Genomic DNA, 113,244 nt, shown 5'->3' with positions numbered 1-113,244 from the left:
CGCGACGTGTGCCTGATCCCCTCCAGCGCCCACGGCACCAACGCCGCGTCGGCGGTGATGGCCGGGATGCGCGTGGTCGTGGTCAAGTGCGACCAGCGCGGCAACATCGACCTGGACCACCTGCGCGTGGTGCTGGCCGAGCACCGCGACGACCTCGCCGCGATCATGCTGACCTACCCGTCCACGCACGGCGTGTACGAGGACACCGTGCGCGAGGTCTGCGGCCTGGTGCACGACGCGGGCGGCCAGGTCTACGTCGACGGCGCGAACCTCAACGCGCTGATCGGCCTGGCGCAGTACGGCAAGTTCGGCTCGGACGTGTCGCACCTGAACCTGCACAAGACCTTCTGCATCCCGCACGGCGGCGGCGGTCCCGGCGTCGGCCCGATCGGCGTGCGCGCCCACCTGGCGCCGTTCCTGCCCAACCACCCGCTCCAGCCCGCGGCGGGCCCGGCCACCGGTGTCGGCCCGATCAGCGCCGCGCCGTGGGGCTCGGCGTCGATCCTGCCGATCTCCTGGGCGTACGTGCGGATGATGGGCGCGGACGGGCTGCGCCGGGCCACCCTGACCGCCGTCGCCGCGGCCAACTACGTGGCGCGCAGGCTGGACGAGCACTACCCGGTGCTCTACACCGGCGAGGACGGCTTCGTGGCCCACGAGTGCATCCTGGACCTGCGCCCGATCACCAAGGCGACCGGCGTGACCGCCGACGACGTGGCCAAGCGCCTGGCCGACTACGGCCTGCACGCGCCCACCATGTCCTTCCCGGTGGCGGGCACGCTGATGGTGGAGCCCACGGAGAGCGAGGACCTGGCCGAGATCGACCGGTTCATCGAGGCGATGATCTCGATCAAGCGGGAGATCGACCGGGTCGGGTCGGGCGAGTGGCCCGCCGACGACAACCCGCTGCGCAACGCCCCGCACACCGCGGCGTGCGTGGCGGCGGAGTGGAACCACCCGTACAGCCGCGAGGTGGCGGTGTTCCCGGCGGGCGCGGCGGCGCCGAAGATCTGGCCGCCGGTGCGCCGCATCGACGGCGCCAAGGGCGACCGCAACCTGGTCTGCTCCTGCCCGCCGGTCTCGGCGTACGGCGGCTGAGCCCCTGGGGCCCACGCGCCGCGCGCGGCGCGTGGGCCCGCTCCGGTCAGAACTCGTAGTCGAACTCGTAGTGCCCCGGCTCGCCCATCACCCACCTGATGCGGCCGTGGCCGCGCAGCCCCGCCAGCCCGCCCGACGACGCGACCACGGTGAAGGACCGCTCGGCCACGCCGTCGCGGTAGCCGCCGGTGTGCCGGAGCACGAAGGCGCCCGACCGGTCGCCCAGCGCGCCGGTCACCCTGCCCGGCATACCTGACAGGGCGTGTCAGGTGCTCGTGGAGACTTGGGGCCATGCGCGCGGCACCTGCTCAGCCTGGTCGCCGCCCGCGCGCTGGCCGACGTCGTGCCCGAGCCGGGCGGCTGGACCACCGTGCGGGTGCCGGTCGAGTCGGTCGAGCACGCCGTGGCGGACCTGCTGCGGCTGGGCCCGGAGGCCGAGGTGGTCGAACCGCCCGAGCTGCGCGAACGGGTGGTGCAGGCGCTGCGCGGGATGGCGGCGGTCTACCCGGAGGCGCTCGACCCGGTCCAGCGGCCCGCCACCTGAGGACCCGAACGCTCGGTTCGCGGTGTCCGGACGCTCGGTTCGCGCGTCAGTCGGACAAGAGCTGGCCCAGGGCGGCGTCCACGGCTTGGCCGTCCTCGGCCACCGAGACGGTGCCGCCGGTCAGCTCGGCGATCTCGGCCAGCGGCTCCCGCTGCGCGTCCGGGCCCAGCGCGATGAAGCTGATGGCGACGTCCTTGCCGGGTTCGCGCAGCTCCGCCAGCCGCGACTTGAGCTGCGCGAGGGTCAGGCCGCCCTCGTTGGGGCCGTCGACGACCACGACGACCCGGTTGCGCTTGCCGTCCTGGTGACCCGCCAGCGCCTTCTCGTACACCGCGGCCAGGCTGCCGTAGAGCTGGGTGGCCTCGCCCGGCCGCAGTCCGCCGATGCCGTCGAGCAGCTGCTGGCGCTTGGTGCCCACCGGCCCGGTGGGCACCAGCTCGCGGGAGAAGTCCCACAGCCCCAGCGACCCGGACAGCGACCTGGTCACCTGCCCGGTCAGCGCCTGCTTGACCCACTCCACCCGGCTGCGCCCGCCGCCGCCCGGCCGCCCCATCGACTCCGACGAGTCGACCAGCACGGTCACCACCTGCCCGCCGCTCGCGGCGGCCCACGCGGCGCTGATCTGCTGGGTGGTGTTGGCGTCGGCGGGGACGAGCTGCTCGGTCATGCTCGCCCAGCGGATGCCCGGCGACGGCTTGGGCCGCTCGGTGGTCGCCTCCACCCGCAACCCCGCCCTGGCCAGCACCTGCTGCTCCGAGGGCTTCTGGAGGAACTCGCGGAACGCCTGCGCGGCGCGCAGCTGGGCCTCGTCGACCCAGTCGCCCGCCAGCGCGGTGAACGGGAAGTCCGCCACCGGGGTCGGCCCGCCCGCGGCCACCCCGTACAGCGGGTTCAGCGGCGTGGCGCCGTTGTCCTTGCCGGTGTTGTGCCGGTACAGGTCCACCTCGAACACCGGCACGGCGCTGAAACCCGCCGCGTTGACCTGCGGCTTGTCCGCCATCAGCGCCATGGCCTCCCAGGTGCTGGCGGGCGTGTGCTCGGGCTTGGCCGCCACCAGCGCGCTCATGATGCTCTTCACCGGGTCCAGCGCCAGCATGTCGGTGGTCACCGGGCCCCGGCGGTCCGGGCTCGCGCCCGCCAGCGCCGACTGCACCGCCATCGCGGTGGCCGCGTTCGCGGCCGGGTCGGGCATGGCGACCTTCAGCTCGCCCCACTCCGGCTTGCCGAAGCGGGCCCAGCCCTCGCCCGCCATCGCGGGCAGGTCGGTCCACCGGAAGCCGGAACCGGCCTGCAGCGCCTGCGCGCCCTCCTCGGGCAGCGCCAGCAGCACCGGGCTGGCCGCGATGGACACCGGCACCGCGCCGATGAGCGCGTGGTTCTGCGCGCTGAGCCGGTTGGCCCACAGCATCGAGTCGGTGATCCAGGCGTGCGGCTTGGCGCCGAACTTCTCCTCGTCCCACTGCTGGGTCAGGCCCTGCAGCACCATCTCCGAGTCGATGGACTGCACCTCCACCCGGATGCAGTGGTCGTAGACGACCGGGCGCTGGGCGCTCCACCGCTCGGCGACCTCGCGCACCGCCTCGGCCACGCTGGGCGCGGCGTCGATGCGCAGCAGCGCCTCGCCCTGGTCGCAGTCGCCCGCCTGGGCCGCCGCGCGGCGCTCCACGACGCCGCCGACCCAGCTCCAGCCCAACCAGCCGAGCACGAGCAGGACCACCAGGGAGACCACCGCGACGGGCCACTTGGCGATGCCGCGCCGCACCTTCGTCCGCAGCGCGCGGTGTCGAGACATCGTCTTCCCTCTCAGGCGTCGACTACGGCTGGCGAATCCCGACCGACGTCACGCTAACAGGCGAGGTCTGCGGACCGGGTGAAGTGACGCTGAGTTATACCCCGGCGACCGGCGCATCCAAAAGGGTTCGCGTCAACCCGATCAGCGCAGCTCGCAGCGGCGCGGCCTGCTCGGCGAACGCGCTCTGCCGCCGCACGTACTCGGCCCGCCCCTCGGCGGTCTCGATCGGCACCGGCGGGTAGCCCAGCTCCGCCAGGTCGTAGGGGCTGGCCCGCATGTCCAGCTCGCGCACCCGCAGCGCCAGCTCGAAGCAGTCCGCCACCAGCTCCGACGGCGTCGCCGGGTCGAGCTTGTAACTCCACTTGAAAAGGTCCATGGAGGCGTGCAGGCAGCCCGGCTGCTCCAGGTCCACCTGCGTCTCGCGGGTGGGCTGCAGCGCGTTGAGCGGCCGGGCCTGCGGGGTGAAGAAGCGGAAGGCGTCGAAGTGCCCGCACTGCACCCGCTGGGACTCCACCACCGCGTCGGTGCCCGCGCTGCCCAGCCGCAGCGGCCACGCCCGGTGCCGCACCTGGTCGGGCCGCTGCCGGTAGACCATCGCCCACTCGTGCAGCCCGAAGCAGCCGAACCGGGGCGCGCGGGAGGCGGTGGCGGTCAGCAGCCGGTGCGCGAAGGCCACCGTCTTGGCCCGCTCCCGCGCGAACGCCGCGACGTCCAGCTCCACGCCGTCGGCGGTCTCCCGGTAGACCGGCCACCGCAGGTAGTCGCGGGCCTTCCCGCCCTCCAGCAGCACACCGGGACCGGGGTGCCAGCGCTCCAGCCGGGACGGACGGTGCGAGTAGTAGCTGAACAGGAAGTCCAGGACCGGGTGCTTGATCCCGGCCGCCTTGCGCTCGTGGTGCGGCCCGGTCCACGCCCGCACGCGGGCGGCGTGCGCGTCGCGGCGCGCGGTCCACTCGGCTTCGGACAGGACGACGACCCCCATGCCCACTACGGTACTTCGCCCCCTGTGAGGGCCGGTCCGAGGCACCTGGCAGGGTCGGGGCATGACGTGGGGGCGGTTACAGGCGGTAGTGGTGTCCGGGTCGGTGGGGGAGGGGCTGCTGCTGACCGCGCTGCCCCTGATCGCGGTGTCGATCACCAAGGACCCTCGGCAGGTGGCTCTGGTGAAGGTGGTGGGGCAGCTGCCCTGGCTGCTGTTCTCGCTGTTCGCGGGGGTGCTGATCGACCGGGTGCGGCGCACGGCCGTGCTCGGCGCGGCCTACGCGGTGCTGGCGTGCGCGGCACTGGCGCTGGCGGTGACCGACGCGGTGGGCGCGCTGACCCTGCCGCTGCTGCTGGGCGTCGCGTTCGTGGTGACCTCGGCCCAGGTGCTCGGCGACGGGACCACCGGCGCGCTGCTGCCCGAGGTGGTCGGCCCGGACCGGCTGGCCGCGGCCAACACCCGGCTGATCCTGATCGACCAGGGCGCGGTCCGGTTCGTGGTGCCGCCGGTGGCGGGGTTCCTGGTCGCCTGGAGCGCGGGCGCGTCGGCGTGGGCGGCCTGCGCGGCGGCGGTGCTGGCGCTGCTGCTGACCCGCGGCCTCTCGTCGGCGGCGGTGACGCCGTCGCGCGGCCACCCGCTGCGCGACATCCCGGAGGGGCTGAAGTACCTGGTCGGCACGCGCCTGCTGCTGGCCATCACGGTCGCGGTGGGGCTGGGGTCGTTCGCCTCGTCGGCGTGGCTGGCGATGTTCGCGCTCTACAGCGAGCAGGAGCTGGGCTTGGGGCCGGTCGGCTACGGCGTGCTCATGACCTGCGTCGCGGTGGGCTGGGTGGCGGGGTCCTTCGCCGTGGACCGGGTGGTGGTGCGGCTGGGCTACGCCTGGTCGATGCGGGTGTCGCAGATCGGCACGGTGCTGCTGACGGCGCTCGTCGCGGTGCTGCCGCCGTGGCCCGCCGCCGTCGGCGCGGTGCTGCTGCTCCAGTCGGCCGTGATCATGCTGTGGAACGTGTGCTCGCAGTCCAGCAGGCAGCGGTTCACCCCAGGCAGGCTGCTGGGGCGGGTGCTGACCAGCCACCGCGCCCTGGCCTGGGGGCTGACCCCGCTGGGCGCGCTGGTGGGCGGTCTGGTGGGCGCCGGGTTCGGCCTGCGGGCGGTGTGGGTGCTGGGTGCGGCGGTGCAGCTGGTCGCCGCGGTCGTGACCTGGCGCTACCTGTCGCCCGCGGGATTCCGCGCGGCGGAGGAGGACAGGCGCTCCGCCGCCGAACCCGCCTGAGCCCGGCCGCCGCGCCGGGCTACAGCGGGGGCACCAGGCCGGGGAACTTGCGGGCGCCGTTGCAGTGCGGGCACTCCCGGCCGTTGTCCACCGAGCGGGGGACACCGCCGACGACCGCCATGGTCGGGTGCGCGATGAAGCCCGCCCCGCCGCACAGCTGGCAGATGGTGCGGGGTTCGGAGGTCACGCCGAACAGGTCGTCCTCGTCCTCGTCGTCCTCGTCGTCGAACTCGTCGTCGTCCGGTTCGAAGTCGTCGGGCTCGAAGTCGTCCTCGTCGTCCTCGGCGTCGCGTGGGTCCACGGGCACACCGTAATGTCCGACCCGCCCACCGCGCCGGGCGGGCGGGTCGGCCGGGCTCACAGCTCCCGGCGCACGTGGGTGCCGTCGCGGACGGTGCCCACGTACTCCTCCAGCAGGTCCTCCAGCGCCACCACGCCCCGCAGGCCGCCCTCGGGCGACACCGCCCGCGCCAGGTGGCTCTGGGTGCGCCGCAGCGCCGCCAGCGCCTCGTCGAGGCGGGCGTCCACCGGCACCTCCGGCAGCCCCCTGATCCGGCCGGCGGGCACCCTGGTCGAGGCGTCCGCGCCCGCCAGGTCCAGCACGTCCTTGATGTGCAGGTAGCCGGTCAGCCGGTCGCCGTCGGCGACCGGGAACCGGGAGAACCCGGTCGCGGCCACCGCCGACTCCACCTCGCCCATGGTGGGCCGGGAGGACACCGACGTGACCCGCTCCAGCGGCACCAGCACGTCGGCCACGGTGCGCTCGGCCGAGGACAGGGTCTGCGCCAGCCTGCGGTGCTCGGAGTCCTCCAGCAGCCCCTCCTGCCGCGACTGGGCGATCAGCAGCGACAGCTCGTCGGGGGTGTAGGCGGACTCCAGCTCGTCCTTGGGCTGCACCTTGGCCAGCTTGAGCACGCCGTTGGCGGCCAGGTTGAACAGCCCGATGAACGGGCGCACCAGGCGCACGAACGCCACGTGCACCGGCACCAGCCAGATCGCCAGCCGCTCCGGGTTGGCGATGGCCAGGTTCTTCGGCACCATCTCGCCCAGCAGCATGTGCGCCGCCACGACCAGCATCATCGCGATGGTGAACGCCACCGCGTGCAGCACCACCGGCGGCACCGGCAGCGGGTGCAGCGCCGCCTCCAGCAGGTGCGCCACGGCGGGCTCGGCGAGCCTGCCCAGCAGCAGCGAGCAGATGGTGATGCCCAGCTGCGCGCCCGCCAGCATCAGCGACACCTCGCGGCCTGCGGCGATCACCGTCGCGGCGCGGGACACGCCGCGCTCCAGCATCGTCTCCAGCCGGTCACGACGCGCGCTGATCAGCGCGAACTCCGCGCCGACGAAGAAGGCGTTGCCCGCCAGCAGCAGCACCGCCGTCACCAGCGCCCAGCCCTCGCTCATCGGGCCACCCCCGACTCCACGCCCGCCTCCGCGCCGGACTCCACCCTGGCCACCCGCAGCTCGGCCACCCGGTGCCGGTCCATCCGCAGCACCGTGATGCGCCAGCCGTCGACCCGGATCTCGTCGCCGACGTCGGGGATGCGGCCCAGCTGCGCCAGCACCAGCCCAGCCACCGTCTCGTAGTCGCCCTCCGGCATCCGGAACCCGGTCGCCTCGGCCACCTCGTCGTCGCGCAGCAGCCCGGAGACGAGCCAGCTGTCCCGGCCCAGCGGGCGCACCGGCGCGGCCTCGCGGCGGTCGTGCTCGTCGCGCACGTCGCCGACGATCTCCTCGACCAGGTCCTCCAGCGTCACCATGCCCGCGGTGCCGCCGTACTCGTCGACGACCAGCGCGGTCTGCAGGCCCGACGCGCGCAGCCGGTCCAGCAGCGCGTCGCCCTCCAGGGTCTCCGGCACCGTCTGCACCGGCCGGGTCAGCGCCGACAGCGGCGTGGTCGCCCGCTGCCCGCGCGGCACCGCGAAGACCTGCTTGACGTGCACGATCCCGCGCACCTCGTCCAGGTCGCCGTTGTGCACCGGGAAGCGGGAGAACCCGGTCTCCCGCGCCTTGGCCACCAGGTCCAGCACGGTGGCGTCCGCGCGCAGCGACTCCACCCGCACCCGCGGCGTCATCAGCTCGCCCGCGGTGCGGTCGCCGAAGCGCAGCGAGCGGTCCAGCAGGGTCGCGGTGCCCTCGTCGATGGTGCCGTGCTCGGCGCTGGAGCGGACCAGCGCGCCCAGCTCCTGCGGCGAGCGGGCCGAGGCCAGCTCCTCCGCGGGCTCCACGCCCAGCCGCCGCACCAGCCAGTTGGCCGCGCCGTTGAGGCTGTCGATCAGCCAGCGGAACACCTTGGAGAAGGCCGCCTGCGCGCCCGCGACGGCGCGCGCGGTCTCCAGCGGCCGGGCGATGGCCAGGTTCTTGGGCACCAGCTCGCCGAACACCATGGACAGCGCGGTGGCCAGCGCCAGCGCGGCGACCAGCGCGATCGGGGTGGCCGCGGCGGTGGGCACGCCCAGGCCGGTCAGCGCGGGCGACAGCAGCCGGGCGATGGCCGGTTCGGCGATGAAACCGGTGATCAGCGTGGTGAACGTGATCGCCAGCTGGGAGCCGGAGAGCTGGAAGGACAGCGAGCGGTGGGCCCGGTCCACCGCCTGCGCCTTGGCGTCGCCGACCTGCGCGACGTGGGACTCGACGGTGCTGCGCTCCAGGGCGGTCAGCGAGAACTCGGCGGCGACCGCGATGAAGGTGCCCGCGGTGAGCGCCACCACGGCGACCAGGCCGAGCAGGGAGAGCAGGACTTCGGTCACCGGTCACCGCCGGGGGCGACCGGGAGGGTATGGCAGCCGGGTGCGGAACCCGGCTCAGTACTGCATCCGGGTGACTGCGCGTCGCGCACGGAAGGGATCACTCCTCAGACGGGGGTATGGCGTAGGCCGCCATCTTAGGAGCCAACGCACGTCACCGCAGACCGGTTCCCCCAGGTGACGAGGTGCTCGCGCGCAGCACGACCTCGCCCGCGACCCGGATCGTGCGGGGCGTCACGTGCTCCTCGTCGAGGACCAGGCGGGCGGCCCGCTCGCCCATCTCCTCCAGCGGCAGCCGCACCGTGCTCAGCGCGGGCACCAGGTCGCGCAGCGTCGGGATGTCGTCGAACCCGGCCACCGACACGTCGTCGGGCACCACGACGCCGCGCTCCCGCAGCGCCGCCACCGCCCCCGTGGCCATCACGTCGTTGACGACGAACACGCAGGTCGCCCGGGTGCGGGCGGCCAGCAGGTCGGCCACCGCCGCGTACCCGCCGTCCCTGGTGAACCCGCCGTGCACCACGTTGCGGTCGGGCAGCGCCAGCCCGGCGTCGGCCAGGCCCGCGCGGAACCCGGCCACCCGGTCGCGGGCCACCAGCAGGTCCGGCGGCCCGCCCAGCACGGCGAAGCGGCGGTGGCCCAGCGCGGCCAGCTCCCGCGCCAGCGCCCGCGCGCCCGCCCGGTTGCCCGCCACCACGGTGTCGGTGCCCAGCCTGGCCTGCGAGACGCACGCCACCCGACCGCCCTGGGCGGTGAAGGCCCGCAGCTCCTCGGCCAGCCGCGCGGTGGCGGCCCGGTCGGCGGTGCGGCTGCCCGCGATCACCAGCGCCCGCGCCCGGTGCGCGCGCAGCGTGTGCACCAGCTCGACCTCGCGGTCGGGGTCGCGGCCGGTGGTGCCCAGCACGACCACCAGGCCCGCCGCCTCGGCGACCCTGCTCACCCCCGCGGCGATGCTGGAGAAGTAGGGGTCGGAGATGTCGTGCACGACCAGGCCGAGCAGCGCGCTGCTGTTGCGGGCCAGCGCCTGGGCGGGGGCGTTGGGCAGGTAGCCCAGCTCGTCCGCGCTGCCCAGGACCCTGGTCCGCAGCTCGTCGCTGACCTGCCGGGTGCTGCCGTTGAGCACCCGCGAGGCGGTCGCCAGCGACACCCCCGCGTGCTGGGCCACCTCGGCCAGCGTGACCTGCCGCAACGCCACCGCAGCCTCCTGATCGATCCGGTTGCGGCGAGGGTAACCCGCCACTCGGCCCAGGTCCTCGCGCTTCACCACAGTGAGTCGCGCCCGGACACGGGCCGCCACCGCGCTCGGCGGCCCGTGCCGCGTGCGCCGGAAGGCGGTTGAGCCCTCGGGGGTGGTGCGGGGAAGGTGGTGCGATGACCGACGCGCGCACCTCGGTTCGGAGTCAGCTGGACCCCCTCGGCCAATACGCGGAGAGCCTGGAGGTCAGCGGTGCCGACCGAATGCTGTTCATCAGCGGCCAGGTGCCCACCGACGACGACGGCACCGCACCCCCGGACTTCGGGGCGCAGTGCCGCAACGCATGGCGGCGGGTGCTGGCCGTGCTGGAGCACCACGACATGCGGCCCGAGAACCTGGTGAAGGTCACCACGTTCCTGCGGGACCGCGCGGACAGGCTGGAGAACAGCCGGATCCGGCAGGAGGTGCTGGGTGGCCACCGCCCCGCGCTGACCGTGGTCGTCGCCGACCTCTACGAGGCCGAGTGGCGGGTCGAGATCGAGGCGATCGCCACGGCCTGACCACCCGCGGCCAGAATCACCCCTGCGGGTGGCGAGCGGGACAGCGGGTGATCCGACCGGCGGTAGCCTGCGCGCATGGCACAAGGCGTGTTCCTCATCACCGGCGCGTCGCGCGGCATCGGCGCGGCCACCGCGGAGCTGGCCGCCGAGGCGGGCTACCGGCTCGTGCTCGTCGCGCGGCGGGTGGACGCCCTGGTCGAGCGGGCGGCCCGGCTGGGCGGGCCGGAGCGGGTGTGGGTCGCGCAGTGCGACGTGCGGGAGTGGGCGCAGGTCTCCTGCCTGGTCGACCGGGTGGAGCGGGAGTGGGGCGGGCTCGACGTGGTGTTCGCCAACGCGGGCGTCAGCGTCGAGACCTCGTTCACCACCGAGGAGGGCGACCCGCCGCCGCGGTGGGCCGACATGGTGCTGACCAACGTGTGCGGGCCCGCCTACACCGCCCGCGCCGCGCTGCCCGCGCTGATCCGCTCCGGCGGGCACCTGGTGCTGACCGGCTCGGCGGCCGGGCGCGGGGTCCGGCCGGGCAACCTGTACTCGGCCACCAAGTGGGCGGTCACCGGGCTGGCGCAGGCCATCCGCGCGGAGTGCGTGGGCACCGGGGTGCGGGTGACGCTGGTGCAGCCGGGCCTGACCGACACCGGCGGCATCCCGGCGTCGCGGGCGCGCGACCCGAAGCTGGAGCCCTCCGACGTGGCGCGCGCGGTGCTGTACGCGATCGGGCAGCCGCCCACGGTGGACGTCAACGAGATCCTGGTGCGGCCGGTGGGGCAGCACGCCTACCGCTGAACGCGGAACGGCTCGGCGCCCCCCGGAGGAAGGGCCGCCGAGCCGTGGTCGCGGCCTCAGCTACACGTCGAGCCGTTGACCGAGAACGACGACGGGTCGGTCTGCGTGCCGCTGGACGAGGTGTTGAACCCCGCCGACACCGACGCCCCCGGCGCCACCTTGCCGTTCCACGGCAGGCTCGTCCCGGTCACCTCCGCGCCGCTCTGCGCCCACGTCGCCGACCAGCCCTGGGTGATCTTCTGGTCGCCGGGGAAGGAGAACTTCAGCGACCAGCCGTCCCAGGCCGTGGTGCTGGTGTTGGTGATGGTCACGTACGCGGTCGAGCCGGTGGACCACTTGCTCGACTGGTACTGCACCTTGCACCCGGCCGGGGGCGGGGTGCCGCCCGCCTTCTCCGCCGCCCAGCTGGCCACCCACGCCAATCCCGAGTTCCAGTTGATCGTGACCTCGTTGAGCGAGTACGCCTCGATGTGGTCGACGAAGCACTTCTGCGGCTTGCAGCCCTGGAGCAGGCGGGTCGCGATCGGGTCCTGGAGGGCGCTGTTCGGGCCGCCGGAGAGCACGCCGGGCGGCGCGATCGGCAGCGTCGGGTCCAGCTGGCGGGCCCAGTGCCGGTGGTGGACGTTCTCCACCGGCCGGTCGCCGTACCCGGTCACGTAGGAGTAGCTGGTGGGGTTGCGGCCCAGCAGGTAGTGCAGCACCTCGTACACGCCCTCGCGGTACTTGGCCTGGCCGGTGAAGTCGTGCGCCAGCGCCAGCACCGAGGCGTTGTTGGCGACCTGGCCGTTGGAGCCCCACGCGTAGCCGCCGTCCTCGGACCAGTACGCCGCCGGGTAGCCCTGCTCGGCGATCCGCTGCAGGTGCGCGTCGGCGACCTGGGTGAACCGGGCCCTGGTGGCCGCCACGTCCGCGGCGGGCAGGCCGTTGGGCACCAGCGCCAGCGTGATGTCGCCCAGCGGCCCGGTGGAGGCCCAGTAGAAGCCGCCTTCGTTCAGGCTCCGCCCCTTGTAGTGGGGCGAGCCGGTCACGTCGGCGCGGTAGGCGGCCTCACCGGTGGTGGTGAACAGCTCGGCCGCGGCCCAGTAGAACTCGTCGGTGAACGTGGTGTCGCTGTAGGCGCCGCCGCCGGTGCCGTCGTTGGGGTCGGCGATCTTGTCGGGGTTGGCCTTCGCCGCCGCGTAGGCCTTCACCGCGGCGGCCTGCGCCTTGGCGGAGAACTCGGGGTCGATGCCCTTCCAGATGCGGGCCGCCTGGGCGGCCACGGCGGCCATGTTCAGCGTCGCCGCCGTGCTGGTCGCGGACAGCCTGCGCGGCTGCGGGTCCTCGTGCGGCAGGGTGGGCAGCGCGGTCCAGTTCGCGTCGTGGATCTTGTGGTGCACCATGCCGTCCGGCGCCTGCATCTTGAGCAGGAACTCGACCTCCCAGCGCGCCTCGTCCAGCACGTCGGGCACGCCGTTGGCCTTCTCCGGGATCGCCAGTTTGCCGTCGCCCAGCGCGTCGGCCGTGCCCGCCAGCTTGGCGCGCTCGTAGGTGTTGAGCACCTGCCAGGCGGAGATGCCGCCGTTGACCACGTACTTGCCGTGGTCGCCCGCGTCGTACCAGCCGCCGCGCACGTCCAGGGTGTAGCCGCACGGCACACCGGTCAGGCAGGGCACGTCCTTGTCGCCCTGGTTGGGCGCGACGTTGATGTGCCCGGCCGGGCGCGCGTAGGTCTCGCCGACGTACTGCGCCTCGATCGGCGTGCCGCTGCGCTGGTGGTAGAAGAACTGCAGCGAGTCGTAGCGCAGCTTGTCGAGGTGGTCGTCGCCGATGTCGAACGGGTAGCTGCTCTCCTCGCCCACGACGAGCGTGTAACCGGTGCCCGCGGTGTCGTAGGAGGAGAAGTCGATCAGGTGCACGGGGTCGCCGGAGGCGGCGTCGACGCCCTTGGGCGTGGTCCGACCGGTGGCCACGGTGGTGCCCGCGGCGTTCTTCAGCGACCACGCCTGCGGGGTGGTGGCGCTGGAGACCAGGGTGGCGCGCTTGGGCGTGCCCGGCACGTACCCGGTCTGGTCGACCTGGACCTTCTTGGGCGGCTCGCCGACGTCGCCACCCGGCGGCTTGACCCCGCCGATCAGCGAGACGTTGTCCACGCACACGGTGTTGCTCGCGGCCTGCCCGCCCAGGTGGAAGGTGACCTGGGCGTTGCCCGCGTCGGGGAAGTCCAGCTCGGAGGTGAAGGTGAAGGTGAAGCGCTGCTTGGTCGTCGTCAGGGAGACGTCGTGCTTGGCGATCTGGCGGTACGGGCTCACACCCTCGCCCGCGACGGCGGCGATGGGCTGCGGCCTGGTGGCGTAGGCGTCGAAGGCCATGGTGTAGGACTGCCCGGCCTCGAACGGCACGCCGTTCTGGCCGATCAGGGCGTCCCACGGGTTGGTCGTGCCACCGGGCACCGCGGCGCACAGCTCACCGCCGACCAGCCGGTTCGTCACGCCCGTGCCCGCCCACCAGGGGTCGAGGCTGCCGGTGCTGAACGAGCCGTTGACGATCCGCTCGTAGTCCGCCGCGCTGGCCGTGCCGGTGGCCAGCGCGCCGCTGACCGCCACGAGCGCGAGGGTGGCGGTGGCTCGACGGCGCCACGGGGAAGGGGGAAGCGATCTCATCGGATTGGGTCTCCTCCGTCTGCTCTGACGGTTGACGACGCTTCTGGGAACGCTCCCTGGGAGCGCTCCCAGGCGACCATAGGGTGACCGCGCGCACATTCACAAGGGTGAAGTTGACCTCCACCCAACTGGAGGTTCGAGGCTGGACCCCGATCGGAGCGACGTGGAGGTGTGCGGTGCGAGCGGTGTGGTTGACAGCTTTCGGCGGGCCGGAAGTGCTGGTGGCAAAGGAAACCCCGGAGCCGAGCCCTGGGCGCGGGGAAGTGGTGGTAAGCGTTTTCTTCGCGGGCCTGACCTTCGTCGAGACGCAGTTCCGGGCCAGCGGGATTGGGCCGTTCGGCCTCCAGCCGCCCGCCGTGCTCGGCAACGGCGTGGGCGGCGTGGTGGCGGAAGTGGGGGAGGGCGTCGACCCGGCGCTGCTGGGCACGCGGGTGGTCACCGCCACCGGCGGTAGTGGCGGCTACGCCGAACGGGTGGCCGTCGACGCGGGCGCGGTGGTGCCGGTGCCCGAGGGGGTGCCGCTGGACACCGCGGTCGCCCTGCTGGCCGACGGCCGCACGGCGCTGCTGAACCTGCGCGCCGTCGGCCCGGTCGCCGGGCAGCGGGTGCTGGTCCTGGCGGCGGCGGGCGGCGTCGGCACGCTGCTGGTGCAGCTCGCCCGCGCGGCGGGCGCGACGGTGGTCGGCGCGGCGGGCGGGGCGCGCAAGGGGGAGCTGGTGCGCGGCCTCGGCGCGGCCGAGGTCGTCGACTACGCCGAGCCGGGGTGGACCACCGACCCGGTGGACGTGGTGTTCGACGGCGTCGGCGGCGAGCTGGCGCGCACGGCCTTCGGCCTGCTCCGACCCGGCGGCCGGATGCTCAGCTACGGGCTGGCGGGCGGGCGGTGGAGCGACGTCACCGCCGAGGAGGCCGCCGCGCGCGGGGTGACCCTGGTGACCGGGGCGCGGCCGGGTCCGGGGCAGGTCCGCGAGCTGGTCGTGGCCGCGCTGGCCGAAGCGGCGGCCGGGCGGCTGGCACCCGTGATCGGGCAGCGGTTCCCCCTGGCGGAGGCGGCCGCCGCGCACGCCGCGATCGAGTCCAGGGCCACGGTCGGCAAGACGCTGCTGGAGGTGCGGTGATGGACGTCGGCATCACGATGCCCGGCGTGGGCGTCGACCCCGCCGCCTTCGCGCGGCACGCGGAGGAGCTGGGGCTGGAATCGCTGTGGCACGGGGACCACCTGATCCCGGTGACGCCGTTCCTGGACAGCACCATGGTGATGGCCGCGGCCGCGGCGGTGACCACGCGGATCGGGCTCGGCTTCGGCGTGATGGTCCTGGCGCTGCGGCCGGTCGCCTGGGCTGCCAAGCAGGTCGCCACGCTGCAGCGGCTGTCCGGCAACCGGGTGCTGCTCGGCGTCGGGGCGGGCGGCGACCCGCACGGCGACGCCGCCTGGCACGCGGTCGGCGTGCCGTTCGCCGAGCGCGGCAGCCGCACCGACGCCGCGCTGCGCGTCCTGCCCGGCCTGGTCCGCGGCGAGCCGACGCCGCTCAACGGCCGGGACGTGGTGCTCGCCCCCGGCGCGCCCGTGCCGCCGCTGCTGGTCGGCGGCGACAGCCGGGCCGCCCTGCGCCGCGCCGCGCGGTTCGGCGACCACTGGTACCCCTCCTTCGCCACCACCGCTCGGATCGCCGCGGGCGTGCGGGAGCTGGCCGACCTCGCCGCCGCGCACGGGCGGCCCACGCCGGGCGTCACGGCGGGAGTACCCGTGGCGCTGGGGGACGTGCCGGCGTCGGCGCTGGAGCGGCGGGTGCGGGCGATGCGCGACTACGGGCTGGGGGAGGAGCAGGCGCGCGAGGTCCTGGTGACCGGCACGCCCGAGCGGGCGGCGGAGCGGTTCGCCGAGCTGGCCGAGGCGGGCGTGGACCGGGTGGTGGCCATGCCGTTCACCGACGACCGGTTCCGGCAGGCCGAACTGGTGGCGCGGGCCGCCGCGGCACGACCCTGACGCGCCGCCGGAGCACGGGAAGTGCGGGTTGCTCAGGGTGGTTCCGGGACGTCGGGCGGTGATTCACCCGGTCGGACCGCTCACCCGAGGTCCGCGCGGGCCGACTAGACCCCTGTGACCCATCGCCGCGACGCCGTGCCCAGGGCGCTGGTCTGCGCGGGCGCGCTGGCCGCGTTCGCCGGGCTGTGGGTGGTGCTCAGCCCGCCGCCGCAGTCGGCGCTCGCCCAGGGCGCGGCGGCCCGCGCGCTGGCCGCCGCGCGGGAGGCGCCCAGCCTCGACGCCGTCGCCGACCGGGTCGCCGGGCAGTTGCCCGAGGACGCCCGCGCGGTCGTCGTGCTGCCCGTGGCGCCGCACCGCCCGCCGGGCCGTGCCGGGTCGGCACGGGTCTGCGTGCTGGTCGGCCAGTTGGACCCGTCGTCGGTGCGGGTGCTGTCGTCGGTGGGCGGGGTGATCGGCTCGACCGAGGCCCCGGACGGCTGGCAGGCCGCGGTGTCCGTGCCGGTGCCGGTGGAACCCCCGCTGGGGGCCGCGCTGTCGCTGCTGCTGGGCGCGGCCGTGCTGGGCGCGGCGGCCACCGAGCTGCCCCGGCGGCGCACGGCCGCGGCGCGGCGGGAGGAGCACCTGGTGCGCGGGCTGTGCGAGCTGCTGCCGGGGCTGCCCGACCGCGCGGCGTGGCGGCTGCGCACCGTGCTGGTCGCGGCCGGGGTGCGGGTGCTCGTGCCGGACGGCGACCCGGTGGACCCGACCGCGCACCGCGTCGTGGGCACCGAACCGACCGGTGACGCGGCGCTGGCGGGCACCGTGGCGCGGACCGTGCGACCGGGCTTCGCCGACGGCGACCGGGTGCTGGTGCCGCCCGCCGTGGTGGTGTTCACGGCTTCCCGCGCTGGTCGTTGAACGTCCTTTATGGAGTATTAAACAACTGTTATGCCCCAACGAGATCACCGCTCATGAGGAGTCTTAACGAACGGGCGTGAGAGCGCTACCATCAAGTGGTCTGGACCTCGCCTCGTCGCCTTGGCGATGTGGCGAACGGGGGCGTGCGGCGGCATCCAACGGCAGCCTTGACTGGTGTAGACCAATCCGGTTGGGTTGCCCCTGTCACGTCCAGGGCGCTAGAACCGGAAGAGGTGATCACGTGTCCAAAATCCGTGCCGCCGCGGCGATCGCGGCGGCGATCCTGACCGCGGCCGTGTCCGTGGTGGTGTCCACGTCAACGGCGTCAGCCGCGACCTGCGCAGCCGCGTGGAGCTCGTCCGCCGTCTACACCGGCGGTGCGACGGCGTCCTACGGGGGCCGCAACTGGCTGGCCCAGTGGTGGACCCAGAACGAAACCCCCGGCACCTCCAGCGTGTGGGCCGACCAGGGCGCGTGCGGCAGCGGCGGCGGCACCGCGCCCGCCTGCGACTACCCCGCGTGGGTGGCGGGCCAGTGGTACCCGGCGGGCAGCATCGTCAGGTACACCGACGGCAAGTACTACATCGCCGAGCACGACAACCCCGGCTACGACCCGATCATCAGCACTTGGTACTGGGAGCCCTACAACTGCGGTGGCGGCGGCACCGACCCGCAGCAGCCGGGCGGTTTCGTGGTCAGCGAAGCGCAGTTCAACCAGATGTTCCCCAACCGGAACCCGTTCTACACCTACAGCGGCCTGACCGCCGCGCTCAGCGCCTACCCCGGCTTCGCCAACACCGGCAGCGACACGGTGAAGCGGCAGGAGGCGGCGGCGTTCCTGGCCAACGTCAACCACGAGACCGGTGGTCTGGTCCACGTGGTGGAGCAGAACCAGGCCAACTACCCGCACTACTGCGACGCCAGCCAGCCCTACGGCTGCCCGGCGGGGCAGGCGGCGTACTACGGCCGCGGCCCGATCCAGCTGAGCTGGAACTTCAACTACAAGGCCGCCGGTGACGCGCTGGGCCTGCCGCTGCTGACCAACCCGTGGCTGGTGCAGAACGACTCCGCGGTCGCGTGGAAGACCGCGCTGTGGTACTGGAACACGCAGCGCGGGCCGGGCAGCATGACGCCGCACGACGCCATGGTCGGCGGGCACGGCTTCGGCCAGACCATCCGCAGCATCAACGGCGCTCTGGAGTGCGACGGTCGCAACCCGGCGCAGGTGCAGAGCCGGGTGGACGCCTACCAGCGGTTCGCGGGCATCCTCGGCACCACGCCGGGTGCCAACCTGTACTGCTGAGCGGTCCGGCGCACCTGGGCGACCCTCACCGGCCGCCCAGGTGCGCCAGCACCGCCCAGCCGAAGGCGCCGGGGGAGTCCAGCCAGGGCAGCGGTCCCGCTGTCGGCAGGACCACCCGCGTCACGTCGGGCAGCGCGTCGGCCAGCGCCTCGACCCGGGTCGACCGACCGCCCCGCGCGGCGCCCTCGACGACCAGCGTCGGCACCGCCAGCGCGCGGCACTCGGCGGCCAACCCGTTGTCCCAGGCCACTTCCGCGCCCGCGACGAACACCAGCGCGGTGACCCGGTCCGGCTGGTCCAGCGCGTACCGCAGGGCCACCAGCGCGCCGCGGCCGTGACCGAGCAGCGCCGTGCGGGTGAGCCGGAAGTGGCGGCGCACCGCGTCGAGGTCCGCGGCCGCGCGGTCCACGTCATCGGTCCCCGGTTCCCACAGCACCAGGCGCAACCGGGAAACCAGCACGTGCGCCAAGGAGCCGAACACCTCGGGGTCGTCGTCGCACAGCACCAGCGGCGCGCCGTCGCCCTGCACCGAGGCGGGCAGGGCGCGTCCGTCGTACGTGGTGACCGAGTGCTCCACGCCCGCGGTTACCCGACCACGCGGCGGATGACGCTGATCGGCCCGATCGAGTCGATGTCGGCGATCTTCACCGGGACGCCCTCGGTCGAGGCGTGCACGGCGCGCACGCCGTCCACCGCCATCGCGACGTGCGACTGGCCGGAGTAGTAGATGATCAGGTCGCCCGCCTGCACCTGGGCGCGCGTCACCGCGCGGCCGACGGTGGCCTGCGTGTAGGTGGTGCGCGGGATGCTCACCCCCGCGTGCCGGTAGGCCGCCTGGGTGAGGCTGGAGCAGTCCCACGAGTCGGGTCCGTTGGAGCCGAACACGTAGGGCTTTCCCCGCTGCGCCAAGGCGAAGTCCAGCGCCTTCCCGGCCACGCCCGAGGGCACGGCGACGGCGGAGGTGTCGCCCTTGTCCGCCAGCACCGCCTTCTGCGGCGCGCTGAGCGCGTTGTACTGCGCCCGCGCGTCCGCGACCTGCTTGTCCATCGCGCTCTTGCGGGCGGAGATGTCGTCGGCCAGCTCGGCGGCCTCCTCGGCGGCCCGCGCGGTCCGCTGCTGCGCGTCCTGCGCGCCCGCCCTGGCCTGCTCGGCGGAGTCGACGGCGGCGGAGAGCCTGCCCAGCGCCTCGTCGTTGTCCGCGGCCAGCACGCCCAGCGCGGACATGCGGTCGAGGAAGTCCTGCTGCGAGTCGCTGACCAGCAGCGCGGAGAGCTGGTTGAACCGCGCGCCCTCGAAGGAAGCCTCGGTGAGCAGGTCGACCTGGCCGCGGAACCGCTCCTCGTCGGCCCTGGCCTGGTCGCCGAGCCTGGTCGCCTCGGCCAGGTCGGCGTTGGCCTTGTCCAGCTCGCCCCGCTTGGCCTTGAGGTCTTCCTGGGCCTTGAGGTGGTTCTGGTTCAGCTCCTCCGCTTCGCGCGTGAGCTGGTTGTACTCCTCCAGCGCGTCGGAGGCGGTGCCGGGCTGTGCGCTGGCGGGGACCGGGGTGACGACCGCCGCGGCGGCCACGACCGCGGCGGCCAGCGCCGCCCTGCGCTTGCCGTGAAATTGGCTCACACTATGGTTTACGCGCCGCCGCGGCCATCGGTTCAGAGCCTTGACCCGGATGACGCTCCGGGCTTATGGTCTAGACCACATAGTCGGATGTGACCTCGACCCTGCGCGGTCCACCCGGCTGGTCCGGCCGCCGCGGACGAAACCCTGCCCAGGGGACCCTGCTGAATCCCCTTCGTAAGGAGCTGGACATCACCATGAACCTCACACGCAAACTCGCCGCCGTGCTCGCGGGAGTGGGCATCGCGCCCTTCATCGTCGTGGTCTCGGCCGGGACGGCGAGCGCGCACGGGTACATCTCGTCGCCGCCGAGCAGGCAGGCGATGTGCGCCCAGGGCCGCGTGACCGACTGCGGTCCGATCATGTACGAGCCGCAGAGCGTCGAAGGCCCCAAGGGCCAGCGCAACTGCCACGGCGGGCTGGGCCAGTTCGCCGTGCTCAACGACGACAACCGCAACTGGCCCACCACCTCGGTCGGCAACACGGTGTCGTTCAACTGGACGCTCACCGCCCGCCACGCCACCAGCACCTGGCAGTACTACATCGGCGACAGCAAGATCGCCGAGTTCAACGACGGCGGGCGGCAGCCCGGCGCCACGGTGACCCACTCGGTCGACCTGGGTGGCCGCACCGGCAGGCAGAAGGTGCTCGCCGTGTGGAACATCGCCGACACCCCCAACGCCTTCTACGCCTGCGTCGACCTCCAGGTCGGTGGCGGCGGCACCACGCCGACCACGACGACGAAGCCGCCGACGACGACCACCACCCCGCCGACCACCACGACCTCCCGGCCCACCACCACGACGCAGCCCCCGGCGGGCGGCACGTGGGCGGCCAACACCGCCTACGCGGTGGGGTCGCAGGTGACCTACGGCGGCGCCTCCTACCGGTGCATCCAGGCGCACACCTCGCTGACCGGCTGGGAACCGCCGAACACCCCCGCCCTGTGGCAGCGGCTCTGACCTGGTGACCCGCCTGTCCGCGCCCAGCCGGGCGCGGACAGGCCCTTCGGTAGGGAGAACCGACTGTGCAGCGCATCGTCGCCCTGATGGCGGGGCTGTTCCTGTTGGCGGGCTGCGGCTCCGACGAGGCCCCGGTGGCCGGGAGCGCGGGCGCGCCCTCGACCGCGGCCCAGGCGCAGAACCAGGACCAGGGCCAGGCCCAGGGCCAAGAGCACAACGACGTCGACGTGATGTTCCTGCAGATGGCCGTGCCGCACCACCGGCAGGGCCTGGAACTGGCGCGGCTGGCCAAGGAGCGGGCCGTGCGCCCGGACGTGAAGACGCTGGCCGCCGCCATCGAGAGCACCCAGCAGTCCGAAGTGGACTCGATGACCAAGTGGCTGGCCGACTGGGGCAAGCCGGAAACCGCGCCGGACGCGCAGCTGCACGCCGCGCACGGCGGTGACCACTCCACCAAGCCGGAGTTCATCGCCGAGGTGGCGGGCAAGACCGGAGCGGAGTTCGAGCGGGACTTCCTCAACCTGATGATCGCCCACCAGCACAACGCGGTGGAGATCGCCAAGCTGGAGCGCGAGGGCGGGCTCCACCCGCCGAGCAAGGAGCTGGCGGAGCGGATCTTCCAGTCCCGCACCGCGCAGATCTCGCAGATGCTGGGCTTCTTGGGCTAGCGGCAGTCGGAGGCGCGGACCCGGCCCGTGGCGACCGAACCCGTCGCCGCGAGCCGGGTCCGCCGCTTCACAGGCGCAGTTCCAGGCGGCTGTCGAAGCGGCGGCGCTCGCCGGTGACCGGGTCGGTGAACTCCAGCGCCTTGGCCAGCAGCTGCAGCGGATCGGTGAAGTCGTCCAGCGGCTTCTCGGTCAGCACCGGGTAGAAGTCGTCGTTCCGGATCGGGATGCCCAACCCGCTCAGGTGCAGGCGCAGCTGGTGCGTGCGGCCCGTGGTGGGCAGCAGGCGGTAGCGGGCCCAGCCGTCGCGGTGCTCGACCAGCTCCACGCGGGTCTCCGCGTTGGGCGGACCGGGCACCTCCTGGGCGGTGATCACGCCCTTGACCTTCTCGATGCGGCTGCGCACCGTCGTGGGCAGCGCCAGGTCCGGGTCGTGGCGGGCGATCGCCTCGTACTCCTTGACCACCGCGCGGTCCTTGAACAGCAGCTGGTACTTGCCGCGCAGCGCGGGATCGACCACGAACAGCACCAGCCCGGCGGTGGCGCGGTCGAGCCGGTGCGCCGGGATGAGGTGCGGCAGACCCAGGTCCCGGCGCAGCCGCACCAGCGCGGTCTCCACGACGTGCTTGCCCCTGGGGATGGTGGCCAGGAAGTGCGGCTTGTCCACCACCAGGATTGCCTCGTCCCGGTGCACCACCCCGATCTCGAACGGCACCGGCGTCTCCTCGGGCAGGTCTCGGTGGAACCACACCGACTTGCCGGGGACGAAGGGCGCGTCGGCGGGCAGCGGGCCGTCGAGGTCGTGGACCCGGCCCTCGGCCAGCAGCGCGTCGATGCGCTCGGGCGCGACCTTGGGCAGGCGGTCGAGCAGGTGGTCGCGCAGCGTCGTCCACGGACCGTCGTCGGGCATCCGCAGGCGGGCCGGGTCCAGGCCGTGGCGCTGGGGGAGCGGTGGTCGTTGCTTGCGCCTCATCGACCGGCAGCCTAGGCGGCCCGCTCGTCCGGGGGCGCGGGGACCAGCCGGTAGGCGTCCCCGCGCGCGACCACCCGCCCGGCGGTGGGCGGCGGGAAGTGGCTGCCCAGCAGCAGCGTGCCGGTGTCCGCGAGCCGGGCGAGCAGGTCGCGCCGGGTGGTCTCGGCCAGCACCGGGTCGATGTCCACGCAGCTGCTGATGTCGGGGTGCGGCAGCTGCACGGGGTGGTGCAGGCAGTCACCGGTGATCAGCGCCGTGCGCCCGCCGTCGTCCAGCCGCACCGCGACGTGGCCGGGGGTGTGACCGGGCGCGGGCAGCAGCCGCACGCCGGGGACGACGTCGAGCCCGTCGGCGGGGACGTCGACGAGGTCGAGCAACCCCGCCTGCTCGACCGGGTGCACCGAGTCGCGGAACATCTGCTTGCGCGGCTCGTCCATGTCGTACCCGGCCCAGAACTCCCGCTCGGCGCGGGAGACGAGGTAGCGGGCGTTGGGGAAGGTGGGCACCCACTCGCCGTCCACCGCGCGCGTGTTCCAGCCGACGTGGTCGGTGTGCAGGTGGGTGGTGACCACCAGGTCGACCGACTCCGGCGGGAAACCGGCCGCCGCGAGCCGGTCGAGGTAGTCGGTGCGCAGGTCGTGCCAGGCGGGGTTGGCGCGGGTCTTGCCGTTGCCGATGCCGGTGTCGACCACGATCCGCAGCCCGCCCGCGCGCAGGGCGAAGCTGTGGGTGGCCAGGCGCAGGACGCCCGCGTCGTCGGCGAAGTCGGGCCGCAGCCAGTCGTGCCGGGCGACGACCTCCTCGGTCGCGCCGGGCAGCAGCCACCGGCCGACCGGGCCCGTCAGCACCGCCTCGTCCACCCGGTGCACGGTGATGTCGCCGACGGACCAGGCGGGCGCGGGACCGGCGGTTCGTGCTCCCTGCATGTCTGCTTCCTCCCGCAGTCGAAGCTAAAGCAATGACTTTGCGTTAAGGCACGATAGGCCCTATCGTCTTCTAACGCAAACCCTTAGCTTTTATCGAGAGGTGCACATGTCCAGTCCAGAGCTCACCCCGCCGGAGGTCGCCCGCTGGGCGACGCGAGCCGGCCTCCCGCTGCCGCACGACCGGCTCGCCACGGTGGCCGACGTCGCCAACCACGTGCACTCCGTCGTCTCCGTCCTGCGTGAGCTGGACTTCGGCGACACGCCCCCGTCCGCCGTCTACCGCGCGGAGGAGGACTTCGATGCGGCCGTATGAGCTGTCCCTCGCCGAGGCCGCGCAGGAGGTGCGCGCCCGCCGGCTGTCCCCCGTCGAGCTGGTGGACTCGGTGCTGGAGCGGATCGACCGGGTGGAGCCGCACCTGCACGCCTACGTCGAGGTGACCCCCGAGCGCGCCCGCCGCGACGCCCGACGGGCTGAGAGCGCGGTGGATGGTCCGCTGCGCGGCATCCCGATGGCGCTCAAGGACCTGATCGACGTCGCGGGCGTGGCGACCACGGCGAGCTCGCGGGTCCGGGCCGACCACCGGGCCGAGGCGGACAGCGCGGTGGCCGCGCGACTGGCCGCGGCGGGCGCGGCGCTGGTGGGCAAGACCCACACGCACGAGTTCGCCTACGGCCTGATCACGCCGCAGACCGGCAACGCGTGGGACCGGGGCCGGATCGCGGGCGGCTCCAGCGGCGGGTCGGCGGTCGCCGTGGCCGCCGGGGCGGCGACCTTCGCGCTGGGGACCGACACCGGCGGCTCGATCCGGGTGCCCGCCGCGCTGAACGGGGTGGTGGGCCTCAAGCCGACCTACGACCTGGTCCCCCGGCGCGGGGTGACCTCGCTGTCGTGGTCGCTGGACCACGTCGGCCCCATCACGCGCACGGTCGAGGACGCGGGCCTGGTGCTGGCGGCTCTCGTGGCCCCCGACCGCGCCCAGTCCTTCGCGGACCACCCGCGTGACGAGGACCTGCGGGGGCTGCGCGTCGGCGTGCCGGTCAACTACTACTTCGACCACGTGGACCCCGAAGTCGAAGCCGCTGTCCGCGCGGCCGTCGCGCGGCTGGAGGAGCTGGGGGCGCGGCTGGTCGAGGTCGAGATCCCGATGACCCGCTACATCCAGGCGACCCACTGGGGCCTGATGGTCCCCGAGGCCACCGCCTACCACGAGCGGACGCTGCGGTCGGTCCCCGAGCTGTACGCGGACGACGTGCGCGTCCTGCTCGAAGCGGGGGCGCTGCTCTCGGCCGGGGACTACCTGCGCGCCCAGCGCGCCCGCACGCTCATGCGGCGGGCCTGGCTGGACGTGCTGGACGGGGTCGACGCGATCGCCGCCCCGACCGTGCCGCTGACCGCCGTCGAAGTGGGGCGGGAGTCGGTCACCTGGCCCGACGGCGCGGTGGAGACCGTCTCCGACGCCTACGTGCGCCTGTCGGCCCCCGCCAACATCGCAGGCGTGCCGTCGCTGACCGTGCCGGTCGGCCAGGACCGGGCGGGCCTGCCGATCGGGATGCAGCTCATGGGGCGGCCACTGGGCGAGGCCGTGCTCCTGCGCCTCGGGCACGCGTACGAGCGGACCGGGACCGCCCCCCGGCTCGCGCCGGTCGCCTGACGCGCCGCCCCGGTCACCGCTCCCAGATGCCCGCCAACAGGTCGGCCAGGGCGCGCGCGCAGCCGTCGAGCAACCGCTCGCCCTTGGCCGCCGAGGCGGTGCGGGCATCGCCCGCCGTGCCCGTCGGCGCGATGCGCTCGAACGGGATGGAGCGGTGGACCGGGGCGCTGTCCTCGGACTGCAAGGAGATCGTGGGCCCCACGGCGGCGGGGACCTTCTCCGCGCGCACCAGTCCGGGGAAGGCCGCCAGCGCCATCGACGTCTCGCCCTCGCAGGCGTGCATGAGCTGGTCCTGCGTCTGGAGCGTTCGCTCGATCACCGCTTTCCCGGCGGTGAAGTAGCTCGTGACCGCCAGCGGCGCGCCCAGTTCCGCGGTCAGCTCGTTGACCAGCGCGTTCAGGGCGGTGACGTTGCCGCCGTGCCCGTTGACGATGAGGACGCGGCCGAACCCGGCGCGCAGCACGGACCGGCAGAGGTCGCGCAGGAGCGCGTGCAGCGTCGGCAGCGAGAGGGTCAGGGTGCCGCCGAAGGCCATGTGGTGCTCGGCCAGGCCGCACCACACCGAGGGGGCCACCACCACCGGCACGGGGGCCATGGCGGCGGCCCGCAGGCACACCTCGGCGGCCAGGAAGTCGTCCACGCCGGTGGGCAGGTGCTCGCCGTGCTGCTCGGTCGAGCCCACCGGCAGCAGCACGACGGCGTCGCGCTCGGCCAGCGCGCGCAGTTCCGGTGCGGTCAGGTGGTTCCAGCGGTGTTCCACGACAGCCTCCTCACTAAAGCTAATTCTTAGCTTTAGTGAGCGTAAGTCGTGCTCGCGGCTTGACGCAAGGATTTTGCTTTAAGGTGGTGTGGTGAGTCCCAGACCGATGGTGCGGCCCGGCGGGCGCAGCGCGCGGGTCCAGGAGTCCGTGCACGCCGCCGTGCGCGAGCTGGAAGCGGAAGTGGGGCGCGGCGCGCTGACCGTGCCCCTGATCGCCGCGCGCGCGGGCGTCACCCCGTCCACCGTCTACCGCCGCTGGGGCGACCTCCAGGAGCTGCTGTCCGACGTCGCCGTCGAGCGGCTGCGGCCGGACGGGCCGCCCGAGGACCACGGGGACCTGGCGGCCGACCTGGCGGCGTGGGCGGAGCAGTTCCTGGAGGAGATGGCGTCCCCACCGGGCCGCGCCTATGTGCGCGACGCCCTGCTCGGCGACCCGGACGGGGACAACGCGGGCCAGTGCTCGGACTACGCGGCCGCGCAGATCGCGATCATCCTCGCCCGCGCCGCCGACCGGGGCCAGCGGGCACCCGACGTGGAGGAGGTCATCGACCGCGTCGTGGCGCCGATGCTGTACCGCATCCTGTTCCGCCGCGGCTCCTTCGGCACCGGCTACGCCCGCGACCTGGTCACCGCCCTCCTCGCCCCCCGCGAACCGAGCGCGGGCGCTAATCCGCCGCCTGGCGGAAGGTGACCTGGTAGCCCAGCGCGGTCAGCATCCCGGTGAGCATCTTGCGGGTGTTGTCCTCGGCGCGCTCCGCCAGCCCGGACTCCTTGGCCGCGTCGGCGATCTTCTGCTCCGCCGCGACGTAGAACGGCTGCTGGTCCTGCGTCTCCACCAGCGAGGCCAACCGGTCGAACAGACCGCGCTCCTGGGCGAAGACGTAGCACTTGTCCTGGTGGAGGTTCGGCTTGTCCAGCACCGGCTCGGGCAGGGTCAGCTCGACGGTCCGGTTCTCCTGGGAGATCCTCATCGACTCCTCGGTGAGGCGGCCGAAGTCGACGTAGGCGTTCACCGTGCCCGCCGCCACGAACAGCGTCCGCTGACCCGCCAGGGCGCTGGGCACGTAGCGCACGTCCTTCTCGATGTCGAGCACCACCTGGTAGTCGCCCGCCGAGGCGTGGTACTGGCTCAGGTCGCGCAGCGACTGCAGCACCGCGGGCTGACCGCGGTCCACCGTGTCGGTGCCGAAGGGGTTCCACACCTTCGTCAGGCCGAGCACCGCGACGACCGCCACCACCGTCAGGACCGCGCTTGTCACGAGCACACCGGTGCGCCACCTCATGCGCGGCGGGTACCCGCTCCGGGCGCAGGCGACACCTGGTGACGGCGGAGGAAGCGCTCAGTGACCTTCCACTTTGGACACCCCTGCCCGCGGGCGCGACGTGCCGCTAGGCTCCGGTGGTGCGCAAGAAGATCCTGATCACCGGTGCCAGCTCCGGCCTGGGCGAGGGGATGGCCAGGCGGTTCGCCGCGATGGGCCGCGACCTCGCGCTGTGCGCGCGGCGGACCGACCGGCTCGACCGGCTCCGCGAGGAGCTGACCGCCGCCCACCCCGGCATCACCGTCGCCACCCGGCAGCTCGACGTCACCGACCACGACGCGGTGTTCGCGGTCTTCCGCTCCTTCGCCGAGGAGCTGGGCGGGCTGGACCGGGTGGTGGTCAACGCGGGCATCGGCAAGGGGCGCAAGGTGGGCACCGGCGGTTTCCAGGCCAACCGGCGCACCGCGGAGACGAACTTCATCGGCGCGCTCGCCCAGGCCGAAGCCGCGATGGAGCTGTTCTACGCGCGGGGAGCCGGGCACCTGGTGCTGATCTCGTCCCTCGGCGCGCTGCGCGGGATGCCGCGCAGCGCCGCCGCCTACGCCGCGACCAAGGCGGCGGTGTCCTCGCTGGCCGAGGGCATCCGCATGGACGCGCTGCGCACGCCGATCCGGGTCAGCGCCATCCTGCCCGGCTACATCCGCTCCGAGATGAACCCCGAGGACGCCCTGTTGATCACCAGCACGGAGGTGGGCGTGCGGGCGATGGTGCGGGCCATCGAGCGCGAGGTGGCCACCGCCTGCGTGCCCGCGTGGCCGTGGCGGCTGCTGGCCCCCGTGTACCGGCACGCGCCGCTGCGGCTGCTGGAACGGGTGCTGTGACGGTCAGGTCTCGCCCCGGTCCTCCTTCTCCTCGCCCCGGCGGCGCATGAAGGCGAAGCCGGGGATGCCCAGGATCGCCTGCCGCATGTCGTTGACCACGTCCAGCAGCTGGTGGATGTCCGGGCCGACGCGGTCCAGCGTGGCCAGGATCGGCAGCACGTCCTCCGCCATGTGCCTGGCGAGTTCGGGCAGCTGGTCCACCAGCCGCACCGCCGCCTCCACCTCCTGCGGCGTCAGCTCCTCGACGAACCGGGCCGCCAGCGGCTGGGCGCGCTGGGCCAGGGGAGCGTAGACGTCCACCAGCTCGCGCGAGGTCCGCGACAGCTCGCCGACGTCGGCGGTGACCACCTCGGCGGTGGCGGTCACCGCCGACGCGCGGGCCACCAGAGCCTCGGTCTCGGCCAGCACCCCCTCGGTGCGGGTGACCAGGTCGTCGGCCCGGCGGACCACGGACTCGGCGGCTTCCAGCAGGCCCAGCACCCGGCCCGGCACGGAGACGGCGGTCTCGACGGTCGAGCGGGCCAGGTCGAACACGGCGCGCGGCGTCAGTTCCATGCGCACACTCTGCCGCACGCGACGCACCAGGGCCGGTCGGACGTGACTAGCTCAGCGCCAGGTCCACGCCCGCCTCGACGTGCAGGCGGGTCGAGTCGACCACCGGCACCGCGCAGTCGGACTGGTCGACCAGCAGGGTGATCTCCGTGCAGCCCAGGATCACCGCCTCCGCGCCGCGCTCGACCAGCCGGGCCATCACCTCCCGGTAGGCGGCGCGCGAGGAGGGCTCCACGCGGTTGCGGGTCAGCTCCTGGTAGATCACGTCGTGCACGAGCGTGCGGTCCGGTTCGTCGGGCACGACCAGCTCGATGCCGTGCCGCCGCATCCGGTCGCGGTAGAAGTCCTGCTCCATGGTGAACCGCGTGCCCAGCAGACCGACCTTGCGGTGCGGGCCGAGCTTGGCCGCCGTGGCGTCCACGATGTGCACGAACGGCACGTCCACGGCGTCGGTGATGGCGTCCGCGACCTTGTGCATGGTGTTGGTGCACAACAAGATCAGCTCCGCGCCGCCCGCCAGGAGCGCGCGGGCCGCCCCGGCCAGCAGCTCGCCCGCCTCCGCCCAGCGGCCGGTGCGCTGCAACAGCTCCACCTCGGCGAAGTCCACGGTCAGCAGCAGGCTCGGCGCGCAGTGGTGGCCGCCCAGCCTGCGCCGCACCTCCTCGTTGAGCAGGCGGTAGTACTCCGCCGACGACTCCCAGCTCATGCCGCCGATCAAGCCGATGGTTCGCATGCGGCACTCTCGCGCACCGACCCGGCGCGGGCCAACCGCGTTTCCCGCCGTCGATACGAGTCAATATCCAGCAAACGCCCGCTCCCGGTGCCACCCACCTATGGGCGTGTTGGGCGTGTCGCCCCCCGCGAGTCGAACCTCCAGACACCACGAATTCAACATTCGCGCACTCTGAGTCGTGCTTTCGTGGTTGCCGGGCCTGCGGGCCACCCCTTCGGGCACTCCGCGTGCGCGGCCCGGCCGTCCCCCCGCCGCCCGACCTCAGGACACCGGGACCTGCTCGGCGAACTGGGTCCGGTACAGCTCCTCGTAGCGCCCGCCCGCCGCCAGCAGCTCCGCGTGCGTCCCCCGCTCCACCACGTGCCCGTCCTCCACCACGAGGATCAGGTCCGCCGCCCGGATGGTCGACAGCCGGTGCGCGATGACCACCGCCGTGCGGCCCTCCAGCGCCTCGCCCAGCGCGGCCTGCACCGCCGCCTCGGAGGTGGAGTCCAGGTGGGCGGTCGCCTCGTCCAGGATCACCACGCGGGGGCGCGCCAGCAGCAGGCGGGCGATGGTCAGCCGCTGCCGCTCGCCGCCGGAGAGCCGGTAGCCGCGCTCGCCCACCACGGTGTCCAGCCCGTCGGGCAGCGACGCCACCAGGTCGGCCAGCCGCGCGCGCCGCAGCACGTCCCACAGCTCCTCCTCGTCCGCCTCGGGGCGGGCCAGCAGGAGGTTCTCCCGGATCGACTCGTGGAACAGGTGGCCGTCCTGGGTCACCATGCCCAGGGCCTCGCGGATCGCCTCGGCGGTCAGGTCCCGCACGTCCACGCCGGACAGCCGCACCGAACCGGAGTCCACGTCGTACAGCCGCGGCACCAGCGAGGCGATGGTGGACTTGCCCGCGCCCGACGAGCCGACCAGGGCCACCAGCTGACCCGGTTCGGCGCGGAACGACACGCCGTGCAGCACCTCGGCGCCGCCGCGGGTGTCGAGCACCGCGACCTCCTCCAGCGACGCCAGCGAGACCTTCTCCGCCGACGGGTAGGAGAACCGCACGTCGGTGAACTCCACCGACACCGGTCCCTCCGGCAGCGGCCGGGCGTCGGGCTTCTCCACGATCAGCGGCCGCAGGTCGAGCACCTCGAAGACCCGCTCGAACGACACCAGCGCGCTCATCACCTCCACCCGCGCGCTGGCCAGCGCGGTCAGCGGCGCGTAGAGCCTGGTCAGCAGCAGCGCCAGGGCGACAACGGCGCCGGGGTCGAGCTGGCCGCGCAGCGCGTAGAAGCCGCCGAGGCCGTAGACCAGGGCCAGCGCCAGCGCGGAGACCAGGGTCAGCGCGGTGATGAACACCGTCTGCACCATCGCCCCGCGCACGCCGATGTCGCGCACCCGCCGCGCCCGCAGGGCGAACTCGGCGGACTCGCGCGCCGGGCGGCCGAACAGCTTCACCAGCGTCGCGCCCGGCGCGGAGAACCGCTCGGTCATCTGCGTGCTCATGGCCGCGTTGTGGTTGGCGGCTTCCCGCTCCAGCCGCGCCAGGCGGGTGCCCATCCGCCGCGCGGGCAGCACGAACACCGGCAGCAGCACCAGCGCCAGCAGCGTGATCTGCCAGGACAGGCTGATCATGACCACCAGCGTGAGCAGCAGCGTGACCAGGTTGCCCACCACGCTGGACAGCGTGTCGCTGAACGCCCGCTGCGCGCCGATCACGTCGTTGTTCAACCGGCTGACCAGCGCGCCCGTGCGGGTGCGGGTGAAGAACGCGATCGGCATCCGCTGCACGTGGTCGTAGACCTTGGTGCGCAGCCGCAGGATCAGGTCCTCGCCGATGCTGGCCGACAGCCACCGCGCCAGCAGCCCCAGCGCCGCCTCGACGACCGCGATGACCGCGATGAGCCCGGCCAGCCCCAGCACCACGCCCGAGGGCCGACCGCCGACGATCGCGTCCACCACGCGGCCCGCGAGCACCGGCGTCACCACCGCGAGCACCGCCCCCACCACGCTGACCGCGAGGTACTGCCACAACCGCGATCGGCGCACGTCGGCGAACCGCCATATTCGGCGCAGGCCCGCCACCGAGAACGGGCGTTTGTCGTCCTGGGCGTTCATCGCGTGGTACAGCGACGTCCAGGCAGTGACTTCCATGTCCATGCCGGGAAGGTAAGACCTCGACGGAACTGGAGGTCAAGCGGTTTGCCGCGGGGCGACGACACCCGTGACGGCGACCCCGCGGCGGTGGCAGCGCGATCCCGGTATTCCTCCCAACCGCTCCGGGTGCAGGCTGGAGCGGGCGCGACCGCTCGGCGGTTCCGGGAATGGATCACCGGTCCCGAGCGTTGTGGCGGGGAAGAGCAAACGCGAGGACATCGGGAGGCACGAGGTGGCGCTGGACCCGGAGGAGCTGTTCGAGGTCGACTCCGACGTCCCGGACCTGACCGGAGCGGTGCTGCTGCACCACTTCGCCGGCTTCATGGACGCCGGTGCGGCCGGCGGTGCGCTGGTCGAGCACCTGCTGGAGGCGCACGAGAGCCGCGTCATCGCGCGCTTCGACGTCGACGACCTCATCGACTACCGCGCACGGCGGCCCGCGATGACCTTCGTCACCGACCGGTGGGAGGACTACGCGGCGCCGGAGCTGCTGGTGCACCTGCTGCACGACGCCGTGGGCACGCCGTTCCTGCTGCTCACCGGCCCCGAGCCGGACCGCCGCTGGGAGGCGGTCGCCGCCGCGGTGCGGGCGCTGATCGACCGCTGGGGCGTGCGCCTGGCGGTCGGCTTCCACGGCATCCCGATGGGCGTGCCGCACACCCGCAAGCTGTCGGTGATCTCCCACGCGACCCGCCCCGAGCTGGTCACCGGGACCTCGCCGTTCAACCGGGTGCAGGTGCCCGGTCACCTGTCGGCGCTGCTGGAGCTGCGGCTGGGCCAGTGGGGCCACGACGCGATGGGCCTGGTCGCCTACGTGCCGCACTACCTGGCGCAGAGCTCCTACCCGACGGCGTCGCTGAGCCTGCTGGAGGCGCTGGCCAAGTCCACCGGGCTGGTGCTGCAGGCGGCGGCGCTGAACGAGGCCGCGCGCCGCACGGACGCGGACATCGCCCGGCAGGTGGCCGAGTCGCAGGAGGTGGCGCAGGTCGTGGAGGCGCTGGAGCGCCAGTACGACGCCTTCGCCGAGGCCGCCGAGGACTCGACGAACAACCTGCTGCTGGAGGAGGGCGAGCCGCTGCCCAGCGCGGACGAGCTGGCGGCGGAGCTGGAGCGCTTCCTGGCCGAGCAGCAGCGCGACTGAACCTGCTCACCGCCCGCCCGCGGCGTCGGCCAGCAGGCGGTAGGAGTCGAGCAGGGCGGCGCGGTCGTGGGTGCTGGTGGTGACCAGGACCTCGTCCGCGCCGGTGCGCGCCACCAGCGCGTCCAGCGACTCGGCGATCTCGGCCGGGGTGCCGAAGAGGTGGCCGCGCAGCGACTGCTCGAACAGCGAGCGCTCGCGGGCGGTCATCGGCAGGGCCAGCACCTCGGCGGCGGGCCGCAGCGGCGGGAACACGCCGCGGGTGCGCGAGTGGGCCATCGCCCACGCCTCGGGCACCAGCAGCCGCCACGCCTCCTCCGCGGTCGCGGCCACCGCGACCGAGAGCGACACCACGACGTAGGGCTCGGCGGCCAGGGGCGATGGCCGGAACTCCGCCCGGTAGTCGCGCACCGCCCGCAGCATCGGCTCCTCGCCCCGGACCGCGCCGATCACCAGCGGCAGGCCGTGGCGCGCGGCGATCCCGGCCCCGGCGCCGGTGGCCAGCACGAACGCGGGCACCCGCAGGCCCTCGGCGGGCAGGCCGGGCACCTCGTTGGCCCCGGTGAAGTAGCCGAGCAGCTCCACCAGCTGCCCCTCGAACCGGTCCGCGTCGTCCTTGTCGTGCCCCAGCGCCCGGCGCACCGGCCCGGTGAACCCCACCGACCGCCCCAGCCCCATGTCGATCCGGCCGGGGAACAGCGACTCCAGCACGCCGAACTGCTCGGCGACCACCAGCGGCCGGTGGTTGGGCAGCATCACCCCGCCCGTGCCGACCCGGATGCGCGAGGTGGCCGCCGCCACGGCCGCGGCCAGCACGGTCGGCGCGGAGCCCGCCACACCGGGCACGCCGTGGTGCTCGGACACCCAGAACCGGTGGTAGCCCAGCGCTTCCGCCCGCCGGGCGAACTCCACGGTGTCGCGCAGCGCCTCGGCGGGGGAGTGCCCCTCGCGGGTGCGCGACCGGTCCAGCACGGAAAGCCTCACCCCGTGGTCAACGATCGCCCGCGCGGTGGAATTCCGCCGGTCAGCGCCGTGCAACGTGGTGCAGAACCGGTCAGAGCCGGTCGTCCGAGTCTTCCCCGAGCAGCCGCACCCGGCCGTAGGTCTGGAACACCCGCTGGGACACCAGCGTGTGCTGCGCGGCCACGTGCGCGTCCCGCAGGCACCGCTGCAGCGCCGAGGTCTCGAACACGGCGGTCCCGCCGCCGAGGGCGAACGCGATCCGGGTCACCTCGGCCGCCTCCCGCGCGGCGTGCGCGCACGCCAGCCGCAGCCGGGCGCGGTCCGGCACCGAGGCCGCCCGGCCCGCCGCGGTCTGCTCCCACCGCTCGGCCAGCTCCGCGTGCAGGAACGCCCGCGCCGAGCACAGCCGGGCCTGCGCGCGGGCCAGCTCCAGCTGCGCGCCCGCCTGCTCGGCCAGCGGCTGGGAGGTGTGCTGCGGCGTCTTGATCACCGCCAGCTTCTCGATCTCCTCCACCGCCCGCAGCGCGATGCCCATGCCCACCGCCGCGACGCCGACGGCCAGGAAGGACAGGAAGGGGAACGCGGCCAGCGGGTGGCCGAGGTGGATCTCGCCCGCGCGCGCCGCCCGCCGGGTCGGCACGAACACGTCGGCGACCTCCCAGTCGTGCGAGGCGGTCGCCCGCAGCCCGGCCGCGTGCCAGGTGTCGTGCACGGTGACGTCCGCGGCGGGGAACAGCGCGACCACCGGCCCGGCGTCGGTCAGCGCGCCGCCCGCGACCCAGTCGCACAGCGGCACCGCGCTGCCCCAGCCCCACCGGCCGCTGATCCGGTGGCCGCCCTCGACCTCGGTGGCGCGGCCCAGCGGGGCGGCGGTGCCCGCGGCCACCGAGGACGCCTCGCCGAAGACCTCCTCGGCGCCCTCGTCGGACATCCGCCACGCCAGCGCGGAGGTGGCGCTGGTGGTCATCGCGGTCCACCCGGTCGACCCGTCGGCCTGGGCGAGGTCCTCCACGGTCCGCGCCCACGTCGGCAGGTCCTGCTCCGCGCCGCCGAGGCGGGCGGGTGCGAGCAGTCGCGTCGCACCCGCCCCGACCAGCGCTCGGAAGACCCGCCGGGTGATCCGGCGGTCCCGCTCGGCGTCGGCCGCTTCGGCCCTGATCAACGGGTGCAGTGCGCGCACCCGCCCAACCTAGCGCCCTGCGACTAGGACACGGTCCACTTCTGGTTGGCCGTGCCCGCGCAGGTCCACAGCTGGACCCTGGCCCCGTTGTTGGGGTTGTTGTCCTTGACGTCCAGGCACTTGTCGGCCGGGATGTTGACGATGTCGTTGGCCGCGCTGACCGCCCACTGCTGGGCGCCGGTGCCGTTGCACTCGTAGAGCTGGACCGGCGTGCCGTCCGCGGTGCCCGCGTTGGCCGCGTCCAGGCACTTGCCGAACGCGCGGATGGTGCCGTCGCCCGGCCTGCTCCACTGCTGCGCGGCGGTGCCGTTGCAGTCGTGGATCTGGATCGGCGTGGCGTTGGCGGAGTTGCCGTTGGCCACGTCCAGGCACTTGCCCGCCAGGCCGGTGATCCGGCCGCCCGCGCCGCCGCCGCTGGTGCTGCTGACCCGGACGTAGTCGATCACGAACTGCTGCGGGAAGACCGTGCTGGCGTCGGGGTAGCCGGGCCACTCGCCGCCCACCGCGAGGTTGAGAATGATGAAGAACGGCTTGTCGAACACCCAGCGGTCGCCGCCCAGGTCCGCGGGGGTGCGGCGCTGGTAGACGTGGCCGTCGACGGACCAGGCGATGGAGTTGGGCGTCCAGTCCACCGCGAAGGTGTGGAAGCCGTCGGCGAAGTTCGGGCCGTTGTAGGCCATCCCGATGCCCTCGGCGCCGGAGTAGCCCGGACCGTGGATCGTGCCGTACACGGTGTTCTGCTGGTGCCCCAGGAACTCCATGATGTCGATCTCACCGCTGCTCGGCCACGGCACGCCGTTGTTGATGTCGCTGCCCAGCATCCAGAACGCGGGCCAGATGCCCTTGCCGCGCGGCATCTTCATGCGCGCTTCGACGCGGCCGTAGGTGGTGCTGAACTTGCCCGCGGTGTTGATCCGGGCCGAGGTGTACTGGCAGCGGCCGTACCAGCAGTTGTAGTTGCCGGGGTTCTCCTTCCGCGCGGTGATCACCAGGTTGCCCGCACCGTCCAGCGCGGCGTTGCTCGCGGAGTCGGTGTAGTACTGGTGCTCCTTGTTGTTGCCGTGGTTGTCGCCGATCTCGGTGTTCCACCTGGCCGCGTTCACGCGGCTGCCCGCAGGACCGTCGAAGTTCTCCTCCCAGGTGACGGCCGTGGTGCCGACCTCCTGGGCGGCGGCCTGGGGGGTGGCGGCGGGGGGAGCGCCCGTGGCCGCCGTCATCGGGGCGACCAGCCCGCCTAGGGTGAGCACGATCGCGCCCACCAGCACTCGTGTCCGCATTGACGTTCCCTTCACTCTGGCGGCGGCGCACAGAAGTTACTGCATGAGCTTGAATCAAGTCACGATGAAAGTGGGGGCGCTTTACTGTCGTGCGTGCCGGGACACCCACCGGCCCGACGAGGAGGTCGACACCCATGGCCCTGCTGCGCAGCTACGTGTCCGGTCGCTGGCACACCCCCACCGCGGAGGGGACGCCGCTGCGCGACGCGGTGACCGGCGAGGAGATCGCCCGCGTCTCCTCGGCGGGCGTGGACATGGCCGCGGCGCTGGAGCACGGCAGGCGCGTGGGCGGCCCGGCGCTGCGCGAGCTGACCTTCCACCAGCGGGGCGCGCTGCTCAAGGCGCTGGCCTCCTACCTGCGCGAGCACCGCGACGAGCTGTACGCGCTGTCCGCGCGCAGCGGCGCCACCCGCGCCGACTCGCTGATCGACGTGGACGGCGGCATCGGCGTGCTGTTCGGCTACGCGGGCAAGGCCAAGCGGGAACTGCCCAACGACAGGGTCTACGTCGAGGGCGCGGTGGAACCGCTCGGCCGCGGCGGCACGTTCGCGGGCCAGCACGTCGGCACCCCGCTGCGCGGTGTCTCGGTGCAGATCAACGCCTTCAACTTCCCGGTGTGGGGCCCGCTGGAGAAGTTCGCGCCCGCGTTCGTCGCCGGGGTGCCCTCGCTGATCAAACCCGCCTCGCCGACCGCCTACCTCACCGAGAAGCTGGTCGAGCTGATGCTCGCCTCCGGGCTGCTGCCCGAGGGCTCGGTGCAGCTGGTCTGCGGCAGCGCGGGCGACCTGCTCGACCACCTCACCGAGCAGGACCTGGTCGGCTTCACCGGTTCCGCCTCCACCGCCGCGCACCTGCGCACCCACCCCGCCGTGGTGCGCTCGTCGGTGCGCTTCAACGCCGAGGCGGACTCGCTCAACTGCTCGGTCCTCGGCCCCGACGCCACCCCCGGCACCCCCGAGTTCGACCTGTTCGTCGAGCAGTTGGTCACCGAGATGACGGTCAAGGCGGGCCAGAAGTGCACCGCGATCCGCCGGGCGCTGGTGCCGTCGAACCTGCTCGACGCGGTCGCCGAGGCCGCGTCGGCGCGGCTGGCCGAGGTCGTCGTCGGCAACCCCGCCAACGAGTCGGTGCGGATGGGCGCGCTGGCCGGGCTGGAGCAGCGCGAAGAGGTCCGCCGCTCGCTCAAGGCGCTGCTGGAGGCCGGTTCGGCGGTCCACGGCGACCCGGCGAGGGTGGACGTGGTCGACGCCGACCCCGAGCGCGGGGCGTTCCTGTCCCCGGTGCTGCTCAAGGCCGACCCGGACCGCGCCCAGCCGCACGAGGTCGAGGCGTTCGGGCCGGTGTCGACCCTGCTGCCCTACGACGGGGTGGAGGGCGCGGTGGCGCTGGCCGCGCGCGGTCGCGGCAGCCTGGTCGGCTCCATCGTGTCCCACGACGCCGACTTCGTGCGCGAAGTGGTGCTGGGCGTGGCCCCGTGGCACGGGCGCCTGCTGGTGCTCGACCGCGACGACGCGGGCGAGTCCACCGGCCACGGCTCCCCGCTGCCCGCGCTGGTCCACGGCGGACCCGGCCGGGCGGGCGGCGGCGAGGAGCTGGGCGGCATCCGGGGCGTGCTGCACCACCTGCAGCGCACCGCCGTGCAGGGCAGCCCGCGCGCGCTCACCGCCATCACCGGCCGGTGGGTGGCCGGCGCCGAGCGCACCGCCTCCGACGTGCACCCGTTCCGCAAGTCCCTGGCGCAGCTGAAGATCGGCGACTCGGTGACGGCCGGGCCGCGCGTGGTGACGCTGGCCGACATCGAGCACTTCGCCTCCTTCACCGGCGACACCTTCTACGCGCACACCGACGAGGAAGCCGCCGCGGCCAACCCGTTCTTCGGCGGCCGGGTCGCGCACGGCTACCTGGTGGTGTCCTTCGCCGCGGGACTGTTCGTCTCGCCCGAGCCGGGACCGGTGCTGGCCAACTACGGCCTGGAGAACCTGCGGTTCCTCACCCCCACCTTCCCCGGTGACGAGCTGACCGTGACGCTGACCGCCAAGCAGATCACGCCCAGGGAGGACCAGGACTACGGCGAGGTCCGCTGGGACGCCGACGTGGTGAACCAGAAGGGCGAGTCCGTGGCCAAGTACGACGTCCTCACCCTGGTCGCCAAGAACTGACCCGTCTGCAAGTACTACCCGCCCCCTCCAACGGGGCCGCTGACTACTACCCGTGCCGGGCGAGGGCCCGCCGTCCCCGCTCGGCACGGGTAGTAGTTACGCGCCCGCCGACACCGCTCGGGTGGTACTTGCCCGCGCGGTGTCGGCGGGCGCCGGGAACAGATGGTGGGCAGACTGGGTTGCGTGGTTCGGACAGGACCGTGCCACGGATTCGAGGAGCGCTTCAGGTGTCAGACACATTCCTGCTCGGCGGCGACCTGCGGGTGAACCGGCTCGGCTACGGCGCGATGCGGATCACCGGCCCCGGCATCTGGGGGCCTCCGGCCGACCGCGACGCGGCGATCGCGGTGCTGCGCCGGGCCGTCGAGCTGGGCGTGAACTTCATCGACACGGCCGACTCCTACGGCCCGCACATCAGCGAGGAGCTGATCAAGGAGGCGCTGCACCCCTACCCCGAAGACCTGGTCATCGCCACCAAGGGCGGCCTGCTGCGCACCGGGCCCGACGTCTGGCCGACGCTGGGCAAGCCCGAGTACCTGCGGCACGCCCTGGAGGGCAGCCTGCGCAGGCTGGGGGTGGACCGGATCGACCTGTACCAGCTGCACCGCGTCGACCCCGACTACCCGCTGGCCGACCAGGTGGGCGAGCTGCGCAAGCTCCAGGAAGAGGGCAAGATCCGGCACATCGGACTGTCCGAAGTGGACGTAGCGCAGCTGGAGGAGGCACGCGGGATCGCCGACATCGTCAGCGTGCAGAACCTCTACAACCTGGCCACCCGCCACCACGAGGCCGTGCTCGACCACGCCACCGAGCAGGGCATCGCCTTCATCCCGTGGTTCCCGGTGGCCACCGGTGAGCTGGCCCGCCCCGGCAGCGTGCTCGACCAGGCCGCCAAGGACCACGACGCCACGCCCGCCCAGCTCGCGCTGGCCTGGCTGCTGCGCCGCTCGCCGGTGGTGCTGCCCATCCCCGGCACCTCGTCGGTGGCGCACCTGGAGGAGAACGTCGCGGCGGCCCGGATCGAGCTGACCGACGAGGAGTACCAGCGCCTGTCCGCGCTGGTCTGACCCGCCTCAGACCGGGTCGGACGCCCGCCGCCCGACCCGGTCGCGCAGGTCCTCGGGCAGCGTGTCGGCGGCCAGCAGGCGGGGCAGCAGCTCCGGCTCCAGGGTCAGGGCGCGGAAGACCAGCCCCATGGTCACGTCGTGGTCCGGCCGCGTCACCACGGTGATCCCGTCACCGGCGCTGACCGGGCCCGGCTCGACCACCCGCAGGTACGCGCCGGGCACGGCCCGCCGGGTGAACGTGCGCACCCAGCCCCGCTGCCCCATCACCCCCGCGAAGGTCCGGCAGGGGATGCGCGGCCGGGTCACCTCCAGCAGCACCCCGCCCACCCGCCACCGCTCGCCCACCAGCGCGCCGGTGACGTCCACGCCGACCGTGGTCAGGTTCTCCCCGAACAGCCCCGGCGGCAGCTCCCGGCCCAGCTCCGCGGCCCACTCGTCCAGGTCCTCGCGCGCGTAGGCGTACACCGCCTGGTCGCTGCCGCCGTGGTGGCGCAGGTCGGAGATGTGGTCGCCGTCCAGTCCGCTGCCGCCCTCGCCGCGCGGACCCGGCTCGCGCACCAGCACGGGGCCGCTCACCGGCCGCTTGCCGATACCGGTGTGGCCGACGTCTGCGTGGTCGGAGTCGAGCCGGGAACCGGTGTTGACGGAGAGCACGTGAGCCATGCGGCAGACGCTAGCCGAGGCCACCCGGCCCGTTCACCCCCGCACGCGCCCCTGCTGCGTCGGCAAGTACTACCCGAGGCCGCTGTGAAGGTCGGCAGCTACTACCCGACGCGGGCGCATTCCTGGTGCGTGGGCAAGTACTACCCGGCAGCGTTGGGAGGGCCGGCAAGTACTGCCCGACGTGCGTGAATGTTGAGTTCGTGGTGTCTGGGGGTTCGACTCGCGGGGGCGACATGCCCGACACGCCCATGGTCGGGTGACACCGGGAACGGGCGTTGGGGGAGGGGTAGGGGGCGAGGTGGTGGCCGTTCGGCGGGTGGGTGCGGGAGGATGGCGCGGATCGCACGCCTCCTGGGGGAAGACATGCGCCGGTGCTTGGTCCTTCTGCTGGTCGGTTGCCTGCTGGTGGGGTGCGCCGAGCGGACCTCGCTGCCCGAGCCGACGCTCGGACCGGTGGCCACGAGCGGTGACGAGCTGGCGACCGCGCTGATCAACCGGTCGGTCGAGCAGAGGTCGGTGCGGTTCACCGCCGAGCAGACCCTCCAGGGGCGGAGCACGCGCGTGGAGGGCGGTCTGGTGCGGGCTCCCGAAGGCCGTTTCGTGTCGCTGTCCTCGCCACCGGTGGAGCTGGTCGTCCTGCCCGGCGCGGCCTTCTCGCGCTCGCAGGGCGGCGGGTGGACGCGGCACGAGCTGGGCGACCCGGTGCCGGTGGTCGAGGTGCCCGTCACCGAGGTGGCGGACGTGGTCGACCCGGTCGTGGTGGTCGAGGCGCTGCGCAGCGGCCTGCTCATGGACAGCGGCGATGAGACCGTGGAAGGGGTGCGGACCAGGCGGTACTCGTTGCAGGTGGACTTGCGGCAGCAGGCCGACCGGACCGAGGACGCCCAGCAGCGGGCGGTGCTGCTCAGCGCTTATGACCGGGGCTTCATCTCGACCGTCGTGGTGTGGGTCGGGCCGGGGGAGTTGCCGGTGCGCGTGGAGCACGTGATGAAGACCCTGGGGGGCGAGGTCTTCGAGAGCCGCACGCACCACTACAGCGACTGGAACGCCGACATCCGGGTCACCGCTCCGGTCTGATCCCGGCGGCGCGGAATCGCCTGCGCGGAATCGCCTGCGCGGAATCGGCGGCGCGGAACTGTCGGTGCCCGGCAATAGGGTGCCGCCATGAGTGCGCGGGCGTCGTTGGACGTCATCTACTGCGAGGGCTGGTCCCCGGAGGACCGGGCGATCGTCGGCAGGCTGTCCGCGGCCACGGCGCGGGAACGCGATCGCGGCGGGCAGCAGTACGCCTTCTGCCTGGTGCGACCCGAGGACGACACCGTGGTCGCGGTCGGCGAGATCGCCAGGGGACGGGGCTTCGCCCGCTGCTGGCACTTCGACGAGCAGGGCAGGCGGCACCGCGCGGTGGAGTACCGCGAGCTGGGCCGCCTGTTCCGCGCGCAGGTCGAGCAGTGGCACTACGACGGCCCGACCTCGCCGGAGTTCGACGAGCGCGCTGATTACGAGCGGTTGTCGCACGAGCCGGACGGCACCGCGACGCGGACGGTGCGGGCGCAGCAGGCGCGCAGCAAGATGGTGCGCCCCGTGCGAGTGCCGGTCGAGGAGCTGTTCAGCGACGTGCCGGGGTTCGGCGACTGGGCGGCGCTGGCCGGCGTGGACGCGGACCTGGTCGAACGCCCGGACGTGGTGGACGAGGAGCCCGTCGAGCCGCCGTGGCGGCCCCCGGTCCCGTTGCGGCCCACCGCCCTGGACCGGGTGTTCCGCTCCGGTGAGCGGTGGGGGCTGCGGGGGGCGGAGGAGGTCGTGGTGACCGAGGTCCGGGACGCGGGCACGGTGCGGCTGATCAGCGGCCGGGTGCTGGCGACCGATCCGGGGTTGCTGTCCGACGGCGAGGCGGCTTTCACCGACACCGTCCCGCCCGGCGACTACCGGGTGGAGCTGGCGGTGGTGCGGTTCGTCGACGACCCGGAGCACGAGCGGGTGGCGGCGGCGAAGCTGGTCGTCTCGGCCGAGCCGGTGGTCTCCTGGCACCTGGCGCTGCGGCCGGGTCAGGACGACCGGCTGCTCGGCGACGGGGAGTTCTACGGCTTCGGCGTCGACTCGGGCACGGCCTGCTTCGTCGACGCGGACGCGGCCGAGGCGCTGGACCCGATCTTCGACCGGTCCTTCGAGGAGATCGCCGAGCGCTTGATCGGCGGCGCCTCGGAGCGGGTGGCCGACCCGGTGTCGGGCGCGGCGCTGGTGGCCTTCGGCAGCGGCTGGGGCGACGGCTCGTACCCGACGTGGGTCGGTCGCGCCGCTGACGGCTCCGTGGCCTGCTTCGTCGTCGACCTGCTCGTCCTGCACCGGGCGACCCCGCAGCCCGCCGTTCCGGTGGGCTGATCCCCGCCCGTGGGCACCACTCGTGGAGGGGGCGGGTGGTGCTCACGAGCGTGTCAGGTGTCCAGGGCGGCTGCGAAGCTGCTCAGCGCCTCGCGGTCGGGCTGCGCGGTCTTGGTGATCAGGCTGGCCACGTGCTTCTCCACGGTGCGCGGCGAGATGTGCAGGCGGGTCGCGATGGCCTTGTTGCCCAGCCTGCCCGCCAGCAGCCGGAACACCTCGAACTCCCGCACGGTCACGCCCAGGGCGCGCAGCTGCCCCGGCACCTGCTCGGACCCGGTGCGCCGCTGCGGCACCGAGGCGCCCGCCTGCCGCAGCAGCCCCCGGCACGCGCTGGCCACGGCGGACCGGCCCGCGGCGTGGAAGTGCTCCTCGGCCGCGCGCAGCCACGGCACCGGCTCGCCCCAGCCCTCCGCCACCGCCGCCTCGGCCACCAGCCGCAGTCCCAGGTGCCTGGCCAGCGGGAACACCGCCGCCGCGTCGCGGCCCGCGCGCACCGCCGCGGCGGCCTCGGCGGCGCGGCCCTCGCGGCCGAGCAGGACCGCGTCGGCGAACTGGCCGAACACCCGGTTCCACCGCAGCGAGGCCGCCGCGAGCGCGGTGACCTCCGCGTGCCGCCGCCGGTCCACCTCGCCCGCCAGCGCGCCCAGCAGCAAGCCCAGGCCGTGCGTGCCGGACAGGTAGAACGTCGAGGGGTGCTCCGCCTCGAACGCGGTGGCCCGAGCCAGGTCCTGCCGCGCCAGGTCGCGGTCCTCCTCCAGCAGCGCGCAGAACGCCCGCGCCAGGCCGAAGCACAGCGGGCGCTCCTGCGAGCCCACCCCGCCCCGCTCGTGGAAGTCCACCAGCGCCGCTTCCAGCTCCGCGCGCTTGCCCTGGTGCGCGGCGGCGGTCGCCCTGGTCATGAGCACGTACCGGGTCAGCGCGCGCAGCTGGAGCCGGTTGGTGGCCTCCCAGCACCGCTGGAGCATGTCCTCGGCGTCCGCGTAGCGGCCGCGCAGCACGGCGTCCAGCGCCAGGATCGCATCCACGTTGTAGGCCACCGCGAGCGCGCCGACCCGCAGCGCCTCCTCGCGCGCTTCCAGCAGCTCGGTGGTGGAGGCGTCGGCCAGCCACCGCATGCCCGCCAGCCGCACGGCGGCGTAGTTGCGCTGGATCGGCATCCCGTGCTCCTCGGCGATGCGGCGGGCCCGCTCGAAGCACGCCGCGGCCTCGCCCAGGTCCCGCTCGCGGGCCAGGATGCCCAGCAGCTGCCACACCTGGCAGCCGACCTGCGGGTCGGTGCTGGCCTCCGCGGCGCGCCGGGCCAGCACGGCGGCGGCCTCGGTCCGCCGGGGGCCGGGCGTGTCCAGCGCCAGGAACGCGGCCACCGCGTCGACCTGCGCGGTCCGCTCGGCGGGCGCGTCCGGCCCGAGCAGCGCGCGCGCCGCTTCCACCTGCGCGTTGCCGTAGTCCCAGCGCCCGGCGATGTGGGCGACGCGGGCGAGCCGGATGTGCAGCTGGGCGCGCCGGGACCGGCTCAGCCCCGCCGCGCTCAGCTCGGCCAGCGCGTCGGTCAGCGCGAAGGCCCGCTCGAACTGGCCCGCTTCCCCCAGCGCGGGCAGCAGCGAGTCCAGCACGTCCGCCCGGATGTCCACGTCGACCTGGCTGGCCAGCAACCGGTGGGCGTGGTCGAGCAGCCGCACCGCGGACCCGGCCGCGCCGTCGGCCAGCGCCCGTCGGCCCGCCTCGGCCAGCAGCGCCCCGGCCTGCGCGCTCTGGCCCGCGTCCAGCCGCAGCGAGGCCACCAGCGGGCACCACTCGCCGGGCAGGTCCGGGTGCAGCCGCTGCACCGCGTCCGCGGTGCGCCGGGACAGCTCCGCGCGCTCGGCCGGGGGCAGCCGGGCCAGCAGCGCCTCGGCGGTCAGCGGGTGGCGGAAGGCGTACCAGTCGGGCACCGGCTCGTCCGGCGTCACCAGCTGCGCGGCCACCCCGGCGTGCAGGTGGCTGAGCACCGCGCGGTCGTCCAGCCCGGTCACCGCGCGCAGCACCGACAGCGGGAACCGGTGCCCCAGCACCGCGGCCACCGACAGCAGCTCGCGGCCCTGCTCGCCGAGCCGGTCGGTGCGGTGGGCGATGCTGCGCACCAGCGCGGTCGGCACGCCGATGCGCAGTTCGCCGAGCACCCGCCAGCCGTCCGGGCCGCGCACCAGCAGGCCGCCGTTGACCATGCCGTGCAGCATCTCCTCGACGACGAACGGGTTGCCCGCACTGTCGTCCCACAGCCGCCGGGCCACCTCGTCGGGCACCCGCGCCGGGTCGACCTCCAGGCAGGAGGCGGCCATCCGGCGCACCTCGTCCTCGGTCAGCCCGCTCAGCTCCAGCAGCGCCCCGGCTTCCCGCTGCGCGGCCAGCCGGACCACCTCCAGCGCCGGGCCGGGGTCGGCGCGGGTGGTCACCAGCAGCACCACCGGCTGCTGGTCCAGGTTGTCCACCAGGTACTCCACGACGGCCAGCGTCTCCGCGTCGGCGTCGTGCAGGTCCTCCAGCACCAGCAGGCACGGCCGCTCGCGGCCCACCGCGGCCAGCAGCCGCAGCACCGCCTCGGCCAGCACCACCAGCGACAGGCCCTCCGGCGCCCCGGTGCCCCACTCCGGCACCAGCCTGCCCAGCGCGGGCTGGTACGGGCCCAGCTCCCGCAGTTCCGGGCCGTCGCCGCCGCGCAGCAACGACATCAGCGCCTCGGCCAGCGGCCGGAACGGCACCATCGGCCCGATCGTGCTGCCACGCCCGCGCAGCACCCGCATCCCCCGGTCGAAGGCCGCTCCGGCGGCCACCCGCGCCAGCCTGGTCTTGCCGATGCCCGGCTCCCCGACCAGGAACACCGCGCGCCCGCGGCGGGCGGCGGCGTCGGCCAGCGCCCGCTCCAGCTCGCGGAGCTCCTCGTCGCGGCCGACGACGACCGGCGCGCGGGTCTGCATGAGCCGACCATAGCCATGCCGACCACGTGCGCGCCGGACTGCCCGCACCCCCAAGAAGCGGGCAGTCCGGCCCCGCAGTCCTCGCCTGGTGGCCCCCACCACCGCACGAGGAGCCCCCCGCGTGAGGCCCCCTCCCCCTCACGCGAGCTCTCTCACACGCCAGGAGCACTCACGGTGGTGTCCTGGAGTCCGGCGGCCACCACGGCGCACGCGCCCATGGCCAGGGTCATCCCGGCCAGCGCGCGGGCCCTCGCCCCGGCTTTGGACTTGCGGCGCAGCACCATCTCCCCGGCGGGGTGGTCGCCGTCCTGCTCCTCCTGCCAGGTGTGGGTGGTGCGCGGGTCGTCGGTCGTCATCGGATCGTCTCCTCGGGCAGTGTCGGTTCCTTCGGGACTTCGAGCAGGAGCACGGAGGGCACCCGCTCGGGGAAGCCGAGGCGGAGCAGGCCGTAGCCGATGCCGGACAGGCCGGTGAGCAGGCCCGCCGACGGCACGCCGCCAGGGGTGCCGCACCGCGCTCCGTACTGCTCCAGCGCGCCGAGCACCAGGCCCGCGCGCCGGGTCCGGGCCGCCGCGGCCCGGTCGTGCCCGCGCTCGGCCAGCGCGGTGAGCGCTTCCACCACGCCCAGCTCCCCGTGGCACAGGCTCAGGTCGCGCAGCGGTTCGTGCACCGCCAGCGCGTTGAGGCAGCGGTCGAGGTGCAGCGTGTGGGTGTCGACCGGCTGGTCGGGCGGGGCCAGGTGGGCCAGCACCGCCCCGGACAGGCCCGCGCACCAGCTGTGGTCGGCTTCGCCCACGTCCAGCAGGCGTTGCCGCAGCGCCCGGTCGGCCCGCAGGTGGGCCCGGCCCGCCGCGGCGTGCCGGGACTGGCCGCCGGAGCGGGCGTGGCGCAGCAGCGCCCAGCCCACGCCCGCCCGGCCTCGGGCGAAGCCGTCGCCGCCCGCGTCGGCCGCCAGCAGGCGGTCGGCGTAGGCGTCGGCCAGTCGCCCGGCTCGCGGTGCGCCTCCCCCTTCGCGCACCGCGACCATCGCGGCCAGTCCGCCCGCCCAGCCCTCGACCAGGTCCGGGGCCTCCTGGCCCGCCGCCTCGACCTCGGCGGCGACGTCCACGGCGGCGCGCAGCCAGCCGGTGATCTCCGCGTCGCGCAGCAGCGCGGCCAGCCGGGCCAGCGCGTAGCAGACGCCGCCCATGCCGTGGAACGCGCCGCTGCCCACCGCCACGGCCAGCTCGGGGTCGTCGGTGAAGCGGCGCAGCAGGTCGGGGACCGGCGCGAGCGCGGCGCGGGCGAACTCGGTGTAGCGCGACGCGCCGGTCAGCGCGCCCAGCTGGGCCAGGAACAGCGCGACACCGGTGTAGCCGGTGGACAGGCCCGCGCCCATCGGCGCGACCGCCCAGTACCGGTCGTCCACCAGTTCCAGGCCCAGCCAGTTGGCCCGGTGGCCGTCGGTGGCGGCGCGGGCCAGCACTTCGTCGGCGAGGCCGCACGCGGCGACCAGCAGCCGCTGCGGGTCCGGCGCGCACGCGGCGACCGGGCCGGGCAGCGGCTCGCCGCCTCGGTGCCGCACCGGGCGGGGTCTGCTGGCCAGCGCGGCGCGGATCACCCACTGCTGCTCGTGCCGGTCGACCTCGTCCAGCGCGGCGACCTTGCGCTCGGCGGCGGCCAGCCCGGACTCCGGCAGCAGGTCCGGCAGGCGCTCGCCGGTCGAGGTCCACACGTCCCGGCTGCCGGGGCGGGTGGTGAACAGCGGCACGTCGCCCGCCCACAGGTCGGCCAGCTCGTGCGGCACCAGCGCGCTCAGCACCTCGTCGTCGGACTCGTCGCGCAGCAGGGCCAGCGCCAGGTCGCGGTCCTCGGCGCGGCGCAGCACGTCCGGGTGCGTCGACTCGTCCAGCAGCATGCCGTAGAGGCGGGTGGCCCTGGGCACGAACCGCGCGGGCGCGTCGGCGAACCGGCGCAGCAGCCCGTCCGGGCCGATCAGCCGCGCCCGGTGGTCGTAGAGCACGTCGTAGCCCAGCCGGAACCCGGCCAACAGGGCGCACTCGTAGTCGGCGGGTTCGGCGTCCCGCCCGCCCACACGGGGCCGGTTGTGCGCGGACGCGGTGGGCGCGGGCACGCGCACCAGTCGCATCCGGTCGGTGCCCTCGTCGGCCCACGCGGCCACGTCGGCGGGGAAGCGCTCGGCGGGGTCGCCGCCCACCCCGCCGACGTCGTGGGCGCCGTGCTCGCCCAGCAGCACCCGCGGCAGCACGGCGGTGCGGTGCACCGACCGGGCCAGCGTCCACGCGGCGGGGTCGGCGGGGACGCCCGTCGTCGGGTGGAACAGCGTCTCCACGTCGACCAGGACCGGCTGGTCGCCGCAGGCGATGAGGTTCTCGTAGTGCATGTCGGTGGCGTCCACCGCGTGCAGCAGCGCCAGCAGGCCGCCCAGCCGCCGGTAGAACCGGCCCACCTCGGCCACATCGGCGCACGGGGTGTGCTCGACGAACTCCAGCCAGCCGTACCCGTCGCCCGCCACCGCCGCCACCGGCCGCAGCCCCAGCCCGGTGTGCCCGTCGAACCAGCGCAGCAGCTCGGTGAAGCGGGCGTGCAGGTGCACCGGGCGCGGCTTGTGGACCACCCTGCGGCCGTCGGCGAACCGCAGCACGCTCACCGAGCAGCCGCCCGCGTGCGAGTCGCCGAGGCCGGTCTCCACGGCGACCAGCGCGCCGGGGTCCACCCCGCCCAGCAGCTCGGCCACGATCCGCGCGCGGTCGGCGGCGAACCGGTCCAGCAGGTCGCGGTGCGCCCGCACCGCGTGCAGGCAGGTCTGCCCCAGCAGCCGGGCCAGCACCGGGTACTCGGCGAACAGCTCGGGCAGCCGCACGGTGGAGACGAAGTCGGCGAAGCGCTGCCGGGGCGTGCCACCGGACAGCTCGCCCGCCACCCGCCGCAGGTTCAGCTCCAGCACCAGGGTGCGGGCGGCGATGCGGACCAGCCTGCCGCTCAGCCGCCGCGCGAAGTCGTCGTCGAGCCGCCGGTCCAGCGCGGTGGCCGCGCGCACCAGCGGGCGCAGCGCGAAGGCGAAGCCCTCCTCCCAGGTGCCGCCGGGGAAGGCGGCGTGCGCCGCGGTCGCGGTGGCGCGTTCCACGAACGCGGCCCACGCGGGCCGCCCCCCTGGGACGGCCTGGTCCTGCGGTGTCCCGCGCACGCCGCAGGACCACCACGTCGCGGCGGGCCGGTCTACGGCGGAGTGAGTCACAGTGACAACGTGGCACGTCCGCGGCGCGCGCACATGGGGGCTGCGCCCCCACATTCCGCGCCCCGTTCGCCCCCGCTGTTGCCTAACCCGAACGGCAGGCCGCTGTCCGGCGGACTTCACCACCCGCGCTTGGACATCGACCGGCCCAGCGACCCGAGCAGGCACAGGGCCAGGCCCACGACGAACAGGACGGCGCCCCGCGTCAGGACGTCGAGGTCGGGCGGCAGCGGGCGGCCCACCTCGTCCCGCCCCGCCGACATCGCCGTGGCCACGTCGAAGACCAGCAGGACCAGTCCCCCCAGCGCGCAGAGGGCGCCCAGCGCGGTCGCCACCTTGACCCACGCGGGAGCGCCGGAGTAGTTGCCGGGGTGCTCGGTGGAGCGGGACCAGCTCTTGTTGATGACGCCGCCGTGGGTCGCCTGGTCGCCCGAGCCGAAGTGCTGGACGTTGGTGCGCGCCCGCACCTGGTTGACCAACCGCCTGCCACCCGCCTGGTCCAGCCGGGCGACGATCGCGGCGATCTCGTCGGCGAAGCCCCGGTCCACCGCGGCGACGTTCTCCACCGCCCTGGCCACCCGCCCCCGCGCGGCTTCGTCCGCCGGGTCCGCTTGGAGGTCCTGCACCGCTCCGCCGCCGAGCCTGCGCACCACCCGGTCGTAGAGGCTCTTGAGGCCGTCATCGATCCGGTCGTTGACGAACCGCCCGGCCGCCTGGGTCATGAGCACGGCGAGATAACCCACCACCACGCCACCATCGATCAACGCCGCCCCCCGTTCCGGACCGCGCGAGGCTTTCCAGGAGCACGTCTGCGGAGGTCACTGTAGCGCCACTGACCTGCGGAAATGTCGATCGTGGACGTTTTTCACCCAGGCGGTCCAGCAACGTCCGAGCATTCCCGCGGAAATCGTGAGCCGTGCTTTCGCGCCATTGGGTCCACGACCGGCGGGACCGGCCTTCCCGCCGGGTGCGGTCAGCGCTGGGCGCAGTTGGGCGCCTGCGGCACGGCCCGCTGGAACTGCTCGGGCAGCGAGACCACGGCCAGCTTCTCCACGCCCTGGGTCATCCCGGTGACGGCCTCGGTCATGTTCTTCATGACGCCCTCGAACACCTCGCCGGTCAGCTCGGGGGCGTTGTCGACGGCTTCCCTGGCTGCGGCGAACTTGTCCCGCGCCTCGGCCAGCGGGGTGGTGATCAGCTCCACCGAGGTGTCAGCGGCCGGGTCCGGGGCGGGGGAGAGCTCGGCCAGGTCGTGCAGCGCCACGTCCAGCACGTCGACCACGCGGCCCAGCGACTCGCTCATCGCCTGCTTCATCCGGGCCGGGTCACCGGTCGGCTGGCCCGCGCTGACCGAGCCCGCGGCGATGAGGTAGTTGGCCACCCCGCAGAACTTGTCCACCCAGCGCACGACCTCGTCCGGAGCCGCCGCGGCGGCGGACGACGTCACCGGTGCGGCCACCGGCTTGCCCGCGACCGGTGCGGCGCACCCGGCGGACAACAGCAGCGCGCTCACCAGCAGCACCCACCTAGTCATGGGGGAGTTGTACCCCACGGATCACCCGGTAGGGGATAGAAGCGGAGAACGGGGACGGGGGACGCAAACGAGTGCAAGCCTGCGCAAGTGGGCGACAAATCCTGCCCTATAGTTGCTCCATGACGCAACGGCGGTTGGCAGAGGTGGCCGCGAAGGTCGGCGTGAGCGAGGCGACCGTGAGCCGGGTGCTCAACGGCAAGCCCGGCGTGTCGGACGCTACCCGGTCGGCCGTGCTGACCGCGCTGGACGTGCTGGGCTACGAGCGGCCGACGCAGCTGCGCGGCGAGCGCGCCCGGCTGGTCGGGCTGGTGCTGCCGGAGCTGCAGAACCCGATCTTCCCGGCCTTCGCCGACGTGGTGGGCAACGCGCTGGCGCAGCGCGGGTTCACGCCGGTGCTGTGCACCCGGACCGCGGGCGGTGTCTCCGAGGCGGACTACCTGGAGCTGCTGCTGGAGCAGCACGTGTCCGGGGTGGTGTTCGCGGGCGGGCAGTACGCGCAGGCCGACGCCCCGCACGAGCACTACCGGCAGATGGCGCGGCGCAAGCTGCCCGCGGTGCTGGTCAACGCCGCCGTGGAGGACCTGGGCTTCCCGCGCGTGTCCTGCGACGACGCGGTGGCCGTCGAGCAGGCGTTCGGGCACCTGGTGGCGCTGGGGCACACCCGGATCGGCGCGGTGCTGGGGCCGACCGACCACGTGCCGTCGCGGCGCAAGCTGGCCGCGCTGGTGGCCTGCGCCGAGCGGGCGGGCGTGGAGCTGGCCGAGGAGCACGCGATGTTCTCCCTGGAGGGCGGCCAGGCCGCGGCCACCCGGCTGCTGCAGCGCGGGGTGACCGCGGTGGTGTGCGCGAGCGACCCGCTGGCGCTGGGCGCGATCCGCGCGGTGCGGCGGCAGGGGATGCGGGTGCCGCACGACGTGTCGGTGGTCGGCTACGACGACTCGGCCTTCATGACGTGCACCGAGCCGCCGCTGACCACGGTCCGCCAGCCGATCGAGGCGATGGGCCGGGCGGCGGTGGAGTTGCTGGCCAACCGGATCGCGGGCACCGCCGTGCCGGACGAGGAGCTGCTCTTCGAGCCCGAGCTGGTGGTGCGCGCCTCCACCGCCCCGGCGCCCCGCTAACCCGTGAGAACGTCCAGGACCCCCGAGTTCGCCGCTCGGGGGTCTTCGGCATGCCGGGGTGGACAGGACTTGCGACTCGGCGGCGGCTCTCTGTCACGAAGTTGCGAGATTTCGTACAGATCTTGCGAACACATGTTCGGCGGATTTACCGTGTGCGCCTCACCACACCCGAGGAGGGTCCGCCACCATGAACTCATCCAGCCTCCGCAGAGCGGCGGGGTTGCTGCTGGCAGGCAGCCTCGGCCTGACCGCCGTCGCGTGCTCGGGCTCCCAGCCGTCCGGGGGTGGCGGCAAGGTCGTGCTCTCGATCAACGGACAGCCGCCGCAGACGCAGGCCTTCGAGCGCAAGGTCTTCGACGAGGACGTGGCCGAGTTCGAAGCCGCCAACCCCGACATCGACATCCAGCCCCACGAGGGCTTCATGGACCCCAAGACGTTCTCCGCCAAGCTCGCGGGCGGCCAACTGGAAGACGTGTTCTACGCCTACTTCACCGACCCGGCGCAGCTCATCGCCCGCCGCCAGGCCGCCGACATCACCGCGCACGTCAAGGACATCCCGCACTACTCCGAGATCCGCCAGGAGCTGCGCGAGGTCTTCAGCGCCGACGGCAAGGTCTACGGCGTCCCCACCGCCAACTACGCCATGGGCCTGCTCTACAACCGCGAGCTGTTCACCAGGGCGGGCCTGAACCCCGACCAGCCGCCCGGGACCTGGGCCGAGGTCCGCGAGGCCGCCAGGAAGATCGCCGCGCTGGGCGATGGCACCGTCGGCTTCGCCGAGTACAGCAAGAACAACCAGGGCGGCTGGCACTTCACCGCCTGGAACTACTCGCTGGGCAACCGGATCGCGCGCCGGGACGGCGACAAGTGGGTCGCGGACTTCGACAACGACAAGGGCGAGCAGGTCCTCCAGCACCTCAAGGACATGCGCTGGACCGACAACTCCATGGGCGACAAGCAGCTGCTGGTCCTGGAGGACGTGCAGCAGATGATGGGCTCCGGCAGGCTGGGCATGTACCTGGCGGCCCCGGACAACGTGCCCACCATCGTCAACCAGTTCAAGGGCGACTACAAGACCTACGGGCTGGCGGGAATCCCCGAGGGCGGCGGCACGCTCATCGGCGGCGAGGGCTACATGGTCAACCCCAAGGCCACGCCGGAGAAGGTCAAGGCGGCCATGAGGTGGCTGGGCTGGAAGTACCTCAACCCGGACCGGTTCGAGAAGAACCTCCAGCGCTACCAGGAACAGGGGCAGCCCGTGGGGTTGCCGGTGCCCCCGGTCGCCGACATCTGGACCGGTGAGATCCGGGCCCAGCAGGCGGCGCTGAAGCAGAAGTACGCCACCATGCCGGTGAGCAACTTCCAGTCCTACGTGGACTCAACGGCGGAGGGGCTGATCGAGCCGCCCAACGCCCAGCAGGTCTACGCAGTCTTGGACAACGCCATGCAGGCCGTGCTCACCAACCGCGACGCCGACCCGACCGCCCTGCTGGCGGAGGCCGAGGCCAAGGTGAACCAGGTCCTGGCGCAGGTGAAGTGATGCGCCGCCGCGTCGCGGAGAACCTGACCGCCTACGGGTTCCTCACCGCCGCGCTGATCTGCTTCGCGGTGTTCTCCTGGTACCCCATCGCGCGCGGGCTCGTGCTGGGCTTCCAGCAGGTCGACTTCGTCAACGACCCGGTGTGGGTCGGCTGGGAGAACTTCGAGCGGCTGTTCGCCGACCCGCTGTTCGCCGTGGCGTGGCGCAACACCCTGCTGTTCACGGTGCTGGCGCTGGTGTTCGGGTTCGCGGTGCCGTTCGGGCTGGCCGTGGTGCTCAACGAGCTGCGGCACTTCAAGGGCTACTTCCGGCTGGTGGTGTACCTGCCGGTGATGCTGCCGCCGGTGGTCGCGGCGCTGGTCTGGAAGTGGCTGTACGACCCCGGTCCCGGCCTGCTCAACACGGCGTTGCGCGGGCTCGGGCTGGAGGGCCTGGGGTGGCTGGACGACTCGGGCACGTCGCTGCTGTCGCTGGTGCTGGTGGCGACCTGGGCCAACCTCGGCACGGCCACGCTGATCTACCTGGCCGCGCTGCAGTCCATCCCCGGCGAGCTGTACGAGGCCGCGGAGCTGGACGGCGCGGGCGTGGCCCGGCGGCTGTGGCACGTGACCGTGCCGCAGACCCGGTTCGTGCTGCTGGTGCTGTTGCTGCTGCAGGTCGTGGCGACCATGCAGGTGTTCACCGAGCCCTACATCATGACCGGCGGCGGACCGGAGGACTCCACGGTCACCGTGCTGCTCCTGCTGTACCGCTACGCCTTCTACTACAACGACTTCGGCACGGCCAGCGCGCTGAGCCTGTTGCTGCTGCTCGTGCTGGGCGCGTTCTCCGCGCTGTACCTCAGGATCACCAGGAAGGCGGAGGCGTGAGGACGCTCATCGCGCCGGGACGGCACCGCGCGGGCTACTGGGTCGCGCTCGGCGCCACCACGCTCGTGCTCACCGCGGTCTTCGTGCTGCCCCTGGTCTGGGTGGTGCTGTCGGCGATGAAACCGGCGGCGGAGCTGGCCCGCGTGCCACCGACCGTGCTGCCGCGGACCTGGGTCCCGCAGACCTACGCCGAGGCGTGGCAGCTGATGGACCTGGGCAGGTACTTCCTCAACACCGTCGTCGTGGCGGTCGGCGCGTGGGCGGTGCAGCTGGCCGTGGACGTGCCCGCCGCGTACGCGCTGTCCCGGCTCAAACCGGTGCTGGGCAGGGGAATCCTGGCCATGATGCTGCTCACGCTCATGCTGCCCGCGGCCGTGCTGCTGCTGCCGACCTACCTGACCATCGCCGACCTCGGGCTGATCAACTCGCCCGCGGCCATCTGGCTGCCCGCCGCGGCCAACGCGTTCAACATCTACCTCCTCAAGAGGTTCTTCGACCAGCTGCCGCGAGAACTGCTGGAGGCGGCCAGGATCGACGGCGCGAGCCAGCTCACCCTGCTGTGGCGGGTCGTGCTGCCGCTGTCCCGGCCGATCCTGGCGGTGGTGTCGATCTTCGCGGTGGTCGCCGCGTGGAAGGACTTCCTCTGGCCGCTGCTGGTGTTCCCCGACCCGGCGCGGCAGACGCTCAGCGTCGCGCTGCAGCGCTTCGCCCCGGACACGCCGGTCAACGTGCTGCTGGCCGCTCTGGTGCTGGCCAGCGCGCCGATGGTGGCGCTGTTCCTGCTGTTCCAGCGGCACGTCCTGGCGGGCCTGACCACGGGCGCCGTGAAGGGCTGACCCCACTACCCAGGGAGGAAACCACATGAACTGGTGGCGCGGTGCGGCCATCTACCAGGTGTACCCGCGCAGCTTCGCCGACGGGAACGGGGACGGCATCGGCGACCTGGCCGGCCTGCGGCAGAAGCTGCCCTACCTCGCGGAGCTGGGCGTGGACGCGGTCTGGCTCAGCCCCTGGTACCCCTCGCCGCTGGCCGACGGCGGCTACGACGTCGCCGACTACCGGGACGTCGAGCCGGTGTACGGCACCCTGGTCGAGGCGGAGAAGCTCATCGGCGAAGCCCACGAGCTGGGCATCCGGGTGATCATCGACATCGTCCCCAACCACTGCTCCGACCAGCACCCGTGGTTCCAGGAGGCGTTGCGCGGCAAGGGGCGCGACCGGTTCTGGTTCCACGAGGGGGACGCGCCGCCCAACGACTGGCAGTCCCGCTTCGGCGGCCCGGCGTGGAGCCAGGCCCCGGACGGCAGCTGGTACCTGCACCTGTACAGCCCTCAGCAGCCCGACTTCAACTGGGACCACCCCGAGGTGCGGGCCGAGTTCGAGGACGTCCTGCGGTTCTGGCTGGACCGCGGCGTCGACGGGTTCCGCATCGACGTGGCCGACGGGCTGGTCAAGGACTTCAGCAGGCCGGACGCCGACGCGCCCTACTCCGACCAGGACGGCGTGCACGAGATCTACCGGTCGTGGCGGCGGGTGCTCGACGCCTACCCCGGCGAACGGGTGTTCGTCGGCGAGATGTGGCTGCCCGACCCGGTGCGCTTCGCCCGCTACCTGCGCGCGGACGAGCTGCACTCGGCGTTCAACTTCGACTTCCTGTGCTGCCCGTGGGAACCGGCCGCGCTGCGGTCGTGCGTCGACGCCACGCTGGCCGCGCACGCCCCGGTCGGCGCGCCGCCCACCTGGGTGCTGTCCAACCACGACGTGACCCGGCACGTCACCCGCTACGGCCGCGCGGACACCTCGTTCGACTTCGGCGACCGGCAGCACCTCGCGCCCACCGACCTGGAGCTGGGCACCCGGCGGGCCCGCGCGGCGGCGCTGCTGACCACCGCGCTGCCCGGCTGCGTCTACGTCTACCAGGGCGAGGAGCTGGGCCTGGAGGAGGTCGAGGACCTGCCCGACGAGCTGCGCGAGGACCCGGTGTGGGAGCGCTCCGGCCACACCGACCCCGGCCGCGACGGCTGCCGCGTCCCGATCCCGTGGGGCGAGGACGGGCCGAGCTGGCTGCCGCGGCCGGAGTCGTGGCGGGAGCGGTCGGTGCGGGCGCAGTCCGGCGACCCGGACTCGATGCTCAGCCTCTACCGGGAGGTGCTGCGGCTGCGCCGCGCCGAGCCCGCGCTGGGCGACGGCGACATGGCGTGGCTGGACCTGGGGCCGGAAGTGCTGGCGTTCACCCGCGAACCCGGCTTCGCCTGCGTGGTCAACCTCTCCGCCGCCCCGGTCGCCCTGCCCGAGCACCGCGGCGTGCTGCTGTCCAGCGGTCCGCTGGCCGACGGCGCGCTGCCCCCCGACACCGCCGCCTGGATCAGGTACACCCGCTAGGAGACGACGATGTCACGGACAACCCTGCCGATGGCCGCTGTGGTCGCCGGTGCGCTGGCGACCACAGCGGTGGTCCTGACGACGACGACACCGCCGCAGCGGCCCGCGATCGAGCTGACCGCGGGCGGCAACGGCGCGACGGTGCCGTTCACCGAGCACGAAGCCGAAGCGGCGGCCCACAGCGGAACCCGGATCGGCCCCGACTTCACCCAGGGCACCCCGGCCTCGGAGGCGTCCGGGCGCCAGGCCGTCGCCCTGGACGGCCGGGGCGAGCACGTCGAGTTCACCCTCACCCGGCCCGCCAACGCGATCGTGCTGCGCTACAGCGTGCCCGACGGCTCGTCGGGCAGCGTGGCGGTCTACGCCGACGGGGCCAAGCTCAAGGACCTGCCGGTCACCTCCGAGTACAGCTACCTCGACACCCCCTGGATCGCCGGTTCCAGGACCCACCACCTGTTCGACGAGTCGCGCCTGCTGCTGGGCCGCGACCTGGCGGCGGGCGCGAAGGTGCGCGTGCAGCTCGACGCGGGCAGCGTCGGCGCGATCACCGTCGACCTCGCCGACTTCGAGCAGGTCGCCACACCAGCCACCCGACCGGGCAACTCGGTGTCCATCGCCGAGCACGGGGCCACCGCGAACGACGGCTCGGACGACACCGACGCCATCCTGCGCGCCGTCGCGGCGGCCAGGTCCCAGGGCCGCGAGGTGTGGATACCGGCGGGCACCTTCGAGGTCGGCCGCGCCATGGCCGTGGACCAGGTCACCATCCGCGGCGCGGGCATGTGGCACTCGGTGCTGCACAGCAACAACCCGTTCCGCAACGACGGGCAGGTCGTGGGCAACATCCGGCTGCACGACTTCGCGGTGCTCGGCGAGGTGACCGAGCGGGTGGACGACCGCCCGGACAACGGCTACCACGGCCCGCTGGGCGCGGGCTCGGTCATCTCCGGGTTGTGGCTGCAGCACCTCAAGGTCGGCGTCTGGACCATGAGCGGCACCACCAGCGGCGCGGTCATCGAGAACAACCGCTTCCTCGACCTCGCCGCGGACGGGTTGAACTTCAACGGCCGCGTCACGGACTCGGTGGTGCGCAACAACTTCCTGCGCAACACCGGCGACGACGCGCTGGCCATGTGGTCGCTGGGCGGGGCCGACGTGCGGGACACCTTCGAGAACAACACCGTCGTCCAGCCCAACCTGGCCAACGGCATCGCCATCTACGGCGGCACCGACATCACCGTGCGCGGCAACCTGGTCCGCGACACCAACGCGCTGGGCAGCGGCATCGCCATCTCCAACCAGCACTTCATCCACGACGGCACGTTCGCGCCGCTGGCGGGCACCACGACGGTGGCCGCCAACACGCTGGTGCGCACCGGGGCGATGAACCCCAACTGGGGCCACCCGCACGCCGCGATCCGGGTGGACTCCTACGACCGGCCGATCACCACCCCGGTCGACCTCACCGGCAACCGGATCGTGGACAGCCCCTACAGCGCGCTCCAGGTCGTCGACGGCGGCGGCAAGGGCAACGCGGTGACCGACCTCGACGTCAGCGGCGCCGAGGTCGACGGGGTCGGCACGGTCGTGCTCCAGGCCGAGACCACCGGCCAGGGCCGTTTCACCGACGTCGTGGCCACGCGGGTGGGCACGCGCGGCTTCTACAACTGCGCCTACCCGTCCGGGACGTTCACCATCAACCGGGGCGGCGGCAACTCCGGGTGGGACAGCCAGTGGACCGACTGCTCGTCGTGGCCGCCGCGCGACGACCCCGGCGGCAGCCTGCCCGGCGGGAACCTGGCCCTGGGCAAGCCGGTCGTCGCAGGCGGCTACACCGACGTGTACCGGCCCGCCAACGCCGTGGACGGCGACGCGAACACCTACTGGGAGAGCGTCAACAACGCCTTCCCGCAGACGATCACGGTCGACCTGGGCGCGGTGACGGCGGTGCGGCGGGTGGTGCTGAAGCTGCCGCCGTCGGCGAGCTGGGGCGCGCGCACGCAGACGCTGTCGGTCTCGGGCAGCCCGGACGGCTCCTCCTACGGCGTGGTCGTCGGCTCGGCGGGCCACCGGTTCGACCCGGCCACCGGCAACACCGCCACGATCGCGGTGTCGGGCAGCCACCGCTTCCTCCGGCTGACCTTCACCGGCAACACCGGCTGGCCCGCGGCCCAGCTGTCGGAGTTCGAGGTGCACGCCACCTGACCCGCGCCCTCAGCCACCACGGGTCGAGCGTCCGGACACCGTGAACCGAGCGTTCGGGCGCCACGGGTAGTACTTACCGGCCTTCGCGGGCACGCCGGGTAGTACTTGCCGACGTGGTGGGGGTGGGCGGGATTCGGGCCCGCGGAGCGGGATCGGGCCGTGATCGGGCCGGGATCGGTGCCCAAACGGGCACCGATCCCGGCTTTTCTGTGGGTTCGGGCCTGAGAATCGGGCGGAATTCGGGCACGCCTGCATCGGGTGTGGTGCTGGCCACACCGTTTTCGCAAGTGTTAAAACTCAGGTGTCGCCCGATCGGGCGACGCACCGGACCGAGCGGGCGAGGAGGCGGTCGTGCGGGCTGACGAGCGCAAGCGGCGCATCCTCGCCAGGGCGCGGGCCGACGGCCGGGTGGACGTCGCCGAGATCGCGGCGGAGCTGTCGGTGGCGCAGGAGACCGTGCGGCGCGACCTGCGGATGCTCGACGAGCACGGGCTGGTCCGCCGGACCCACGGCGGGGCCGTCCCGGTGGAGAGCGCCGGGTACGAGACCGGGCTGAAGTTCCGGTCCGCGTCGATGGTGCCGGAGAAGCGCCGCATCGCCAGGGCCGCCGCCGACCGGCTCGGCGACGCCGAAACCGTCTTCATCGACGAGGGCTACACCCCCCAGCTCATCGCCGAGGCGCTGCCCACCGGCAGGCCGCTGACGGTGATCACCGCGTCGCTGCCCACCGCCGCGGCGCTGTCGGAGTCGCCCTCGGTGACCGTGCTGCTGCTCGGCGGCCGGGTCCGGGGGCGGACCCTGGCCACGGTGGACCACTGGGCCACCCGGATGCTCGGGGAGATGGTCGTCGACCTCGCCTACATCGGGGCCAACGGCATCTCCCGCGAGCACGGTCTCACCACGCCCGACCCCGCGGTGGGCGCGGTGAAGGCGCAAGCGCTCGCCGCCGCCCGGCGCCGGATCTTCGTCGGCGTGCACACGAAGTTCGGCGTGGCGAGCTTCCACCGGTTCGGCACCGTCGCCGAGCTGGAGGCCATCATCACCGACTCGGCGCTGCCCGCGGGGGAAGCGCACCGCTACGCCCTGCTGGGCCCCAAGGTCGTCCGGGCCTAGCCGACCCACCACAACCGCCACCACAGGACCCGATCCGCACGGGGCCTTGGTCCAGCACGTCCCGAGGAAGGCAAGACAATGAAGTCACTGCGACACGGCGGGATCGCCGCAGCGGTCCTCCTGGCCACGACGGCATGCGCGGGCGCGGGAGGCGGGGGCGGCGGGGCCGAGAACTCGATCAACGTCCTGATGGTCAACAACCCGCAGATGCAGGACCTGCAGAAGCTGACCGCCGACAACTTCACCAAGGAGACCGGCATCGCGGTCAACTTCACCGTGCTGCCGGAGAACGACGTCCGCGACAAGATCAGCCAGGACTTCTCCAGCCAGGCCGGGCAGTACGACGTGGCCACCATCAGCAACTACGAGACGCCGATCTACGCCCGCAACGGCTGGCTCACCCCGCTGGACGACTACTTCGCCAAGGACACCGCGTTCGACCAGGACGACATCCTCGAACCCATCCGGCAGTCGCTGACCGGCGAGGACGGCAAGGTCTACGCCGAGCCGTTCTACGGCGAGTCCTCCTTCCTGATGTACCGCAAGGACGTGCTCGACGCCAAGGGCATCACCATGCCGGAGCGGCCGACCTGGCAGCAGGTCGCCGACATCGCCGCGCAGGTCGACGGCGCGCAGCCGGGCATGAAGGGCATCTGCCTGCGCGGCCAGCCGGGCTGGGGCCAGCTCATGGCCCCGCTGACCACCGTGGTCAACACCTTCGGCGGCACCTGGTTCACCGAGGACTGGCAGGCGCGGGTCAACGCGCCGGAGTTCAAGGAGGCCACCAAGTTCTACGTCGACCTGGTCCGCGCGCACGGCGAGGCGGGCGCGCCGCAGGCCGGGTTCGCCGAGTGCCTGAACAACATGACCCAGGGCAAGGTCGCCATGTGGTACGACGCCACGGTGGCCGCAGGCCTGCTGGAGGCCGACGACTCGCCGGTCAAGGGCAAGCTCGGCTTCGCGCAGGCGCCGGTGGTGAAGACCGAGAGCTCCGCGTGGCTCTACACCTGGGCGTTCGGCATCCAGAAGGCCAGCAAGAAGGCCGACAACGCGTGGAAGTTCATCTCCTGGGCCTCCGGCAAGGGCTACGAGGAGCTGGTCGGCAAGACCCTGGGCTGGTCCAAGCTGCCCGACGGCAAGCGCTCCTCGACCTACCAGCGGCCCGAGTACGTCCAGGCGGGCAGCTCGTTCGCCAAGCAGGCCGAGGCGGCCATCGCGGGCGCCAAGCCCACCGACCCCGGCGTGCAGCCGCGCCCGGCGGCGGGCATCCAGTTCGTCGGCATCCCGGAGTTCACCGACCTGGGCACGCAGGTGTCGCAGAAGATCAGCGCCGCCATCGCGGGCGCGTCCACTGTGGACGCCGCGTTGGACGAGAGCCAGGAGTTGGCTGACACCGTCGCCAAGAAGTACCGGGACAAGTGATGAGCAACCCCACCCCCATCCGGAGGAAGTCGTGAACGCGGCGGCGCGCTGGGCCAGGCGCGCGCCGCTGCTGCCCGCCCTGATCTTCACCATCGCGGTGACCCAGCTGCCCTTCGTGGCCACGCTGGTGATCTCGCTGATGCGGTGGAACTCGCTGGACCCCCGCAACCGCGGGTTCGCGGGCGTCGACAACTACGTGGCCGTGTTCACCGACCCGGACCTGCGCTCGGCCATCGGCACCACGGTCGTGCTGACCGTGGTCGTGGTGCTGGTGAGCCTGCTGCTGGGCCTGGGGCTGGCCCTGCTGCTGGACCGCAAGTTCGCGGGGCGCGGCCTGGTGCGCACCATGCTCATCGCGCCGTTCCTGGTGGTCCCGGTGGCCGCCGCGCTGCTGTGGAAGCACGCCCTCTACAACCCGGAGTACGGCCTGCTCAACGGCGCGCTCACCTGGTTGTTCGGCGAGGGCGCCCCGCAGCCGGAGTGGATCAGCGGGATGCCGCTGACCGCGGTGGAGGCCGCGCTGGTGTGGCAGTGGACCCCGTTCATGATGCTGATCCTGCTGGCGGGCCTGCAGAGCAGGCCGCAGGACGCGGTGGAGGCCGCGCGCATCGACGGCGCCTCGTCCTGGCAGATCTTCACCCACCTGACCCTGCCGCACCTGCGGCAGTACCTGGAGCTGGGCGCGCTGCTCGGGTCGATCTACATCGTGCAGAACTTCGACGCGGTCTTCACGATCACCTCGGGCGGCCTGGGCACGGCGAACCTGCCCTACACCATCTACCAGACCTTCTACCAGGCCCACGACTACGGCCAGGCGTCCGCGGCCGGTGTCGTGGTGGTCGTCGGCTCGATCATCATCGCCACGTTCGCCCTGCGCGTGGTGTCGTCGCTGCTGCGCGAGGAGGGACGGGCATGAGCCGCGTCTGGGGCGTGCTGGCCTGGTTCTCCGGGCTGCTGTTCTTCGCGCCGGTGGCCTGGATGGTGCTCACCTCGCTGCACAGCGAGCCTGACGCGGCGACCAACCCGCCGTCGCTGGCCGCGCCGATCACCTTCGACAGCTACGGCGAGTTCTTCGACTCCAACCCGTGGCCGCCGCTGATCAACTCGCTCAGCGCCAGCGTCGGCTCCACCGTCCTGGTGCTGCTGCTGGCGATCCCGGCCGCCTACGCGCTGTCGATCAAGAAGGTCGACAAGTGGTCGGACGTGCTGTTCTTCTTCCTGTCCACCAAGATGCTGCCGGTGGTGGCGGGCCTGCTGCCGATCTACCTGGTCGCCCAGTACAGCGGCCTGCTGGACAACATCTCGTTCCTGGCCGTGCTCTACACGTCGATGAACCTGCCGATCGCGGTGTGGCTGATGCGGTCGTTCCTGGCCGAGGTGCCCAAGGAGATCCTGGAGGCCGCGGCGCTGGACGGCGCGGGCCTGGTGACCACGCTGCGCCGGGTGGTCGCGCCGGTGGCCATGCCCGGCATCGCCGCCACCTCCCTGATCTGCTTCATCTTCAGCTGGAACGAGCTGCTGTTCGCCCGCGTGCTGACCGGCGTGGTCGCGGGCACCGCCCCGGTCTACCTCACCGGGTTCGTCACCAGCCAGGGGTTGTTCCTGGCCAAGGTCTGCGCCGCGGCGACGGTGGTGTCGCTGCCGGTGCTCATCGCCGGGTTCGCCGCCCAGGACAAGCTGGTCCAGGGCCTGTCGTTGGGAGCCGTGAAGTGAGAGCAGCCGTGATCAGCGCCGTCGGCGAGGTCGAGGTCGCCGAGGTGCCCGACCCGGCTCCCGGCCCGCGCGAGGTCGTGGTGGACGTGGCCGCCTGCGGGCTGTGCGGCACCGACCTGCACATCCTGCAGGGCGAGTTCGCGCCCACCCTGCCGGTGATCCCCGGCCACGAGTTCGCGGGCGTGGTGGTCGAGATCGGCTCCGAGGTCACCGAGGTCGCGGTCGGCGACCGGGTCGCCGTGGACCCGTCGCTGTACTGCAACGAGTGCCGCTACTGCCGGTCGGGCCGCAACAACCTGTGCGCGCGGTGGAACGCCATCGGCGTCAGCCGCAGCGGTGGCGCGGCGGAGTACGCGCTGGCCCCGGTGGCCAACTGCGTGAAGCTGCCCGACCACGTGCGCACCGAGGACGCGGCGCTGATCGAGCCGCTGTCGTGCGCGGTGCGCGGGTACGACGTGCTGCGCTCCCGGATGGCCAGCCGGGTGCTGATCTACGGCTCCGGGACCATGGGGCTGATGATGCTCCAGCTGGGCAAGCTCACCGGCGCGGCCAGCATCGAGGTGGTCGACCTCAACGAGGAGCGGCTGAAGACCGCGCAGCTGCTGGGCGTCACCGCCACCGCGGCCTCCGCCGACGAGCTGGACCGGCCGGAGGGCTGGGACCTGGTGATCGACGCGACGGGCAACGCGCACGCCATCCAGGACGGGTTGGGGCGGGTCGCCAAGGGCGGCACGTTCCTCCAGTTCGGCGTGTCCGACTACGCCGCGCGGGTCACCATCGAGCCCTACAAGATCTACAACCAGGAGATCACCATCACCGGCTCGATGGCGGTGCTGCACTCGTTCGAGCGGGCCGCGGACCTGTTCGCCACCGGGGTGCTCGACCCGGAGGTGTTCATCAGCCACCGCCTGCCGCTGGCCGACTACGCCGACGCGCTGGGCATGTTCCAGGCCGGTCAGGGCCGCAAGATCCAAGTCCTGCCGTAGGAATCCCGCCCCGTTGCGACGAAACGGCCCCCGCCGCGCCCGAAGGCGCCGCGGGGGCCGTTCCGCGTCGGGTCAGCTGTTGCTCGCGCGCCTGCGCATCACGATCAGCAGCGCGGCACCGCCACCGAGCAGGCCGCCGCCGATCAGCAGCGGCACCAGGACGCTGGCGCCGGTGCTGGCCAGCTCGTCCTCGTTGGCCACCGGGACCGGGGAGACCGTCGTGGTCGTGCTGGTCGGGGCGGCCTCGGTGGTCGTGGTAGTCGACTCGACCGGGGTCGACTCGGTGGTGGTCGTCGTCGGCGGCAGCTCCTCGGTCGTCGTGGTGGTGGTGGCCGCCGTCGTCGTGGTGGTGGTGACCGCCGTGGTGGTGGTCGTGGTGGTCGTCGTGGGCACCGGCTTGACGCAAGCCGGGGTCTTCAGCTCCTTGGTGAAGGAGTACTGGTCACCGTCGGTGGCCTTGACCTTGACCACGAAGGTGTGCGCGACATCGCCCGCGACGGTGTAGCTCTGCTTGAAGTCCGACCGGAAGGTTCTCTTCTCGATCTGCTGACCGTTGTCGGTGATCTCCAGGCCGTTGTCCTGCCTGCTGTACTGGGTCAGGTTCACCGACAGCACGGTCTTCTCACCGACGCAGGCGGCCTTGAGGTCCTTGTTGTGGGCGGACGCCGTGCCGGTGAACAGGCCCGTGATCGCGACGGCGGCGGCGATGCCCGCGGACGCGGCCACGGTGCGTGCGAACTGCATGAAATGCTCCTGAGGGAAGGGCTGAGGAGAACTGGCTCACCATATAGGGGAAAGGTCGCGTTCCCGATCGGGCAAGCGACAAGGTGCGATTCGCTTGTTGCCGATCCGTGATCTCGGCGACGCCGAAACGGACATCAGCCCCTGATCCGCCTGCGCTGGACGACCAGGACGGTGATTCCGCCCGCGAGCACCAGCAGTGCCACCGCCAGCGGCACGACCACGTCCGCGCCGGTGTCGGGCAGATCCCGGTCGGCCGCCGCCGGAACCACGGACGCGGTGAGCCGGGCGGTCGGCCAGACGAACGTCAACGGCGGCGTGGTTGTCGTCGTTAACGCAGCCGTCGTCGTCTCGACCACTGTGGTCACGGCTGCCGTCGTGGTGGTCGCCGCAACCGGTGCCGCGGCGGCAGGCGCCGCGCAGACGGGGGTGGTGAGCTCGCGGTGGAACGACCAGCCACGAGACCACTTCGGATCGTCCCACGCCCGCACGGTGACGGTGAACGCGCGCACCGCGTCCCCGGACCCGGTGTAGGCGCGCCGGAAGTGCGAGCGGAAGGAACGGTCCTCAATGGACTCCCCGCCGTCGTCCACCCGGACCCGATTGGCCCGCCTGCCGTCGTAGTCGCGCAGCTCGACCGAGAGCACCGCGCGCCCGTCCGCGCACCCGGCTTTCAGCGCGGGCGTGTGCGCGGCGGCGGGAGCGGTGGTGGCCAGGCACGTGGCCGCGATGACCGCGGCCACGGCCGCGGCTCGTGCGAGCAGCATGACGACTCCTGGGCGAAGTGGTGCTACGGCGGGACCCGCAACCCCCTATACGGACACCCGCCCGACACCGTTCACCTCAATCGCTACTCCATTCAGGTGACAAAACCGCCCTTCACCCTTCACTCACCCCCAACCCCCTCATCTCTCCCGCGCCCCAACCCCCACGCGAGGCCGCGTCGGCCTGTCGGGATGCCTTTCGCGGAAAATCACGCTTTTCGATTTTCCGCGAAACGCGTCCCGATGGGCCGACTTCCAGGCGGCCTCGCCGCCGTCTGCGGAGCAGCGGCCATGGGCACAGCCTCGGAGATGAGGCCGATCATGCCGGAGACCAGCCGCAGCTGCTCCACGTCGCGGATGTCGGCTTCGACCAGGCGCGGCGAGCAGATCACCACGGCCACCGCCTGGGCGCGCGAGAGCGCGACGTTCAAGCGGTTGCGCGAGAGCAGGAAGTCCAGTCCGCGCGGCAGGTCGACCGCCGCCGAGGAGGTCATGGTGGTGATTACCACCGGCGCCTCCTGGCCCTGGAACCGGTCCACCGTGCCGACTCGCACGTGCTCGTAGCCGTGCCGCTCCAGTTCCCGGCGCACCAGCCGCACCTGCAGGTTGTAGGGCGCCACCACGAGGATGTCCGAGTCGTCCAGCGCGCGGGCGTGCTCGCCGTCGGTCCACAGCCGCCCCACCAGCGACCGCACCACGTCCACCACGGCGGCGGCTTCCTCGACCGAGCCGGTGGTGTTGTGCCGGTGGTCGACCTGGCGCAGGTACAGCCCCGGCTCCAGTCCGGCGATGCCGCGCGCCGCGGCGCTGGGGTGGGCGTGCAGCAGTCCCGCGTAGGACAGGTTGGACACCGGTCGGCACACCCTCGGGTGCATCCGCCTGGTCTGGTCCAGGAAGTAGCCCAGGTGCGGCGGGATCACGTCGGCGTCGCCGATCAGGTGCCCCAGCGCCGAGGCGTCCGCCCCCGCCGGGTGGGTGCCCTGCACGACCTGCGGGAGCTGCTGCGGGTCGCCCAGCAGTACCAGGTTGCGCGCGCAGGTGGACACCGCCAGCGCGTCGGCCAGCGCGAACTGGCCCGCCTCGTCCACGATCAGCACGTCGAAGGGCTGTTCGCGCAGCGCCGCGTTGGCGAAGGTCCACGCGGTGCCGCCGACCAGGTGCCCGGCGCCCTGCTCGTGCCGCCAGCGCACCAGCGCCGGGTTGTCCCTGGGCTGCTCCCACGCGCAGTCCTTGGCGGGCGTGCCCTTGGCGCGCTTGGCGGTCGGGATCGGCACGCCCGCCTCGCGGCCCGCCGCCAGCGCCGCGGTGAGCACGTTCTCCACCGCCTTGTGGCTGGTGGAGGTGACGCCGACGCTGCGACCGCCGCGGATCAGGTGAGCGATCAGCCGCCCGGCGAGGTAGGTCTTGCCCGCGCCGGGCGGCCCCTGCACCGCCAGCGTCGAGCCGTCCAGCGCGTCCACCGCCGCGATCACGTCGGAGATCACGTCGCCGCCGCGCGGCAGGCCGTCCACGCGCAGCCGCGGCGGCGTGCGGCGGACCAGGTCCACGCCGGGGTGCGGGGGCAGTTCGGGCAGCTGGTCCACGACCGCGCGGGCCAGGTCGTAGACCGCCTCGTCCTTGGGCGTCGGGCGCACCGGGCTGCCCGGCAGCACCGCCACCGGCCGCGCGTCGTCGGTCTCGTCGGCGGAGGCGCTCTCCAGCAGCAGGATCTCCTCGGCCGACTCGTCGAGCACCACCGCGTCGCGCGTGCGGTTGGCGGGCGTGCCGGGGTAGAGCAGGCGCACCTGGTCGCCCTTGGCGAACGGGTGCGGGCGGTCCGGGTCGCAGCGGGCCCGCACCTCGCGCTTGGCCTTGCGCACCCGGCCCGACGGCATGGTCCAGTCCTCCGCGCGCACCGACACCGGCACCGCGCAGGCGTTGTCCGCCTCCAGGTCCGGCAGCGGCGCGGCGACCTGGCGGAAGAAGTCCCACCACGCCGGGTTGGTCTCCCGCCGGTGGTAGCCGACCGCCGCGGCCAGCAGCGCCCGCGCCCGCTCGTCGTCGGTGGCCTCGGCCGGGTTGTCCGGCAGCCCGGCCAGCAGCGGGTCGACCACCGCGGCCAGCCGCTCGGCGCGCTCGGCCCGGCGCTGCGCGGCCAGCTCGTCCTCGACCTCCCGCAGCAGCGAAGGCTCGGGCGCCTCGGCCGCGATGCCCGCCTCGGCGCGGATGTCGAGCAGGAAGCGGTAGAGGCGGTGGGTGGAGACGCAGTCGTAGGCGTTGTACTCGGCGATGCCGTCGAGCACTTCCCGCGCGCGCTCGGGGTCCACCCCGACCAGCGCCAGGTACTGCTCGTAGGCCTCGATGCTGGACACCGCCGTGGTCACCTCGCCCGCGCGGGCCGACGGCATGTAGAGCGGTTCGAGGTACTTGATCGAGTACGACCGCTGGGAGACCCGCAAAGCCTTGCGCACCACCGCGTAGAGGTCCACCAGCGCGCCCGAGCGCAGCAGGTGGTCCACCTCCTCCTCGCGGGTGCCGTGCAGGGCGGCCAGCCGCTTGAGCGCGTTCACCTCGTACGGCGCGTAGTGGTAGACGTGCGCGCCGGGGTGCTCGGCGACGCGAGCCGTGGCCAGGTCGACCAGCCGCTCGAACGCCTCCTTCTCCTGCGGCCGGGTGTGCGCCCAGAAGGGGGTGAACCGCTCCTCTGGCGTGACCACGCCGAACAGGTACTCCAGGCCCTCGCCCGCCAGCGCGTACGGGTCGCCCTCCATGTCGAAGAACAGGTCGCCGGGGCTGGGGTCGGGCAGCGCGGCCAGCGCCTCCGGGGCGACCACCTCGTAGGCGACCTTGCCGACCGGGTCGTCCTCGGTGCGCGAGGAGTCCTGGATGACCTGGAGCGCGGCCTGCGCGCGCAGGGCGGTGAAGGTGGCCTGCGACATCGTGGCCGGGCGCTGGGTGGCGGTGGCGTTGGCCAGCGCGTCGATGGTGCCCAGCCCGGCGGCGGCCAGCTTGCGCCGCTGGTCCGCGCGGATGCCCGCGACCAGCGACAGGTCGCGGTCGCGCTCCCGGCCCTCGGCGCAGTGCCGGGAGAACCGGCAGGTCGCGCACGCCGGGCGCTCGTCGTCCCACAGCCGCTCGGGCAGGGCGGGCCGCTTGGCCCGCAGCCGCGCCAGCAGGTCGCGCACCACCGGCAGGAAGTCCGCGGCCCGGAAGGTGCGGGTGCTGCCGTCGCCCAGCAGCAGGTGCGTGGCCGGGCCCGCGTGCTCGCCCAGCGCGTGCGCGTAGGCGGTCAGCTGCACCACGGCCGCCGGGGTGGCGTGCCGGGCCAGCTTCGCGTCGTGCGGCTCGTAGCCCCGGTCGGTGGCGACCAGGAAGTCGGCGCGGCCGTGGAAGCCGTCCTCGTAGAAGACGCCCTGGTAGATCACCGGAGCCCCGGCGGCGATGGCCTCGCGGGTCTGCCTGGCGGCCAGGGTGAGCGCCTCGTGGGTGGGCGCGGGCTGCGGGATCTCCACCACGGCGTGCCGCTCGCGGAAGCGCTCCAGGATCGCCTGCTCGTGCTGCAGGCCGTGCTTGGCGGCCAGGGTGTCGCGCTGCGGTTCGCCGACCGGCGCACCGGGCAGGCCCAGCGCCGCGGCCAGCGACAGGGTGCTGCGGTGCTCGCACTCCAGCAGGTCGACCAGGTCCGCGGGGGAGTGGACCAGACGGCCGTCGGCGCTCAGCATGACCGGCAGTATCGCGGCCGGGTTCGCCCGGACAGGGGAACCCGATCGGCGTTTCGCGGATGATCCTCCCCCCACCGCGCCCGCAAGTACCACCCGACCCGCCCGCGAGGGCCGGTGAGTACTACCCGAGGTGCGCGAACGCTCGGTTCGCGGTGTCCGAACGCTCGGTTCGCGGTGCTTGGACGCGCGACTCGCGCGGGGTCCGCTGTGGACTCACCAGGGGGCTGGTGCGTAGTCCTTCAGGAAGCAGCCGTACAGGTCCTCGCCGCGCTCGCCGCGCACCACCGGGTCGTAGACCCGCGCGGCCCCGTCGACCAGGTCCAGCGGCGCGTGGAAGCCCTCGGCGGCCAGCCGCTGCTTGGTCGGGTGCGGGCGCTCGTCGGTGATCCACCCCGTGTCCACCGCGGTCATCAGGATGCCGTCGGAGAGCATCTCCTGGGCGCTGGTGCGGGTCAGCATGTTCAGCGCGGCCTTGGCCATGTTGGTGTGCGGGTGGCCGGGGCCCTTGTAGCCCCGGCTGAACTGGCCCTCCATCGCGGAGACGTTGACCACGTACTTGCGCCGCGCGGGCGAGGCCGCCATGGCCGCGCGCAGCCGCGAGATCAGGATGAACGGGGCGGTGCTGTTGCACAGCTGCACTTCCAGCAGCTCCACCGGGTCGACCTCGTCGACCCGCTGCACCCAGCTGTTCACCGGCGCCTGGTCGGGCACCAGGCCGCCCGCGTCGATCTCCTTCGACCCGGCCACCAGCGCCAGCGAGGTCACCGCGGGCACGGTGTCGGCCAGCCCGCCGGTCAGCGCCACCGGGTGCGCGGTGGCGGTGTGCCCGAAGGTCACCAGCTCCGGCAGCGGCCCGGCGGGCAGCGGGGCGGACTCGGCGGCCACCAGCGGCGCGTAGGCGTCGGGGGAGCGGCGCACGGTCTGCGCCGCGTTGTTGATCAGGATGTCCAGCGGCCCGGCCGCGGCCACCGAGTCGGCCAGCGCCACCACCTGGGACGGGTCGCGCAGGTCGATGCCGACCACGCGCAGCCGGTGCAGCCAGTCCGCGCTGTCGGGCATCGAGGCGAACCGGCGCACGGCGTCGTGCGGGAACCGGGTGGTGATGGTGGTGTGCGCGCCGTCGCGCAGCAGCCGCAGCGCGATGTACATGCCGATCTTGGCGCGCCCGCCGGTGAGCAGCGCGCGGCGGCCGGTCAGGTCGGTGCGCGCGTCGCGCTTGCTCCGGTTGAGCTCCGCGCACGGCGGGCACAGCTGGTGGTAGAAGGCGTCGACCTCGGTGTAGCGGCGCTTGCAGGTGTAGCAGGACCGGGCCCGCAGCAGGGTGCCCGCCTTCTCACCGGGCGCGGGCTCGCGCAGCAGCACGCCCCTGGTCTCGTCGTCCACGCGGGTGGGCGAGCCGGTGGCGGTGGCCTCGATGACCGCGCGGTCGGCGGCGGTCACGGCCTCGCGGCGGGCGGCCTTGCGGCGCTTGCGGACGCTCTTGTAGATGCCCGCCGTGGCGCGGCGGATCGCTACCGCGTCGGGGTGCTCGGTGGGCAGGTCGTCCACCTGGGCGAGCACCTTCAGGGTGATCTCCATCAGCGCCGGGTCGATCCCCACCTGCGCGTCCTCGGTCGTGCTCATCACGCGGAACTCTACCTGGGCGGTATTTCGAGACCGGATGGGTGAAATTCACGTGAGGCAGCGCTAGGGTGCCCCGCATGTCAGTCGCGGGTGGCGGTCCGCGGGTGCGCCGGTTGGCCCACCCGGACGCCGAGATCAAGCCCAGGTCGCTGCGCCTCCCCCGCGGTCGCCCCGTCGTGGCGGTGCTCGGCACGACCGGTGAGCGGTTGGCGACCGAGCTGTCCTCGGCACTGCTGCCGGTGCTGCGCGCGGTGCTGGTCACCGCCGAGCGGCACGGCGCCGCGGTGGTCACGGCCGGTGCCGACACCGGTGTCGCGCACCTGGTCGGCCTGGCCGCCGAGGCGGTGGAGGGGCGCCTGCCCCGGCTGGTGGGCGTGGCCCCGTCCGGCCGGGTGGCGGCCGACGACGCCGAACCCAGCCAGGACGAGGTGCGGCTCAACGCCAACCACGACACCGCCGTGCTGGTGCCGGGCGCGCGGTGGGGCGAGGAGGTGCCCGCGCTGCTCCGCTTGGTGGAGGCGGTCGCGGGCAAGCGCCGCCCGGCGCTGGCGCTGCTGGTCGGCGGCGACGAGGCCGCCCGCGCCGCGCTGGTCGAGCACCTCGGCCGGGACCGGCCGCTGCTGGTGCTGGCGGGCACCGGCGGGCTGGCCGACGAGATCGCCGCCGGCGAGCTGGCGGAGGACGACGATCTGCCCGTGCTGCTGCGCGGCGGCCAGGTCGCCGTCGTGCACCTGGACGAGGGGCCGGACCGCGTGGGGGCGGTGCTGCGCCGCGTCCTGGGGGCCAAGCCGGGCGCGTCGGTGCGCGCCGACGTGCCCCCGCTGGCGGTGTGGCCCCGGCTGCGCTTCCGCGCGCCCGAGGCGCAGCCCGTGGTGGACCCCGGTTACGTGCTGGACTACCCGCTGCTGGCGGACGCCATCCACGAGGCCAACCAGCTGGTCGCCCCCGCGCTGCACGAGTGCGAGGTGGAGGCGCTGCGGGCGCGGGAGCGCGGGCGGCTGCTGGTGGCGCTGGCCATCGCGGCCGGGTTCGCCACCACCTCCTTCGCCGCGCTGCAGGTGTGGCTGCGCGGCGTGCCGTGGCCGGGCGTGCTGGTCGCGGTCTCGGGAGCACTGGCCGCGGTGCTCGCCGTGGTCTCCCGAGGCGCGGGCGACGCCGAGGCGCGGACCAGGGCGGAACTGCTGCGCGCGCTGTACTTCGACCACCTGGCCGCGCCTCCCGCCGCCGACGACGCCGAACGCGAGCAGCGCGTGCGGGAGTTGGCAACCGCGGTGGCCCGGCACCGACACGAGCCGGTGAGCGCGTCATGAGCGATCAGACCAGGAGCACGGCGGCCGAGGTCGAGGGCGGGGCGGTGGAGCCGGTCGCGGAGACGCCCGCCACGCGGCGCTCGGCCGCTCGCCGGGCCACCACGCCCGACGCCCCGCCCAAGCGTCGGGCGGGGACCAAGTCGGACGCCCCGACACAGGCGACCCCCGTCGCGGCCACTCCCACCGAGGAGGCTCCGGCCAAGCGCCGGTCGACGGCCAAGCCGCAGGCGGGTTCGCGAGCGCCCCGCCCGGCCAAGGTCGACGCCGCGGCCAGGGCGGCCGACCACCGCGAGCAGTTCCTGCGCGCCTACCTGCGCCACCGGGTCGGCGAGCGGCTGGCCCGCTTCGAAGCGGCCGAGGCCGCGTACGCCAGGGCGTGGCGCTGGACCACCTTCATGTCCGTGCTGCTCTACACGGGTGCCGCGGCGCTGGGCGCGGTGGCCGTGGCCGACCCGCACCGGCGCGCGCTGTGGGGCTTCCTGGCCACCGTGGCCGCTGCCGCCGCCACGTCGGTGACGGTCTACGAGGCCGCGTTCGGGTTCCGCGCCCACGCCCGGCGCTCGGCCAGCGGGGTCGCCCTGCTGCACCTGCTGGAAGCGCACGGCGCGCCGGAGGGCGAGGACGGCGTGCAGGCGTTCCGCACCGAGGTCGAGAGCGTGCTGCGGCACTCGGACTGACCTCGACCGAATGCGCCCGCCACCCCTGACGGGACCGCCTGCGCGGTCCCGTCAGGGGTGGCGCAGGCCGTTCACCAGGAGGGTCAGCAGGCGGTCGGCCTGTGCGGGGTCGTCCTGTGCGGCCCAGGCGATGGCGCCCACCATCTTCAGCACGTCGGCCGCGACCGCGTCGGCGACGACCGCGCCCGATCGGCGCGCCCGCGCCAGCAGCGCCGTCCCCACCTCGAACACCTCCGCGTGCCAGGCCGACACCGGGTCGTCGTCGCGGTCGAGCGCCGAGTTCAGCACCGCTGCCGACAGGCCCCGGTAGGTCAGCCCGTGCCGCAGCGCCGCGCGCAACCACGTGATCAGCGCCTCGACTTCGTCCTCGTCGGTCAGCAGTTCGCGGCCGAGCCGGACCAACCCGCTCACCTGCCCGGCCAGCACCGCCTCGACGAGGTCGAGCCGGGTGGGGAAGTGGCGGTACAGCGTCCCGCTGGCCACCCCGGCCCGCCGGGCGATCTCGTCCAGGGAGGCGTCCGCGCCGGACTCGGCGAACACGACCTTCGCCTGCTCGACCAGCCGCTCGCGGTTGCGCCGGGCGTCGGCCCTGCGCGGCTGCCCGGCGGGTGGCCGCGGATCTCGGTCTGGCAGGGCGATCACCTCGACCTTGTCAACCGGGGACGTGGTCCGTTACCGTGCCACCAACCGGACTGTGCCTCATTTTAGCGGCGCGGCCCACCCGAGTTCGGAGGGGGCGGCCCGATGGCGCTCACCCAGCACGACCGGACCGACATCCACGACCTGATCAACCTGCACGGTCACCTCGTGGACGCAGGCGAGCTGGACCGGGCGGACGAGCTGTTCGCCCCGGACGTCACCTACGACGTGACCGACCTCGGCTTCGGCTCGCTGCGCGGGATCGCCGCCATCCGCGAGGCCGCGCGCGTGCTGGGCGCGGCCAACCCGGTCGGCCACCACGTCACCAACATCGTGATCACCCCGCTCGACGACCGGCCGGCGCGGGTGCGCTCCAAGGGGATCGGGGTCAACGCCGACGGGACGGTGGGCAGCGTCGTCTACGACGACGTCGTCACCCGCCAACCCGGCGGCTGGAGGATCAGCCACCGCAAGGTGACCGCCAGGCAGGCGGCACCGGGCGGACGGGACGCGGACCCGCGCGGCGTGCTGGATCGCTGGCGCCGAGCAGCCGTCAACCAGTCCGTCGACGGCATGAGGCGCGTGTACGCGGCCGACGCGGTCCACGAGTTCCCGTTCACCCGCCCCGGCCTGCCGTCCCGGCTGGAGGGGCGGGACGAGATCGTGGGCTGGATCGCCGCCGGGTGGCGGGCGAACGCGTTGGAGTACCAGCGCTACCGCACCCTGGCCGTCCACGACACCGCCGATCCGCGAACGATCGTCGTCGAGCAGGAGGTGCTCGGCACCAGCGCGACCACCGGCGAGTTCGTGCTGCCCAACGTCGTCGTGCTCACCGCGATCGACGGACGGATCGCCCACCTGCGCGATTACGTCGACATCCCGGCGGCCGCGGCCGCCCTGGGACGCGACATCTGAACGGGAAGGCCGGGGGGTGGAGCGGGCGCGACGGCGGCGTGGCACTGTTGGGGGAGCTTCAACGCGACGACTGGGGGGTCGGAGTGGAGTTTCGAATCCTGGGGCCGGTGGAGGTGGCGCGCGGCGACGAGCCCGCGACGCCGCTGCGGCCCAAACCCGGACAGGTGCTGGCGGTGCTGGCCGCGCGGTGCGGCAGGCGGGTCGCGGTCGACTGCCTGCTGAACCTGCTGTGGGGCGACCACCCGCCCTACCGGGCGCGCAAGACGCTCCAGGTGCACGTCTCGGCGCTGCGGGCGGCGGGCGTCCCGGTGGTGCACCGGGACAGCGGCTACGCGGTGCTCGCGATGCCGCAGCAGGTGGACGTCCACCGCTTCCGCGAGCTGACCGCCCGCGCCGCCGCGACGGCCGACCTGGGGCGGCGGTGGGAGCTGTACCTGCGGGCGCTGGCGCTGTGGCGCGGCAGCCCGCTGGCGGGCACCGGGGCCGAGCCGCTGCGGGCGTGGCTGTGCGCCCCGCTGGAGGCCGAGCACCTGGCCGCCGTGGAGGCCGCGGCCGCGTTGCGCGCCCGGCTCGGCGGGTGAGCACCGCCCGGAGCACCCGCCCCACACGGGGGGCGCGGTGATCCGGGGAGTGTGGCAGGGTTGTCCCCGTGGAACAGGTAGTGCTGCTGGACGAGAACGGCACCGCGATCGGCACGGCCGACAAGGCCACGGTGCACCACGAGGGAACACCGCTGCACCTGGCGTTCTCCAGCTATCTGTTCGACCGGGAGGGGCGGCTGCTGCTGACCCGCCGGGCGCTGCACAAGAAGACGTGGCCGGGGGTGTGGACCAACACCTGCTGCGGGCACCCGGCCCCCGGCGAGGACGTGGAGAGCGCGGTCCGGCGCAGGCTGTCCGACGAGCTGGGGCTCGAGGTGGGACGGCTGGACCTGGTGCTGCCCGCGTTCCGCTACCGCGCGGTGATGGACAACGGCGTGGTGGAGAACGAGATGTGCCCGGTGTTCCGGGGCGTGGTGGAGCAGCGGCCCACGCCCAACCCGGACGAGGTGGACGCGGTGGAGTGGGTGCCGTGGGCGGAGTTCGCCCCGGCGGCGCTCGCGGGCACGCGGCCGATCTCGCCGTGGAGCCTGCTGCAGATCGAGCAGCTGGCGGCGCTGGGACCGGACCCGTTCGCCTGGCGGGCGGGGTCCGCGGACGACCTGCCGCCCGCCGCCAGGAAGGCCGCCTGAGCCCCTCCCCGCTGCCCGCGGTCAGCCGTTCGGCGCGGTGATCACCGCGAAGGTCGAACCCTGCCCCCTGGCGTCGAGCTCGCCGAGGACCGTGCTGATCGGCACGTAGTTGTTGCGCTCGTCCGGCTGGCAGGCCCCGGTCCTGGCCTGCTGGCTGCCCTCCAGGATGCCCAGCGCGGTGTGGTCGGCCTGGTTGAACAGCGGGCCGCCGCTGTCGCCCGCGCGGGCGCAGATGTCGGTGTTGATGCCGACGTCGGTGGACAGCACCCGGCCGCACCGGGTGCCGGGGGAGTAGCCCGCGCCCGCGCCGCTGTCGACGGAGTCGGGGAAGTCCGCCGCGCTGGAGGCCGATCCGGCCGCGCACACGACCCAGCCCGCCTTGATGTCGGTCAGCGCGTGCGTGCCCGTGATGGGCTCCTCCTTCGAGCCGAGCACCAGGTTGCGCCGCGGCGCGCTTTCCAGCCAGGCGGTGGCGGCGTCGCCCGCGTAAGGCAGGGCGGCGTAGTCGTAGGGGTAGGAGTTCTCCTCGATGCCGTGCTGCTGGAGCACGTCCGCGCCGTTGTGCTGGACGGGCCGGTTGTTGGTCTTGCCCACCGTGCAGTGCCCGGCGGTCAGCACCCAGGCCCGGCCGTGGTGCTGACCGCCGGTGGAGCGCAGGTTGAAGCCGCTGGTGCAGCCGCCGCGGGTGCCGTTGTCGCGCCTGATGTCCAGCCGCATCCCGCCGCGCATCGGAGCGGCGCACGCCAGCGGTCCGCACGCGGTGGGGCCTGCCGAGGGCTGCGCCGAGGTCCTGGGCTCGGGCAGGTTCCTGGCCACCGCCGCCTCGCCCTCGGCGGCCACCGCCTGGCGGGCGTTCTCGGCCAGCTGCGCGCGGGCGCTGAGCGGGGTGATCCGGTTGGCGACCCAGGTCCGCGCCCAGAGGACCACCCGGTTCTCCGGCTCGCTGATCGCGGGCAGGTGCGCCGCCTCCGGCCCCGTGCCGACCTTCGCGGCGATGCGGTCCCGGACGGCGGTCAGATCGGCCAGCGACCGGGCCACCGGCTGCACGCGCACGTGCTGCCGCGAGGGCAGCAGGTCCAGGTGGGGCTCGACGCCCGCCTGCCCGGTGGCGGCCACGACCAGCACCCCGCCCGCGTCGTGGTCGACCCACATCCCGCCGTAGGCCGCGCTCGCCTTCTCGCGCAGCACGGCGTCCAGCCGCACGGCGTCCTGCTGCAGCTCCAGGCGTCGCAGGGCCTCCGCCTGATCGACGCCGAAGGTCTGGACCAGGTACCGCAGCGAGTCGTTGACCGCCGCGGGGTCGAGCGGGCGGTGGACCGACGGCTTGCTCGTGGTGGTGCTGGTCGTGGCGGTCGCGGCTGTCGTGGCGGTGCGCGGGGGACCGACCACCCCGGTGAACGCCAGCGCGGCCGCCGCGGCCGCGCCCAGCGACAGAGCGGTCAGCAGGGGGCCCGCGCCTGAGGTTCTCACGACATCTCCACACGTTCGAGGTTGCTGCCGGGTTCAACAGCGTGGTGATCATCCCCGAACGCGCGACGGGCGAGGTCTTCCCGAAAAAGCACCGATCCCGGTTCTTTCGGGAAACGCGCGCCCGGCGCGCCGGAGCTGTCGGTTGCCTGAAGGCCGGAACACCGGGGCGGGACCGTCCGTTCTGCCGGACGTGTCGACTGCCGAACTCGCCCCGCCCCGCTCCCCGGCCCGCTTCGTCGCGCTGGGCGGCGCCGCCGCCGTGGTGCTGACCGTGCTCATGGTCGGCTCGCTCGACCTGCGCCGCGCCAGCACCTCGGTGACCCTGCTGCGCCGCACCATCAGCGAGTACGCGCTGGGACCGCACCGGTGGGTGTTCGACACCGCGGTGATCCTGCTGGCGGTCGGGTCGCTGGCGATCGTGGGCGTGCTGGTCAGCCGCGGGCTGGCGCGCTGGACCTCGGCGGGCGCGCTGGCGTTCGTGGCCTGGTCGACCGGGCTGACCCTGGTGGTGCTGTTCCCCAAGCACAACTGGGCGGTGGGGCCGAGCGTCAGCGGTGACATCCACCGGGTGGCCAGCCTGGTCGCGTTCCTGAGCCTGCCGCTGGCCGCGACCCTGCTGGCCCGGCCGTGGCTGCGGCACGAGGTGTGGGGCGGCCACGCGCGCCGGGTGTTCCGGCTCGGCCTGCTCTCGGCGTTGAGCTTCGCGCCGATCCTGTACGCGGTCCTGGTCAACGCGGTGGTGGGCACGCCGTGGTGGCGGGTGGTGCCGCTGGGCTACGTGGAGCGGCTGCTGGTGCTGGTGGAGGTGGTCGCCGTCCTCGTGGCGGGGTTGTGGGCCATCGCCGCGGCGCACCGCCCTAAGGTGAGCCAATGGTGACTTGGGGTGACCTCGCCGCGTACATCCGCGACCAGTACGACGTGATCTCCGAGCAGGACGGGGAGATCCGCATCCTGTTCGACTTCCAGCACCTCAACGAGGAGGACGAGCGCACGCAGGTGATCATCGTGGCGCGCGAGGTGCTGGACAGGAAGCACGAGTGGGTGCAGATCGCCACGCCGATGGGCCTGGCGGAGAAGGTCGACCTGCGCGAGCTGCTGGCGGAGATCGGCCGCTCCTCGATCGCCTGCGGTGCGGCGATCATGGGCGAGCACGTGGTGCTGCGGCACTCGCTGCCGCTGCAGGACCTGGACATCCACGAGTTCACCGAGCCGCTGGCGCTGCTCGCGGGCACCGCGGACACGCTGGAGGAGCAGTTCTTCGGCGGGGACGACTACTGACCTCGCCGCGGGGTACCTCCCTCCGGTGAGTTAGGGTGACCTTACTTCCTGGAGGGTGGTCCGCTGTGCCCACGAGTTCCCGGCTGGCCGAACCAGTCCCGTACGAGTCGATGACCGTGCAGGTCAGAGCCGGTTTGGGGGAGCGACGCCTGGTCGCGGCCGCCGACGCCCTGCGGCACCGGCACGAGGAGTTGCGCCGGGGCGGGGTGAGCGCGCACCGGGTGGTGGCCGAGGACGACCTGGAGCGCCAAGCCGGGGCCGTCGCGGTGGGCGGAACCGGGGCGCTGGAGCTGATCTGGCTGGACGCGGGCGAGGAGTCGGGCCGCCTGGTGCTGGTGGCCCGGCGCGACGTGCTGGCCGAGCTGCCCTGGCACGTGCTGCTGCCCGAGCTGGTCTCGGAGTGGAAGACCCACTGACCCGCGGCTCGCCCGCGCTGCCGTTGACAGCCGGGATCGGGTGGTGTCTGATCCTCTAACGGATAGGGAACTTTCCTAACCATATCGCCGCCGTGAACCCTCATCCCGACGACGTGTGGGAGGCAATCCCGTGGCTATCCGTTCCCGATGGCTCGGCCTGCTGGCCGCCGCGAGCCTGCTGCTCGCACCCGCCACCGGCTGGGCCCAGAGCACGACCGACCAAGACCGGGACGGGGTGAACGCCGCCGTGGCGCGGCCCGCCGAGGTCAACGGCCAGTTGCGGGTCTGCGGCGTCAAGCTGTGCAACAAGCACGGCAAGCCGGTCCAGCTGCGCGGCATGAGCACCCACGGCATCCAGTGGTACGCGCACTGCGTCAAGCCCGCCTCGCTGGACGCCCTGGCCGACGACTGGGGCGCGGACATCCTGCGCATCTCGATGTACGTCCAGGAGGACGGCTACGAGACCGACCCCCGCAAGTTCACCGACATGGTGCACAACTACATCGAGGAAGCCACCAAGCGCGGCATGTACGCGCTGGTCGACTGGCACCAGCTCGACCCCGGCGACCCGAACTACAACCTGGCCCGCGCCAAGACCTTCTTCACCGAGGTCGCGCGGCGGCACAAGGACAAGACCAACGTCATCTACGACATCGCCAACGAGCCCAACAACGTCTCGTGGGCGGGCATCAAGTCCTACGCCGAGCAGATGATCCCCGTCATCCGGGCGCAGGACCCCGAGGCCGTGGTGTTCGTGGGCACGCACGGCTGGGCGTCGCTGGGCGTCTCCGACGGCCGCAGCGAGGCCGACATCGTCAACAACCCCATCAACGCCACGAACTTCATGTACACGTTCCACTTCTACGCCGCGTCGCACCAGGACGAGTACTTCGAGGCCCTCAAGCGCGCGGCGGCCCGCCTGCCGATCTTCGTGACCGAGTTCGGCACCCAGACCTACACCGGCGACGGGGCCAACGACTTCGCCTACGCGGCGAAGTACCTGGACTTCCTGGCGGCCAACCGGATCGGCTGGACCAACTGGAACTTCTCCGACGACTTCCGGTCGGGCGCGGTGTTCAAGGAGGGCACCTGCGAGGGTGACAGCTTCGCGGGCACCGGCGTGCTCAAGCCCGCAGGCGTGTGGATCCGTGACCGCATCCGCAGCGCGGACGACTTCCCCACCGCCTGACCTCCAGCGCCCGCAAGTACCACCCGACCCCTCGGAAAGGGCCGTCGACCACTACCCGTCCCACAGCTCCGTCGGCACGGGTAGTGGTCGCGCGCTCCGCGAGGGCACGCGGGTGGTACTTGCGGGCGCGGGGTCGGTCGGACCGCTGGGCTCAGCTCGTGGGCCAGGTGTGCACGGGTTCGTTGCTGTGCATCAGGTCCCGGTAGGAGCGCAGCATCCGGCGCAGCGCCTCGGGCCGATCCAGCGAGGTGTGGTCGTAGTGCCGGTGGAACGCGCGCGCCTGCCAGGTCGCGCCGTTGAGCCCGGTCAGGCAGCGCTGCTCGATCACGCCCAGCAGCCGGTCCCGCTCCTTCTCGTCCACCCGCAGCTTCACCAAGCCCTCGTGGGCCAGCGGCAGCAGCCGCCGCAGCACCAGCTCGGCCACCGGGACGGTGCCCAGCCCCGGCCAGTAGACCTGCGCGTCGATGCCGTTGCGGGCGCCCGAGACGAAGTTCTCCTCCGCCGCGCTGAAGGACATCTGCGTCCACAGTGGACGCTCCTCCTCGGCCAGCATCTTCACCAGCCCGTAGTAGAACGCGCCGTTGGCCAGCGTGTCGATCACGGTCGGCCCGGCGGGCAGGGTGCGGTTCTCCACGCGCAGGTGCGGCTGGTCGCGCACCACGTCGTAGACCGGCCGGTTCCACCGGTAGATCGTGCCGTTGTGCAGCCGCAGCTCGGCCAGCGACGGGGTGTCGCCGCGCTCCAGCACCTGCAGCGGGTCCTCCTCGTCGCAGATGGGCAGCAGCGCGGGGAAGTAGCGCACGTTCTCCTCGAACAGGTCGAAGATCGAGGTGATCCAGCGCTCCCCGAACCACACGCGGGGCCGCACGCCCTGCTCCTTGAGCTCGTCGCTGCGGGTGTCGGTGGCCTGCTGGAACAGCGCGATGCGGGTCTCCCGCCACAGCTCCTTGCCCAGCAGGAACGGCGAGTTCGCGCCCACCGCCACCTGCACGCCCGCGATGGCCTGCGCGGCGTTCCAGTAGGCCGCGAACTGGTCGGGGCTGACCTGGAGGTGGAACTGCGTGCTGGTGCAGGCCGCTTCGGGAACGATCGAGTCCGCGGTCATCTGCAACCGCTCCACGCCCTCGATGCCGATGTGCAGGTCCTCCCCGCGCGCGGCCAGCACCTGCTCGTTGAGCAGCGCGTAGCGCGGGTTGCCCGACAGCGCGTCCACGGCCATGTGCTTGGCCTGCAGCGTCGGCAGGATGCCGATCATCACCATGTGCGCGTCGATCCCGCGCGCCTTGTGCTCGGCCTCGTTGAGGCTGTCCCGCACGGTCTCCTCGAACTCGGTGATGCCGCCCTCGTTGAGCTGGCGCGGCGCCACGTTGATCTCCAGGTTCCACTGGCCCAGCTCGGTGACGAAGTCCCCGTCGGCGATGACCTCCAGCGCCTGGGAGTTCTTCATCGCCGGGTCGCCCGCGTCGTCGACCAGGTTCAGCTCGATCTCCAGCCCGGTCATCGGCCGGTCGAACTCGAACCGGGACTCGCGCAGCATCCGGGCGAACACGTCGAGGCAGCGCCGCACCTTCGTGCGGTACCGCGTGCGGTCGTCGCGGGTGAACTCGTGCCGTGCGACGTCGTCGCCCAATGCCGCCTCCTCGCCTGGATCAGCGAGCGGGTACCGCGATCGCGGTGACCACAAACCCGTCCCGCGCCAGCCAGCGGCCGGTGAACCCGGTCAGTGGGATGCCGTCCACCACCGGGACTTCGACCAGGATGCGCGCGCTGAAGGTGCCCCCGTCGGGGTCGATGGTCACCTCGGCGTCCTCGAAGCCCAGCCAGCTGCGGGTCAGCGGGAACCACGCCTTGTAGACCGTCTCCTTGGCGCTGAACAGCAACCGGTCCCAGCTGGTCTTCCCGTCCGCCGCGCGCAGCTCGGCGGTCCTGGCCAGCTCGCCGGGCAGCGCGATGGCCTCCAGCACCCCGTCCGGGGTGGGCTCGTCGGGTTCGGCGTCGATGCCGACCGTCCACACCTCGGAGGCGCGGGCCACGGCCGCGGCGCGGTAGCCCGCGCAGTGGGTGATGCTGCCGACCACGCCCGCGGGCCAGAGCGGCTCCCGCTTGGGACCGGGCAGCAGCGGCACGGGCGGCAGGCCCAGCCTGCCCAGCGCCACCCTGGCGCAGTGCCTGCCGGTGGTGAACTCCCGGCGGCGCTTGTCCACCGATCTGGCGATGTGCTCCTCCTCCTCGGGGAACAGCACCGCCTCCGCCGGGTCGCCGAACGACTCGACCGCGGCCACCGGTTCCGGCAGCAGGTCCTCGATCACCGCTGATCCCCCTCGCGCAGCACGTCCAGCAGCGGTGCGCCGGTCCAGCCCCGTGGCTGCCACTCCCTGGGGTAGCCCAGCGACACCTCGTCGAAGCGCACGCCGTCCACCCGGATGGTGCGCGGGATGTGCAGGTGGCCGTACACCGCCGCGGCGGCCCGGAACCGCAGGTGCCAGTCCGCGGTGCGCTCGGTGCCGCACCACAGGGCGAACTCCGGGTAGCGCAGCACGCGCGTGGGCTCGCGCACCAGCGGCCAGTGGTTGATCAGCACCGTGCGCAGCGACGGGTCGACCGCGGCCAGCCGCCGCTCGGACTCCGCCACCCGCGCCAGGCACCACGCCTCGCGGCTGGGGTGGGGGTCAGGGTGCAGGAAGTACTCGTCGGTGCAGATCACGCCCGCCCGCTCCGCGGCGGCCAGCGCGGACCGCTTGTCCGAGGTGCCCGCCGGGCGGAACGTGTAGTCGTACAGGGTGAACAGCGGTGCCACCGCGACCGGCCCGCCCGCGCCCTCGAAGACCGGGAACTCGTCCTCGGGCGTGCGCACGCCGATGCTCCGGCACAGCTCCACGAGCTGCTTGTACCGCACCTCGCCGCGCGCCTGCACCGCGTCGTCCTTCGTGGTCCACAACTCGTGGTTGCCAGGAGACCACACGACCGTGTGAAAACGCTTGCTCAGCAGGGTCAACGCCCACTCGATGTCGGCGAACTTCTCCGCCACATCCCCCGCCACGATCAACCAGTCATCCGCCGAATGCGGCCGGATGGCTTCTGTGAAATCACGGTTCTGCTGGTAGGTGACGTGCAGGTCGCTGGTGGCGAGCAGGCGCGGTGGACTGGTCACGTTCCCGAGCGTAGCCGTCACCTCAAGGAGTGAGGGGCGACCGTTCGCCCGTTCATCGCGCGAAGCCGGCCGCTCGGCGTGGTACGACTGGCCGCGTGACGATGGAGCCGTCCGTTCGTCGCGCTCCCGGTTATGGCCGGGCACCGGGGTTCCTAGCGTGATGGGTATCACGACTGTCCTGGCGGAGGACCCGATGACCAACCACACCCCACCCCCCCGACCCGCACCGCAGCCGTTCGGGCGAACGGTCGGCGCCGAGATCGCCCGCCAGGCCAGGCAGCACGTCCACCCGGCCGTCGCGCCCCGGCGCTCGGCCGAGGACGTCGCGCTGGCCACCCTGCTGCGCGCCCGCCAGCGCGGGGACGAGCAGCGCCAGGAGCCGTGGGTGCGCCGCGCCCCGGAGAGCCCGGCCAGGCCGCCGCACGCGGACGTGATCGAGCAGCTGTCCGCGCGCCTGGTGCCGCCCGCGCTGTGGGCCGCGGTGGAGCCGGTGATCCCGCCCGCCAAGGTGCGCCGCCAGGGCGGCGGGCGCGGGCGGGTGTCGGACCGGGCGGTGTTCACCGCGATCGTCTTCGTGCTCACCAGCGGCTGCGCGTGGCGGCACCTGCCGCCGACGTTCGGGGTGACCGTGCCGACCGTGCACCGGCGGTTCCAGGAGTGGACCGACGCGGGCCTGTGGACGCGGCTGCGCCGGGTGGCCGCGGAGGGGCGCGGCGAGGACGCGGAGTGGCTGCGGCTGGTGCTGGAAGCCGCCGAGCGCCGGGGCACCAGGGCGGTGGGCTGACCCCATCCGCGAGTCGCGCGCCACGAACGGGGGGCGGGTAGTGGTCAACGGCCCGCGCGGGCACGTCGGGTAGTACTTGCACGCGCTTTGGGGTCAGGAGGCGTGGATGCCGGGCTGGTACTTGGGCACCCGGACGCTGATCTTGGTCCCCAGCCCCTGCGCGGTCTCCACCACCAGCCCGTAGTCGTCCCCGTAGCACCGCCGCAGCCGCTCGTCGATGTTGCCCAGGCCGATCCCGGCGGTCTCGCCCACCTGCCCGGCCAGCGTGCGGCGCAGCGCCTCCGGGTCCATGCCGATCCCGTCGTCCTCGATGGTGATGTGCGCCTCGTCGCCCGCGTCGGCCGCGTGGATGGCGATGTGCCCCGGCCCGACCTTGCCCTCCATCCCGTGCCGCACCGCGTTCTCCACCAGCGGCTGCAGGCACAGGAACGGCACCGTCACCGGCAGCACCTCGGGCGCGATCTGCAGCGTCACCTGCAACCGCTCGCCGAACCGGGCCCGCTCCAGCGCCAGGTACTGGTCGATGGACCTCAGCTCCTCCGACAGCGTGGTGAAGTCGCCCGCGCGCCGGAACGAGTACCGGGTGAAGTCGGCGAAGTCCAGCAGCAGGGTCCGCGCCCGCTCCGGGTTGGTGCGCACGTAGGAGGCGATCGCCGACAGCGAGTTGTAGATGAAGTGCGGCGAGATCTGCGCCCGCAGCGCCCGCACCTCGGCCTCCACCAGCCGGGTCCGCGAGCGGTCCAGCTCCGCCAGCTCCAACTGCCCCGACGCCCACCTGGCCACCTCGTTGGTGGCCCGCACCAGCCCCGCCGACGGCTCGCGGCTGTAGGCGGCCAGCACGCCCACCACGCGGCCCTCGACGGTCAGCGGCGCCAGCACCGCGGTGTGCACCGGGCAGTCCGGCTCGGCGCACGAGATGTCGAACGCCCGCGTGCGGCCGGTGGCGAAGACCTCGCCCGCCAGCTCCACCGCCTGCGCCGCGTGGTGCTCGCCGCCGCCCTCCCAGGCCACCACCTCGGTCTCGTCGATCAGCGCCAGCGCGGGCGTGCCCAGCAGGGTGCGCAGGTGCCGGGCGGACTTCTTGGCCGCCTCGGGCACCAGCCCGGCGCGCAGCGGGGGAGCGGCCGACCACGCGGTGTGCAGGGTCTCGAAGGTGATCCGCTGCGCCTCGGTCAGGAAGTCGTTGCGCGTGCGGGAGGTCCGCCACAGCACCGCCACCACGGCCGCGCCCACCAGCAGGGCCGCGCCCACCGCCCACAGCGCCGTCACAGCCGGTCCTGACTGCGCAGACCCAGGTTCTCCGGCGCGTGCAAGCGCACCATCACGTGGTTCACCCCCGGCGGCACCCGGCGCGGCGTCAGCAGCGACACCGCGTACATCACGACGAAGCCCAGCGGCGCGGTCCACGCCGCGGGCCGGGCCAGGAAGGCGTGGTACCAGGCGTCCCCGGAACCCGAGCTGATGGTCACCATGCCCGCCGCCAGCGCGGGCACCCCGCCCGCCAGCATCCCGGCGACCGCGCCGATCGTGGTGATCCGGGTGCTCCAGATCCCCAGCACCAGCAGCGGGCACAGCGACGACGCCGCCACGGCGAACGCCAGGCCCACCATGTCCGCCACCGGCACCCTGCCCACCAGCGACGACATGGCCAGCGGCACCAGCACGGCGATCACGGTGGACACCCGGAACCCGCGCACGCCGCGCAGCCGCAGCACGTCCCGGCTGAGCACCCCGGCCAGCGACACCATCAGCCCCGAGGAGGTGGACAGGAACGCGGCGAACGCGCCCCCGGCCACCAGCGCCCCCAGCAGCTGCCCGCCCACCCCGCCGACCACCCGGCTGGGCAGCACCAGCACCACCGCGTCGGTGTCGCCGGTCATCAGCAGCTCGGGCGCGTAGAGCCTGCCCAGCGCCCCGTACAGCGGCGGCATCAGGTAGAAGAAGCCCAGCAGCCCCAGCACGATCAACGTCGTCCGGCGGGCCGCGCGACCGTTGGGGTTGGTGTAGAAGCGCACGATCACGTGCGGCAGCCCCATGGTGCCCAGGAACGTCGCGATGATCAGCGAGTACACGCCGTAGAGCGGGAATTGCTCGCCGCTGCGCATGGGCAGCGCCCACTGCTCGTTGGTGGTCCGCTCGATCGTGCTCACGTGCGGCACCGGGGCGCCTGCGGGGAAGGTCAGCCGCGAGCCCGCGGCCACGGTGTGCTCGCCCACCGCCATCGACGCCGGGCCGTCCACCCGCGCACCGTCGACCACCCCGGTGCCGGTGAAGGCGACCGGCTGCTCCGCGTGCACGGTGGTGCTGGTGTCGAACGACACCGAGGTCTCGCGGGAGAACTGCGGGGACGACGGCGCGGCCAGGTCGCGCGCGCCCTGCGCGTGCCAGGCCAGCACCACGAACACCAGCGGCACGGTGATCGCGGTCAGCTTGAGCCAGTACTGGAACGCCTGCACGAAGGTGACGCTGCGCATCCCACCGGAGATCACGTTCCCGGTCACCACGACCGCCACCACCAGCGCGCCCACCCAGTCCGGCGCCCCGGTCACCGTGTGCAGGGTCAGGCCCGCGCCCTGCAGCTGCGGCAGCAGGTACAGCCACCCGATGCCCAGCGCCAGCACGCTGGCCACCGCGCGCACCACCGGCGAGCCGAACCGCGCCTCGGCGAAGTCCGGCAGCGTGTAGGCGCCGCTGCGCCGCAGGGGCGCGGCCACCAGCGCCAGCAGCACCAGGTACCCGGCGGTGTAGCCGACCGGGAACCACAGCATGTCCGGGCCGTAGGCGAAGATCAGCCCGGCGACGCCCACGAACGAGGCGGCCGACAGGTACTCGCCGCCGATGGCCGAGGCGTTCCACCACGGCGACACCGTGCGCGAGGCCACGAAGAAGTCCGAGGTGGTGCGGGACACGCGCAGCCCGTAGGCACCGATCAGCGCCGTGCCCAGCGCCACCACCAGCACCGCGACGATGCCGTAGGTGCTGTTCACGAGCGCTCCACCAGCTCGGCGAACTCGCGCTCGTTGCGCTCGGCCTGCCGGACGTAGAACCAGCCGGCCAGCACCAGCACCGGGAACACCACCACCCCCAGCAGCAGCCAGGGCAGCTGCAGGCCCAGCAGCCGCTGCTCGCTCAGCCTCGGGACCAGCGCGAACACCACCGGCAACGCCGCCAGCGCGCCGCACACCACCGCGCACAGCAGCAGCCCCAGCCTGCGCTGGGTGCGGATCAGCGACCGCATGTAGACCGCGCCCAGTTCGCTCTGCTCGTCGATCTCGCGGGAGGCCGGGTAGGGCCGGGGGGCGCGCGGGGCGCGGGTGCGCGGACTGGTGACCACCACCCGCTGCGCCGGGGGCTGGTGGGGGCCGGTCATGTCGGTTGCCGGTTGCGCCGCACCAGCAGCTGCCGCAGGTGGCGGGCGTGCCTGCGGCTGACCGGCAGCACCGCGCCGCCGATGTTCACGCTCAGGTGGCCGTCCTCCAGGCGCAGCTCGTCGATGTGGCTCAGCGAGACCAGGTGGCTGCGGTGGATGCGCACGAACCCGGCCGAGCGCCAGCGCTCCTCCAGGCCGTTGAGCGCGGCCCGGACCAGCCCGCTGCCGGTGGCGGTGTGCAACCGCGCGTAGTCGCCGTGCGCCTCGACGTAGCGAATGTCAGCCAGCCGGATGAACCGGGTGATGCCGCCCAGCTCGACCGGGATGACCTCGTCGCCCACGTCCGGAGCCTTCTCCGCCGGGGCACCGCCGGAGGGCTCGGCGGTCTTGGAGTCCAGCACCTCGTGCACGATCCGGTGCACCGACTCGGCCAGCCGCTCCGGGCGCACCGGTTTGAGCAGGTAGTCCAGCGCCTTGAGCTCGAACGCCTCCACGGCGGGCTCCTGGTGCGCGGTGACGAACACGATCGGCGGCGGCTGGGCGAACCGGGACAGCACCCGCGCCAGGTCCAGCCCGTCCAGGCCGGGCATCCGGATGTCCAGGAACACGGCGTCCACGGGCTGGCCCGCGTCCATCGCCCGGTGCAGCGTGCGCAGCGCCTTGGTCGCGTCGGTGACCGCCTCCACGTGCGCCACCCTCGGGTCCGACCGCAGCAGGTAGACCAGGTCCTCCAGGGCGGGGGCCTCGTCGTCCACGGCCAGCACCCGCAGCGTCCGCTCCAGCGCTCCTCGGCGCTCCGGCCCCTCGCACAGGGGACAGGGAAGGGTCGACGTCATGGGCGTCCAATGCGGTGTCTCGGCGTCGTCGGCGATTAGACCATTGGAGGGTCATCCTCGCCCCTGGGGGTGGTCAGAGGCAATGGCCGTCGCGCGGCTCGCGCGTCACCGAGGCTGACCTCCAGCTCCAGGAACGCCTCCTCGGCACGCCTGGCGGCCAGCACCACCGAGGCCGCGGCGGCCGAGCCGATCAGCCTGCGGGTGGGGTCGCGCAGCTCGCGGACCGACTCCGACCAGTGGCTGGCCTGCCTCGCCAGTTCGGTCAGCGCGCGGACCAGCTCCTCGACGGTCAGCGGAGCGCCGCCGTGCGGGCGTGCCAGGTCGGCGAGCGGGTCCGGAGCCATCGGCGTCCCCCGAGTCGGTGCGGTATCGAAATCGATCGTCCCGCCGGGGTGACAACGTGGTCAACGGTTGGTGGCAGTGGTCTCAATTGGCTCAAACCGACCGGCGTCGATCAACACCCGAACCGATGGGTTTGCTCACCGCTTCGTGTGGCTCGCCGCGCGCCGCGACGCGGCGTGTTCTTACGGTCCTGCCGGCGTCCGGGCCTCGGCCGGGACGCCGATCCGGGAGGGTGGGCACCGCGACGCCCCGTCCACCGCCCTCCCGGCCGATGACCCGAGCGAGAGGGTACGGCTGTCGGACGGGGTGGGACTGGTTACCGGCGGTGCGGCGGTCGGCGGTAGGTCATGGACAGTATCCGGGACGAGCGGCGCGCCTGGCGGCCCGCCCGCATCCTCGGCCTCCTGGTCGCGGGTGCGCTCTCCCTCGGTCTGGCCTTCGGGCTGGCGCCCGCGGTCTCGGCCGCCCCAGGGGTGAACTGGGACGCCGTGGCCCGCTGCGAGAGCGGGGGCAACTGGTCGATCAACACCGGCAACGGCTACTACGGCGGCCTGCAGTTCAACCCGAACACCTGGCGGGCCAACGGCGGCACCGGCATGCCGCACCAGGCCTCCCGCGAGGAGCAGATCCGGGTGGCCGAGAACGTGCTGCGCACGCAGGGCATCGGCGCTTGGCCGGTGTGCGGCAAGCAGGCGGGTGCCGCCGCGGCGCCGGTCCGCGCCCAGGCGAGCCCGCAGGTCAAGGCGCCGGTCAAGGCCAGCGCGCCGGTCAAGGCCAGCGCGCCGGTCAAGGCCAGCGCGCCGGTCAAGGCGAGCACGCCGGTGAAGCAGGCGCCGGTGACCGGGTCGATCGACAACCCCGCGGGCGACTACACCATCCAGCCCGGTGACACCCTCACCGCGATCGCCGAGAAGCACGGCATCGACGGCGGCTGGCAGACCCTGGTGCAGCGCAACACCCGGTTCTTGACCAACCCGGACCTGATCTACCCCGGCCACCGGATCGCCCTTCGGTAGGCCGACCCCGCGCCAGGCGCGGCGGCCAGGCCCGGCCCCCGCGCGCACGGCGACCCCCAGGGCGGGACCGGACGGGGCGGACTTCGCCATCCGACCCCGGTGCGGCCCCTGATGACGGAACGCGCTGGTTCGGCCAGTGGCCCGGTGGTGGTCGCGGTCAAGGCGAAGGCCGCGACCGCCACCGCGCAAAAACCCCGACAACTCCACAGCGACACGCGACCGGGGCGGTCAGCCGCCCAGCGCGCCCACCTCGGTGATCCGCACGGCCGCCGTGCCGATCTCGTCGGACTCGGCCAGGTCGACCTCCGCGGAGAAGCCCCAGTCGTGGTCCCCGGCCGGGTCGTCGAAGATCTGCCGCACCAGCCAGCGACCCGGCTCCTCGGTGATCACCAGCATCGCCGGTCCGCGCGCGTTCGGGCCGGTGCCGATGTCCTCGTGCTGCTCGAAGTAGGGCTCCAGCGCGTCCTGCCACTCCTCGGCGGTCCAGCCCGAGTCGCCGTCGAGCTGCCCCAGCTCGTAGTAGTCGCGGCGGGCGGCCAGCTCCACGCGGCGGAACAGCGCGTTGCGCACCAGCACCCGGAACGCGCGCACGTTGCGGGTGACCGCGGGCGGGCGCTCGTCCAGCTGCGCCGCGGCGGTCTCCCCGGCGGCCTCGGCGGTGGGGTTGCGCAGCTTCTCCCACTCGTCGAGCAGGCTGGAGTCGACCTGGCGGACCAGCTCGCCCAGCCACTCCACCAGGTCGTTGAGCTCCTCGGTCTTGGCGTCCTCGGGCACGGTCTGCCGCAGCGCCTTGTAGGCGTCGGCCAGGTACCGCAGGACCAGGCCCTCCGAGCGCGCCAGCGCGTAGAACGACACGTACTCGCTGAAGGTCATGGCGCGCTCGAACATGTCGCGCACCACCGACTTGGGCGACAGGTGGTGGTCGGCGACCCACGGGTGCCCGCGCCGGTAGGTGGTGAACGCCGCCTCCAGCAGCTCCGCGAGCGGCTTGGGGTAGGTCACCTCCTCCAGCAGCTCCATGCGCTGGTCGTACTCGATGCCCTCGGACTTCATCGCGGCCACCGCCTCGCCGCGCGCCTTGTGCTCCTGCGCGGACAGGATCTGCCTCGGGTCGTCCAGCGTGGACTCCACCACCGACAGCACGTCCAGCGGGTAGCCGGGCGAGTCCCGGTCCAGCAGCTCGATGGCGGCCAGCGCGAAGGGCGACAGCGGTTGGTTGAGCGCGAAGTTGACCTGCAGGTCCACGGTCAGCCGGATGTCGTCGCCGTCGCGCTGCACCACGCCCGCGGCCAGCAGCCCCCGGTACATCGAGATGGCGCGCAGGATGTGCTTGCGCTGCGCGGGCCGGGGCTCGTGGTTGTCCTCCAGCAGGTGCCGCATCGCCGCGAAGGCGTTGCCCGGCCTGCCGATGACGTTGAGCAGCATGGCGTGGCTGACCTGGAAGCTGGAGGTCAGCGGCTCCGGCTCGGCGGCCACCAGGCGCTGGAAGGTCTGCTCGCTCCAGGACACGAAGCCCTCGGGCGCCTTCTTGCGCACCACCTTGCGCCGCTTCTTCGGGTCGTCGCCCGCCTTGGCCAGCGCCTTCTCGTTCTCCACCACGTGGTCGGGCGCCTGCACCACGACCGTGCCGACGGTGTCGTAGCCCGCGCGCCCCGCCCGACCCGCGATCTGGTGGAACTCGCGCGCCTTGAGGTGGCGGGTGCGCTGGCCGTCGTACTTGGACAGCGCGGTGAACACCACCGTGCGGATCGGCACGTTGATGCCGACGCCGAGGGTGTCGGTGCCGCAGATGACCTTGAGCAGCCCGGCCTGCGCCAGCTGCTCCACCAGCCGCCGGTACTTGGGCAGCATCCCCGCGTGGTGCACGCCGATGCCGTGCCGCACCAGCCGCGACAGCGTCTTGCCGAAGCCGGAGGTGAACCGGAAGCGGCCGATCATCGCGGCGATGTCGTCCTTCTCCGCGCGGGTGGCCACGTTGACGCTCATCAGCGACTGGGCCCGCTCCAGCGCCGAGACCTGGGTGAAGTGCACGACGTAGATCGGCGCTTCCCGGCCGTGCAGCAGCTCCTCGATGGTCTCGTGCAGCGGCGTGGTGACGTACTGGAAGTTCAGCGGCACCGGCCGCTCGGCCGAGCGCACCACGGCCGTGCCGCGCCCGGTGCGCCGGGTGAGGTCCTTCTCGAAGAAGGAGACGTCGCCCAGGGTCGCCGACATCAGCAGGAACTGCGCCTGTGGCAGCTCGATCAGCGGCACCTGCCAGGCCCAGCCGCGATCGGGCTCGGAGTAGAAGTGGAACTCGTCCATCACGACCTGGCCGACGTCGGCGTCCGCGCCGTCGCGCAGCGCGATGTTGGCCAGGATCTCGGCGGTGCAGCAGATGATCGGCGCGGTCTCGTTGACGCTGGCGTCGCCGGTCATCATGCCGACGTTCTCCGCGCCGAAGGTGTCGATCAGGGCGAAGAACTTCTCCGACACCAGCGCCTTGATCGGCGCGGTGTAGAAGGTGCGCTGCCCCTGCGCCAGCGCGGCGAAGTGCGCGCCGGTGGCGACCAGGCTCTTGCCCGAGCCGGTGGGGGTGCTCAGGATGACGTTCGAGCCGGAGACGATCTCGATCAGCGCTTCCTGCTGGGCCGGGTACAGCTGCAGCCCCTGCTCCCACGCCCAGTCGGCGAAGGTGTCGTAGAGGGTGTCGGGGTCTGGGGTGGCCGGGAGCCGATCGGTGAGAGTCATCGCAGGCAGATCATAGGCGCACCGCCCCGCCCACCGGCTGCCGCGCGCCAGGTGTGACGATTAGCTGTTGCAGTGCTCTGGCCACAACGCGGCGCTGGCAACTAGCGTGGGTCGGGTGTCCGACTCGGTAGCGATGCACATGAGCGACGGGCTGCTCGACGCGCCAACCTCGCTGGCCTTCCTGGCCGTCGCGGTGCTGGGCGTGGGGGTGGCGCTGGCCAGGGCGCGCGGCGACCTCGACGACCGGACCGCGCCGATGGCCGGGCTGGTGGCCGCGTTCGTCTTCGCCACCCAGATGCTCAACTTCCCGGTACTGCCGGGGGTCAGCGGCCACCTGCTGGGCGGCGCGCTGGCCGCGATCCTGGTCGGCCCGTGGGTCGGCGCGCTGTGCGTGACCATCGTGCTGGTGCTGCAGTCGCTGCTGTTCGCCGACGGCGGGGTCACCGCGCTGGGCGCGAACATCACCAACATGGCGCTGATCGGCACCGCCGCCGGCTACCTGGTGGCGCTGGCGCTGCGCGGCCTGGCCCGCCGGGGCAAGGGCGGGCTGGCCGCGGTGGCGTTCGTCTCCGCGCTGGTCAACACGGTGCTGGCATCGGCGGGCTTCGTCGTGGAGTACGGCGTCGGCGGCCAGGGCGGCGTCGGGTTCGGCACGGTCGCGGCGGCCGTGCTGGGCGTGCACGTGCTCATCGGTGTCGGCGAGGGCCTGATCACCGCCGCCACGGTCACCGCGGTCGCCGCGGCCCGGCCCGACCTGGTGCACCTGCTGCGCGGCGCGCCGCGGAAACTGGAGCTGCGGTCGTGAAGCGCTTCTTCCTGGGATTCGCCCTGGTCAGCCTGCTGTTCGCGGGTGTGCTGTCCTACTTCGCCAGCTCCGACCCCGACGGCCTGGACCACGTGACCGAGCAGCAGGGCATCGCCGAGCACGCGCGGGAGCACCCGCTGGCCGACGGCGTGCTCGCCGACTACGCGGTGGGCGGCGACGACCGGTTCACCGGGATCGCGGGCGTCATCGGCGTGCTGGTCACGCTGCTGCTGGCGGGTGGGCTGTTCTGGCTGCTGCGCAAGCGCTCCGGCGCACGCGGGTGAGCGCGGAGGTGAGCGCGGGATGAGCGCCGTCACCGCGCTGCACCTGCCCGGCGACTCCCCGGTGCACCGGCTGGCGCCGCACGTGAAGGTGGTCGTGGCGTTCGCCTCGGTGCTGTGCGTGGTGGCCACCCCGCGCGAGGCGTTCTGGGCGTTCGGGCTGTACCTGCTGGTGCTGGTCGCGGTGTGGGTGGTGGCGCGCGTCCCGGTCGGCTGGATCGCCGCGCGGTCGCTGATCGAGCTGCCGTTCGTGGTGCTGGCGCTGGCGCTGCCGTTCACCGGCGGCGGCGAGCGGGTGCGGGTGCTGGGCGTCGCGATCTCCGCCGAGGGCGCGCTGGCCGGGTGGGGCATCCTGGCCAAGGGCACGCTGGGCGTGCTGGTCTCGCTGACCCTGGCCGCCACCACCGCGCCGCACGAGCTGCTGCTGGGCCTGCGGCGGCTGAAGGTGCCGCCGGTGCTGGTCACCATCGCCACGCTGATGCTGCGCTACGCCGAGGTCGTGGTCGCCGAGGCGCGGCGGATGCGGATCGCCCGGATCTCCAGGGGCGACGACCCGAGGTTCCTGTGGCAGCTCGGCGCGACCGCGCGCGGCGTGGGCAGCCTGTTCATCCGCTCCTACGAACGCGGCGAGAGGGTGCACCTGGCGATGGTGTCGCGCGGCTGGACCGGTGGGGTGCCCGAGGCGAGCGCGACCGGGGTGCGGCCGGTGCGCGCCGCGCCCGCGCTGCTGGTCGAGCGGCTGGCCTACGCCTACCCCGACGGCCACCAGGCCCTGTACGGCGTCGACCTGCGCGTGGAGCGGGGCGAGCGGGTCGCCGTGCTGGGCCCCAACGGCGCGGGCAAGACCACGCTGGCGCTGCACCTCAACGGCGTGCTCAGCGGCGGTTCCGGGCGCGTGGAGGTGGCCGGGCTGCCGGTGGAGAAGGCGAACCTGCGGGAGATCCGGCGCCGCGTCGGCGTGGTCTTCCAGGACCCCGACGACCAGCTGTTCCTGCCCACCGCGGCGCAGGACGTGGCGTTCGGGCCCGCCAACTTCGGGCTGCGCGGTCGGGAGCTGGAGCAGCGGGTGCGCGCCGCGCTGGCGGCGGTGGGCATGGCCGAGCACGCCGACCGCTCGCCGCTGCACCTGTCCGGTGGCCAGCGCCGCCGGGTGGCGCTGGCCACCGTGCTGGCGTGCGATCCGGAGCTGCTGGTGCTCGACGAGCCGTCGGCGAACCTGGAGCCGGTGGCCCGCCGGGAGCTGGCCGAGGTGCTGCTGGGCCTGGACCGCACCATGCTGATGGTCACCCACGACCTGCCCTACGCGCTGCAGCTGTGCCCGCGCAGCGTGCTGATCGACGGGGGCGTGGTGGTGGCCGACGGGCCGACGCGGGAGATCCTGGCCGACGCCGAGCTGCTGGCCAGGCACCGGCTGGAGCTGCCGTTCGGGTTCCGCCTCGACTGATCGCGCCCCAACCGATCGCCTCTGGCCGCCCCTCGCGCGTCGGCGGGGTCAGAGCAGCCCTGCCTCGTGCAGCCGCACCGCGGCGGTGGCCAGCCCACCGGTGCCGGTGGCTCCGGCCCAGATCAGCCTGAGCACCCGGTAGGCGTCGGCCCGCCGCCCAGGGCTGGAGCCGGAGAGGGCGACGTGCGCGGCGTAGCTGACCAGGAGCGCCACGAAGACGGCGTAGCCGCAGAAGAACCAACCCCACATGCTTCCCCTCCGAGGTGGTGGAGGGGGGCGGGACAGGACTGTCCCCGCCTCAATCGTCCCGCGCCCGTCAAACGGACCGGCACGGGCGGGCGCGGGCTGCCCCCGCCGTCGGGGCAGCCCACGCCCACCCCGTCATCACGGGCTGCTGCAAGTCACCGTGGGCAGGGAGTTGCTGCCGGAGTAGCTGGCGGTGAAGCCGAAGGTGGTCGACTGCTCCACCCCGATGCTCCGGTTCCACTCCACGTTCTTGACGACCACCTGCGACCCGGACGTCGTGAGCACGCCGTTCCAGAGGCTGTTGACGGTCTGCCCGCTGGCGAAGTTCCACGTGGCGGACCAGCCGTCGTACGGGCTGGTGCTGTGGTTCATGATCTCCACCTCGCCCTGGAAGCCGCCGTCCCACGCGCTGGTGATCTTGTAGATCGCCATGCACTTGGCGTCGTGGCCGCTGTCGGGCACGGTCGTGGTGGGACCGTCGCCGGTGCCCGTCTGGCCGATGCCGGTCACCTCGCCGTTGCCGCCGTCGAAGACCACGTCGGAGCAGTTGTAGAAGGTCTCCTGGCTGTCCGAGCGCGTCCAGACCGAGTAGATGATGTGCCTGCCGGACTTGCCCGAGGGCAGGTTGCCGTTCCAGTAGTACTGCCCGTCCACCGAGCCCACCGCGCCCCTGCTCGGCGGGTTGGTGACGCTGAGGAACGGGGTGTCCTCCAGGTCGTTCCAGCTCAGCGCCCTGTTCGGGTCGTAGCTGCTCTTGGTGACGTACATGTGGAACGTGCCGGGGTGGGCCGCCCACATGTTGTACGACCAGCTGAAGTTGGCTCCCGCGGTCAGGTGGGTCACCGGGTAGTCGGCGCGGGCGATGTCGAAGCCCGAGTAGGTGGAGTTGCCGCCGCTGCACAGCTTGCCGTCGGGGATGAACCCGCGGGTGCGGCCCGCCCCGTCGGAGCGCAGGACGCCGAACCAGTTGTAGAGCGCGTTGGCGCCACCCGCGTTCACCGCCGCGGCGCAACCGGGGTTCTTCGGCACGATGTTGCCCTGCGGGGACAGGCCGTCCCGCCAGCACAGGAAGGTCCGGCTGCCCGGCTTCATCATGGCGCCGTGGGCGGACGCCGGGTCGGGAGCCGCCACGTTCGCCACCACCGCGATCGCGATGCCTGCCACTGCGGCCGTCGCCAGCGCGATCCATCGTCGGACCGTCACGTCGTTCACCTCCGCGTTGAGGTCTGGGAACGCTCCCAGGGGCGTCTCCGACTGTAACGGCAGCAGGTGCTCTCTGTGAATGGGTGATCACCGGGTGCGTCCGGGCGCTCCAGCGCGGACCGCCGGAAGGTCGCGTCGGACTACACCCGGACGCGGGCACGCCGCCGGACCGGCCCCCCTGGGCGGGTGGGGCCGTGCGGACGGCCTGCGGGCACGGGCGGGTGGTGCGGCCTGCGCAGCACGCGGTGCGCCAGCGCGGCCCGCCGGTGCGGCGGCGCGGCCAGCACCGACGCGGCGAAGAGGGTGGCCAGCAGCGTCAGCACACCGGCCAGCACCAGCGTCTCCGGCGCGCCGATCCGCTCGCACAGCCAGCCCAGCAGCGGCGCCCCCACCGCGCCCGCGGCGGCGCCGACCGAGCCGTTGATGGCCAGCACCCGGCCGCGCATCCCGTCCGCGGTGTCCAGCTGCACCCGCGTGCTCAGCGTCGTGTCGATCACCACCGCGCCCGCCGCGATCGGCACCAGCACCACCGCGAAGCCCAGCATCCCCGGCACCACGCCGCTGACCGCCTGCAACGCGCTGGTCACCCCGGCGACCACCAGCAGCAGCCGGACGGTCAGCGCCTTGCGCGCCGCCGCGGCCAGCCCGCCCAGCACGGTGCCGACGGCGAAGACCGTGGACAGCGTCCCGTAGCTCGCGGCGCTGTCGCTCATCGCGGCCATGGTGACCTGGTAGTTGCGGCCCAGGCTGGACAGCGCGAAACCCAGCGCGAACAGCAGGAGCAGCCTGCCGCTGGCGGTGACGTGGCGCAGGCCCGCCCGCACCCCGACCTGCTCTTCCGGACTGCTCGCCAGCGGGTGCAGCTCCTCCCGGCGCACCGCCAGCACAGCGCCCACCACGGCGAAGAAGCTCAAGGCGTTGACCAGGAACAGCACCGGCGCGCCCAGCGCGGCGGCCAGCACCGCCGCGGTGCTCATGCCCAGGATGCGCCCGGTGGAGCTGAGCACCGAGCCCAGCGCCAGCGCGTTGCCCAAGTCCTCGCGGGCCACCACCTGCCCGCCGAAGCGGCCCAGCGCCGGGCCGTCGAACACGGTGATCAGACCGGCCAGCGCGGTCAGCCCGAACACCAGCGGCATCGGCGCTTCCCGCCACACCGCCAGCGCCAGCAGCGCGGCCAGCACGGCGTGCGAGGACTGGCAGGCCAGGATCACCCGGCGCACCGGGACGCGGTCGGCCAGCGACCCCGCCCACGGTCCGAGCAGGACCGAGGGCAGGGCGCTGAGCAGCACCGAGAGGCCGACGGAGGTCGCCGAGCCGGTGCGCTCCATGACGACCCAGTTCAGACCGATCAACTGCATCCACGAGCCGGTCACCGAGATCAGGTCGGCGATGGCCCACAGGCGGTAATTGCGGCCGCGCAGGGCGCGGAACATCGAAGAAGCTCCCCTGAGGACGGTGCGGGCGAGAGGCGCCCAGAACATGCTCCGTCCACTTTAAACATCGCTTTTCGGTGTTCCCGCTGGTCGATCAGGTGAACATGCTCACGTGGCGCGGTCCGCGGCCAGCGCGGCGAGCCGGTCCAGCGCCTGGCCCAGGTAGCCGTCGGTCATCTCGTGGGACTGCCCGCCGACCGCCGAGGCGTGGTCGCCGCGCACGTCCAGGTGCAGCACCGCGGTGCTCTCCGCCGGACCGTCCTCGCGGACCTCCAGCCACCCCGAGTACCCCTCGCCGTCCAGGTCGCCCCACTCCAGGCGGCGGCGCTCCTCGTCGACGGTGAAGTACCCGTCGGCCTCCTCGACGTCGTCGCCCACCGACACCCGCCCGGTGACCCGCTCCGGCCCACTCGGCTCGACCTGCACGCCATCGGGCAGCCACGCGTCCAAGGCGGAGACGTCCCGCGCGGCGTCGAACACCGCACGCGCCTGAACTGGGATCTTCTGCTCGTGCTCGAACTCAGCCATGTCGCAGCGGTACCCGCCGCGACCGGGCACTACACCGCGGCGGGCAGCCGTCGCCCCATCGCGGCCAGTTCGACCCGCGCCCGAGCGGGGGTGATCCGGCGCATCCCGGCGTCGCAGCAGCGGCGCACCACCGCAGGCTGCTCGCGCAGCAACCGCAGGCCGCGGCGCAGCAGCAGCGGCACCGGCTTGCGCGCCTCGGCCACGTCGCGGGCCAACCGCCGCGCGAAGGTCACCGACGAGCTCGGCGCGAGCACCACCGCGTCGGCCAGCACACCCGCCTCCCGGCAGCCCGCCACCAGTCGGTCCGCGAACAGCCCCTCGGCCAGGAACACGGGCGCGCCGTCCAGCACCACCGCCCGGCTGCCGACGCGGGAGTCCGAAGCGATGTCGTAGACCGGCGCCTCGACCGCGCCCGTGGTGGCCAGCGCCACCACGGCCGCCAGCGCCTCGGCGGTGTTCCAGGACCGCTCGGCGTCCCAGTCCGGTCGGCCCGCCGCGTCGCGCGGCAGCAGCGGGTCGTCACCCTCGCGGTAGAAGTCGTCCAGTCGCAGGACCGGCCAGCCCAGGTGGGCGGCGAGAGTGGACTTGCCCGAGCCCGAAGGACCCGCGAGGAGCACAACGCGCGCGTGAACGGCAGGTGACGGCACGGGACATGAGTCTCGCACACCCGAACCCGATCGCGTAGCGCCGCTGCTCGCGGTGAGGGGCGCACACCGGACGACTACAGTCGAACACGTGACCGAAAGGCTGTTCGACGAGGGCTTGTTCGGAGTCGACCCCGAGGAGCGCGAAGCCCGGATCGCCGCCAACGCGCCGCTGGCCGTCCGGATGCGGCCGCGCGACCTCGACGAGGTCGTCGGGCAGGACCACCTGCTCGGACCGGGTGCCCCGCTGCGCAGGCTGGTAGAGGGCGCCGCGCCCGCCTCGGTGATGCTCTACGGCCCGCCGGGCACCGGCAAGACCACCCTGGCCACGCTGGTCTCCCGTGCCACCGGACGGCGGTTCGCCGCGCTGTCGGCGCTGTCGGCCGGGGTGAAGGAGGTGCGCGCCGTCATCGACGAGGCGCGCCGCAGGCTGGTCCGCTCCGGCGAGTCGACCGTGCTGTTCATCGACGAGGTGCACCGGTTCTCCAAGACCCAGCAGGACGCCCTGCTCGGCGCGGTGGAGGACCGGATCGTGCTGCTGGTCGCGGCCACCACGGAGAACCCGTTCTTCTCGGTCGTCTCACCGCTGCTGTCGCGCTCGCTGGTGCTGCAGCTGCGCCCGCTCACCGACGACGCGGTGCGCCTCGTGGTCCGCCGCGCGGTCGCCGACGAACGCGGCCTCGGCGGCTCGGTGACCCTGGCCCGGGACGCCGAGGACCACCTGGTGCGGCTGGCGGGCGGTGACGCCCGGCGCGCGCTGACCGCGCTGGAGGCCGCCGCCGACGGCGTGGCGGGCGAGCTGACCCTGGAGCGGCTGGAGGCCACCGTCGACAAGGCCGCCGTGCGCTACGACCGGCAGGGCGACCAGCACTACGACGTGACCAGCGCGTTCATCAAGTCCATCCGGGGGTCCGATGTGGACGCCGCGCTGCACTACCTGGCCCGGATGATCGAGGCGGGGGAGGACCCCCGGTTCATCGCGCGCAGGCTGGTCATCCACGCCAGCGAGGACGTGGGCATGGCCGACCCGACCGCGCTGCAGACCGCTGTCGCCGCCGCGCAGGCGGTGCAGCTGATCGGCCTGCCCGAGTGCGCGCTCAACCTGGCCCAGGCCACCGTGCACCTGGCCACCGCGCCGAAGTCCAACGCGGTCACCACGGCGATCGGCGCGGCCATGGAGGACGTGCGCAAGGGCGCCACCGGCCCGGTGCCCGCGCACCTGCGCGACGGCCACTACGCGGGCGCGGCCAAGCTGGGCAACGCCCAGGGCTACCGCTACCCGCACGACGTGCCCGAGGGCGTGCTGACCCAGCAGTACCCGCCGGACGAGCTGGTCGGCCGCGACTACTACGCGCCGACCGGCCGGGGCGCGGAGCGGGTCATCGCCGAGCGGCTGCCCAGACTGCGCCGGGTGGTCCGCGGCCAGGAGTGAAAATCCGGTGCCGAGCCGGGCCGCGTCTGCCACCGTGGCCGCGTGACGGACGTCCCGGCCAACGGCCACGCCTACCTCGACTTCAACTCGCCGCTCTCCGACGTCAAGTCCTACCAGCTGATCAACGGCCTGCATCCGCTGGCGGGCGCGACGGTGGTCGACTACGGCTGCGGCTGGGGGGAGCTGCTGCTGCGCGCCGTGGAGCACGAGCCGACCGCCCGCGGCCTGGGCGTGGACAGCGACGAGCACGCCGTCCGGCGCGGGCGGGCCGCCATCGCCGCCCGAGGGCGGTCCGCGCACGTGAGCCTGGAGCCGGCCGACGTCACCACCTGGCAGGGGCCCGCCGCGGACGTGGCCATCTGCGTCGGCGCGTCGCACGCCTGGGGCGGCACCGGGCAGGCGCTGGCCGCTCTGCGCGAGCGGACCAGGCCCGGCGGCAGGCTGCTGCTGGGGGAGGGGTTCTGGGAGCGCCCGCCCACCGAGCGGGCGCTGGGGATCTTCGGCGACACCGTGCCCGGCGACCTGGCGGAGCTGGTGGACCTGGCGCTGGACAGCGGCTTCCGGCTGCTCGCGCTGACCACCGCCACGCCCGACGAGTGGGACGACTTCGAGTCCCGCTGGTGCGCGGGCCGGGAGCGCTGGCTGCTGGAGCACCCGGAGCACCCCGAGGCGGCCTCGGTGCGGGCTATCGTGGACGAGCACCGCGACGGCTGGCTCAAGGGCTACCGCGGCAGCCTCGGCTTCGCCTACCTGACCCTCGCGCGGACCTGACCCGGCCCGCGCCCGACCGCGCTTGCCGCCGTCTCCCGCCCGGCCGGGGATACCGGACGGGGGCGGCGGCGCCCGCCTCAGACGGTGCTGAGCAGCCGGATCGACTCGGTGCGGTACGCGGGCGGGGAGATGCGGCCCGCGCACCGGCTGGTGCCGCTGCTCGCGGCGGTGCTGCGGTGGACGACCACCTCGTAGAACAGGTCGATGCCGCGCACGGTCACCACGCGCGCCTCGCCGTCGTCGGTGGGAACCGGGCGCTCGTCCACGGCCAGCGCCGCGTCCAGGCCGCGCAGGCCCGCGTGCCTGCGCACCGCGATCTCGGCGTACTGCGCCCACGGCGTCGCCGCGGAGGTGCGCCCGCGCAGCTGGTCGGGCTGGACCTGACCCGCCATCGCGGCCTTGGCCACCAGCACCGCCTCACCGGGGTCGAGCTGGCCGTGCAGGAAGCCGTCGGGCACCACCAGCAGGTTGCCCGCCCAGCGGTCACCGCCGACGTGGCTGACCTCCCAGGCCCTGCCGGGGTGGTTCTCGCCGAGCACACCCGCCAGCGGGCGGCCCAGCACCGCGCAGCACATGTCCTTGGTGCCGTGCGTGCAGACCAGGAACAGCGGGCCCGCCACCGGCTCGCCGTGCCCCGGCTCGCCCCGCACCACCGCTTCCAGGTCGAGCTCGGCCAACCCGGCCAGGTCGGTGACCTCCCGCCGCTCCAGCCACCGGTTCCCCGGCACACCGCTGGCCAGGTACACCGAACGGGGGGCCGCCGGGTCGCGCCGGTGGCGGCCGGGGCGGCGGATCAGCAGCGGCCGCAGACCCGCGGCGCGCAGCGACTCCAACCGCTCCGACCCGAGCACCGGGCCGAGGGTCCGCTCCAACGCGTCGGCGGTCCACGGGCCCGGCTGCTCCACGAGCAGCCAGGACGTCATGCGCGCCGCCGTTCCGGCCGGGTTGCCGCCGAGCAGCCGCGTCACGACCGCACAGCCCGGCAACGCCTCGGAACTTACGTTAGGCATACCTAAGCTTAACGAATCACTCCGGCGCGAGCAGCCCTTGTGCGGCCAACTCCGCGAGCAGAGCGCGGGTCGTGGCTCGGTCCAGAGTCGGCAGACCCGCCTCCACCAGGGATTTCACCGAGTGGTGTGGCGCGGACAACAGGGCTTCGAGCACCGGCGCGGCGGCCGAGGCGAACACCAGCCGCTTGCCCGCCGCCGACAGCGACACCCGGTCGCCCTCCACCCGCAGCACCGCGCGTGGCACCAGCAGCCGCACCTCGGCCTCGTCGTCCGGCGGCAGCAGCGCCGCCGTCGCCGTCCACGGCAGCCCCGCGTGCGGGATCGCCGGGGCCTGGGCGTCGCGGTCGTCGAGGAACCGCTCGACCACCCCGTCGTCCAGCATGGCCAGCAGCTTCTCCCGCAGCGCCCGCGCGTGCTCGGCCTTGGCCCCGGCGCTCGCGAAGCGCGGCAGGTCGGTGCGGAACAGCTCCTCCGCCCGCGCCTGGTCGGCCAGCCAGGACACCAGGTCCACCCCGGTGGCCCGGTTGAACCCGATGGTCAGGTGCAGCGACTCCGAGCCGACCGCGGAGACGTCGTGCCAGTGCCCGCGCGGCACGTACAGCACGTCGCCGTCTTCGAGCATGAAGTCGTCCAGCGGCTCGTCGGAGGGCCGCCGCGGCAGCTCCACGTCCCGCTGCAGCGGAGCGGGCCGGGTCACCCCGTGCACCCGCCAGCGCTTGCGCCCGGAGATCTGGACGATGATCGCGTCGTGGTCGTCCCAGTGCACGTCGAAGCCGTGCGTGACGCCCCAGCCCGCGTACAGGTTGACCTGGACCCGTTCCCGCAGCTCGTGCTCCAGCCGCGCGGCCAGCTCGCCGACCGGCTCGAACAGCTCGTTGACCGAGTCCAGCACCAGGGTGGCGCCGCCGCGCATCTTCTCGGCGAACCGCTCGGGCAGCAGCCGGGGGACCAGACCGGTGCGCCGGGTCTGCACCATCTCCGTGTAGGTGTGGGCGGGCACCACCTCACCGCCCTGCGCCAGGCGCAGGCGGGGGAAGTCCAACCGGTGCTGCCGCAGCACCCGGTTGACCTCCGACCACGGCAGCAGCTCGGCGAAGCGCCCGGCACGGCCGGGGAACCTGCGGTAGGTCCGGCCCTGCACCGCGTCGAAGAACTGGCTGACCTCGACCGGTGCGACGAGGTCAGCCAGGGTCGGGACGGTCACTCAGTCGTTGCCGTCGTTGTCGGCCACCGCGCCGTTGGCCTTGCCGCGGTCCACCGCGCCGGGCAACGCCTCCACACCGAGCAGCAGACCGCTGGAAGGCGCTTCGTACGTGGTCTCGTGCTCCTGAGCCATGTGCCAATCCTCCCTGGGGGTGGTGCACTGCACTGCGAAGATCACGCTACGGCAGCGGGAGGTCCCGGTCATCGGTCATCCGAGTACTTCTCACTACCCGGCGCTCACCTGGGCGGCCCCATCGCCAGCAGTTCGGAGACGGTGACGAACCGGTAGCCGCGCTCGCGGAGCCGGTCCACGATCGGCCCGATCGCGTCCCGGCTGGCCTGCCTGCCCTGGTACATGCTGTGCAGCAGGACGATCGAGCCGGGGCGGGCGTTGTCCACCACGTGCCGGGCGGTGGCCTCGGCGCTGCGGTCGACCTCGGGGTAGGAGTTGGGCTCCACGTCCCACATGACCGTCGTGCGGCCGTGCTGGTCGAGGTAGCGCGGCAGGACCAGCAGCTTCTTGCCGTTGGGCGGGCGGAAGGTGATCGGCCCCCGGTAGCCGGTGGCGCGGATCAGCTCGTCGGTGCGCTCGACCTCGTCGGCCACCCGGCCCGGCGTCACGAACACCATGCGGTCGTGGGAGAAGGAGTGGTTGCCGATCTCGTGGCCCGCCTCGGCGACGGCCCGGCCCAGCTCGGGGTGCGCGGCCAGCTCGTGCCCGGTCAGGTAGAAGGTGGCCGGTACCTCCCGCGCGGCCAGCTCGTCCAGCGTCCGCCGCGCCCCGGCGGGGTCGGGGCCGTCGTCGAAGGTCAGCGCGACCACCTTCGCCGAGGTCTCCACGGAGCTGACCAGACCGCCGTAGAACTGGAACGTCCGCGCGCCGGCGAGCTGCCACAAACCCAAGCCGCACAGCGGGGTCAGCACCACGACAACCGCTAACGCGACGACCAGCCTCCGCGCGCGCGTGTTGGTGGGGAAGAAACGCATCGGCGAAGGATGCCGGCACCTGCCCACATGCCCAGGCGTGGGGCCCGCACGGCGAACCGAGATCCACCAGAGGCCGATCGGGCGACGCGCGGTAACCTTGACCCCTCATCCGCGCCCGTACGCTCACCAGGAGGATCCGTGTCGCCAGGGCAGATCGCCGCGCTGGTCGCCGCCGGTGCGTTCGTGCTGCTGGTGATCCTGCTGGCGATCCCGCTGATCAAGCTCGGGCGCACGCTCGACGAGGCCACGATCGCCATCCGCAAGGCGCACCAGAACAGCGACCCCATCTTCAGCGGGGCGAACACCACGATCACGCACGTGAACGCGCAGCTGGAGCGGGTGGACGGCATCACCGCCAACGCGCGCGCCGTCACCGGCAACGTCTCCGCGCTCACCTCGCTGTTCACCGCCACCCTCGGCGGGCCGCTGGTCAAGGCCGCGGCGCTGTCCTACGGCGTCAGCAAGGCCATCCGCGCCCGCCGCAAGGCGAGCGAAGCCCCCGGCAAGCACCTGCGCCGCCGCACCGCCCGCGGGGGGAAGCGATGAGGCGGCTGTTCTGGTTCGGGCTGGGCATCGCCGCGGGCGTGGCCGCCACCCGCAAGGCCAACCAGGCCGCGCACGCCGCCACGCCCGCGGGCATCGGCGCCAACGTCGGCGAGGGCCTGCGCGAGCTGGCGGGCGCCATCGGCTCCTTCGGCGCCGAGGTGCGCGCGGGCATGAGCGAGCGCGAGCAGGAGCTGCAGCGGACCGTGGAGCGCCAGACGGGCTTCACGCCGGGTCGGCGAGCGCGCAGGGCGAACGACTGAGCAGGTCGTTCGCCTCCGCCGCGCCCTGATTCCACCACCACCCGAGGAACCACCGTGCAGACCCACGAGATCATCAAGCGCTTCCGCGAGCACTTCGAGCGGGCCGGGCACGCGGTCGTGCCCAGCGCCTCGCTGATCCTGGACGACCCGAACCTGCTGTTCGTCAACGCGGGCATGGTGCCCTTCAAGCCCTACTTCCTGGGCGAGGCCCCGCCGCCGTGGCCGCGCGCCACCAGCGTGCAGAAGTGCGTGCGCACCCCGGACATCGACGAGGTCGGCAAGACCACCCGCCACAACACCTTCTTCCAGATGGCGGGCAACTTCTCGTTCGGCGACTACTTCAAGGAAGACGCCATCCGGCTGGCCTGGGAGCTGATCACCAACCCCCAGGACCAGGGCGGCTACGGGTTCGACCCGGAGCGCATCTGGGTGACCGTCTACCTGGACGACGACGAGGCCATCGAGCTGTGGCAGAAGGTCGCGGGCCTGCCGCTGGAGCGCATCCAGCGCCGCGGCATGGCCGACAACTTCTGGTCCATGGGCGTGCCCGGTCCGTGCGGCCCGTGCTCGGAGATCTACTACGACCGGGGCCCCGAGTACGGCGCCGAGGGCGGCCCGATCGCCGACGAGAGCCGGTACCTGGAGATCTGGAACCTGGTCTTCATGCAGAACGAGCGGGGCGCCGGGTCGGGCAAGGAGGACTTCCCGATCCTGGGCGACCTGCCCGCCAAGAGCATCGACACCGGCATGGGCGTCGAGCGGGTCGCGCTGCTGCTGCAGGACGTGGACAACGTCTACGAGACCGACCTGGTGCGCCCGGTCATCCAGAAGGCCGAGGAGCTGTCCGGCCGCAAGTACGGCGCCAACGAGGTCGACGACGTCCGCTTCCGCGTCATCGCCGACCACGCCCGCAGCGGCGTGCTGATCGTCGGCGACGGCGTCACCCCCGGCAACGAGGCCCGCGGCTACGTGCTGCGCCGCCTGCTGCGCCGGATCATCCGCTCGGCCCGCCTGCTCGGCGTGACCGAGCCGGTGCTGGTGCGCTTCGCCGAGGTGGTCCGCGACGCGATGGGCCCCACCTACCCGGAGCTGGTCAGCGGCTTCGACCGGATCGCCCAGGTGCTCAAGGCCGAGGAGGACACCTTCCTGCGCACCCTCGAGGCGGGCTCGCGGATCTTCGACACCGCCGCCGCCCAGGTCAAGGCGGACGGCCGCGCCACGCTGCCCGGCGACAAGGCCTTCCAGCTGCACGACACCTACGGCTTCCCCATCGACCTCACCCTGGAGATGGCCGCCGAGGCGGGCCTGAGCGTGGACGAGGACGGCTTCCGCAAGCTGATGGCCGAGCAGCGCGCCCGCGCCAAGGCCGACGCCGCGGGCAAGAAGACCGGCCACGGCGACCAGACCGTCTACCGCGAGCTGCTGGAGCTGGGCGCCACCGAGTTCACCGGCTACACCGAGCTGGCCTCCGAGGCCACGCTGCGCGGCATCGTCCGCGAGGGCAAGCGGGTCCGCTCGGCCAAGGAAGGCGACATCGTCGAGGTCGTGCTCGACCGCACCCCGCTGTACGCCGAGTCCGGCGGCCAGGAGAGCGACGCGGGCACCATCGTCTCCGGCAACGCCGAGCTGGAGGTCGTCGACGTCCAGAAGGTGGCCCGCAAGCTGTGGGTGCACCAGGTGCGCGTGCTCTCCGGCGAGATCGCCGAGGGCGAGCACGTCGAGGCCCGCGTCGACCCGGAGTGGCGCGTCGGCGCCCGCCAGGGCCACTCGGGCACGCACGTGGTGCACGCCGCCCTGCGCCAGGTGCTCGGCCCGTCGGCCCTGCAGAGCGGCTCCTACAACAAGCCGGGTTACCTGCGGCTGGACTTCGCCTGGACCGGCGGCCTGTCGGAGGAGACGCGCAGCGAGATCGAGGAGGTCTCCAACCTCGCGGTCCGCAAGGACCTGCCGGTGCGCGTGGTCTACACCGACATGGGCGGCGCCCAGGAGATGGGCGCGGTCGCCCTGTTCGGCGAGACCTACGACGAGACCGTGCGCGTGGTGGAGATCGGCGGCCCCTGGTCGCGCGAGCTGTGCGGTGGCACGCACGTGGAGCACTCGTCCCAGATCGGCCCGATCACCATGATCGGCGAGTCGTCGGTCGGCTCGGGCGTGCGGCGCCTGGAGGCCTACGTCGGCATCGAGGCGTTCAAGTACCTGGCCCAGGAGCGGGCCCTGGTGCAGAACGTCGCCGCCATGCTGAAGGTCCCCGACGTCGAGGTGCCCGCCCGCGTCGAGGCCCTGGTGGAGCGGCTGCGCGCGGCCGAGAAGGAGCTGGAGCGCGTCCGCGCCGCCCAGCTCGTCGCCTCCGCCGGGTCGCTGGCCGACCAGGCCCTGGACGTGCGCGGCGTGGCCGTGGTGGCGCTGGCCCTGCCGGAGGGCACCTCCGGCGGCGACGTGCGCACCATCGCCACCGAGGTGCGCGGCAGGCTGGGCGAGCGGCCCGGCGTGGTCGCCCTGTTCGCCCCGGACGGCGGCAAGGTCAGCTTCGTGGTGGCCACCACCTCCGCCGCCCGCGACCTCGGGCTGGCCGCGGGCAAGCTGGTGCCCGCCTTCGCCCCGGCCGTGGGCGGGCGCGGCGGCGGCAAGCCGGACATGGCCCAGGGCGGCGGCACCAACCCCGGTGGGATCGCCGAGGCCGTGGCCGCCGTGCGGGCCGAGGTGGAACGCGCCCTTGAGCAGCGCTGACCGTCCCGGCGTCGACGACCCCGGCCTCGGCAGGAGGCTGGGGGTCGACGTCGGGGCGGTGCGGGTCGGGGTCGCGCTGAGCGACCCGAGCGCGTTCCTGGCCACCCCGCTGGTCACCCTGGCCCGCGACGAGAAGGGCGGTCGGGACCTCGCGGACCTGGCCGCCCTGGTCGCCGAGCACGACGTGGTGGAGGTCGTGGTCGGCCTGCCGCGCACGCTCGCGGGCAAGGACGGGCCGGCGGCGCAGGCCGCGGTGGCGTACGCTGCTGGGTTGGCTGAACGCGTCGCCCCGGTGCCGGTGCGGTTGACCGACGAACGGCTGACCACGGTGACGGCGAGCCGGGTGCTCGCCGAGCGTGGGGTACGAGGCAAGAAGCGACGTGCTGTCGTGGACCAGGCTGCCGCGGTCGAGATCCTGCAGTCCTGGCTGGACGCGCGGGCGCGACACGTGGCCCGAGCCGCTCAGGAGCGGGCCCCCGGAGCTAAGGACGGCTCGTGAACGACGACCTCGGGTTGTTCAACGATCCCGATGAACGGCCGCGCGGACGTGCGGGCGCGGCCCGGCGGGGCAGGCGCAAGCGCACGGTCCTGTGGGTCGTGGTGGCGCTGGTGCTGGGGATCGGCGGCGTCGGTGCGTACTACGGCTACCGCACGCTCAGCGGCATCGGCTCGTGGGACGACTACGCGGGCACGGGTGAGACCGACGTGGTGATCGAGGTCAAGGACGGCGACCCGGTCGGCACGATCGCCACCACGCTCAAGGAGCAGGACGTGGTGGCCAGCGCGCGGGCGTTCACCGAGGCGGGCAAGGACGACGCCAGGGTCACCGCCATCCAGCCGGGCTTCTACCTGATGAAGACCAAGATGTCCGGCGAGGCCGCGGTGGCCAGGATGGTCGACCCGAAGACCAAGGTGGTGCCGCTGGAGGTCCGCGGCGGCAACATCCTGCACGACATCACCGCGCCCGACGGCAAGGTCACCCCCGGCGTGCTGGCCAAGCTGTCCGAGGCGTCGTGCGTCGAGCTGGACGGGGCGAAGAAGTGCGTCACGCCGCAGGAGCTGCGCGACGCGGCGGAGAACGCCGACCCGGCCGCGCTGGGCGTGCCGGACTGGGCGCTGGCCGACTTCACCAAGGCCCCCAAGGAGAACCGGCTGGAGGGCCTGATCGTGCCCGGCCTCTACCACCTCAAGCCCGGCGCGAACGCGGCCGAGCTGCTCAAGAGCGTGGTCACCACGTCGGTGACCCGGCTGCAGGGCTACGGCATCCCGGCCAACACCAGGAACACCGGCTACCGGCCCTACGAGGTCCTGACCATCGCCTCGCTGATCGAGAAGGAGGGGCTGGCCAAGGACTTCGGCAAGATCTCGCGGGTCATCCAGTCCCGGCTGGCGATCGGGCAGATCCTCCAGCTCGACTCCACGGTCAACTACAAGCTGGAGCGGCCGATCATCACCACCAGCGACGAGGACCGCGGTCGCTCCGGGCCGTACAACACCTACCAGGTCACCGGCCTGCCGCCGACGCCGATCGGCTCGCCGAGCCGGGAGGCCGTCGAGGCGGCCATCAACCCCGAGCCGGGGCCGTGGCTGTACTTCGTGAAGTGCCAGAAGGACGGCACCACCTGCTTCACCGAGACCTTCGACGAGCACAAGCAGGTCGCCGCCAAGGCGCAGCGCGAGGGGGTCTTCTGACCGTGTCCCGCCGCGCCGCGGTCATCGGCTCGCCGGTGTCGCACTCGCTCTCGCCCGTGCTGCACAACGCCTGCTTCGCCGAGCTGGGCCTGGACTGGTCCTACGACCGGGTCGAGTGCGCGGCCGACGGGGTGGCCGGGCTGGTCGCCGGGTTGGGCCCGGAGTGGGCCGGGCTGTCGGTGACCATGCCCGCCAAGCGCGCGGCGCTGGCGGTGGCCTCGTCGGCCACGCCGAGGGCGGAGCTGGTGGGCGCGGCGAACACGCTGGTGCCGCGCGACGGCGGCTGGCGGGCGGACTGCACCGACGTGGACGGCGTGACCGGCGCGCTGCGCGCCGCGTGCGGCTTCACCTCCGGGTCGACCGCGCTGCTGCTGGGCGCCGGGGGCACCGCCACGGCCGCGCTGGTGGCGCTGGCGTCGGTGGGGGTGCGGTCGGTGTCGCTGGTGGTGCGCGACCCGGCGCGGGCGGTCGAGGCGGTCGCCTGCGCGCGGCGGGCGGGCGTGGCGCTGGACGTGGTGGCGTGGGCGGAGGCGGACTTCGCCGCGCTGGCGGCCGGGTCGGACGTCCTGGTCAGCACCGTGCCGCCAGCGGCGACCGGGCCGATCGCCGACGCGCTGGCGCTGGCCCCGTGCGCGCTGGACGTGATCTACCACCCGTGGCCGACACCGCTGGCCGAGGCGGTCGGCCGGGCGGGTCGACCGCTGGCCACCGGTCTGGACATGCTGCTGCACCAGGCGTTCGGTCAGGCCGAGCAGTTCACCGGGCAGCCCGCGCCGCGCGAGGCGATGCGCAAGGCGCTGCGCGCGGCGACCGGGGAGCTGCTCCCGCTGCCCCTGTAGTCCTCACAACGCTTGGCGCAGCACGCGCAGGTGGGCGGCGCGCAGCTGCGGACCGGGGTCGACGCCCAGCTCGGCGGCCAGCCGTTCGCGCACCCGGTCGAACAGCCGCAGCGCCGCGGCCTGCTGCCCGGAGCGGGCCAGCGCCAGCAGGTGGGCGGCCTGCACCCCCTCGTGCAGCGGCTCGTGGTGGGCCAGCTCGATCAGTGACGGCGTGAGCGCCCCGGCCCGCTCCTGCCGCAGCACCAGCTCGGTGTGCGCGAGTACCGCGGCGATGCGCTGCTGGTGCAGCGCCACGGCGGTGGGGTGCTGCCGCACCGCGTCGGGCAGGTCGGCCAGCACCGGCCCGCGCCACAGCCGCACCGCCTCGGCGAGCCGGGCGGGGTCGTCGTGGTCGCCGGTCAGCTCGGCGAAGCGGACCAGGTCCAGCTGCCGGGCGTCGGCGACCAGCCGGTAGCCGTGCCCGACCCGCTCGACCCGGCACAGCCGCCGCACGCGGGCCGCGTAGTTGTGCACCAGGTGCGCGTGCGACAGCGGCGGTCTGCCCGACCACAGCACCTCGATGATCTCCTCCCGCCCGACCACCCGGTTCGGGTGCAGGGCCAGCAGGCCCAGCAGGCAGCGCTGCATCAGCGGCACCCCGCGCACCGGCTCGCCGCCGCGCCGCACCACCAGCGGGCCCAGCACGCCCAGCCGCGTCGCGGGCCGCCCGCCCAGGTAGGCGGCCGGGTCCAGGCCCACGGTCGCGGCCAGCCGGTGCAGCGAGGCCGGTCTGGGCGCCGACACCTGGCCGCTCTCGATGTAGCGCACGGCGCGCACGCTGATCCCCGCGCGCAACGCGACTTCCCGCTGGGTCAAGCCGAGCCGGGCGCGGCGCGCGCGCAGCTCCTCACCGAACGTCTTCGTCCCCATCTTCCCTTACCCCCCGCATCAAAGTAACCGAGGAATCCGACGCACGGGATCGGGCGGCGGAAGGGGCGATCGAGCGGTCGATTTTCCTCTTCCTGCCGCTGGGCGGACCGTTTTGCCTGCTGGCGGGCATTCGATTCGGCGGAGCGCCGGTGGAGAAATCTTTTCCCGTCGATCAATAGCATTGTCCGGGCAAGGTCGAATACAACACTTTAGGGGGAAGAATGCGTTTGCTCACGGGGATCGCGGCGGGGCTGGCGGCGGCGGCGACGGCGGTGGTGCTCGCACCGGCCGCGAGCGCGGCGCCCGCGGCCTGCGACGGCTGGCGGGTCGGGGTGTTCGCCAACCCGAACTTCAGCGGCACGCCCGGCTGCTTCAACCAGGGCGCGCCGGACCTGCGGGCCTTCGGGCTGGACAACGCGATCAGTTCGGGCTGGAACCGCGACACCGTGCCGTGGTGCCTGTACGACGGCTACAACTACACCCAGCCGTTCGCCCAGATGGCCGCAGGCGCCAGCTACCCGGACTTCGGGTGGGCTTCGGACCGGACCAGCTCGCTGCGCCGCGGCGCCTGCTAGCCGGACAGCCGGAGGCCCCCTGCCCGAGTGCGGGCAGGGGGCCTCCGGCGCGGGGTCAGCCCTCGTCGAGGTCGGTGGCGATGATCTCCGCGATGGCCTCCAGCGCGGACTCCGCGCCCTCGCCCTCGGCGGCCAGCACCACCTCGTCGCCGTGCATCGCGCCGAGCGTCATCAGACCCAGCACGCTCGCCGCCTCCACCGGCTGGCCGTCGTCCTTGCGGATGGTGACCTTCACCGGCTGGCCCGCCGCCGCCTTGGCCAGCACCGCGGCTGGGCGGGCGTGCAGCCCGACCTTGCTCGCCACGGTGACCCGTCGCTCAGGCATGGAACCGTCCCTCTCGTCGTCCTGGTCCCGCCTCACGCCCCGGCGGCGTCGCGGCGGGCACCCTTCCTGGTCTTCTCGGAGCCCTCGACGACGCTCGGGTCGGCCTCGGGGTCCTCGTCCTCGTCCCGGCCCGGCGTGCGCAGGTTCCACTTGGTGATGACGAACCGGAACAGGAAGTAGTAGATCGCCGCGTAGATCACGCCCAGCACGAGGATCAGCAGCGGCTTGGTGGCGATGTTGAAGTTGAGCAGGTAGTCGATGGCGCCCGCGGAGAAGGAGAACCCGTCGCGGATGCCCAGCGCGTTGCTGATGGCCAGCGAGGTGCCGGTGAGCACCGCGTGGATTAGGTACAGCGGCCACGCCACGAACATGAACGCGAACTCCAGCGGCTCGGTGACGCCGGTGACGAAGGAGGTCAGCGCGGCCGAGCCCATGATGCCCGCGATGACCTTCTTCTGCGCCGGGCGTGCGGTGTGCACGATGGCCAGCGCCGCCGCCGGGAGGGCGAACATGAAGATCGGGAAGAAGCCGGTCTGGAAGGTGCCCGCGGTGGGGTCGCCCGCGATGAACCGGGGGATGTCGCCGGTCTTGCCCTCGTACTCGCCGAAGATCTGCCACACGAAGGTGTTCGGGATGTGGTGCAGACCCAGCGGGATCAGCAGGCGGTTGACCGTGCCGTAGATGCCCGCGCCGACGATGGTGCTGCCCGAGACCGCCTCGCCGACCCAGGTCAGGCCCTTGTCGAACCACGGGTAGATCAGGCCCATCACCACGCCGACCAGGACCATCACGCCCGCCACCAGGATGGGCACGAACCGGCGTCCGCCGAAGAAGGCCAGGTACGGGGGCAGCTTGATGCGGTGGAACCGCTGCCACAGCACCGCGGTGAGCAGACCGACCACGATGCCGGTGAGCACCGAGTAGTTGATCAGCTCCTGCTTGGCCGGGTCCTCGGCGGTCGGGAGCACGAACGGCGACATCGCCTTGAACACGGCCTGCACGACCACGTAGCCGACCACGGCCGCGAGCGCCGTGGAGCCGTCCCCGCGCCGGGCGAACCCGATGGCGACGCCGACCGCGAACAGCAGCGGCAGGTTGGCGAACAGCGCGTCACCCGCGCCGCCGATGACGGCCGCGACCTGGTTCCAGCCCAGGCCGTCCTTGCCGAGGATGTCGGCCTGGCCGAGTCGCAGCAGCAGACCGGCCACGGGCAGCGCGGCGATCGGCAGCATGAGGCTGCGACCGAACCGCTGGAGCCCAGCCAGTCCCTTGATCTCACGACCGCCGGTCGCCTGTGGGGCGCTGGCGCTCATGGGGTACCTCCCTTGGCGGAGTACGGGCCGGAGTCCGGAGTGGTCCGGTCCAATTGCATGGTCACCTGGTAGGAATCGCCTCGGTACCACGAGGTCATGTCCTCGACCGGCCTGCCCGCGGAGCTGCTGACGCGGCGGAAGACCAGCAGCGGGCTGCCGGGGCGCACGCCCAGCAGCCGTGCCGTCCCCTGGTCCGCGCCCTCGGCCCACACGGTCTGGCGGGCGTGGTCGAGCTGCACACCGTAGCTGTCGGCGATGAGGGTGTAGAGCGAGCCCGACAGGTCGTGCGCGGGCAGGTCCGGCACGACCCTCGGGTTGTACCAGCCCCGCTCCACCACCAGCGGCGCCCCGTCCGCCCTGCGCAGGCGGACCAGCAGGCACGCGGGCTCGCGCGGCGGCAGGCCGAGCGCGGTGGCCGCCGATGGCGGCGGCACCTCCTCGGCGCAGCGCAGCACCTCGGTCGCGGGGGTCAGCCCGCGCCGTCGCATGTCGTCGGTGAACGACTCCAGGTAGAGCTGGACGTCCATCCGGCGTCGGGCGGTGAACGTGCCCCGCCCCTTCGCCCTGGTCAGCAGCCCTTCGGCGACGAGCTGCCCGACCGCGGCCCGCACCGTGATCCGGGAGACCCGGTAGCGCTCGGCGAGGTCGCGCTCGGAGGGGATGGGGGAGCCGGGGGGCAGCTCCTGCTCCGCCAGGCGGCGCAGGATGTCGCGCAGCTGCACGTGCTTGGGCTTGGGCCCGTCGACGATCTCGGACCGGTTCACGCGACACCTCCCCGGTGTTCTCCCGAGCAGCCGGATTGGTACTTTCCGGTCTAGACCAGTGGGTTGCGGGGAGGATGCTCCCCGCGCCGAGCGGGTGTCAACCGCTGTTACGCGACCGTGCCCCAGCGGTGGCACCCTCTGGTGTTCCAGGTGTCGAGAGAGGACTCGGAAATGGCGGACGACAAGGCGGCGGCGATCCTCGCCGCGCTCGGCGGGGCGGACAACATCGTGGAGATCGAGCCGTGCATCACGCGCCTGCGCTGTGAGCTGGAGGACGGGTCCTTGGTGGACGAGAAGGCGCTCAAGGCGCT

108 protein-coding genes and 2 pseudogenes (2 of these 110 only partly in view) are annotated in these 113,244 nt (G+C 73.3%); 56 read left to right on the top strand and 54 right to left on the bottom strand.

The features are described from left to right. Positions 1-1,098: the final stretch of an aminomethyl-transferring glycine dehydrogenase gene (gene gcvP, locus JOF41_RS20585; protein ID WP_209621267.1), read on the top strand. The gene continues 1,791 nt to the left of window position 1, outside the view; 1,098 of the gene's 2,889 nt are visible here — the last part of the coding sequence; the start codon falls outside the window, past its left edge; it ends in the stop codon at positions 1,096-1,098. Between the two features lie 46 nt (positions 1,099-1,144). On the opposite strand, the gene JOF41_RS20580 is transcribed toward gcvP, so the two are convergent. After that, the gene (locus JOF41_RS20580) at positions 1,145-1,348 is read right to left on the bottom strand and encodes a DUF3224 domain-containing protein (RefSeq protein WP_209621264.1); all 204 of its coding nucleotides are present in this window, start codon (positions 1,346-1,348) and stop codon (positions 1,145-1,147) included. Between the two features lie 33 nt (positions 1,349-1,381). Here JOF41_RS20580 and JOF41_RS20575 point away from each other — a divergent pair, with 33 nt between their 5' ends. Then, positions 1,382-1,642: a WYL domain-containing protein gene (locus JOF41_RS20575; RefSeq protein ID WP_244989640.1), complete on the top strand. Its 261-nt coding sequence runs from the start codon at positions 1,382-1,384 to the stop codon at positions 1,640-1,642. A 46-nt stretch (positions 1,643-1,688) separates the two neighbouring features. Here the strand turns inward: JOF41_RS20575 and JOF41_RS20570 are convergent, their stop codons facing one another. Together JOF41_RS20570 and JOF41_RS20565 are read right to left on the bottom strand one after the other, a co-directional pair. Next, positions 1,689-3,434, bottom strand: coding sequence for a substrate-binding domain-containing protein (locus JOF41_RS20570; RefSeq protein ID WP_189224789.1), 1,746 nt, complete (start codon positions 3,432-3,434; stop codon positions 1,689-1,691). Between the two features lie 94 nt (positions 3,435-3,528). Next, positions 3,529-4,416 (bottom strand): 3-methyladenine DNA glycosylase, encoded by an 888-nt coding sequence (locus tag JOF41_RS20565; RefSeq protein ID WP_189224788.1) that lies wholly within the window; start codon positions 4,414-4,416, stop codon positions 3,529-3,531. Between the two features lie 61 nt (positions 4,417-4,477). Here JOF41_RS20565 and JOF41_RS20560 point away from each other — a divergent pair, with 61 nt between their 5' ends. After that, positions 4,478-5,689 (top strand): MFS transporter, encoded by a 1,212-nt coding sequence (locus JOF41_RS20560; protein ID WP_209621257.1) that lies wholly within the window; start codon positions 4,478-4,480, stop codon positions 5,687-5,689. A gap of 19 nt (positions 5,690-5,708) precedes the next feature. Here the strand turns inward: JOF41_RS20560 and JOF41_RS20555 are convergent, their stop codons facing one another. The 4 genes from JOF41_RS20555 to JOF41_RS20540 all read right to left on the bottom strand — a co-directional run bounded on the left by JOF41_RS20555 (position 5,709) and on the right by JOF41_RS20540 (position 9,631). Continuing rightward, on the bottom strand, positions 5,709-5,990 hold the full coding sequence (locus JOF41_RS20555) for a hypothetical protein (protein WP_189224786.1): 282 nt from the start codon (positions 5,988-5,990) through the stop codon (positions 5,709-5,711). 56 nt (positions 5,991-6,046) lie between these two features. Continuing rightward, on the bottom strand, positions 6,047-7,093 hold the full coding sequence (locus JOF41_RS20550; RefSeq protein WP_209621254.1) for a hemolysin family protein: 1,047 nt from the start codon (positions 7,091-7,093) through the stop codon (positions 6,047-6,049). After that, on the bottom strand, positions 7,090-8,439 hold the full coding sequence (locus JOF41_RS20545) for a hemolysin family protein (protein WP_209621250.1): 1,350 nt from the start codon (positions 8,437-8,439) through the stop codon (positions 7,090-7,092). The genes JOF41_RS20550 and JOF41_RS20545 overlap by 4 nt, the downstream gene beginning before the upstream one ends. A 151-nt stretch (positions 8,440-8,590) precedes the next feature. Next, positions 8,591-9,631: a LacI family DNA-binding transcriptional regulator gene (locus tag JOF41_RS20540; protein WP_189224783.1), complete on the bottom strand. Its 1,041-nt coding sequence runs from the start codon at positions 9,629-9,631 to the stop codon at positions 8,591-8,593. A gap of 176 nt (positions 9,632-9,807) precedes the next feature. On the opposite strand from JOF41_RS20540, the gene JOF41_RS20535 reads away from it, so the two are divergent. Both JOF41_RS20535 and JOF41_RS20530 read left to right on the top strand, forming a co-directional pair. Next, on the top strand, positions 9,808-10,191 hold the full coding sequence (locus JOF41_RS20535) for a RidA family protein (protein ID WP_189224782.1): 384 nt from the start codon (positions 9,808-9,810) through the stop codon (positions 10,189-10,191). 75 nt (positions 10,192-10,266) lie between these two features. Continuing rightward, positions 10,267-10,974 (top strand): SDR family oxidoreductase, encoded by a 708-nt coding sequence (locus tag JOF41_RS20530; protein ID WP_209621247.1) that lies wholly within the window; start codon positions 10,267-10,269, stop codon positions 10,972-10,974. 56 nt (positions 10,975-11,030) lie between these two features. On the opposite strand, the gene JOF41_RS20525 is transcribed toward JOF41_RS20530, so the two are convergent. Then, entirely contained in the window at positions 11,031-13,559 is a 2,529-nt protein-coding gene (locus tag JOF41_RS20525; RefSeq protein WP_229795911.1) for a glycoside hydrolase family 9 protein, read from the bottom strand. Between the two features lie 233 nt (positions 13,560-13,792). On the opposite strand from JOF41_RS20525, the gene JOF41_RS20520 reads away from it, so the two are divergent. The 4 genes from JOF41_RS20520 (at position 13,793) to JOF41_RS20505 (ending at position 17,803) form a co-directional block, all read left to right on the top strand. After that, positions 13,793-14,734 (top strand): zinc-binding dehydrogenase, encoded by a 942-nt coding sequence (locus JOF41_RS20520; protein ID WP_209621244.1) that lies wholly within the window; start codon positions 13,793-13,795, stop codon positions 14,732-14,734. Beyond that, the gene (locus JOF41_RS20515) at positions 14,734-15,603 is read left to right on the top strand and encodes an LLM class flavin-dependent oxidoreductase (protein WP_209621241.1); all 870 of its coding nucleotides are present in this window, start codon (positions 14,734-14,736) and stop codon (positions 15,601-15,603) included. Before JOF41_RS20520 ends, JOF41_RS20515 begins: the two co-directional genes overlap by 1 nt. A 114-nt stretch (positions 15,604-15,717) precedes the next feature. Beyond that, complete coding sequence (locus JOF41_RS38360) at positions 15,718-16,500, top strand: nucleotide exchange factor GrpE (protein ID WP_189224777.1); 783 nt, start codon at positions 15,718-15,720, stop codon at positions 16,498-16,500. Between the two features lie 241 nt (positions 16,501-16,741). Then, positions 16,742-17,803, top strand: a complete 1,062-nt coding sequence (locus JOF41_RS20505; RefSeq protein ID WP_189224776.1) for a glycoside hydrolase family 19 protein — start codon at positions 16,742-16,744, stop codon at positions 17,801-17,803. A gap of 25 nt (positions 17,804-17,828) precedes the next feature. Here JOF41_RS20505 and JOF41_RS20500 read toward each other — a convergent pair whose 3' ends face one another. Then, positions 17,829-18,380 (bottom strand): alpha/beta fold hydrolase, encoded by a 552-nt coding sequence (locus JOF41_RS20500; protein WP_209621238.1) that lies wholly within the window; start codon positions 18,378-18,380, stop codon positions 17,829-17,831. Positions 18,381-18,388: 8 nt separating this feature from the next. After that, positions 18,389-19,414, bottom strand: coding sequence for a C40 family peptidase (locus JOF41_RS20495; protein ID WP_209621235.1), 1,026 nt, complete (start codon positions 19,412-19,414; stop codon positions 18,389-18,391). Positions 19,415-19,608: 194 nt separating this feature from the next. On the opposite strand from JOF41_RS20495, the gene JOF41_RS20490 reads away from it, so the two are divergent. Together JOF41_RS20490 and JOF41_RS20485 are read left to right on the top strand one after the other, a co-directional pair. Beyond that, entirely contained in the window at positions 19,609-20,373 is a 765-nt protein-coding gene (locus JOF41_RS20490) for a lytic polysaccharide monooxygenase (protein ID WP_189224773.1), read from the top strand. A gap of 65 nt (positions 20,374-20,438) precedes the next feature. Beyond that, positions 20,439-21,041 carry a DUF305 domain-containing protein gene (locus JOF41_RS20485; RefSeq protein WP_307867477.1) on the top strand — a complete coding sequence of 201 codons (603 nt, stop codon included), beginning with the start codon at positions 20,439-20,441 and terminating at the stop codon, positions 21,039-21,041. Between the two features lie 67 nt (positions 21,042-21,108). Here JOF41_RS20485 and JOF41_RS20480 read toward each other — a convergent pair whose 3' ends face one another. Both JOF41_RS20480 and JOF41_RS20475 read right to left on the bottom strand, forming a co-directional pair. Beyond that, positions 21,109-22,011: a pseudouridine synthase gene (locus tag JOF41_RS20480; RefSeq protein ID WP_209621231.1), complete on the bottom strand. Its 903-nt coding sequence runs from the start codon at positions 22,009-22,011 to the stop codon at positions 21,109-21,111. 11 nt (positions 22,012-22,022) lie between these two features. After that, complete coding sequence (locus JOF41_RS20475; protein ID WP_209621228.1) at positions 22,023-22,937, bottom strand: MBL fold metallo-hydrolase; 915 nt, start codon at positions 22,935-22,937, stop codon at positions 22,023-22,025. Between the two features lie 106 nt (positions 22,938-23,043). Here JOF41_RS20475 and JOF41_RS20470 point away from each other — a divergent pair, with 106 nt between their 5' ends. Continuing rightward, positions 23,044-23,250, top strand: coding sequence for a hypothetical protein (locus tag JOF41_RS20470; protein ID WP_189224770.1), 207 nt, complete (start codon positions 23,044-23,046; stop codon positions 23,248-23,250). Next, positions 23,237-24,589, top strand: a complete 1,353-nt coding sequence (locus JOF41_RS20465) for an amidase (protein WP_209621225.1) — start codon at positions 23,237-23,239, stop codon at positions 24,587-24,589. The genes JOF41_RS20470 and JOF41_RS20465 overlap by 14 nt, the downstream gene beginning before the upstream one ends. 13 nt (positions 24,590-24,602) lie before the next feature. On the opposite strand, the gene JOF41_RS20460 is transcribed toward JOF41_RS20465, so the two are convergent. Further along, a complete protein-coding gene (locus tag JOF41_RS20460) occupies positions 24,603-25,349 on the bottom strand; it encodes a creatininase family protein (protein WP_209621222.1) in 747 nt (248 codons plus the stop codon). Positions 25,350-25,440: 91 nt separating this feature from the next. On the opposite strand from JOF41_RS20460, the gene JOF41_RS20455 reads away from it, so the two are divergent. Further along, positions 25,441-26,040: a TetR/AcrR family transcriptional regulator gene (locus JOF41_RS20455; protein ID WP_209621219.1), complete on the top strand. Its 600-nt coding sequence runs from the start codon at positions 25,441-25,443 to the stop codon at positions 26,038-26,040. On the opposite strand, the gene JOF41_RS20450 is transcribed toward JOF41_RS20455, so the two are convergent. Continuing rightward, complete coding sequence (locus JOF41_RS20450; RefSeq protein ID WP_306344684.1) at positions 26,015-26,608, bottom strand: DUF4230 domain-containing protein; 594 nt, start codon at positions 26,606-26,608, stop codon at positions 26,015-26,017. The genes JOF41_RS20455 and JOF41_RS20450 overlap by 26 nt on opposite strands. Before the next feature lie 143 nt (positions 26,609-26,751). Between JOF41_RS20450 and JOF41_RS20445 the strand changes: the two genes are divergently transcribed. Continuing rightward, positions 26,752-27,492 carry an SDR family oxidoreductase gene (locus tag JOF41_RS20445; RefSeq protein WP_189224767.1) on the top strand — a complete coding sequence of 247 codons (741 nt, stop codon included), beginning with the start codon at positions 26,752-26,754 and terminating at the stop codon, positions 27,490-27,492. Between the two features lie 3 nt (positions 27,493-27,495). On the opposite strand, the gene JOF41_RS20440 is transcribed toward JOF41_RS20445, so the two are convergent. The 3 genes from JOF41_RS20440 to JOF41_RS20430 all read right to left on the bottom strand — a co-directional run bounded on the left by JOF41_RS20440 (position 27,496) and on the right by JOF41_RS20430 (position 30,913). Beyond that, on the bottom strand, positions 27,496-28,047 hold the full coding sequence (locus JOF41_RS20440; RefSeq protein WP_189224766.1) for a hypothetical protein: 552 nt from the start codon (positions 28,045-28,047) through the stop codon (positions 27,496-27,498). 46 nt (positions 28,048-28,093) lie between these two features. Further along, positions 28,094-28,777, bottom strand: a complete 684-nt coding sequence (locus JOF41_RS20435) for an aspartate/glutamate racemase family protein (protein WP_189224765.1) — start codon at positions 28,775-28,777, stop codon at positions 28,094-28,096. A gap of 261 nt (positions 28,778-29,038) precedes the next feature. Further along, the gene (locus tag JOF41_RS20430; RefSeq protein ID WP_209621216.1) at positions 29,039-30,913 is read right to left on the bottom strand and encodes an ABC transporter ATP-binding protein; all 1,875 of its coding nucleotides are present in this window, start codon (positions 30,911-30,913) and stop codon (positions 29,039-29,041) included. A 229-nt stretch (positions 30,914-31,142) separates the two neighbouring features. Here JOF41_RS20430 and JOF41_RS20425 point away from each other — a divergent pair, with 229 nt between their 5' ends. After that, positions 31,143-32,051 (top strand): proteasome assembly chaperone family protein, encoded by a 909-nt coding sequence (locus JOF41_RS20425; protein WP_209621213.1) that lies wholly within the window; start codon positions 31,143-31,145, stop codon positions 32,049-32,051. A gap of 6 nt (positions 32,052-32,057) precedes the next feature. Here JOF41_RS20425 and JOF41_RS20420 read toward each other — a convergent pair whose 3' ends face one another. The 3 genes from JOF41_RS20420 to JOF41_RS20410 form a co-directional block, all read right to left on the bottom strand. Further along, positions 32,058-33,032 carry an MsnO8 family LLM class oxidoreductase gene (locus JOF41_RS20420; protein WP_209621211.1) on the bottom strand — a complete coding sequence of 325 codons (975 nt, stop codon included), beginning with the start codon at positions 33,030-33,032 and terminating at the stop codon, positions 32,058-32,060. 70 nt (positions 33,033-33,102) lie between these two features. Beyond that, on the bottom strand, positions 33,103-34,191 hold the full coding sequence (locus JOF41_RS20415; RefSeq protein WP_209621209.1) for an acyl-CoA dehydrogenase family protein: 1,089 nt from the start codon (positions 34,189-34,191) through the stop codon (positions 33,103-33,105). A gap of 23 nt (positions 34,192-34,214) precedes the next feature. Further along, positions 34,215-35,468: a glycoside hydrolase family 16 protein gene (locus JOF41_RS20410; protein ID WP_189224760.1), complete on the bottom strand. Its 1,254-nt coding sequence runs from the start codon at positions 35,466-35,468 to the stop codon at positions 34,215-34,217. A gap of 134 nt (positions 35,469-35,602) precedes the next feature. On the opposite strand from JOF41_RS20410, the gene paaZ reads away from it, so the two are divergent. Then, positions 35,603-37,627 carry a phenylacetic acid degradation bifunctional protein PaaZ gene (gene paaZ, locus JOF41_RS20405; RefSeq protein ID WP_209621206.1) on the top strand — a complete coding sequence of 675 codons (2,025 nt, stop codon included), beginning with the start codon at positions 35,603-35,605 and terminating at the stop codon, positions 37,625-37,627. Between the two features lie 227 nt (positions 37,628-37,854). After that, positions 37,855-38,694, top strand: a complete 840-nt coding sequence (locus JOF41_RS20400; RefSeq protein WP_189224759.1) for an aldo/keto reductase — start codon at positions 37,855-37,857, stop codon at positions 38,692-38,694. Positions 38,695-38,700: 6 nt separating this feature from the next. Here the strand turns inward: JOF41_RS20400 and JOF41_RS20395 are convergent, their stop codons facing one another. After that, complete coding sequence (locus JOF41_RS20395) at positions 38,701-39,357, bottom strand: MOSC domain-containing protein (protein ID WP_189224758.1); 657 nt, start codon at positions 39,355-39,357, stop codon at positions 38,701-38,703. Between the two features lie 375 nt (positions 39,358-39,732). Between JOF41_RS20395 and JOF41_RS20390 the strand changes: the two genes are divergently transcribed. After that, positions 39,733-40,434 carry a hypothetical protein gene (locus JOF41_RS20390; RefSeq protein ID WP_209621203.1) on the top strand — a complete coding sequence of 234 codons (702 nt, stop codon included), beginning with the start codon at positions 39,733-39,735 and terminating at the stop codon, positions 40,432-40,434. Positions 40,435-40,521: 87 nt separating this feature from the next. Further along, entirely contained in the window at positions 40,522-41,739 is a 1,218-nt protein-coding gene (locus tag JOF41_RS20385; protein WP_209621200.1) for a DUF4241 domain-containing protein, read from the top strand. A 53-nt stretch (positions 41,740-41,792) separates the two neighbouring features. On the opposite strand, the gene JOF41_RS20380 is transcribed toward JOF41_RS20385, so the two are convergent. From JOF41_RS20380 to JOF41_RS20360, 5 genes are all read right to left on the bottom strand, one after another. After that, the gene (locus tag JOF41_RS20380; protein WP_209621198.1) at positions 41,793-44,693 is read right to left on the bottom strand and encodes a helix-turn-helix transcriptional regulator; all 2,901 of its coding nucleotides are present in this window, start codon (positions 44,691-44,693) and stop codon (positions 41,793-41,795) included. Between the two features lie 152 nt (positions 44,694-44,845). Continuing rightward, complete coding sequence (locus JOF41_RS20375; protein ID WP_189224755.1) at positions 44,846-45,049, bottom strand: hypothetical protein; 204 nt, start codon at positions 45,047-45,049, stop codon at positions 44,846-44,848. After that, positions 45,046-47,931, bottom strand: coding sequence for a type 2 lanthipeptide synthetase LanM family protein (locus JOF41_RS20370; protein WP_209621195.1), 2,886 nt, complete (start codon positions 47,929-47,931; stop codon positions 45,046-45,048). The genes JOF41_RS20375 and JOF41_RS20370 overlap by 4 nt, the downstream gene beginning before the upstream one ends. Positions 47,932-48,047: 116 nt before the next feature. Next, positions 48,048-48,674, bottom strand: a complete 627-nt coding sequence (locus JOF41_RS20365; protein WP_189224754.1) for a hypothetical protein — start codon at positions 48,672-48,674, stop codon at positions 48,048-48,050. A 227-nt stretch (positions 48,675-48,901) separates the two neighbouring features. Beyond that, entirely contained in the window at positions 48,902-49,462 is a 561-nt protein-coding gene (locus tag JOF41_RS20360) for a hypothetical protein (protein WP_209621192.1), read from the bottom strand. Between the two features lie 119 nt (positions 49,463-49,581). Between JOF41_RS20360 and JOF41_RS20355 the strand changes: the two genes are divergently transcribed. From JOF41_RS20355 to JOF41_RS20305, 11 genes are all read left to right on the top strand, one after another. Then, positions 49,582-50,583, top strand: coding sequence for a LacI family DNA-binding transcriptional regulator (locus tag JOF41_RS20355; protein WP_189224752.1), 1,002 nt, complete (start codon positions 49,582-49,584; stop codon positions 50,581-50,583). 187 nt (positions 50,584-50,770) lie between these two features. Continuing rightward, positions 50,771-52,123: an extracellular solute-binding protein gene (locus tag JOF41_RS20350; RefSeq protein ID WP_189224751.1), complete on the top strand. Its 1,353-nt coding sequence runs from the start codon at positions 50,771-50,773 to the stop codon at positions 52,121-52,123. Continuing rightward, complete coding sequence (locus tag JOF41_RS20345; RefSeq protein ID WP_209621189.1) at positions 52,123-52,992, top strand: carbohydrate ABC transporter permease; 870 nt, start codon at positions 52,123-52,125, stop codon at positions 52,990-52,992. Before JOF41_RS20350 ends, JOF41_RS20345 begins: the two co-directional genes overlap by 1 nt. Next, positions 52,989-53,828 carry a carbohydrate ABC transporter permease gene (locus JOF41_RS20340; RefSeq protein WP_307867476.1) on the top strand — a complete coding sequence of 280 codons (840 nt, stop codon included), beginning with the start codon at positions 52,989-52,991 and terminating at the stop codon, positions 53,826-53,828. The genes JOF41_RS20345 and JOF41_RS20340 overlap by 4 nt, the downstream gene beginning before the upstream one ends. A 25-nt stretch (positions 53,829-53,853) precedes the next feature. Next, positions 53,854-55,374, top strand: coding sequence for a glycoside hydrolase family 13 protein (locus JOF41_RS20335; RefSeq protein ID WP_209621186.1), 1,521 nt, complete (start codon positions 53,854-53,856; stop codon positions 55,372-55,374). Between the two features lie 9 nt (positions 55,375-55,383). After that, a complete protein-coding gene (locus tag JOF41_RS20330) occupies positions 55,384-57,579 on the top strand; it encodes a discoidin domain-containing protein (RefSeq protein ID WP_209621183.1) in 2,196 nt (731 codons plus the stop codon). Positions 57,580-57,930: 351 nt separating this feature from the next. Next, entirely contained in the window at positions 57,931-58,692 is a 762-nt protein-coding gene (locus tag JOF41_RS20325) for a DeoR/GlpR family DNA-binding transcription regulator (protein WP_189224748.1), read from the top strand. A gap of 78 nt (positions 58,693-58,770) precedes the next feature. Beyond that, on the top strand, positions 58,771-60,114 hold the full coding sequence (locus tag JOF41_RS20320) for an ABC transporter substrate-binding protein (protein WP_209621180.1): 1,344 nt from the start codon (positions 58,771-58,773) through the stop codon (positions 60,112-60,114). 31 nt (positions 60,115-60,145) lie between these two features. Next, positions 60,146-61,030, top strand: a complete 885-nt coding sequence (locus JOF41_RS20315) for a carbohydrate ABC transporter permease (protein WP_189224746.1) — start codon at positions 60,146-60,148, stop codon at positions 61,028-61,030. Beyond that, positions 61,027-61,827 carry a carbohydrate ABC transporter permease gene (locus tag JOF41_RS20310; protein WP_209621177.1) on the top strand — a complete coding sequence of 267 codons (801 nt, stop codon included), beginning with the start codon at positions 61,027-61,029 and terminating at the stop codon, positions 61,825-61,827. Before JOF41_RS20315 ends, JOF41_RS20310 begins: the two co-directional genes overlap by 4 nt. Further along, positions 61,824-62,813: a zinc-dependent alcohol dehydrogenase family protein gene (locus JOF41_RS20305; RefSeq protein ID WP_189224744.1), complete on the top strand. Its 990-nt coding sequence runs from the start codon at positions 61,824-61,826 to the stop codon at positions 62,811-62,813. The genes JOF41_RS20310 and JOF41_RS20305 overlap by 4 nt, the downstream gene beginning before the upstream one ends. Positions 62,814-62,885: 72 nt before the next feature. Here JOF41_RS20305 and JOF41_RS20300 read toward each other — a convergent pair whose 3' ends face one another. The 4 genes from JOF41_RS20300 to JOF41_RS20285 all read right to left on the bottom strand — a co-directional run bounded on the left by JOF41_RS20300 (position 62,886) and on the right by JOF41_RS20285 (position 69,642). Next, the gene (locus JOF41_RS20300) at positions 62,886-63,557 is read right to left on the bottom strand and encodes an LPXTG cell wall anchor domain-containing protein (RefSeq protein ID WP_189224743.1); all 672 of its coding nucleotides are present in this window, start codon (positions 63,555-63,557) and stop codon (positions 62,886-62,888) included. Positions 63,558-63,691: 134 nt separating this feature from the next. Next, on the bottom strand, positions 63,692-64,321 hold the full coding sequence (locus tag JOF41_RS20295; protein WP_209621174.1) for a hypothetical protein: 630 nt from the start codon (positions 64,319-64,321) through the stop codon (positions 63,692-63,694). 206 nt (positions 64,322-64,527) lie between these two features. Continuing rightward, complete coding sequence (locus JOF41_RS20290; protein ID WP_209621171.1) at positions 64,528-68,019, bottom strand: TM0106 family RecB-like putative nuclease; 3,492 nt, start codon at positions 68,017-68,019, stop codon at positions 64,528-64,530. Between the two features lie 213 nt (positions 68,020-68,232). Beyond that, entirely contained in the window at positions 68,233-69,642 is a 1,410-nt protein-coding gene (locus JOF41_RS20285) for an SDR family NAD(P)-dependent oxidoreductase (protein WP_209621168.1), read from the bottom strand. Positions 69,643-69,719: 77 nt separating this feature from the next. On the opposite strand from JOF41_RS20285, the gene JOF41_RS20280 reads away from it, so the two are divergent. Continuing rightward, positions 69,720-70,952 carry a hypothetical protein gene (locus tag JOF41_RS20280; protein WP_209621165.1) on the top strand — a complete coding sequence of 411 codons (1,233 nt, stop codon included), beginning with the start codon at positions 69,720-69,722 and terminating at the stop codon, positions 70,950-70,952. Beyond that, on the top strand, positions 70,949-71,629 hold the full coding sequence (locus tag JOF41_RS20275; RefSeq protein WP_209621163.1) for a dihydrolipoyllysine-residue succinyltransferase component of 2-oxoglutarate dehydrogenase complex: 681 nt from the start codon (positions 70,949-70,951) through the stop codon (positions 71,627-71,629). The genes JOF41_RS20280 and JOF41_RS20275 overlap by 4 nt, the downstream gene beginning before the upstream one ends. A 51-nt stretch (positions 71,630-71,680) precedes the next feature. On the opposite strand, the gene JOF41_RS20270 is transcribed toward JOF41_RS20275, so the two are convergent. Next, positions 71,681-72,271 (bottom strand): TetR/AcrR family transcriptional regulator, encoded by a 591-nt coding sequence (locus tag JOF41_RS20270; protein ID WP_209621160.1) that lies wholly within the window; start codon positions 72,269-72,271, stop codon positions 71,681-71,683. A gap of 102 nt (positions 72,272-72,373) precedes the next feature. Here JOF41_RS20270 and JOF41_RS20265 point away from each other — a divergent pair, with 102 nt between their 5' ends. From JOF41_RS20265 to idi, 3 genes are all read left to right on the top strand, one after another. Next, positions 72,374-73,183, top strand: a complete 810-nt coding sequence (locus JOF41_RS20265) for a nuclear transport factor 2 family protein (RefSeq protein WP_209621157.1) — start codon at positions 72,374-72,376, stop codon at positions 73,181-73,183. 83 nt (positions 73,184-73,266) lie between these two features. Next, positions 73,267-73,764: an AfsR/SARP family transcriptional regulator gene (locus JOF41_RS38355; RefSeq protein WP_189224738.1), complete on the top strand. Its 498-nt coding sequence runs from the start codon at positions 73,267-73,269 to the stop codon at positions 73,762-73,764. 68 nt (positions 73,765-73,832) lie between these two features. Beyond that, a complete protein-coding gene (gene idi / locus JOF41_RS20255; RefSeq protein ID WP_189224737.1) occupies positions 73,833-74,414 on the top strand; it encodes an isopentenyl-diphosphate Delta-isomerase in 582 nt (193 codons plus the stop codon). Positions 74,415-74,435: 21 nt separating this feature from the next. On the opposite strand, the gene JOF41_RS20250 is transcribed toward idi, so the two are convergent. Further along, positions 74,436-75,884, bottom strand: a complete 1,449-nt coding sequence (locus tag JOF41_RS20250) for a trypsin-like serine protease (RefSeq protein WP_307867475.1) — start codon at positions 75,882-75,884, stop codon at positions 74,436-74,438. 190 nt (positions 75,885-76,074) lie between these two features. Between JOF41_RS20250 and JOF41_RS20245 the strand changes: the two genes are divergently transcribed. The 4 genes from JOF41_RS20245 (at position 76,075) to JOF41_RS20230 (ending at position 78,767) form a co-directional block, all read left to right on the top strand. After that, entirely contained in the window at positions 76,075-76,761 is a 687-nt protein-coding gene (locus tag JOF41_RS20245) for a DUF998 domain-containing protein (RefSeq protein ID WP_189224736.1), read from the top strand. After that, positions 76,755-77,162 (top strand): type III secretion system chaperone family protein, encoded by a 408-nt coding sequence (locus JOF41_RS20240; RefSeq protein WP_209621154.1) that lies wholly within the window; start codon positions 76,755-76,757, stop codon positions 77,160-77,162. The genes JOF41_RS20245 and JOF41_RS20240 overlap by 7 nt, the downstream gene beginning before the upstream one ends. 65 nt (positions 77,163-77,227) lie before the next feature. Beyond that, on the top strand, positions 77,228-77,578 hold the full coding sequence (locus JOF41_RS20235; RefSeq protein ID WP_189224734.1) for a hypothetical protein: 351 nt from the start codon (positions 77,228-77,230) through the stop codon (positions 77,576-77,578). A 130-nt stretch (positions 77,579-77,708) separates the two neighbouring features. Further along, positions 77,709-78,767, top strand: coding sequence for a glycoside hydrolase family 5 protein (locus JOF41_RS20230; RefSeq protein WP_209621151.1), 1,059 nt, complete (start codon positions 77,709-77,711; stop codon positions 78,765-78,767). A 151-nt stretch (positions 78,768-78,918) separates the two neighbouring features. Here the strand turns inward: JOF41_RS20230 and JOF41_RS20225 are convergent, their stop codons facing one another. From JOF41_RS20225 to JOF41_RS20215, 3 genes are read right to left on the bottom strand one after another with little or no spacing between them, the layout of a single operon-like run. After that, entirely contained in the window at positions 78,919-80,397 is a 1,479-nt protein-coding gene (locus JOF41_RS20225; RefSeq protein WP_209621146.1) for a glutamate-cysteine ligase family protein, read from the bottom strand. A 19-nt stretch (positions 80,398-80,416) separates the two neighbouring features. Next, a complete protein-coding gene (locus JOF41_RS20220; RefSeq protein ID WP_209621143.1) occupies positions 80,417-81,076 on the bottom strand; it encodes a 4'-phosphopantetheinyl transferase family protein in 660 nt (219 codons plus the stop codon). Then, a complete protein-coding gene (locus tag JOF41_RS20215; RefSeq protein WP_189224731.1) occupies positions 81,073-81,918 on the bottom strand; it encodes a metallophosphoesterase family protein in 846 nt (281 codons plus the stop codon). Before JOF41_RS20215 ends, JOF41_RS20220 begins: the two co-directional genes overlap by 4 nt. 430 nt (positions 81,919-82,348) lie before the next feature. Here JOF41_RS20215 and JOF41_RS20210 point away from each other — a divergent pair. Beyond that, positions 82,349-82,690: pseudogene (locus JOF41_RS20210) on the top strand (transposase); the annotation flags it as partial. Between the two features lie 105 nt (positions 82,691-82,795). Here the strand turns inward: JOF41_RS20210 and JOF41_RS20205 are convergent. Genes JOF41_RS20205 through JOF41_RS20185 form a run of 5 tightly spaced genes read right to left on the bottom strand, consistent with a single transcriptional unit; the run spans position 82,796 to position 87,252 of the window. Beyond that, complete coding sequence (locus JOF41_RS20205; protein ID WP_209621140.1) at positions 82,796-83,971, bottom strand: histidine kinase; 1,176 nt, start codon at positions 83,969-83,971, stop codon at positions 82,796-82,798. After that, entirely contained in the window at positions 83,968-85,689 is a 1,722-nt protein-coding gene (locus JOF41_RS20200) for a sodium/solute symporter (RefSeq protein ID WP_189224729.1), read from the bottom strand. The genes JOF41_RS20205 and JOF41_RS20200 overlap by 4 nt, the downstream gene beginning before the upstream one ends. Next, on the bottom strand, positions 85,686-86,072 hold the full coding sequence (locus tag JOF41_RS20195) for a DUF485 domain-containing protein (RefSeq protein WP_189224728.1): 387 nt from the start codon (positions 86,070-86,072) through the stop codon (positions 85,686-85,688). Before JOF41_RS20195 ends, JOF41_RS20200 begins: the two co-directional genes overlap by 4 nt. Next, the gene (locus JOF41_RS20190) at positions 86,069-86,908 is read right to left on the bottom strand and encodes a LytR/AlgR family response regulator transcription factor (protein ID WP_189224727.1); all 840 of its coding nucleotides are present in this window, start codon (positions 86,906-86,908) and stop codon (positions 86,069-86,071) included. Before JOF41_RS20190 ends, JOF41_RS20195 begins: the two co-directional genes overlap by 4 nt. Before the next feature lie 35 nt (positions 86,909-86,943). Next, entirely contained in the window at positions 86,944-87,252 is a 309-nt protein-coding gene (locus JOF41_RS20185) for a hypothetical protein (protein ID WP_189224726.1), read from the bottom strand. A 345-nt stretch (positions 87,253-87,597) separates the two neighbouring features. Between JOF41_RS20185 and JOF41_RS37890 the strand changes: the two genes are divergently transcribed. Beyond that, positions 87,598-88,266 carry a transglycosylase family protein gene (locus tag JOF41_RS37890; RefSeq protein ID WP_209621136.1) on the top strand — a complete coding sequence of 223 codons (669 nt, stop codon included), beginning with the start codon at positions 87,598-87,600 and terminating at the stop codon, positions 88,264-88,266. A 228-nt stretch (positions 88,267-88,494) separates the two neighbouring features. On the opposite strand, the gene JOF41_RS20175 is transcribed toward JOF41_RS37890, so the two are convergent. Then, positions 88,495-90,996 carry a DEAD/DEAH box helicase gene (locus JOF41_RS20175; protein WP_209621134.1) on the bottom strand — a complete coding sequence of 834 codons (2,502 nt, stop codon included), beginning with the start codon at positions 90,994-90,996 and terminating at the stop codon, positions 88,495-88,497. Positions 90,997-91,111: 115 nt separating this feature from the next. Here JOF41_RS20175 and JOF41_RS20170 point away from each other — a divergent pair, with 115 nt between their 5' ends. The 4 genes and pseudogenes from JOF41_RS20170 to JOF41_RS37230 all read left to right on the top strand — a co-directional run bounded on the left by JOF41_RS20170 (position 91,112) and on the right by JOF41_RS37230 (position 93,526). Then, a complete protein-coding gene (locus JOF41_RS20170) occupies positions 91,112-91,801 on the top strand; it encodes an energy-coupling factor ABC transporter permease (RefSeq protein ID WP_209621133.1) in 690 nt (229 codons plus the stop codon). Next, a complete protein-coding gene (locus JOF41_RS20165) occupies positions 91,798-92,085 on the top strand; it encodes a PDGLE domain-containing protein (RefSeq protein WP_209621131.1) in 288 nt (95 codons plus the stop codon). Before JOF41_RS20170 ends, JOF41_RS20165 begins: the two co-directional genes overlap by 4 nt. Before the next feature lie 19 nt (positions 92,086-92,104). Then, positions 92,105-92,740: pseudogene (gene cbiQ, locus JOF41_RS37235) on the top strand (cobalt ECF transporter T component CbiQ); the annotation flags it as partial. 48 nt (positions 92,741-92,788) lie between these two features. Next, the gene (locus JOF41_RS37230) at positions 92,789-93,526 is read left to right on the top strand and encodes an energy-coupling factor ABC transporter ATP-binding protein (RefSeq protein ID WP_229795934.1); all 738 of its coding nucleotides are present in this window, start codon (positions 92,789-92,791) and stop codon (positions 93,524-93,526) included. A gap of 48 nt (positions 93,527-93,574) precedes the next feature. On the opposite strand, the gene JOF41_RS20155 is transcribed toward JOF41_RS37230, so the two are convergent. The 5 genes from JOF41_RS20155 to JOF41_RS20135 form a co-directional block, all read right to left on the bottom strand. Further along, positions 93,575-93,775, bottom strand: coding sequence for a hypothetical protein (locus JOF41_RS20155; protein WP_189224722.1), 201 nt, complete (start codon positions 93,773-93,775; stop codon positions 93,575-93,577). Between the two features lie 135 nt (positions 93,776-93,910). Beyond that, complete coding sequence (locus tag JOF41_RS20150) at positions 93,911-94,975, bottom strand: lytic polysaccharide monooxygenase auxiliary activity family 9 protein (protein ID WP_229795898.1); 1,065 nt, start codon at positions 94,973-94,975, stop codon at positions 93,911-93,913. Positions 94,976-95,115: 140 nt separating this feature from the next. Further along, complete coding sequence (locus tag JOF41_RS20145) at positions 95,116-96,408, bottom strand: MFS transporter (RefSeq protein WP_209621127.1); 1,293 nt, start codon at positions 96,406-96,408, stop codon at positions 95,116-95,118. Positions 96,409-96,516: 108 nt separating this feature from the next. After that, positions 96,517-96,936 (bottom strand): SRPBCC family protein, encoded by a 420-nt coding sequence (locus JOF41_RS20140; protein WP_189224720.1) that lies wholly within the window; start codon positions 96,934-96,936, stop codon positions 96,517-96,519. A 29-nt stretch (positions 96,937-96,965) separates the two neighbouring features. Then, the gene (locus JOF41_RS20135) at positions 96,966-97,553 is read right to left on the bottom strand and encodes a uridine kinase family protein (protein ID WP_307867474.1); all 588 of its coding nucleotides are present in this window, start codon (positions 97,551-97,553) and stop codon (positions 96,966-96,968) included. A gap of 118 nt (positions 97,554-97,671) precedes the next feature. Here JOF41_RS20135 and JOF41_RS20130 point away from each other — a divergent pair, with 118 nt between their 5' ends. Next, a complete protein-coding gene (locus JOF41_RS20130; protein WP_209621123.1) occupies positions 97,672-99,012 on the top strand; it encodes a replication-associated recombination protein A in 1,341 nt (446 codons plus the stop codon). Positions 99,013-99,054: 42 nt separating this feature from the next. Beyond that, complete coding sequence (locus JOF41_RS20125) at positions 99,055-99,783, top strand: SAM-dependent methyltransferase (RefSeq protein WP_209621119.1); 729 nt, start codon at positions 99,055-99,057, stop codon at positions 99,781-99,783. Between the two features lie 77 nt (positions 99,784-99,860). Here JOF41_RS20125 and JOF41_RS20120 read toward each other — a convergent pair whose 3' ends face one another. From JOF41_RS20120 to JOF41_RS20110, 4 genes are all read right to left on the bottom strand, one after another. Continuing rightward, positions 99,861-100,751, bottom strand: a complete 891-nt coding sequence (locus JOF41_RS20120) for a ferredoxin family protein (protein WP_307867473.1) — start codon at positions 100,749-100,751, stop codon at positions 99,861-99,863. A gap of 58 nt (positions 100,752-100,809) precedes the next feature. Beyond that, positions 100,810-101,997, bottom strand: coding sequence for a cupin domain-containing protein (locus JOF41_RS20115; protein ID WP_189224716.1), 1,188 nt, complete (start codon positions 101,995-101,997; stop codon positions 100,810-100,812). Further along, a complete protein-coding gene (locus JOF41_RS37885; RefSeq protein WP_268248770.1) occupies positions 101,998-102,129 on the bottom strand; it encodes a hypothetical protein in 132 nt (43 codons plus the stop codon). 104 nt (positions 102,130-102,233) lie between these two features. After that, positions 102,234-102,983: a polysaccharide deacetylase family protein gene (locus JOF41_RS20110; RefSeq protein WP_209621113.1), complete on the bottom strand. Its 750-nt coding sequence runs from the start codon at positions 102,981-102,983 to the stop codon at positions 102,234-102,236. A gap of 138 nt (positions 102,984-103,121) precedes the next feature. On the opposite strand from JOF41_RS20110, the gene JOF41_RS20105 reads away from it, so the two are divergent. From JOF41_RS20105 to JOF41_RS20080, 6 genes are read left to right on the top strand one after another with little or no spacing between them, the layout of a single operon-like run. Beyond that, complete coding sequence (locus JOF41_RS20105) at positions 103,122-103,529, top strand: DUF948 domain-containing protein (RefSeq protein ID WP_189224714.1); 408 nt, start codon at positions 103,122-103,124, stop codon at positions 103,527-103,529. Further along, positions 103,526-103,789: a hypothetical protein gene (locus tag JOF41_RS20100; RefSeq protein WP_189224713.1), complete on the top strand. Its 264-nt coding sequence runs from the start codon at positions 103,526-103,528 to the stop codon at positions 103,787-103,789. Before JOF41_RS20105 ends, JOF41_RS20100 begins: the two co-directional genes overlap by 4 nt. 54 nt (positions 103,790-103,843) lie before the next feature. After that, on the top strand, positions 103,844-106,516 hold the full coding sequence (alaS, locus tag JOF41_RS20095) for an alanine--tRNA ligase (protein WP_209621110.1): 2,673 nt from the start codon (positions 103,844-103,846) through the stop codon (positions 106,514-106,516). Beyond that, positions 106,503-107,015: a Holliday junction resolvase RuvX gene (gene ruvX / locus JOF41_RS20090; RefSeq protein WP_189224711.1), complete on the top strand. Its 513-nt coding sequence runs from the start codon at positions 106,503-106,505 to the stop codon at positions 107,013-107,015. The genes alaS and ruvX overlap by 14 nt, the downstream gene beginning before the upstream one ends. Further along, positions 107,012-108,208 carry an endolytic transglycosylase MltG gene (gene mltG / locus JOF41_RS20085; RefSeq protein ID WP_189224710.1) on the top strand — a complete coding sequence of 399 codons (1,197 nt, stop codon included), beginning with the start codon at positions 107,012-107,014 and terminating at the stop codon, positions 108,206-108,208. The genes ruvX and mltG overlap by 4 nt, the downstream gene beginning before the upstream one ends. Next, complete coding sequence (locus JOF41_RS20080; RefSeq protein ID WP_189224872.1) at positions 108,205-109,047, top strand: shikimate dehydrogenase; 843 nt, start codon at positions 108,205-108,207, stop codon at positions 109,045-109,047. Before mltG ends, JOF41_RS20080 begins: the two co-directional genes overlap by 4 nt. 3 nt (positions 109,048-109,050) lie before the next feature. On the opposite strand, the gene JOF41_RS20075 is transcribed toward JOF41_RS20080, so the two are convergent. Next, the gene (locus JOF41_RS20075) at positions 109,051-109,956 is read right to left on the bottom strand and encodes a BTAD domain-containing putative transcriptional regulator (RefSeq protein ID WP_189224709.1); all 906 of its coding nucleotides are present in this window, start codon (positions 109,954-109,956) and stop codon (positions 109,051-109,053) included. Between the two features lie 221 nt (positions 109,957-110,177). On the opposite strand from JOF41_RS20075, the gene JOF41_RS20070 reads away from it, so the two are divergent. Beyond that, complete coding sequence (locus JOF41_RS20070; RefSeq protein WP_189224708.1) at positions 110,178-110,531, top strand: peptidase inhibitor family I36 protein; 354 nt, start codon at positions 110,178-110,180, stop codon at positions 110,529-110,531. Positions 110,532-110,586: 55 nt separating this feature from the next. On the opposite strand, the gene JOF41_RS20065 is transcribed toward JOF41_RS20070, so the two are convergent. Genes JOF41_RS20065 through JOF41_RS20055 form a run of 3 tightly spaced genes read right to left on the bottom strand, consistent with a single transcriptional unit; the run spans position 110,587 to position 112,933 of the window. Further along, positions 110,587-110,856, bottom strand: coding sequence for an HPr family phosphocarrier protein (locus JOF41_RS20065; protein ID WP_189224707.1), 270 nt, complete (start codon positions 110,854-110,856; stop codon positions 110,587-110,589). 32 nt (positions 110,857-110,888) lie between these two features. Then, positions 110,889-112,169, bottom strand: coding sequence for a PTS transporter subunit EIIC (locus tag JOF41_RS20060; protein ID WP_209621108.1), 1,281 nt, complete (start codon positions 112,167-112,169; stop codon positions 110,889-110,891). After that, positions 112,166-112,933, bottom strand: coding sequence for a GntR family transcriptional regulator (locus JOF41_RS20055; protein ID WP_189224705.1), 768 nt, complete (start codon positions 112,931-112,933; stop codon positions 112,166-112,168). Before JOF41_RS20055 ends, JOF41_RS20060 begins: the two co-directional genes overlap by 4 nt. A gap of 171 nt (positions 112,934-113,104) precedes the next feature. Here JOF41_RS20055 and JOF41_RS20050 point away from each other — a divergent pair, with 171 nt between their 5' ends. Continuing rightward, on the top strand, positions 113,105-113,244 hold the 5' portion of the coding sequence (locus JOF41_RS20050; RefSeq protein ID WP_189224704.1) for a PTS sugar transporter subunit IIB. It continues 97 nt past the right edge of the window; 140 of the gene's 237 nt are visible here — the first part of the coding sequence; it begins with the start codon at positions 113,105-113,107; its stop codon lies off the right edge, out of view.

The sequence above is a fragment of the Saccharothrix coeruleofusca genome (genome assembly GCF_017876325.1).
GTDB lineage: Bacteria > Actinomycetota > Actinomycetes > Mycobacteriales > Pseudonocardiaceae > Actinosynnema > Actinosynnema coeruleofuscum.
Note: the sequence above shows the minus strand (reverse complement) of the source record. Positions and strands in the feature narration are given on the sequence as shown.

Excerpts from the sequence above, each read along its gene's own strand:
- JOF41_RS20580 (WP_209621264.1), bottom strand. The coding sequence starts at position 1,348 with ATGCCGGGCAGGGTGACCGGCGCGCTGGGCGACCGGTCGGGCGCCTTC.
- JOF41_RS20570 (WP_189224789.1), bottom strand. The coding sequence starts at position 3,434 with ATGTCTCGACACCGCGCGCTGCGGACGAAGGTGCGGCGCGGCATCGCC.
- JOF41_RS20565 (WP_189224788.1), bottom strand. The coding sequence starts at position 4,416 with ATGGGGGTCGTCGTCCTGTCCGAAGCCGAGTGGACCGCGCGCCGCGAC.
- JOF41_RS20560 (WP_209621257.1), top strand. The coding sequence starts at position 4,478 with ATGACGTGGGGGCGGTTACAGGCGGTAGTGGTGTCCGGGTCGGTGGGG.
- JOF41_RS20550 (WP_209621254.1), bottom strand. The coding sequence starts at position 7,093 with ATGAGCGAGGGCTGGGCGCTGGTGACGGCGGTGCTGCTGCTGGCGGGC.
- JOF41_RS20535 (WP_189224782.1), top strand. The coding sequence starts at position 9,808 with ATGACCGACGCGCGCACCTCGGTTCGGAGTCAGCTGGACCCCCTCGGC.
- JOF41_RS20530 (WP_209621247.1), top strand. The coding sequence starts at position 10,267 with ATGGCACAAGGCGTGTTCCTCATCACCGGCGCGTCGCGCGGCATCGGC.
- JOF41_RS20515 (WP_209621241.1), top strand. The coding sequence starts at position 14,734 with ATGGACGTCGGCATCACGATGCCCGGCGTGGGCGTCGACCCCGCCGCC.
- JOF41_RS20490 (WP_189224773.1), top strand. The coding sequence starts at position 19,609 with ATGAACCTCACACGCAAACTCGCCGCCGTGCTCGCGGGAGTGGGCATC.
- JOF41_RS20480 (WP_209621231.1), bottom strand. The coding sequence starts at position 22,011 with ATGAGGCGCAAGCAACGACCACCGCTCCCCCAGCGCCACGGCCTGGAC.
- JOF41_RS20475 (WP_209621228.1), bottom strand. The coding sequence starts at position 22,937 with ATGCAGGGAGCACGAACCGCCGGTCCCGCGCCCGCCTGGTCCGTCGGC.
- JOF41_RS20470 (WP_189224770.1), top strand. The coding sequence starts at position 23,044 with ATGTCCAGTCCAGAGCTCACCCCGCCGGAGGTCGCCCGCTGGGCGACG.
- JOF41_RS20465 (WP_209621225.1), top strand. The coding sequence starts at position 23,237 with ATGCGGCCGTATGAGCTGTCCCTCGCCGAGGCCGCGCAGGAGGTGCGC.
- JOF41_RS20440 (WP_189224766.1), bottom strand. The coding sequence starts at position 28,047 with ATGGAACTGACGCCGCGCGCCGTGTTCGACCTGGCCCGCTCGACCGTC.
- JOF41_RS20435 (WP_189224765.1), bottom strand. The coding sequence starts at position 28,777 with ATGCGAACCATCGGCTTGATCGGCGGCATGAGCTGGGAGTCGTCGGCG.
- JOF41_RS20430 (WP_209621216.1), bottom strand. The coding sequence starts at position 30,913 with ATGGACATGGAAGTCACTGCCTGGACGTCGCTGTACCACGCGATGAAC.
- JOF41_RS20410 (WP_189224760.1), bottom strand. The coding sequence starts at position 35,468 with ATGCGGACACGAGTGCTGGTGGGCGCGATCGTGCTCACCCTAGGCGGG.
- paaZ (WP_209621206.1), top strand. The coding sequence starts at position 35,603 with ATGGCCCTGCTGCGCAGCTACGTGTCCGGTCGCTGGCACACCCCCACC.
- JOF41_RS20395 (WP_189224758.1), bottom strand. The coding sequence starts at position 39,357 with ATGGCTCACGTGCTCTCCGTCAACACCGGTTCCCGGCTCGACTCCGAC.
- JOF41_RS20385 (WP_209621200.1), top strand. The coding sequence starts at position 40,522 with ATGAGTGCGCGGGCGTCGTTGGACGTCATCTACTGCGAGGGCTGGTCC.
- JOF41_RS20380 (WP_209621198.1), bottom strand. The coding sequence starts at position 44,693 with ATGCAGACCCGCGCGCCGGTCGTCGTCGGCCGCGACGAGGAGCTCCGC.
- JOF41_RS20375 (WP_189224755.1), bottom strand. The coding sequence starts at position 45,049 with ATGACGACCGACGACCCGCGCACCACCCACACCTGGCAGGAGGAGCAG.
- JOF41_RS20360 (WP_209621192.1), bottom strand. The coding sequence starts at position 49,462 with ATGACTAGGTGGGTGCTGCTGGTGAGCGCGCTGCTGTTGTCCGCCGGG.
- JOF41_RS20355 (WP_189224752.1), top strand. The coding sequence starts at position 49,582 with ATGACGCAACGGCGGTTGGCAGAGGTGGCCGCGAAGGTCGGCGTGAGC.
- JOF41_RS20350 (WP_189224751.1), top strand. The coding sequence starts at position 50,771 with ATGAACTCATCCAGCCTCCGCAGAGCGGCGGGGTTGCTGCTGGCAGGC.
- JOF41_RS20345 (WP_209621189.1), top strand. The coding sequence starts at position 52,123 with ATGCGCCGCCGCGTCGCGGAGAACCTGACCGCCTACGGGTTCCTCACC.
- JOF41_RS20335 (WP_209621186.1), top strand. The coding sequence starts at position 53,854 with ATGAACTGGTGGCGCGGTGCGGCCATCTACCAGGTGTACCCGCGCAGC.
- JOF41_RS20330 (WP_209621183.1), top strand. The coding sequence starts at position 55,384 with ATGTCACGGACAACCCTGCCGATGGCCGCTGTGGTCGCCGGTGCGCTG.
- JOF41_RS20320 (WP_209621180.1), top strand. The coding sequence starts at position 58,771 with ATGAAGTCACTGCGACACGGCGGGATCGCCGCAGCGGTCCTCCTGGCC.
- JOF41_RS20310 (WP_209621177.1), top strand. The coding sequence starts at position 61,027 with ATGAGCCGCGTCTGGGGCGTGCTGGCCTGGTTCTCCGGGCTGCTGTTC.
- JOF41_RS20300 (WP_189224743.1), bottom strand. The coding sequence starts at position 63,557 with ATGCAGTTCGCACGCACCGTGGCCGCGTCCGCGGGCATCGCCGCCGCC.
- JOF41_RS20295 (WP_209621174.1), bottom strand. The coding sequence starts at position 64,321 with ATGCTGCTCGCACGAGCCGCGGCCGTGGCCGCGGTCATCGCGGCCACG.
- JOF41_RS20290 (WP_209621171.1), bottom strand. The coding sequence starts at position 68,019 with ATGCTGAGCGCCGACGGCCGTCTGGTCCACTCCCCCGCGGACCTGGTC.
- JOF41_RS20285 (WP_209621168.1), bottom strand. The coding sequence starts at position 69,642 with ATGAGCACGACCGAGGACGCGCAGGTGGGGATCGACCCGGCGCTGATG.
- JOF41_RS20280 (WP_209621165.1), top strand. The coding sequence starts at position 69,720 with ATGTCAGTCGCGGGTGGCGGTCCGCGGGTGCGCCGGTTGGCCCACCCG.
- JOF41_RS20275 (WP_209621163.1), top strand. The coding sequence starts at position 70,949 with ATGAGCGATCAGACCAGGAGCACGGCGGCCGAGGTCGAGGGCGGGGCG.
- JOF41_RS20265 (WP_209621157.1), top strand. The coding sequence starts at position 72,374 with ATGGCGCTCACCCAGCACGACCGGACCGACATCCACGACCTGATCAAC.
- JOF41_RS20240 (WP_209621154.1), top strand. The coding sequence starts at position 76,755 with ATGGTGACTTGGGGTGACCTCGCCGCGTACATCCGCGACCAGTACGAC.
- JOF41_RS20195 (WP_189224728.1), bottom strand. The coding sequence starts at position 86,072 with ATGACCGGCCCCCACCAGCCCCCGGCGCAGCGGGTGGTGGTCACCAGT.
- JOF41_RS20190 (WP_189224727.1), bottom strand. The coding sequence starts at position 86,908 with ATGACGTCGACCCTTCCCTGTCCCCTGTGCGAGGGGCCGGAGCGCCGA.
- JOF41_RS20185 (WP_189224726.1), bottom strand. The coding sequence starts at position 87,252 with ATGGCTCCGGACCCGCTCGCCGACCTGGCACGCCCGCACGGCGGCGCT.
- JOF41_RS37890 (WP_209621136.1), top strand. The coding sequence starts at position 87,598 with ATGGACAGTATCCGGGACGAGCGGCGCGCCTGGCGGCCCGCCCGCATC.
- JOF41_RS20175 (WP_209621134.1), bottom strand. The coding sequence starts at position 90,996 with ATGACTCTCACCGATCGGCTCCCGGCCACCCCAGACCCCGACACCCTC.
- JOF41_RS20155 (WP_189224722.1), bottom strand. The coding sequence starts at position 93,775 with ATGTGGGGTTGGTTCTTCTGCGGCTACGCCGTCTTCGTGGCGCTCCTG.
- JOF41_RS20145 (WP_209621127.1), bottom strand. The coding sequence starts at position 96,408 with ATGTTCCGCGCCCTGCGCGGCCGCAATTACCGCCTGTGGGCCATCGCC.
- JOF41_RS20140 (WP_189224720.1), bottom strand. The coding sequence starts at position 96,936 with ATGGCTGAGTTCGAGCACGAGCAGAAGATCCCAGTTCAGGCGCGTGCG.
- JOF41_RS37885 (WP_268248770.1), bottom strand. The coding sequence starts at position 102,129 with ATGGCTCAGGAGCACGAGACCACGTACGAAGCGCCTTCCAGCGGTCTG.
- JOF41_RS20110 (WP_209621113.1), bottom strand. The coding sequence starts at position 102,983 with ATGCGTTTCTTCCCCACCAACACGCGCGCGCGGAGGCTGGTCGTCGCG.
- JOF41_RS20100 (WP_189224713.1), top strand. The coding sequence starts at position 103,526 with ATGAGGCGGCTGTTCTGGTTCGGGCTGGGCATCGCCGCGGGCGTGGCC.
- JOF41_RS20075 (WP_189224709.1), bottom strand. The coding sequence starts at position 109,956 with ATGGGGACGAAGACGTTCGGTGAGGAGCTGCGCGCGCGCCGCGCCCGG.
- JOF41_RS20070 (WP_189224708.1), top strand. The coding sequence starts at position 110,178 with ATGCGTTTGCTCACGGGGATCGCGGCGGGGCTGGCGGCGGCGGCGACG.
- JOF41_RS20065 (WP_189224707.1), bottom strand. The coding sequence starts at position 110,856 with ATGCCTGAGCGACGGGTCACCGTGGCGAGCAAGGTCGGGCTGCACGCC.
- JOF41_RS20060 (WP_209621108.1), bottom strand. The coding sequence starts at position 112,169 with ATGAGCGCCAGCGCCCCACAGGCGACCGGCGGTCGTGAGATCAAGGGA.